This is a genomic window from Flavobacterium defluvii, from assembly GCF_900129555.1.
Taxonomy (GTDB): Bacteria; Bacteroidota; Bacteroidia; order Flavobacteriales; family Flavobacteriaceae; genus Flavobacterium; species Flavobacterium defluvii.
This window is the reverse complement of the sequence record NZ_FQWC01000009.1, coordinates 1-115,343: the sequence shown is the minus strand read 5'-3', so window position 1 is coordinate 115,343 and position 115,343 is coordinate 1. Positions and strand designations below refer to the sequence as shown.

Sequence of the window (115,343 nt, the reverse complement as noted above, 5' to 3'; positions counted from 1 at the left end):
AAACCGTAGCGCCAGAACAAATGGCAAAAGCCTTAAGGCAGGTAAATTTTGTTCTTTCGCTAAGCTTAATAAGAGAGAACGAAACCATCCAACAAGAAATCGATAAACTTGAAAATAGTTTTTATTGGTTGAATGAACTTGCTGAGATTTTGAATCCTTATTTGGATTTGGAGTAAAATTATTTTGTTTTTAAAGTTTTATAAACCCTTGATCATTTTTTATGATTGAGGGTTTTGTTTTTTTATTGGGTATAAAATACCGTATAAGTACGCGTTGTTTTGGATTTGGATTATTGATATACTTGTTAAGTATATTTTTTAGTTAGTTACGGTTTACCGTAAAGTTGTGAATAATTAAAGAGTAATCTTTGATCTTATTAAAAATACAATCACTTTGAAATAGTAATAATTCTCAAAATTAATATTATATCATTAAAAAATAAAACTTATGAATAAACATAGACGATCAATCTTTAAAAATTTTCACTTCAAAAGCACAAGCAGATAAAGCTATAAGTACACTTAAAGGTATTTTACTTGGAATAAATTTAGATGATAATGTAAACGAAAAAGAAAAAACAGATTATCTAATTATAGGGGATAATGGAAATCCTGCTTGGGCATTTTCTTGTTATGGAAGAAAAGTAGAAAAAGCTTTATCAATGAGAAAGGAAGGACATACTATTATGTTAATTTACGAATTTGATTTTGCGGACATCGTAGATGATCTAATTTAACTACTAAACTAGGATGATAACAATTATAAAAATATAAACTTCTTGATAAAAAATAAAAATTAAATGAATGGCAATGGATAAGATAAACTTAATTAGAGAAATTAGAGAATTAAAAACACATTTGTCATATTCGAAGAATATTGGATTCTTTTTTGGAGCCGGTACATCTTGTGCATTAGGAGTTCCAAATGTTGAAATATTAACAAAGGGTATTGAATCAAAACTAAACGGAAGTCACTTAGCTAATTTTAAACTCATTAAGGCAGATTTAGAAACAAATATAACAACAAGAAAAGTTAATATTGAAGATATCCTAAATCAAATTCGTAGGATTAGAGAGCTAACCGGAGAAACTAAGAAAGTTTATGAAGGAGTTAGCGGGGAAGATGCAAAACTTTTGGATCAAGAAATTTGCACTGTTATCTATGATATAATTGCTGAAAAAGAAAGTGTTGCTAACATTGATAATTCAAAAAAATTCTTTGCCTGGTTGAGCTTATTAAATAGAGATTATTCTAAGGAAGTTTTTACAACAAATTATGATTTAATTATTGAAAAATCATTAGAAGCTAGTCAGATTCCTTATTTTGATGGATTTGTAGGTTCCTATGAACCCTTCTTTTGGCAGGAAAGTATTGATAAATTTGTTTCAAAAAATGATCTAACTCAGAATTGGATCAGGTTATGGAAAATACATGGGTCACTAAGTTGGTTCTGGAAAGAAGACCCAAAGACAAAATCTCAAAAAATTATTAGAATAGGGAAAATTGATAACATAAAAGATGAAGATAATGAATTAGTAATATATCCTTCAAAAGAAAAATATGATTCATCAAAAAAACAACCATTTATTGCTTATTTTGATAGACTTAAAAATTATTTATTAAGTGGTGAATTATTATTTGTTTTTACAGGATATTCATTTTCAGATCAACATATTAATGAAATAATTTTTAATTGTTTAAGGCAAAATAATAGACTTACCGCCTTAGTCTTTTTCTTTCAAGATGCAGAAGTTGAAAATCTATACAAACAAACTTCATCATATTTGAATCTTAATGTTTTTGGTCCAACAAAAGCAATAATTAACGGAAATCTTGGCGAATGGGAATACATTCCAACTTATTTAAAACCTAATGAGAATACTGATTCGTACTGGAATGTGACGGATAATAAATTTACCCTTGGTGATTTTAATCAACTCGTTAACTTTTTCATTACGAATTCAGGAAAAAAAGATATACTAGAATCAGTTTGAAAATGAAAAGTGAAATAACATACCTAGGAAACATAATTCGTGTAGATTCAGGCACAGTAGAGGTTGAAGTTTCAAATGAAATTCCATCAGCTGCACCAATAATAAATGGGAGGTTATATAAAATTGGTCAAATTGGAACATTTATAAAAATTCCAATTGGTAATATTACAATTTATGGTATAGTTTCATCTGTCAGTAATACACCTAGTAAATCAGACGAATATAATTTAAAATATTCTTTTGGATCTCGATTTTTAACTATTCAACTTGTTGGAGAGAAAATCGGTGATGATGATTTTGAAAAAGGTGTAGGAACTTATCCAACGATTAATGACGAAGTTCATATAGTAATAGAGAAAGATTTATTGGATATTTATGGCAAAAAAGATAACGGATCAATTGAAATTGGAAAACATTCATCGTCCGAAAATCTAAGTGTTTATACTGACTTACATAAACTTATCTTAAGACATTGCGCAATATTAGGCTCTACTGGAAGTGGGAAATCTAACACAACGGTGAGTATTTTAAAAGCAATTTTAAACGATTATCGTGGTTCTAGAATTATTTTAGTTGATCCACATGGTGAATATGCAAGTGCATTTCCTGATGCAAAAGTCCTCAAAATAAATGAACCAGCTAACCCCTTATTTATTCCATTTTGGCTAATGAGCTTTGATGAACTATCTTATTTTCTAATAGGCGCAAAACCGACAGATGATCAAAAACCCGATTATAGATTATTTAGAGAGTTAGTAACAAATCTTAAAAAATCAAATTGTACTTTAAAGTCAGGTGTTGTTAATCCGGATTTTGTTACAGCGGATTCTCCCATTCCATTTAGTGCACGACAATTATGGCATGAAATGAATTACTGGCTAAATGCAACTTTTAGTACTAGCAATAAAGATGATCAAACTAAAGCAACGGCATCTATTATAAATATTGGTAATGCCGAAAATTTACAACCTGCTCAATTCATACCATATCCACCTAATAATACTGCTCCGTTTAAATCTAAACATCAAGAATTTTATTCCTATGAAAAAAAAATATTGTCAAGATTAAGAGACTCTAGATTTGACTTTCTTTTTAATCCTGGAGATTATAAAGATGCTAATTCGACAAAAGATTTACATAATCTTTTAAATGATTGGATAGGTAGTAATAAAAAATTAGCCATTCTTGATTTAAGCGGTGTTCCTTTTGAAGTACTAGATATTACAGTTGGACTTATAACTCGCTTTGTTTACGATAGTATGTTTTGGGGTAGACATGAAACATATACAGGGAAAAATAGACCCTTATTACTTGCGTATGAAGAAGCACATAATTATTTAAGTAAAAGTGATAATAATAGTTATTCTAAAGAAGCAGTTGAAAAAGTTTTCAAAGAAGGTCGAAAGTTTGGTTTAGGAGCATTAGTTATTTCCCAAAGACCATCAGAAATTTCAGAAACAATACTAGCACAAGTTGGGACATTTATTGCTTTAAGATTAACAAATTCTGGCGATCAATCAATTGTAAAAAATTCAGCTCCCGACAATTTAAATAGTTTAATTGACCTGTTGCCATCTTTAAGAACTGGAGAAGCTATAATAGTTGGAGAAGCTATTAAAATACCATCTAGAGTAAGGTTAAATCTTAATATACCTAGACCAACCAGTGATGATCCAAAATTAGTTGAAAAATGGTTAGAGGCTCATCCTGAAAATGACGATAATTATAAAACAATAGTAACAAGAATTAGACAACAAAAATTTTAAAATATGGAAAGAGAATATGTACAATCATCAAACATCCGAAGCGTAGGGTATGATTCAAACACTTCAACATTAGAGATTGAATTTAATAGTGGAGCAATATGGCAATATTATGAAGTACTAGAAAGTACCTATTATGAAATGAGATCAGCATCTTCAATCGGAAAGTTTTTTAATGCAAATATAAAAGGACAACACTCAGAATCACAAGTAGGATAAAAAGAGTTATTCAATCCCCTACTAATGCCAGCGTTATACTCCTGAACAGAGAGTTTTGGTATTAATTAGAGGCTTATTGGCGGGATGAATGATCTCGTTGGCAAATGATTTTTTTTACTTAAAGATAAAGTTTATTAAAAGTTTTTGAACAACACTAGATACGAAAATAACTCGATGAAAGTATTAGAAGATATAATAAAGAAACATAAAAAAGTTGCTTTTCTAATTGGTAATGGGCCAAATTTATCAGCGAATATAATGCCATCATGGAAAGATCTATTAAAATCGGCCTCTAACAATCCTATTAGATTTCAAGTTGATGGTCTTTCTAATACAGAGGTTTATGATTTGGTAGAAATAAATTCTGACGATCCTGCAAATATTAAAAATCGAATAAAAGACAAACTGGAATTAAAACCCTCTTATGATATTGGCATACACCAAAGATTAATGAATTTAGCCATTTTAAACGGTTCTCCTGTTTTAACAACCAATTTTGATGAAGCGTTTGAAAAATCCATAAATGCAGAATTATTTCATATAGAATCTAAAACATTTACTCGTTTTTATCCATGGAAATCTTATTATGGCCTAAATCAATTAACACTACCAACAGAAGGATTTGGAATTTGGAAAATACATGGAGATGTTAGATATACTGACAGCATACGTCTCGGTTTGACCGATTATATGGGAAGTAGTGAAAGAGCGAGAAAGTTAATTCATAATGGTGAAGACAGATTGTTTCATGGTAAACGTCAAGAATTTTGGGCAGGACATCAAACATGGCTTCACATTTGGTTCAATTTACCTATTGTTATTTTTGGTTTATCATATGGAATTGATGAAGTGTTTCTAAGATGGCTTTTAATTGAACGAAAGAGGTATTATAACTTTTCTAATAAACCAATGCAAGTTTACTACATTTCAAAAGGATTTTTATTGCCATCTGTGAGTAATCTCATGCAAAACCTAAACGTAGAATTAATTAATATAAACGAATATTCAGAAATATATGGATAATAAACTATAATAATAAATTCTCCAACCTCAAACAATTCCCATCAAAACTAATCATCATCTTTTCAAATTTACCTAATATACCTTGCCCAATATTTCCAAAATTTACTTCGCCATAAACACCATAATCTAATTGGAATTTCAATAAAAAAATCAGGTCTGGCAATATCATTACCATTCCTGATTTTCCTATTATAATCAACCTTTTACTCTAAATCTATCTCCTACCTCTAAAGCCTCCGCCGCCTCTAAAGCCGCCACCGCCAAAACCGCCCTGATGCTGGAAGTTTTGAAAGTTTCGGGTTTGGGTTTCGCCTCTGTCTCTTGAAAAAGCAGAACGGTCGAGATCGTTTGTAATATCAGGACGACCTGCTTCGCCAAGCGGTTTATTCGGTTGTCCTAGGGTTTGATCTGCTTTTGGGAAATTATCGTGTTGGGTTCTGTCGCCTAATCGCGTTTCGCCGCCTAAGTTTTGTTCCGGTTTCTGAAGGTTATCTCGCTGAATCCTCTCTCCTGCTCCATTCGCACCCAATCCCTGATTCGGTTTGTTACGCTGAATGGCTTCGCCCGATTTTTTCGACGAACCTAAAGTTCCTGCCTGAGTCCAGCCGCCGTTTCCATTATTATAATGACTCCAGTTTCCGTTAGCGTCTCTTTTATAAACATGTCCGTCGTGTCCGGCATATACATTATTATTGGTATGTATAGTTGTTCCTCCACCACGACGATGTGTAATTACACCTTCCTTACCTCCCGAAGTTTGATAAGCAACTGCAGTTCCTCGTCGGGTTGTTATGTGTCCAGTCTGAACCCACTGATTACCATTTGTAGCAGCCGAATGTCCCCATTGTGCATACGCATTATGTCCTTGATTGGTTCTTGCGTAATTTCCTGTCCACGGATTATAAGTACTTGCGGCAGTACGACCGCCATACCAACCCTGTACACTTGCAGAACGTCCGTATCTTCCTGTTGCCGGATTGTACCAGGCCGATGTTCCTGCAGCTCCATAAGGTCCGTAAACCCGTCTTCCGACAGCATAACCTCCCGTCCACGGATTGTAAACGGCTCCGCCTCCGTATGCATACGGCCACGGACGATAAATTGGATATAATCCGCCATAATACACATAAGGCGGGTAATACCAACCCGTACCATACGTTAATATAGCGCCTACCGTAGCACCAATAATAAAAGCACCAAAATAACCTGCTGTTGTACTGCTTTCGACAGTGGTATCGGTTGTGGTTTGTGTAACGTACGTAACATTATAAACCGGAGAACTTGGCGGAATGGTATAAATTTCTTTGGGCACGGAATCGCATGTTTTCCAGGGTCCATTTGGGCTAGTCGACATAAACCAAACAGCCTGAAAGCATAAATAATACAAATCGCCAACTTTTATAATCTTTTCCTGCGTATTGCTTGCATACTGCATTTTTGTACCTTCAATAGGTTTAAACTGAGGTGGTCCGTCGTAGTTTACTTTTACTTTGGCTTCGGCATCGGATTTCTTTAAAATGGCTGTTGTTGGCACCTGCGATAACATTACAGCATCTTTGGCTTCCTGTGTTCCGGGTACGGATGATAATACATTAGCACGCGGTGAATTTTTAGGAATTTTGGCAAAATCGGCAGGAAGACTATTTCCGGCATATTTCCACGGTCCGGTTAATTCTTTAGAACTAAACCATCTTCCGGATAATAATACATAATATTGTCCGTTGGTTTCATCGGCAAAAACATCATTTTCGGTATTGTCGATGTATAACAATTTGGTTCCGTCTATTTTAATAAATTTTGGATTTCCATTTACGGCTATTAATTCTGCTGGTTTATTACTGTAGAAAACTTCAGGCGCTGCTCCGGTTGACGGCGGCGGAATCATTTTTTTGACATCATCAAAATTTTGACCCGAAGGAAGATTTATTAATCCCGAAGGCAGTTTGGCAGTTTTGGTCCATTTTCCATCTAAGGATTTGGAAGTCAGCCAGACATTTTCTGCCAATAGATAATACTCTTTTGATGTTTTATCAAAAAACAGATCCCAATTTGTATTTACTACATATTGTATGTCGGTTTTTTCTACAGGTACTAAAACGGGTTCTCCCTGCACTATCAATAAAACTGCAGGATTTGTGCTGTAAAAAATTACCGGAGGATCATTTTTAGCCGTAATTCCTTTTGGAGGGCTTTTGGTCTGGGTTAAATCTGCCAGAATACGATCTACAGAAATAGGATCTCCACTTTGAGGCAATGTTTCTTTAAATAACTTTTCCATTTCCGGAACTTTCTTTTCGTCGAGAGCAGGAAATCGTATATCGGTAACCTGAAGATTCTTAATAAAAGCGCTTCGGTTGTCTTTATCTACCAATGTTTCTGCTTTTAAAGAAGCTACACCCAAAACCTGTTTTCCATCTTTTGGCGTTAGAGAAAATGCCAGTCGGGCTGTGATTTCTTTAAAATCTTTCCAGTCATCGACCTGGGGCTGATAATAAACGAGTTTAGTTCCGTTGTTTTCAGCTTCGCGAGGCCAGCCGTTATCGGCAAATGCAGCATCGGCAGTATCTGATTTTACGGCTTCAGGACTTGAGGATTGATTTGTGTTTTTATCTTTCTTGCAGGAGAACAAAACTGTACTCAAACAAACTACAATTATTAGAAAGGCTTTTTTCATAAATTTAAAAGTTAGATTATTCATTAAAAATTTAGACTATGGTGTATTCCTGTAAAATTGTTCTGATAAAATTAAATTAGGAGAAATTATAAAACTAAAAATCAATCATTTAGTTGGTTTCAAATTCTAACTTGAAACCAAAAAAACAATTAATTACCATCCTTTATCCTTAGCTTTAAATTTTTTAAGAAAAAAAATATAACCTCAAGTTTTCATCCAGCCCCAGTAAAATCTATTATTATAAATTATTTTTATAAACTTAAAAAATTATTAATTTGATTAATAAACATCATCGGCATAACTTTGTCTCATCAAAATCAAAGAAATGATTTGATCATCTTAAAAAATAACTTTAAAAAATAGAAATCATGAAATTTACAAGAAGAGCAAACGCAAACTGGAAAGGTACAGGAATGGAAGGAAAAGGAACCATTAGTACACAAAGCACAACTTTAGATAATGCACAATTATCTTTTAAAACACGTTTTGAGCAAGGTGTTGGAACAAACCCGGAAGAATTAATCGCAGCTGCACATTCTGGATGTTTTACAATGCAGTTAAGCTTTTTACTTTCTGAACAAGGATTTGTACCAGAAGATTTAGACACAACTGCTAAAGTAACTTTTGAAGACGGAACAATTACTTTAATTCAGTTAGAACTTACTGGAAAAGTTCCTGGAATCTCAGCAGAAGACTTTGAAAAAACTGCTCTAAAAGCAAAAGAAATTTGTCCGATTTCGAAATTATTAAATACTGAAATTACTTTGACTGTTACGTTGAATTAATTTTAATCTCAATACAAAAATCAATAACAATTTTTAACAATCTAAAATCTATATAAAATGAAAACAATATTTAAAAGCTATTTAGCATTCGCAGCAATAATCTTTAGTTTGGTATTTACAACTGCAAACGTAAACGCGCAAACTACACCAAAAATTAAAAACGTAGTATTGGTACACGGTGCTTTTGCCGATGGTTCCGGATGGAAAGGTTTATACCAGATTTTGACTAAAAAAGGATATAATGTAACTATTGTTCAAAATCCGTTAAGCTCATTAGAAGATGATGTTAGAGCAACAAACTTAGCTCTTGATAAACAAGACGGACCAACTATTTTAGTGGGACATTCATGGGGTGGAACTGTAATTACAGAAGCTGGAAATCATCCAAAAGTTGCAGCTTTGGTTTATGTAGCAGCTTTACAGCCTGACAGTGGCGAAAACTCTGTTCAATGGTTACAAACTGCTCCTCCTGCTCCAGAAAATGGTGTACTGCCTCCAGATGATAAAGGAATTGCATACTATGACAAAGCTAAATTTCATGCTGGTTTTGCAGGTGATTTAAGCAAAGAAGATGCTGATTTTATGTTTGCTTCGCAAGGTGCTTTCTATGCAAATGGTTTTGGAACACCAATTACTAAAGCTGCATGGAGAACTAAACCTTCTTATGGAATCATTGCAACAGAAGATAAAAGTATTGTACCAAGTATTCAGCATGCTATGTACAAACGTTCAAATACTAAGATTACTGAAATAAAAGGAAGCCATGTGGTGTTTATTTCTCAACCTGCAAAAGTTGCCGATGTAATTATTGAAGCTTCGAAAAAATAAATTAAAGAAAATCCAATATTGAAATTCCAAATTCCAAGTCTTTACTGAGTTGGAATTTGGATTTTTTTTTTGGAATTTATACTTTTAAGAAACCTTACTAATTGCTTTGACAAAATACGGCGAATCGTTCCAGCGTATTTTTTTATATGCGAAATCTTTTTTGAGTGATTCTGGAAGACAGTTCCAGATGGCTTCGTTCATTTTTTCGAGTAAAAGTTTTTTCGAAAAAGAATCTGAAACTACTAAACTTATTTCCCTTACCGGAATTGGTTCTTTAAAAGGTTTAAAAAGTTCTGATTTTGCTTCGTTTAAAATAGAAAGCTGCGGAATTATTGCAAACCCTAAATGCGCGCGAACGAGGTTTTTTAAGGTTTCTATTGAGTTTATATCATATGTAAACTGTTCTTTTATTTTATCTGATGATTTTAATCCGCAAATATCGAGAAGCTGTGCATTGTAGCAATATTCGTGATGAAGCAGCAGCAGTTCGGTTTTATCACCGGGCTGAAGTTCGTAAAAGTCCTGATTTGCCATTGGATGCGATTCATTTAAATATGCTACAAATGGTTCTTTAAAAATAACATGCTCAATTAAATTTGGATTTCCGGTTGGCGTCGCCATAATGGCAACATCAATCGCACCAATTTCTAAATCCCGCATTAAATGCCCTGTGTAACCTTCTTTAATAATGAAATGCACATTTGGCGCAGCTTCTTTCATTGCATTGATAAAAAGCGGAATAAGATACGGAGATAGCGTTGAAATTATTCCTAACTTCAATTCGCCTTCTAATAGATTTTTTTCATTTACGACAAAATCCCTAATTTCATCGGCTTCACGAAGAATTTTTCTGGCTTTGTTAATGATTTCTGTTCCGAGAATTGTTGGTGTTAAAGGCACTTTATTTCGGTCGAAAATCTTGATTCCGATTTCTTCTTCTAAATTTTTTAACTGAATTGTCAATCCGGGCTGAGTTACCATACAGACTTCGGCCGCTCTTGCAAAATGGCGTTCATCATCTAAGGCAACAATATATTTTAACTGCTGAATAGTCATTTGTGAATTTCTAAGGTACTGAGATGCTAAGATACTAAGATTTCTTTAATATTTCTAAGCTTAATGTCGTTTAGATTAACTTGCTAAAATTCAAACCTTGTGTTAAAGTTTTATAAAAGTATCTGTTTTTCAAAACCAAAAATATACAATTTATCGTACATCTTTAAAATGATATTTGGGAATGGAGTAAATTCAAATGGTAATTGTTTTTGGAGCATATTGAGTTTATCATTTTTAAAATATTGTTTGATGTTCCACTTAATATTTTAAACAAAAAAGCGATCTTAATAAGATCGCTTTTCTTTTTTATTTTATTTCTTCACTCTTCAACTGCAATGCTCTCTGCAAAAAACTCTGATGCAAAATTTTATTTTCGGCTTCATTAATTGCCTGAAGCAAATTATTTTGGTTATCGGCTATATCGCCAAGGACCTTTTTCATAACGTCCCAAACGGGTTTCATTTGTTCGATTAATTCCTGCCCTTTTGCGGTAAGCTGAATTAGTCTTTTACGCTCATCGATTTTATCTTTTTTGGACCGAATCAGTTTTTGTTTTTCAAGTTCTTTTAGCAGACTTATGGTTGAGGGATGTGTATAACCAATTTCGTTGGCAATTTCAACAACACTTAAAACTTCTTTATGATGTAATGTATAAATTACCGGAAACCATTTTGGTTCAAAATCAATTCCGTATGACTTATAAAACAACGCACCGTCTTTTCGCAATTGCTCACTTAATCGCTGCAATCGTGTCGAAATGGCTAATATTCCTGATTCGTCTATAATATTCATCTTTAATTTTTTAAGGTTAAATGACAGAATGTGTTATCCGGTTTCATTAAAGGAAATTCTTTGGGAAGTTCTTCTTTTTCAATTCGGACAAAATCATTCTTTTCATAAAAACGCAGGGCTGCTTCTAGTTTTGAAATTGTTCCCAAATATAAGTTATCGATTTCATTTTCTAGGCAATACGATATTAATGTGTTTAATAAATTTTGTGCAACCGAAAATTCTTTTCCACGAAATTCTTTCTTTACAAACATTTTTCGAATTGCGGCCGCATGATCTGCAAATTTTATTAATGCAATTGTGCCTACTAGTTCATCATTAATAAAAGCTCCCCAGAATCCGCCTCCGCCTGCATAATAAAAATTTTGAATATTGAACAAATCCGGCTGATCTTCGATTGTAATTGGCACATTAAACTCTTTTTGCTGAATGTTTAATATTAAATCAACAATGGCATTTGAATATTGGTTTTCGATAGGTTTAATAAGTAGTTTCATAGATATTAAAAATTTATTTTACAAAACTACGTAGTTAAATACATAAATAAAAACATTTATTTAACTTTATCATTTCTTTTAATACTTTTGTTATAACATGATCAAATAATCAAAATGATGTTACAGGATTTATAAGAAATTAAAAACTTAAAATTTCTTCTATCTCTTATATGTTTTAAATATTATGGAAAGAAATCAAAAAGAAGAATTTCAGGCACTTCAGGATACTATATATGTTTTGGGCGGAAAATGGAAACTGCCTATTATTAATTCTATATGCAACGGAAATAATCGTTTTAAGGAAATCAAGGATAGCATTCCGGGTATAACGTCGAGAATGTTATCGAAAGAATTAAAAGATATGGAACTGAATAATCTTGTAAAAAGAACTGAAGATCGCGATGCAAAAGTGCCTATTCTTTATGAATCTACTTCATATTGCCAATCATTTGGCCCTATAATTTCTGAAATGATAAAATGGGGAATTTCTCATCGAAATCATATTAAAAACAGAGAAGCAAAAGTTTAAATCTGTTTCATGCTCTTGAAATTTTTATTTTCAGCTGCATTTTTCTTTTGTTAGTTATTTACCTATATAGTTTATAAAAAATAAAAAATCTGCATTTATTTTTTTCGTAAACAAAAGATTTTCAAAACGTTAATCCAATTCAAAGAAAAAACATTAAAATTCTGGAAAATTATTAAAACTGAATTGTCAATTTAATCGTAAATACGAAAAATTAGATATCATTTATTTTTATTAATTTAAAAAATTTGAAACTTGGATAAATTAAGCATTCAAAGATTAAAAAAGACTTTGACATATCTGGAGAGTAAACAACGTGAGTTAAAAAGACAAAAAGAAGGCGATACAAGAAGTATTGAATCGATGATTAAATATCTAAAAAAAGATATGATGGAACAGTTTAATTTAGCCGATTATGATATCTACATTAAAGAAGAAATAAGGGATACTGAACTTTTTATTCGCAGTGTTAAAAATATTATAGACGAGCGTTTATGCTGCTCAATTTAAACTTATCCTAAGCTATTTTGTAAATTATTACTCCTAAATACACTTTATAACATTTAAAAATAACTGTCACAAACTGCTCTTGTCTTAGAGATAGTTCTCGACAGTTATTTTTTTATCTCTTCAATCTTAGTATCCTATTTACTAAAAATTTTCCTATAAAAAACATTTTTTACTTGTAAGTTTTTATTTATCTTTAATATAATCTTCTATCAGGAAGTAACTTAGAAACTAAAAGAATACCCGTTACGTCTATTTTGCTTTAACTTATATTACGCAAAAAAACCTTATAAAATTTACCTTACACGCCTTTTAATAAAAGTAATTTCATGACAAGAAAAACCTGTTCTATGACATATTTTTCCTTGTTAACTCACTAGAGATTTAATTTTAAACCTAGAATTAAAGCTTTAAAACTTATTGAATTTGAAAGCGATTTAAAATGTTTACTAAAAAAACAGGTAGAAACACCTGTTTTTAAAATACTTGCTTACAGTAATTTAGCACAACAACAAAAAGGTTAGACAACCATTATATCTAACTAATTATTTACAAATCAAAAAAACTAATACTAACTATTAATTAAAAAATTATGAATGACATTTTTTTAGGATCAATTATGGCTTTTGGATTTAACTTTAACCCAAGAGGCTGGCAAACTTGCAGCGGGCAGATTTTATCAATTGCACAAAACACTGCACTTTTTTCATTACTTGGTACTACTTACGGAGGAAATGGACAAACTACTTTTGCTTTGCCGGATTTAAGAGGCCGAAGCATGATTGGTGTTGGTCAGGGACCTGGCTTAAGCCCTATTGTTTGGGGACAAGTTGGTGGAACTGAAAACACTACATTAACTATAAACAATATGCCGCAGCACAATCACCAGCTTATTCCTGGAACTGGTGCCGGTCAGGTAAATTTAGCTACTAATGCTGTTGCTTATACTGGTGGGACAAATTCTAATGAAGCTGACAATGGTAATAACTTTTTAGCATCTGGTGGAGCTACGCCTTCTATTTACAGTGAACCAACAACAAATACAACTAAAATTGGAGGTATAACTTCAAGTATATCTGGTTCTACAACTATTGCAGGAGGTTCTCAGGCTTTTAGTATTAGAGATCCATATTTAGGTATTAATTTATGTATTGCTATGGAAGGAATTTACCCTTCCCGAAACTAATGTCAAATTATAAAAACAGAGGTGTTCTGCCTCTGTTTTTTTTAATCTCATTTTATGGATAACGACATCAAGATAGGAATATTAATTCCAAAGTCTCAGCAATATAAAGCTCTTGATAAAGATTTTATGCGAGGATTAAAACTTAACAATCTCAAAGCAAAATTTTTAGTTGAAAGTATAGGTATTGGTGCAAATGAAAAAATAATAATTGAAAAAATTCAGAAATTAAATTTTCAGGAAGATGTATCTATTATTATAGGTTTTTTTGGTCATTATAATGTAGACGAAGTTTATAAATATGCTTCAAACAATGATATTTTATTACTTACTGCAGATCTAGGGGCAACATTGCCTTATGAAACCATAACTCCAAAAGGAGTTTATATTAATTCATTCGGATTAACTGAATCCTGTTATCATTTAGGAAATTATCTTACAAGCAAAAATTATAAAAAAATTGCTACTTCGACTTCATTTTACGATTCTGGTTATGGTATGCTGGAAGCTATCGAATATGCATTTAATGAAGAAAGTAATTTTTCCGGACATTATATTACTCCTTTTGTGCCGAGAGAAGATGAAGCCTTATATATGGATCAGTTCATCAATAATCAGGAACCTGATGCCGTTTTTGCATTTTACAGCGGTTTATATGCCGAAGAAAATGCCAGTTTTGTAAGTCAAAATAAAATTACACAGAAGTATCCCTTTTATGTAACGCCATTTTTTATCAATGATAAAATTTTAGAAGACTACAAAAACAATCCGCATAATCTATATGTAGTAAGTTCATGGATGCAAAATGATACTGAAACATTAGATTTCACCTCCGAATATCTAAATACTTATTCAGAAAGTCCATCTGTGTTTTCAATTTTAGGATATGAAAATGGACTGATATTAAAGAACATTCTTCTAAACGCAAAAGACTTTAGTTTGAATTCTTTAATTGAAGAGATAAACAAATTAAATATTGATGGTCCAAGAGGAACTATTCGCTTTGACCAGGAAACAAACAGAACAGTATTTAATCATCATATCTACGAATTAAATTTAGATTCACTTAATAATATAAGCTTTAGAAAAATTGAGACATTGATAAATGACGGAAATTTTATTAAGGCTTTCACTTCGTTTACAAAACCTGATAAACTTGGCGGTTGGCAGAACGCTTATCTATGTCATTAACTAAAACGTATGTTATGAAAAAAAAATTACTCTTATTTATTATGCTTTTGTGCACCTTTTTGGTACAGCAAAAAGCAAATGCTCAACTGAGCCCGGGAGATATAGCCTTTATTGGTTATAATACCAGTCCATTAGACGGCTTTTCTTTTATTGTTTTAAAAGATATACCAAGTGGAACAATTGTTTATTTTACGGAACGCGGATGGAATGGTACAACTTGGGTAACAGGCAGTACTGAACCACATCTTCAATGGACAGTCCCTTCCTTAACTCCAGTAGGAACTATTATTTCTGTAATGGAAACATCTGCTGATACATTTACAATTACAGGCACAACTGGTATTGGTTATGCACCTGGCTTTACTACGGGGTTTAATCTCAGTGGTGGAGATCAGATGTTAGCTTACCAATCAGCAACTGGAGTTCAGCCAGTTTTACCAGACCTTCCTACTTTTATTGCAGGAGTTCATGGAGATTATAACTCAGCTGACTATGACACTACAACTAAATGGAACTTAAATGGCACAACAGGTGGAAACTCAAGTGCATTACCATTAGGATTAACTAATGGTACAAACTGTATTTCTTTATTTCCTGCACCTGGTCCGGAATATCCAAATGCTAAATATAATGGAACCTTGACAGGCAATGTTGCTACTTTATTGGGTCTTATTAATAATCCGTCAAATTGGTTGATAGATACTAATACGGGCAGTCCAACTAACTTTGCTATTACAGCAGCCAATTATCCTACTCCAAGTATTTCTACAACACCTCCTGTTTTTACTTTACAGCCTGCAAGCAAAACAATCTGCTCTGGTACTAATACTTCGTTTTCAGTAGTGGCTACGAATGCTACAGGATATCAATGGCAGATAGATCAAGGTGCGGGTTTTAATAATCTGACCAATACTGCACCATATTCAGGAGTAACTACAACTACCCTAACTATAACCGGGGCAACTTCTGCAATGAATGGTTATACATATCGATGTGTGGCTACAGGAGCTTCTTCTGTAAATTCGAATTCTGCAATATTAACTGTTCCAACGACACTTGGCAGTACAATTACATCACAAAGTAATGTAAGCACATACGGCGCAAACAATGGTTCGGCTACAATTAGTGTTTCTGGAGGAACTACTCCTTATTTCTATTCTTGGTCTCCATCTGGAGGAACTGCAGCTACAGCTTCTGGTCTTTCTGCTGGTACTTATACCGTAACTATTACAGACAGCACTCCAAATGGTATCGGTGGTTGTAATAAAACTCAAACTGTAACAATTACAGAACCTGCAGGATCTATTGTATCAACAACATCATTGACTGCTTTTACAAGCTGTGGCGGAGCTTCAACTGAACAAAGTTTTACAATAAGTGGAGGTGGTTTAACCTCATCATTAGATGTATTTGCTCCAACTGGTTTTGAAATTTCTACATCGGCTGGTGGTACTTACACAAACAATATTTCTTTTCCTAATGTAGGCGGTGTTGTAACAACTAAAACTATATATGCTCGTTTAGCAGCTTCAGCAACTGGAACGCCTTCTGGTAATATTACTGTTTCTTCAACAGGTATAACAACTAAAAATGTTGCGGTTACAGGAAGTATGAATTCTATAGCTATAACAGCTCAGCCTACTGCAAGTACAATCTGTGCAGGGGCCAATACTACTTTCTCTGCAACAGCTTCCAATGCTACCGGGTATCAGTGGCAGGTAGATCAGGGCGCTGGTTTCAATAATATTTCAAACAATGCCACATATTCTGGAGCTAATACTGCAACATTAACTATAACTGGAGCAACTGCAGGATTAAGTGGATACATATACAGAGTTATTGCAACAGGTACATGTCCGTCTGCTACTTCAAACAGTGCTGCCTTAACGGTTAACATGGCGCCGGCAATTACTGCTCAGCCATCTGCAAGTACAATTTGTGCAGGGGCAGCTACTACTTTCACTGCTACTGCTGCAAATGCAACTGGATATCAATGGCAGGTAGATCAAGGTGCTGGTTTCAATAATATTTCAAACAATGCCACATATTCTGGGGCTAATACTGCAACATTAACTATAACTGGCGCAACTGCAGGATTAAATGGATATATATATAGAGTTGTGGCTACAGGTTCTTGTACTCCTAATGCGACTTCAAACAGTGCTGCCTTAACGGTTAACATGGCGCCGGCAATTACAGCTCAGCCATCTGCAAGTACAATTTGTGCAGGAGCAAATACTATTTTCACCGCTACTGCTGCAAATGCTACAGGATATCAGTGGCAGGTAGATCAGGGTGCTGGTTTCAATAATATTGCAAACAATGCCACATATTCTGGAGCTAATACTGCAACATTAACTATAACTGGAGCAACTGCAGGATTAAATGGATATATATATAGAGTTGTTGTAACAGGTTCATGTACACCTAATGCTACTTCAAACAGTGCTGCCTTAACGGTTAACATGGCGCCGGCAATTACTGCTCAGCCATCTGCTAGTATAATTTGTGCAGGAGCAAATACTACTTTCACTGCTACTGCAGCAAATGCTACCGGATATCAGTGGCAGGTAGATCAGGGTGCTGGTTTTTCCAGCATTACAAATGGAGGAGTTTATTCGGGTGCTACTTCAGCTACATTAACTATAACCGGAGCAACTGCAGGATTAAGCGGATATCTTTATAGAGTAGTTGCAACAGGTTTATGTACTCCTGATGCAACTTCAAATACTGCTCTCCTTACTGTAAATCAAGCTCCATCTATTACCGCACAACCAACAGATAGTTCTATTTGTTCTGGTTCTAGTACCACATTTAGCGCTTCAGCAGCTAATGCTGTAAGCTACCAATGGCAGGTAAACACAGGTTCGGGTTTTAATAACATTACAGCTGGCGCTCCCTATTCTGGTGAAACAACAGCTACTCTTACTATAACAGGAGCAACCGCTGCTATAAATAATTATCAATATCGTTTAGTAGCATCTGGAAATTGCACGCCTGTTGCAGTTACAAATTCAGTTACATTGCAAGTATCTAATATTTCTGTTGTTTCAAGTAAAGTAGATATTGCTTGTAATGGAGATGCAAATGGCTCATTATCAGTTGTACCAACCGGAGGAATTGGATCTTATACTTATTTATGGTCAAATAACGCTACATCATCTTCAATTAACAATTTAGCACCTGGAAATTATTCTGTTAGTGTGAAAGATGCTATTCTATGTGAAAAGATATTAAATTTTACAATAAATGAACCACCTGTTCTAGTAGCTTCTCAGGGAACTGTAAACAATGTAAGCTGTAACTCTGGAGCTAATGGAACTGCCACAGTATCAGTAACTGGAGGAACTCCTGGTTATACTTATTCATGGTCACCATCTGGAGGAACAGCTGCAACTGCAAGTGGTTTATCTGCAGGAACATATACTGTTACAGTTACCGATGCAAATGGATGCCAGACTACTCAAAGTTTTACAATTACAGAACCTACTATACTTTCTGCTGCAGCTTCTCAAACTGATGTTTCGTGTAACGGTGGAACTAATGGATCTGCAAGTGTTGTTATAACCGGAGGAGCTGGAGGATATACTTATTTCTGGTCACCATCTGGAGGAACTGCTGCAACTGCAAGCGGTTTAGCAGCAGGTACATATACTGTAACGGCAACTGACGCTAATAACTGTCAGATCACCCAATCATTTACCATTACAGAACCTACAGTTTTAACTGCTTTACCAGTAGCACAGACTAATATTGCTTGTTTTGGTGGTAATACAGGATCTGCTACTGTAACTGCAACTGGCGGAACTGGCGCATATACCTATTCATGGGCTCCTTCCGGAGGTACAGCTGCAACTGCAACAGGATTAACAGCTGGAACATATACAGTCACTATTACAGATGCGAATGGTTGTCAGGCTACTCAAAGTTTTACAATTACAGAACCTGCTGCTCCACTTACTGCTACCGCAGGCGCACAAAGCAATACATCTTGTAATGGAGGAGCTAACGGATTTGCAACTGTAAATATTTCTGGAGGTACACCAGGTTATACTTATTCTTGGGCTCCTTACGGAGGTACTTCTGCAACTGCATTTGGGTTAGCAGCAGGAACATTTACTGTTACAGTTACTGATGCTAATGGATGTCAGGCAACTCAAACTTTTACTATTACAGAACCAACTGCTCTTACTGCTAGTTTTGGTGCTCAAACCAATGTTTCTTGTAATGGAGGATCAAATGGATCTGCTACTGTAAATGTAACTGGAGGTACTGGAGCCTACACTTATTCTTGGTCTCCGTATGGTGGAACTTCGGCAACCGCTTCTGGTTTAACAGCTGGTACATATACGGTTACTGTTTCTGATGCTAATACTTGTCAAACTACACAAAGTTTTACAATTACTGAACCAGCAGTTTTATCTGCAACACCATCACATACAGATGTTCTTTGTAATGGTTCAGCGACAGGTACAGCTACGGTTACTGTTTCTGGAGGAACGCCGGGTTATACATATTTATGGTCTCCATCTGGAGGAACTGCAGCTACAGCTACAGGTTTAACAGTAGGAAATTATAGTGTTTTAGTTACTGATGCTAATGGATGTACAATTACACAAAATTTCATAATTCTGGAGCCAACTGTTTTAACAGCTACACAAAATCAGATTAATGCAACATGCTCAACTGGTGGACAAGCTACAGTTAACGTAAGCGGTGGTACACCTCCTTATACATATCTTTGGTCTCCATCTGGAGCTACAACTGCAACAGCAACAGGATTAGCAGCCGGAACTAATAGTGTTTTAGTTACTGATGCTAATGGATGTAATTTAGGCAGAACGTTTACTATCTCAACAACAAATACTTTAGTTGCCTCAACATTCCAAACTGATGTATTATGTAATGGCGGTACAACAGGATCTGCAACCGTAATTCCTAGCGGTGCACCTGGACCATTTGCATACGTATGGTCTCCTTTCGGAGGAAATGCTGATACAGCTACTAATCTTACGGCTGGTAATTATTCAGTTACAATTACAGCGTCTAACGGATGTTCTATTGTAAAAAACTTTACAATTAATGAGCCATCAGCACTTGTTGTTACTCCAAACTCTCAAACAAATGTTTCTTGTTATGGAGGATCAAACGGAAGTGCTAGTGTTACAGTTACTGGAGGAACTGGAGGTTACACTTATTCCTGGTCTCCATCTGGTGGAACTGCTGCAACTGCAAGTGGTTTATCTGCAGGAACATACACTGTAACAGTTACAGATGCAAATGGTTGTACGCAAGCACAAAGTTTTACTATTACAGAGCCTAATGCACTTGTTGCCACTACATCTCAAACGGATGTTTCATGCAATGGAGGAGCAAACGGAACTGCGACTGCAAATGTAAATGGAGGAACAGGTGCATACACGTATTCATGGGCGCCTTATGGCGGAACTGCTGCTACTGCAACTGGTCTCGCAGCTGGAAATTTTGCAGTTACAATTACAGACGCTAATTCATGTCAGACAGTTGTTAATGTTACAATTACTGAACCTGCAATTCTTTCTGCAACAGTAGCGCAAACGAATGTTACTTGTAATGGATTAAATAACGGGACAGCGACTGTAACTACTTCAGGAGGCACTGCACCTTACACATATTCCTGGTCTCCATCAGGCGGAACTACTGCAACGGCATCAGGTTTAAGTCCTGGAACTTACACAGCAACAATTACCGATGCTAATGGATGTACAACAACTCAAACAACAACAATTACTGAACCATCTGCTCTTGCTGTAACTCCATCTCATACAAATGTTTCTTGTAACTCAGGGGCAAATGGTACTGCAACGGTATCTGTATCTGGCGGAACTCCTGGATATACGTATTCTTGGGCTCCATACGGAGGAACTTCTGCAACAGCAACTGGATTGACTGCAGGAACTTATACTGCTACAATCACTGATGCAAACGGATGTATTGCTACTGAAACATTTATTATTACTGAACCAACAGCTCTTTCTACAACAGCATCACAAACTGATGTTTCTTGTAATGGAGGCGCAAATGGAACAGCTACTGTAACAGTAATTGGCGGAACACCTGCTTATACTTATTCTTGGGCTCCATTTGGAGGAACTGCTGCAACAGCAACTGGACTTTCAGCTGGAACATACACAGTAACAATTACAGATGCTAACAACTGTCAGATAACACAATCGTATACAATTCTAGAGCCTTCTGTTCTTTCTTTAACATCTACTCAAACTAATGTTTCTTGTAATGCAGGAGCAAACGGAACTGCAACTGTAACAGCAGCTGGAGGAACTGCGCCTTATACATATTCTTGGTCTCCATTTGGTGGAACTGCTGCGACTGCATCAGGTCTTACTGCAGGAACTTACACAGTAACTGTTACCGATGCTAATGCTTGTACAGCAACAGAATCTGTTACTATTACTGAACCAGTTATTCTTTCTGCAACAACTTCTGCAACAAATGTTTCTTGTAATGGAGGAAATGATGGAACTGCAACTGTAACAGCAGCTGGCGGAACCGGTGCTTATACTTATGCCTGGTCTCCTGCTGGAGGAAACGCTGCAACTGCATCTGGATTAGGTGCTGGAACTTATACTGTTACTGTTACTGATGCTAATAGCTGTTCTACAACACAAACAGTAACCATTACTCAGCCTATCGCTCTTTCTGTAACTGCATCTCATTTAGATGTTTCTTGTAATGGAGGAGCAAACGGAACTGCTACAGTAGCTGTAACTGGCGGAACTGGAACTTATACTTATTCTTGGGCGCCGTTTGGAGGAACTGCCGCAACAGCAACTGGATTGACTGCAGGAACTTATACTGTAATAATTACAGATGCAAACGGTTGTACCGCAACTGAGTCAATTGTAATTGCTGAACCAAATGCCCTAACTGCAACAACTGCCAGCACAAATGTATCTTGTAATGGAGGATCTAACGGAACTGCAGCTGTAACAGCTGTTGGAGGAACTGGTGCTTATACTTATTTATGGTCACCTTCTGGAGGAACTGCGGCAACGGCAACCGGCCTTACAGCGGGAACATATACTGTTATAGTAACCGATGCTAATAACTGTCAGACTACTCAATCTGTTACAATTACCGAACCTGCTGTTCTTGCTGCAACAACATCTAAAACAGATGTTACATGCAGCGGCGTAAATGACGGAACTGCATCTGTAACTGTAACTGGAGGAACTGGAACATATACATATGCTTGGTCTCCATCTGGAGGAAATGCGGCAACAGCGACAGGTTTGAGTCCAAATACTTATACAGTAACTATTACAGATTCAAACGGATGTTTTATTACTGAAACAATCAATATCATAACAACTCCAGATGTAACAGCTCCAGTACCAACTGTAGCAAGTCTGCCGGAAATTACAAACTACTGCTCAGTTTCAGCATCAGAAATTGCTATTCCAACCGCAACAGATAATTGTGCGGGAACTATAAACGGAACTACAACTGATCCTTTAAATTATAACACAGTAGGAACTTATGTAATTACATGGAGCTATAATGACGGAAATGGAAACATTACTACACAACCTCAAACGGTTAAGGTGGCTGCTTCTCCATTAAACGCTGTAACTTTTGCCGATGCTCAGTTTACATACGATGGAAACACACATTCGCTGCAAGTTGCTAATCTTCCTTCCGGAGCAAGTGTAACCTATTCTGCAAACAATGCATCAACAAATGCAGGAACTTATGTAGTTACAGCTACAGTTACACCTCCTGCCGGATCACATTGTGCAGGAATTACACTTACAGCAAATCTTGTTATTAACAAAGCACCACAGCAAATTACATTCAATGCAATTCCGGTTAAAACTCTTGGAGCAAATAACAGCTTCAATTTAACAGCGGCTTCAAGTTCAAATTTAGCGGTAACGTATACCTCAACTTACACTACTCCATTAGCACCGGCTACAGTTTCGGCAAGTGGTACAGTAAACATGTTAAGAGCGGGCGAAATGCATATTACGGCACATCAGGCGGGAGACAATAATTATCTTCCTGCTGCCGATGTTACGCAGACACTAGTAATCTTAAACAACAATATTGATGTTAAGAGAATCGTGTTAGGAACTAAAGTTTTTGAAAACCCTGGAAAAGTAATTAATTATGTACTGCCTTGCGGCGAAACAAATCCAAGTGTTTCTGTTGTAAATGAATCTGGAGCGATTATCACACCATCAGCTAATTTTACAATACAAACTCCTAAACCTGGAATTTACAATCAAAATGTAACTATAACTTCACAAGACGGAACATTATCTGCAACATATTCAATTACAGTTGAAAAACCATTCAATTTCTTTGATATTGTTAAACAGAAATTCAATAACGTACTTCTTGTAAACAACAATCCACAAACAAATGGAGGTTACGATTTTGTTTCTTATGAATGGTTTAAAAACGGACAATCAATAGGAACTGGTCAGTATTATTCTGTAGGAAACAGCATTACTGATTTATTAGATCCAACAGCTGATTATAGCGTAAAAATGACAACACGAGACGGAAAAGTACTGCAAACATGTCCATCAAAAATCACATTGACAAATACACTTGCGGCTAAACTTTATCCAAACCCAATTGAAATTGGAAAAGTAATTACTGTTGAAGCAGATTTCCCTACAGAAGAATTAGAGAAAATGCAAATTAGTCTTTACTCTGTAACTGGCCAATTGGTAAAAACTGTACAGTCATCTACAGCTAAAACCGAAATACAATTACCTCAAACAACTGAGAGCAATATGTACCTGGTAGTTCTGGAAACTCCAAACATCAAAAAATCTTTCAAAGTAATTGTAAAATAAATAAAACCTGCCAGTACTAGATAAAAATAGTACTGGCATAATATAACATAAGATGAAAAAAAATATTAACAGCTATATTACGTCGCTTGCCATTTTTACGGCCATTTTTGCGACGTGCATTAATGGTTACAGCCAGGATAAAAAGCAGGAATTTTCGATTTCATTGGGAGGACCTTTTTCGTATGTAGATTCTGATTCGCCAGGAAAAACTGTTCCAGGAATTGGTGTTAGTGCCGGGCTTCGTTATTCTTACTACGTATGTGAAAATTTAAGTTTAGGAATTGGAGTCGAATACCAAACCTATAATTCAGATTTAAAATATAATTTATTTGCAGGTTCATACGCTGCAACCGATGCCGAAAATGAAAATTTTCAATTTCGATACAAAGGTACTAATGTAAGAGAAGAGCAAAAACTGGCTTATATTAATGTGCCAATTAATGTTCAGTTTGAAACTCGGGGTACTTCAAAGCTTTATGTATCAGCCGGAGCTAAAATTGGTTTCGCTTCAAGCGGAAGTTATCAGACCACTTTTCAAAATCTAACAACAAGCGGTTATTACCCGCAATACAATGTAGAATTATTTAGTCCGGCTTTTGCAGGTTTTGCAAGCACTAATAATTTAAAAACCAACGAACAGGATCTTGATACAGAAGTTTCGTATTCAGCAACTTTTGAAACCGGTTTAAAACAAGAATTAGGATACCGAAATTCCCTCTATATTGGAGCTTATTTTGAGTACGGGTTAAATAATATTTATGATAAAACAGGAAACGGGAATCTTGTGCAATACAATTCAAAATTACCAGTAGAATTAGGATATAATACTTTACTTAATACTACAGTAAGCAGTAATGTAAGGCTTGTTTCGTATGGTCTTAAACTAAGATTTGCATTACGATAATTTAACAATCATACTTATTTAAATAAAAAACCCTGTAATAAATATCATTACAGGGTTTTTGCTTATAAATTATATTTCTTATTTTTTAACAGTATCTGTCGTAATAGTTCTGGCAGTATCTGTTACAGTTGTATCTACATCTGGCCCTACAGTATCAATAATTGCTTCTGTAGAATCAATAGAAGATGGAGTTTCTGTAGTTGTATCATTCTTCTTGCATGAAAATGCCAATCCCGTTAACAGAATCAACAATGCAATTTTGGTTTTTAATATCGTTTTCATAATTATATTTTTTACTGTTTGTATTCATTTTAATATTTTCAAATTTAAGTTACTTAATTCTAATGCAATTACATAATTACAGTAATCCTTTACAAAAATCAAAGAAACTCCATAAAAGTATAATTCTTTAAAAAATCATGTAAACTCAAAAACAAGATTACATTATTCTGCTTCATTCTTATATAAAATAATACTGGCAATCCTATAAGTTTGAAAATTAAAGTTGTAACCCAAAGGATATTGTTGTTAGTAGCTTTGATATGAATGATTTGCGAAATCAATCGTCAATTTTTTAAATATTATTAAGTATGAATAATGCAGCTGAAAATATAAACGAAGGAAGCATAACATCTGGAGACAATGTTTCATTTTGGATTGATACAACCCCGCTATTATCTTTCGAAAAACCAAATAAGGATATTTCGACAGAAGTCTTAATTATTGGCGGGGGAATTGCTGGTTTAACCACAGCTTATAAACTTTTAAAAGCAGGAAAAAAAGTAGTTCTAGTTGAAGACGGATTCATAGGAAGCGGAGAAACAGGAAGAACAACAGCACATTTAACCTGCGCTCTTGATGACCGATATTATTATCTTGAAAATACATTTGGAAAAGAAAGCGCGCGTTTGGCCGCCGAAAGTCATTCGGCTGCAATTGATGAAATCGAAAAAATTGTTACGACACTAAACATTAACTGTTCCTTTAAAAGAGTTAATGGTTACTTATTTTTACACCCGAGCGACAAAGAAAAAAATCTAGATAAAGAATTTCAGGCAACTAAAGATGCCGGACTTCAAACTTCATTATTAAACTATACGCCTTATTTAGCCGAAGCTGAAAGCCAAAGATCAATTGAATTTAAAAATCAGGCTCAGTTTCATATTTTACATTACTTAAAAGGACTTGCCGAAGCTGTTACAGCTCTGGGTGGAACCATTTTTACTGAAGCACATGCAGATGACATTTCCAAAGAAGGAGCTTCAGTGAATGGTTTCAATTTTTCTGCACAGCAAATAGTTGTAGCAACCAACACCCCTATTAATGATGTTTTAACCATGCATACCAAACAGCATGCTTACAGAACATACGTAATTGCCGGAAAAATTCCAAAAGGAACCCTGCCCTATTCTTTGTGGTGGGATACTGGAGATGCAGACTCTAAATGGGTCTCGCAGCCTTATCATTATGTGCGTTTAGAAAACTTTGATGACGAGTTCGATTTATTGATTTCTGGCGGAGAAGATCATAAAACCGGACAAGAAGACGAAGAAGGAGTTTCAGCAATGGCGCGATATGAAAAACTCGAAATCTGGACTCGCAAGTTTTTTCCAATGCTTGATGAAATAAGTTATAAATGGTCTGGACAAGTTATGGAACCTTTTGATTCCTTAGGGTTTATGGGAAAAAATCCCGGAGATAAAAACATTTATGTTATAACAGGAGATTCAGGAAATGGTATGACACACGCAACCATTGGCGCCATGATAATTACTGATCAAATTTTAGGTATAAAAAATAAATGGGAGGATTTGTACAACCCATCACGAATCACTTTTAAGGCACTGGGAGATTTTATGAAAGAAGCAGGAAATATGGCTTCACAGTATCTCGACTGGATTACAGCATCGGATTTAGATAATACAGCAGATTTAAAATCAGGCGAAGGCGGAATACTTTCTTTTGGATTAAAAAGAGTCGCTGTTTACCGTGATTACGACAATACACTACAGGCTTTTTCAGCTGTTTGTCCGCACTTAGGCTGTATTGTACAATGGAATCCCGATGAAAAATCATTCGATTGTCCTTGCCACGGTTCGAGATTTGCTACAGACGGAACTGTTCTAAATGGTCCGGCAAAAAAAAATTTAAATAAAATTCAGGTAAAATAATTCGACATGAAAGCGATTATACTTTTAGCGACTTTAAAAAACAAAGGTCGTTCTAATACCGAAACTCTTGTTGATTTTTTTGGAGAATATCTTTCAGAACAAAAAATTGATTACGAAGTTATAAAACTTGCTAATCAGCATATTGTTCCCGGAACTTATACACACATGAATGAAAAAGATGACTGGCCGGAGATTTACCAAAAAATCCTTGATGCCAAAATTATTCTTTTTGCAACCCCTATTTGGTGGAACAATCATTCATCTGAATTACAGCGTTGTATCGAACGCCTGGACGAAGTATATGATATTATTCTTTCCGGAAAAGATTCTCCGCTTGACGGAAAAATTGGAGGTGTAATCGTTACAGGAGATTCAGACGGTGTTGAGCATATTACCGCAAATATTGCAAATTTCTTTTGTTCTATAGGTGTAACCGTTCCGCCTTATACTTCTCTTGGAGTTATTTGGGAAGGACATTCAAAAGATTCGAAAAAAACAAAAACACAACTTCAAAAATATTATAAAAGATTTTATCATAAAGATGCCTCTGCAATGGCTGAATCTTTAAAAAAAGCCACAAAATAAATCAGACACGAGCGAAACTGACAATTCAATACAATGTAAAACAGGGTTTTAAATGCAGTTTTTTTCTTCATTTATGGATTTCGCTATGCATGAAGCCTTAGTATCACAAACAACCAACATTCGAACAATCTTAACCACATTTCAATTCAAAAAACCTATAAAATATATTGAAGAACCCGCTTTATAAATAAATCAAAAAATAAAAACACGATTATGGAAAAATTATCAAATTACTTCGGTCAAAATATCATTCAAAAACGTATCGTAATTACGGGCGGAACAACCGGAATTGGAAAAGCAATTGCCGAGCTTTTAGTATCTCTTGGCGGACGTGTATTCATTTTTGGAAGAGACGTAAACGATTTCAATGAAGCAATGGATGATATTAAAACAAAAGCATCGGCAGGAGAAATATATGGTGTTCCGGCTGATATAACAAAAAAAGAAGACGTCCAGATGATTTGGGAAAGAATCGATAATATGCTGGGCGGAATTGATATTCTTATTAACAACGCTGCCCTTGCTGCAGGAGGAATTGTCGAAGGCAATACAGACGAATGGAGATATATTTTAGATACCAACATTTGGGGCTATATGGCATTTGCAAAAGAAGCGGTTACAAGAATGAAAGATCAAAAATCAGGACATATTATAAATATTGGTTCAATGAGTGCCGAAACACAAAATAAAGAAAGCGTAATTTATGTTGCGACCAAAACTGCCATAAGAGGTTTTAGCACATCACTCAGAAAAGAAATTAATCCGCTCGGAATTAAAGTTTCGCACATTGAGCCCGGCGCAGTAACCAGCGATATGCAGAAAGACCCAAAAGAAGTACAAGAAGAAAAAATTAAAAAAATGGAAATGCTCGAGGCAGAAGATATCGCTATGAGTGTATTATTCTGTCTTTCACAGCCAAAACGCTGTGATATTGTAAGCATGCAGATTCGACCACATCTGCAGGTTATTTAAAACGTTATTCTTCATACATTTCCATCCAAAGTCGGGTTTCTTCAAGGTCGAGTTCTTTTTCTATTTTACGAAAAATCTCTTCGTTGACTGAACCCGCTTTGTGCATATTTTCGAGTTTACTGCGTTCTACATTTAAAAGATCAATTTGAATTTTTGTAAAATCATTAAAAATCTCATTTCCAAACACTTTTCCATTACCAAAAAAGTTAGCCGGAAGTTCAGTTTTTTGTAAACGATTAAATTTTACTTCATATTTACTTTTAATGTTGTGAAGCAGTTCATCATCTAATAATGAAAAATTATCCTCAATATGCGCAATTGTTTCAGAAACAATTAAATTACGAATATTATATTCTTCTGCCAAAATAGAATAACGTTCAATTTTAAGCTTTTTAATCAGCCAGGGAAGCGTTAGTCCCTGAATAACCAAAGTAGAAAGAATAACACAAAAAACAAGATAAATAATCAGGTTACGAAGCGGAAATTCTTCGGTTTTATTTAACATTAACGGAAGTGCTAAAGCTGCAGCCATAGAAACCACACCACGCATTCCCGACCATCCGAAAATGATCATATTGCGATAATCAAATTCTTCTTTCATTCTAATTTTTTTGCTGATTAATCTAGGGATTATTGTTGCCGGAACAACCCATAAAAACCTAACAATAATTACAACAATACTAATCACTGCTCCCCATATAAATAACAAATCTCCGGAATAATTACTGATTCCTTCAATAATCTGTCTAAGCTGTAATCCAATTAAAATAAAAATTAAGCCGTTAAGGATATTATTTAAAACATCCCATATTGTATTACTCATAATCCGGCTTTCATGAGAAAAAATTGTTCCCGATCTCGCTGCCAGAAAAAGACCGGTAGTAACTACTGCCAAAACTCCTGAACCATGAAAATGCTCTGCAATCAGATACGATGAAAATGGCGTTAATAACGTAAGAGTTACTTCAATAATATCATCGCATACAAATCTTTTATGAATATAATACATTATATATCCAACAGCTAAGCCAATTGCAATACCTAAAACCGACATCAAAACAAAGTTTAACCCTGCCTGCCACAAAACAAAGTTCCCTGCTGTAATCGCCGTTAAAGCATATTTATAAGCCACAAGACCGCTGGCATCATTCACCAGACTTTCTCCTTCAAGTATCGCTATCAATCTTGGGTGCAATCCTAAACCTTTTGTAATCGCAGTTGCCGAAACTGCATCCGGAGGCGAAACAATTGCGCCAAGCAAAAATGCTAACGGCCAGGAAATATCATCTATAAGCCAATGTGCCACAACGGCAACCAGTCCGGTAGTAAAAAAGACCAAACCAACAGCCGCCAAAGTTATCGGCCGGATGGTTTGTTTAAACTCAGACCAGCTTGTATGCCACGCTGCATGATACAAAAGCGGTGGCAGGAAAATAATAAAAACGACTTCCGGACTTAGTGCAATAACCGGTAGTCCCGGAATAACGCTGATAATTACACCGCACATTACCAACACAATTGGTATAGGAAAATTATATCTTTTACTTACTAAACTAAGAAAAGCTACGCCAAAAAGTAACATTATAATTACTGTGATATTTTCCATTCTACTGCGGGTATTTATTTATTTGGGATGATAATTTCTGGGTACTAAATTAAGATTTTATGAGAATAAATTAAATTGTCAATAAAAAGAATATTGATTTTAGTAACATACATCAGGAACTTAAACACATAGAAACATAGTTTTCGAACTTAAAAAAGACGTTTCGCTTATATTAACAGTATAAAAGGATGCTTTTTTTGAATCTATATAATAAATAAATTTATGCTTTTATGTGTTTAAAATTCATAAAAAAACCGAATCTTATGATTCGGCTTTTTTTAAATTTATTATGATTCGCAGCTGCTGCAGGTAACTAAACTTGTAACCAATTCTTTAGAAACACTTTGGCTTCTTTGGTAATACAAACTTTTTACACCCAATTGCCATGCTTCGATCATTAAACGGTTTACTTCTTTAATTGGCAGTTCTGCCGGAATATTAAGATTTAAACTCTGTCCCTGATCTACAAACTTCTGGCGAATAGCCGCCTGCTGTACAATCTCAAGCTGGCTGATTTCTTTGAAGGTTTTAAAAACGTCTTTTTCAGTCTGCGAAAGCTGTGACATATGCTGAACACTCCCGCCATTTAGCATAATCCCTCTCCAAACTTCTTCGTTATCAAGACCTTTTTCTTCAAGCAGCTTTGTCAGGTATTTATTTTTACGCATAAAATTACCTTTACTCAAACCTGCTTTATAGTAATTACTGCTAAAAGGCTCAATTCCTGGAGAAGTCTGACCTAAAATTGCCGATGAAGAAGTAGTTGGCGCAATTGCCATTGTTGTGGTATTACGTCTTCCGTAACCTTTTAACAATTCTGGTTCGCCATAAATTCTCGCCAAATCCTGCGTTGCTTTATCTGCTTTATCACTTATGTGTTTAAAAATCTCTGTGGTTTTCATTTTTGCTTCCATTCCTTCAAACGGAATCATATTTTTTTGCAGATAAGAATGCCATCCTAAAACTCCAAGTCCAAGTGCACGGTGTCTTTTGGCAAATTTATTCGCTGCCGAAAGATAATAGTTGCCTTCTGTTTTTTCAATAAATTCCTGTAAAACAGCATCAAGAAAAAAGATTGCCAGTTTTACAGCTTCTGTATCTTTCCATTCATCATAAAGCTCAAGATTCATAGACGATAAGCAGCAGATAAACGATTCATCCTGACTAGACGGAAGCATAATCTCACTACATAAATTACTAGCGTTTATTCTTAAGTTTTGATCTTTATAAACTTGTGGCTTGCTTTTGTTTACGTTATCGCTGAAAAAGATATACGGAAGTCCTTTCTGCTGGCGGCTTTCCAGAACCTTTGCCCAAATTTGTCTTTTATCAATATCGCCATCAATCATTTCCTGCATCCAGTAATCAGGTACACAGATTCCGGTAAACAAATTCTGAATAGGATTTCCAATACTTTTAATTTTCAAAAATTCTTCGATATCCGGGTGATCGATATCCAAATATGCGGCAAATGCACCACGGCGAACTCCACCTTGTGAAATCGTATCCATAGCCGTATCAAAAAGTTTCATGAAACTTACCGCACCACTACTCTTTCCGTTATCGGTTACAGCGCTTCCGCGTTCACGAAGTTCACCAAAATAACCAGACGTTCCTCCGCCTATTTTAGTCTGCATAATCACTTCGCCTAATTTATGTGTAATTCCTTCAATTTTATCCGGAACGTGAACGTTAAAGCAAGAAATTGGTAAACCTCTTTCGGTTCCCATATTAGCCCAAACCGGAGAACTGATGCTCATCCAGCCGCGCTCGATCATTTCTACAAAAGATTCTTTTAACTCGGGTTTGTATAATCTTCTTGCAGCTGCCGTACAAATTCTGTCAATTGCACCTTCAACAGTTTCACCCTTTAAAAGATAACCGCGATTTAAAATTTGTTCACTCTCAGAGTTCTTCCACCACATTTTGGTTCCAGCTTCATTATATGGAAGACTATTTACTTCATTTATATCTATTGTACTCATTTTGTTATGCTTTAGAAGAGATCGTTTGCCGTAATACTTTTATCGTGTTTTGTATATTCTACAGGACGTTTTGCAAAGAAATCATCCAGACTGTTGGCAAAAACTTCTTCTTCAAACCAGGCCAGAGCTTTGTAATCTTCAATATTAACATTGAATATGGTTGGAATACCGATTTGTTTAAGGCTTTCGTCAATTCTAAATTTCATGAAATTCACCAAATCACCTTTTTTAATACTTTCGATTTCACCTTCTTCAAATATCCAGTCTAATATGTCAGATTCGACAGCGATAGAATGCTTAACCGTCTCTCTAACCAGTTCTAAAGTATCGGCATCAAAATAATCCGGGAATTCTTCTCTGATTTTATTGATAATGTAAATTCCGCCATTAGCATGAATCTGCTCATCGATAGAAGTCCACGCAATAATGTTGCTTACATTTTTCATGTAACCTTTAAATCTTGTAAAAGAAAGCAGAATAGCAAACTGACTGAAAAGTGAAACGTTTTCTATAAGGATACTGAATAAAATTAGTGAAACCATATATTTACGGTTATCCTGTGAACGTGTATCTTTTAAAACATCCGAAAGATAATCTACACGTCTGCGGATTACGGGAACATCAAGAAGTTTTTCAAATTCGTCGTTATATCCCAATACCTCAAGAAGACGTGAATAAGCTTCAGAATGCCTGAATTCGCATTCTGCAAAGGTGGTTCCCAAACCATTAAATTCTGGTTTTGGAAAATGTTCGTAAATATTTCCCCAAAAACTTTTTACAGCTACCTCAATCTGTGCAATTGCCAGTAAACTATTTTTTACTGCTGTTTTTTCCGCCAGTGTTAAATGAGCATGAAAATCCTGAGTATCAGCAGTAAAATCAACTTCTGTATGAACCCAATACGCTTTATTTATCGCTTCTGTAAATTGTAAAACCTCCGGGTATTCAAAAGGTTTATAATTGACTCTTTTATCAAATATAGACATATATATAGTATTTAACGGTGACTAAGCAAGATTGAAAACTAACAGGATTTGAGGTGGGGGACTGTGTTTTCGTTATATACAAAATTAACCCACGTATCTTCTTTTGTCCAGGTTTTGATGTTAAAAATCATATCAATTATCAACAGAAAAAATTGATGCCAAAAAGCAGTAAAAAATATTTTATTAACAGGTACATAATTTTCCTTACTTCCCCAATTATCAGTTATTTAAACTGAATCTAAATAGATTTGTCAACAAAAAAAATGAAAAAATGACTAGAAATAAAAAAACAGTTATTAACAGAGAAAATTCAATTTCTATTTTTTTGACTAAAAAATGAGCATTAAAAAACGTCAAATTTCTGCCGAAAATTGTTTCTATTCTTATAAAAACTAAAATTAAAAACTTACAAAATGTTATAGCAAACAAAACATCAAATTACTAAATATCAGCATTTTAAATTTATAAAGAATAAAAAAAGTTAAACAATTATTAAACCAGAATAAAAAAACTAAGGTCTTATGATTTTTAAAAAATATGTCGTATAAAAAGGTTATCAGGAAAATTAAAATTTGCTTAGAATTAACTTTTAAACCTAATAAAACTTGATATAAAAATTTTAATTTCTACATTTGCCATTATTTTGATTTATTCTAAATAGATATTTGTGTTTCTATCATTTTTAGAAATTGAAATTACCATAAACAACATAATAAAATATGAAAAAGAATCTTTTTACTTCTTTAGCATTAGCGGCAGTTTTATTTGTCAGCGCACAGCAAAAAAATACACTTTTAGAAGCTTCTTTCTGGAAAACCACACCAAATGTAGAAACGGTAAAAGCTGAAATTGCAAAAGGAAATAATCCATCAGAAGCAAATATAAATGCTTTTGATGTTACTACACTGGCAATCAATAATGATGCTCCAAATGAAACAATCAAATTTTTACTGGATCAGCCAGGTAACTCTGTTACAAAATTAACGCATGATAATCGTATTTATTTACACTGGGCGGCTTACAGAGGAAATACCGAATTGGCAGAGTATCTTATCAGTAAAGGTTCTGATGTAAATTTTGAAGATAGTCACGGCACTGCTCCGGCAGATTTTGCTGCGTCAAACGGACAGGTAAATCCTGCATTGTATGAAGCTTTTTTTAAAGCTGGTATTGATCCGAAGAAAAAATATACAAACGGTGCCAACCTGTTACTTTTAGTAATTCCTGCAGATAAAGATTTAAAAGCTGCTGAATATTTTGCAACAAAAGGATTGTCTCTTAAAGATGTTGACAATGATGGAAATACAGCTTTTACTTATGCAGCAAGATCAGGAAATATTTCTTTTTTGAAAAAACTGCTTGAAAAAGGCATTAAACCAAACGATAATGCCCTTTTTACAGCGGCACAAGGAAGCCGAAGAGAAACCAATACTATTGAAACTTATAAATATTTAGTCGAAGAAGTTAAACTAAAACCTAATGCGCAGAATAAAGCGGGTCAAAACGTGCTTCATATTTTAGCCGGAAAACCAAATCAGGCAGAAATTGTAAAATACTTTTTAAGCAAAGGTACAGATGCTAATAAAGCTGATAAAGAAGGAAATACTCCTTTGATGGCAGCAGCATCGGCAAAAGAAACAGCAGTTTTAGAAATTTTACTTCCTGCTGCCAAAAACATGAATGTGCAAAATGCTAAAGGTGAATCGGCTTTAACGTATGCGGTAAAATCTGGAACTCCGGAATCTGTAAATTTACTTTTAAACAAAGGTGCCGATGTTAATGTAAAAGATAAAGACGGAAACAATTTAGGCGTTTATTTAGTTCAGTCTTACCGCCCGGCCGGAAAAGACAATGCCGCTGATCCGTTTGATGCAAAAGCAAAACTTCTTCAGGAAAAAGGATTAAATTTAGCAACGGCACAAAAAGACGGAAACACTTTATACCATTTAGCAATTACAAAAAATGATGTTTCACTTCTTAAAAAAATCACAGATTTAAAAGTAGATATTAATGCTAAAAACAAAGACGGATTAACCGCTTTACACAGAGCTGCAATGACTGCCAAAGATGATTCAATTTTAAAATATCTTATTTCTGCCGGAGCAAAAAAAGACATTAACACTGAGTTTGACGAAAGTGCTTATGCTTTAGCAAAAGAGAACGAATTGCTGACAAAAAACAATGTATCAATCGAATTCTTAAAATAGCCTTTATAAAGTTATGAGTTTTGAATTATAAATTATAAGTTGTTGGCTTACTCAAATTTTATTTTTTTAGCTCATAAAGTTATTTCAGAAATTTAAATATTTGCCAGACAAAAAATAAGATAGCGTACCTACGGCACGCTGACGAATTCTAAATTTATTGGCTACCGATATTGAATGCCTAACGGCATATTTATATTAAAAATCAATAATAAATTTATAACCCATAACTTAAAACTAAAAACTAAAAACTCATAACCCAAAACTCACAATTCACAATTATAAAAAATGAAATCAATATTCAAAATCGCTTTTATACTTTTTGCTTCTTTTCAGGTAAACGCACAATCGAGCAAATACAAATGCATGCTTCAAATGTCAAATTATATGGGAGAAGGTGCATATATCGTTGTTTCGCTTATTAACCCAGCTGGTGCATACGAAAAAACGCTTTATGTAATGGGTGATGATAAAAAATGGTACAAATCGCTGAAAGAATGGAATAAATTCCATGCCCAGAAAAATGATGATATCAGCGCAAAAACCGGAGCATCAGTAACAGGAGGCGACCGCAGTGTAACAACAATAGAAATTGAAGATTCTAAAATAAACAAAGGTTACAAACTGCGTTTTGAATCTGCAGTTGAAGACCAGAAATATTATGTGAGCGATCTGGAAGTTCCGCTTACAACAGAAGGCCTTGCAGATAAAACAGATGGTAAAGGTTACATTAAATATGTTCGATTAAATAAGATATAATTTTTGATAATTATTTCTTAACCTAATTATGAGCATAAATTTTATTTTTTCTGCTTAAACTTGAAATCAGGCTTTGTCAAAGTTTAATTTGACAAAGCTTTAAACATTTAATACATTTCTAGAATACGATCAATGACTCTTTCTTTCTGGCGTTACGCTCATTTGGCCTTAGCCTTATTTTCTTCGATATTTTTAATTCTTGCTTCTGTTACCGGAATTATTCTTGCAGTCGATGCGGCACAGGAAAAAACACTTCCGTATACAACACCAGGTTTTGATAAAATCACGTTAGGAGAAACACTGCCAATAATAAAAAAAGAGTATTCTGAAATCACAGAATTAAGTGTCGATTACAATCAGTTTGTAACACTTCAGGCAATTGACAAAGATGGAAATGACATCAATGCTTATATCGATCCAAAAACAGGAAAAATTTTAGGAAAACCAGAAAAAAAGACTGAATTTATCAATTGGGTTACCGGTTTTCATCGTTCATTATTTCTCCATGAAACCGGACGCTTTTTTGTGGGTATAATTTCTTTTTGTTTGCTGCTTATTTCTATTTCGGGTTTTGCACTTGTTTTAAAAAGACAAAGAGGCATTCGTAATTTCTTTTCAAAAGTTATAAAAGAATATTTTGCCCAATATTATCACGTTGTTTTAGGACGTCTGGCTTTAATTCCGATATTTATTATTGCGCTTACCGGAACCTATTTATCGCTGGAAAGATTCAACTTTTTTATGGGCGAAGAAAAAGCAAAACCGATAAAAACAGAACTTTCGGCAGAAGCCAAAAAAACATCTATATTTAAAACTACACTTCTTTCTGATGTAAAAAAAATCGAATTTCCTTTTACAGATGATCCGGAAGAATATTATATCATTGAATTAAAAGATCGAGAAGTTGAAGTAAATCAGGTTGATGGAACTGTAATTTCAGAAAAACGTTCGCCATTTACCGTTCAGTTATCTGCTTTGAGCCTTGATATTCATACAGGAAGAATTAACGGAATATGGGCTGTAATTTTAGCCATTGCTTGTATTAATATACTTTTCTTTATTTACTCTGGTTTTGCAATTACTTTAAAAAGGAGATCAAGCCGAATTAAAAATAAATATAAGGCCGACGAAAGCAGTTATATTCTTTTAGTTGGTTCTGAGAATGGAAGTTCTTTTCGATTTGCCAATGCTATTTTAAAACAATTAATAAGTTATGGAAAAAAAGCTTTTATTGCCGAATTAAATAATTTTTCGGTATATCCAAAAGCAAAACATATTATTGTTTTTACATCAACACATGGCTTAGGAGATGCGCCTTCTAACGGAACTAAATTTAAAGCACTTTTACAAAAACAAAATCAAAAACAAAAAATCAAATTTTCAGTTGTTGGTTTTGGTTCAAAATCATATCCGGATTTCTGCAGATTTGCCTTCGAAATCGATCAGCTTTTGGCCAGTCAAAATTGGGCAGAACGCTTTTTAGATGTTCAGACTGTTAATGATAAATCGGCTTTGGAATTTGTTGAATGGGTAAAATTATGGAGCGGGAAAACCGACATTCCATTAGCAGTAACGCCATCATTATACAACCACGTACCGAAAGGTTTACAGAAATTAATGGTTTTAGATAAAACGCCAATTTCTGATACTGAGCATACTTTTATATTGACTTTACGTGCTAATAGCAGAACCAAATTTGCCTCTGGCGATTTACTAGCTGTTTATCCGGCCAATGATTCCAGAGAACGTCTCTACTCTATCGGAAACCATTCGGGAAATGTGCAGCTTGTGGTAAAACTCCATCCAAACGGATTAGGTTCTTCTTTTTTAAATAATCTTGAACCGGGAGATACAATCAAAGCCAGGATTATCAACAATCATGCATTTCATTTTCCTAAAAAAGCATCAAAAGTTGCGTTTATATCAAATGGAACCGGAATTGCCCCTTTCTTAGGAATGATTGAACAAAATAAAGCAAAGAAAGAATTACATCTTTACAGCGGGTTTAGAATGATAACGCCAACGCTTTTAGCTTATAAAAAGTTTGCCGGAATTATGATGCAAAAAGAACATCTGGACAATTTTCATATTGCTTTATCGCGCGAAGCAGAACATATTTATGTAATGGATTTAATAAAAAGAGATACGGACTTTTTTATAGATTTATTACAGCATGGCGGTGTTATTATGATTTGCGGATCTCTTGCTATGCAAAAAGATGTCGAAACCATTTTTAATGAATTGTGTCTTTCAAAGGGTAATAAAACTCTTTTGGATTATAAAAATAATGGACAGATATTAACCGACTGTTATTAAAGATAATTATGCCAAAACAACTGTTCTTATATAAAATTTTATCTCTTTTTCTTTTTGTTTGTTGTTTTTCAGCACATTCGCAAATAGTAAGAAAAAGAACGACTTTGCTTATGGGCGGACGTTTTGATATTAGTATTGCTGCAAAAGATTCTTTAACAGCCGAACAAAATATTGATGAAGTAATTGCAGAAATTACACGAATTGAAAACCTAATCTCAGACTGGAAACCGGATTCGCAGGTTTCACAAATAAATCAAAATGCAGGAATTGAGCCTGTAAAAGTTGATCGGGAAGTTTTTGAACTTACACAACGAGCCATTAAATTATCAAAAATTACAAACGGCGGATTTGACGTGAGTTTTGCGGCTATGGACAGAATATGGAAATTCGACGGTTCGATGACCGAAATGCCTTCGGCGGAAGCCATAAAAAAATCAGTTGAAAAAGTAGGTTACCAAAATATAATTCTCGATAGCGTTAAATCGACTATTTTTCTAAAATTAAAAGGAATGAAAATTGGTTTTGGCGCACTTGGCGAAGGTTACGCAACCGACAAATGCCGCGCCATGATGATTGCAAAGGGCATCAAAGCCGGAATTATTAACGGATCGGGCGATATGAGTACCTGGGGAAAGCAGCCCAACGGACAACCTTGGAAAATAGGAATTACAAATCCCTTTAAGCCAGAAAAAGTTTTAGCCGTTGTACCTTTAAATCAAGGTGCTGTAACAACATCCGGTAGTTATGAAAAATTCGTTGTTTTTAATGGAAAAAGATATTCGCACATTATAAATCCTGCAACCGGATATCCTGCAACCGGTTTATGCAGCGTTACTGTTTTTGGTCCCAATGCCGAAACTGCCAATGGCTTAAGTACTTCGTTAATGGTTTTAGGTAAAACACAAGGTCTACTTTTACTTCAAAAATTTCCTGAATACAGCTGTTTGATGATTACAGATAATGGAAAAATGATTAAATCTAAGAATTTTGCTTATAACTTGTGAGTGTAATTAGGAGTTATAAGTTATGAATTAAGCTTTATGTTTTTAATTTCACAAAGATAGATGCTAAGCCGCAAAGTTTAAGTTTAATTGTCTCCAGCTAATGCTGGAGGCAATGGATTTCTTTGAATCCTTATTTATTGAATACTTTAATTCTGACTTTTAACTCTCATTTTCGAAATCAAAATCAGGATAATGGATAAAATCACAAATGCTATTAAAACAAACAGTCCATTTCTAATGGCTGTTTGAAAACCTAATTTTGTGACGTCAATAAAAGGATATGGATAAAAATTGGTCATAACTCCATGAAATAGAGTATAAATCATATAAATAACCGGATAAAGCAGCCAAAGCAGAATCGCTTTATAAGAGATTTTTTCAGGACTTATAAAAAACAGCCAGTAAACAAAAAATAAAACAGGCACAACGGTATGAAAAATTTCGCTTACAATACGATGCTGACCTTCCAGATTTACAATAGAACGCAAGAGCAAATTAAAAACAATACCAACAATCAAAATATAAACTGTGATTGCTGTAAGGGTTGTAGATTTTGAGAAAAAAGAATGGACTCTGTTTTTTCCTCCAAATAAAATTGCTGCACAACAAAGAAAAACTATAGTATTTGTCAGGATCGTAAAAAAACTAAAGAAGCGGACTGCAGCACTAAAAAATGTAAATTCAGATCCTTGTAATAATAAATAAAACTGTATGGGCAGGGCATACAATTCTAAAACAAAAATAATAGCGGGCAAAATTTGTTTTTTTGTGGTATTTGCTTTTTCCATATTTTACTTAGTGTCAGATTACTAAATTAAAAATTTTATTTCAAAAATAAATCTTTACTTCTCTGCGATATTAATTCACTTTAACTTCAATTGTTGAAGCTAGCAAACCAGCATTGGTCAGCTTAACTCAAATATTTATATTATTTCGCTTTTGCATTTTATGATTATTTATTGTTTGTTTTATAATTAAAAAACGCCTCATTTCTGAGGCGTTTTTTCGTCATGTTTAATCTAATTAATGGCGATCATCGTGAGAGTGACCTTTATCTTTATGTGATTTGTTTTTGTTATCGTGCTTATCGTACCCTTTAGGCTTTTTGTTTTTTTCCGGTTTTTCTCCTCTGTTTTTTTGAGGTTTTCCGTGATAACCTTTTGGATAATTAGCTCTGTGTTTAGTATGATACGCATACGGAGCATCTCCTCTGTAATCTGTTAAAACAACCTTATAACCTGAATATAAATCATATTGTCTGTATCTTGATGGAAGTCTTTTAACACGAACCCATTTTCCGCTGTTGTCATAAATAAAAACACTTTGATTTATATCGTAGTATACATCGATATCTGGCAGATAATAATATCTGCTGTTATCATAACCTACTGGTCCCCAGCTTGGAGGCGTTCCAATATTTACATTCACTGAAACCTGTGCTTTGGCAAAAAATACACTCATAAAGAGTACTGAGGCAAATATTATTTTTTTCATGATTTTTAATTTTAAATATTAATTTAATAGATATTTATCTAAAGTAATGCCAAAATTTTTATTTATCGAATTCATTATACGGAAATATAAAAAAAATCGACAAAGAGTACTTTTTAAACGATGTACATTGAAATAAAAAACGCCTCATTGCTGAGGCGTTTTCGTCATGTTTACATTTAATTATAAGGCGTGTACTAATATTTTTAACCAATCAAAAATATACTCTTTTTTTTACACTAAATCATTTTTTAGACCAAAGTCGTATTTCAGACGACCAGCGTAAATTATTGAACGAAAAACATTTATTTCCATCCTCCGCCTAATGCTCTGTATAAATTTACAAGAGCCTGCAGCTTTTGAAGATTATCATTAATCCCGCTTAATTGTGCAGATAAAAGATTTTGCTCAGAAGTTAATACATCAGTGTAATTCGTAGCTGAACTGTATTCTAAAAGCTGCTGAGTAAAATCGACTGCTTTTTCTAAAGCTTCAATTTGTTTGGCTCTCGAATCTTCTTTTTCTACTGCCATTTGGTACGAATACAAAGCATTCGAAACTTCCTGACCCGCCGTTAAAAGACTTTGCTGAAAATTATTATAAGCCTGTAATTGCTGCGACTGCGCTGTTGTTAATCGAAGTTTGTTTTTTCCCTGATTAAAAATAGGCTGTGTTAATCCTCCAATAATCGAATAAAAAATAGAATTACTAAAGAAATCTTTTAATTCTAAATTCGAAAATCCGCCGCTTGCTGTAAGCGTTAAACTTGGATAAAAATAAGTCTTAGCCAGATTGGTAGATTCAAAAGCAACTCTGAAATTGAATTCAGCCTGACGAACATCCGGACGGTTTTCAAGCAATTGCGAAGGTATACCAACGGCAATATTTTCAGGAATAGTCTGCGTTCCTAATTCACCTCTGTCAATTGGCCCCGGAGCTTGTCCTAATAAAATATTCAAAGCATTTTCTGTTTCGCGAATGCTTTGTTTTAAATCCGGAATCAAAACTTCTGCCGCATGCTGATTGGCTTCACTTTGTACAACCGCTGCACCTGTTACAATTGCGCCTTCTTTTAAAGCCTTTATTGTTTCAACATTTTTAATACGGCTTTCTAATGTTTTTTGAGTGATTTGCAAAGATTTATCATAAGCCAGCAGAGCAAAATAATTATTGGCTATATCCGAAATTAATTGTGTCTGAATGGCTTGTTTAGCAGCATCAGTCGCTAAATAAGAAGCTAAAGCTGCTCTTTTAGAACTGCTCAGTTTTCCCCAGATATCCGCTTCCCACGAAGTACTTAAACCTAATTTATAAGTAGTCGTTAGGGTATTGATATTGATTCCTGCCGGAAAGTTAAGTCCCGCTTCTGATTGTTTCGTATGCGTTGCACTGGCATCCAGCTGTAAAGTTGGGTAATACGCTAATTTACTTTGGCGAAGTGAAGCTTGCGCTTGTATGATATTTTCAATGGCATTTTTCAAATTAAGATTATTTTGTAATCCTTTCTGAATTAATGCATTTAGCTTTTCATCTTTAAAAACGCTCTGCCAGGGCATATCAGCAATCGTAGTCGTATCTGTCGAAGACTGATCGCGATACAGCTGATCTGTTTTTAATGTTGTGGGACGTTCGTATTTTTTGGTAACAGAGCAAGCACTCAAAAGTACGGCCATCATTACCAGTAAAATATATTTATTTGAACTATTAGTCATCTCTGTCTTAATTAAAATTTACTCTTTGTGAGCTTCTATTAACTGAATTTCCTCGTCATCATCATCTTCGTCATTATAACCATCTTTTGCCGGACCGCTTATTTTTTCCTGTAAATTCTGGAAGATGATAAACAGAACCGGAATTACAAATACTCCTAAAATAGTTCCGATTAACATACCTCCTACAGCACCTGTACCAATCGATTTGTTACCAACTGCACCGGCTCCAGACGCGAACATCAGCGGAACCAATCCTAGAATAAAAGCAAACGAAGTCATCAAAATTGGTCGTAAACGTGCTACTGCTCCTTCAATTGCAGCTTGTACAACCGGCAAGCCTTTTCGTCTTCTGTCCAAAGCAAATTCGACAATCAAAATACCATTCTTTGCTAAAAGTCCGATAAGCATGATTAAGGAAATCTGCAGGTAAATATTACTGTTCAGTTTAAAAATAATCGAGAACAAATATGCTCCGGCTAATCCAAACGGAATTGAAAATAATACTGCGAATGGCAAAATATAACTTTCGTACTGCGCACTTAACAAGAAATAAACGAATACCAAACACAAGATGAAAATGAAAATTGTCTCACTTCCTGAAGCTAATTCCTCACGTGTTAAACCTGAAAATTCATAGCCATAACCCGCAGGAAGATTTTCTGCTGCCACTTCCTGAATTGCTTTAATGGCATCTCCGGAACTATAACCCGGTTTTGGCGCTCCTGTAATCGAAATTGACCTAAATAAGTTAAATCTCGAAATAGATTCTGGTCCAAAAACTCTCGTCATTTTTACAAACTCAGTAATTGGTGCCATATTTCCTGCACTATTACGAACGAAAATTTTATTTAATCCTTCTGTATTTGCTCTAAACTCCGGAGAAGCCTGAACCATTACACGATATTGTTTTCCGAATTTGTTGAAATTTGATGCGTACAATCCGCCGTAATATCCCTGCATTGTTGATAAAATCGTATTTACAGAAACTCCGGCATCTTTTGCTTTCGCTAAATTAATATCCATCATATACTGAGGGAATCCGGGATTAAACGGCGTTGTTGCGTATTGAATTTCCGGACGTTCTGCCAGTTTTGCAAGGAATTCATTATTTACTTTATAGAATTCAGCCGTTGTATGTCCACCTTTATCCTGCAATTGGAATTCGAATCCACCACTTTGCCCAAATCCCTGAATGGTTGGAGGTGAAATAAAGAAAATACTTGCTTCGCGAATGCCGCTTGTTTTAGCAAAAAGCTGGCCTATTACATCATCAACACTTAAATCACGTTCATCCCATGGTTTTAATTTTACAATAACCATACTGTACGCACTTCCCGCACCCGCTGTAAAGTTTTGTCCAACGATACGAAGTGTATTTTTAACCCCCGGAATGGTTTTCGCAATACTGTCTACTCGTTTTGCAATAACGTCCGAACGCTCCATAGAAGCTGATGGCGGTAAACTTATATTAGCAAAAACAGTTCCCTGATCTTCAGCAGGTACGAAAGCTGAAGGCGTTGTTTTCATCATATAAACTAAAGCTGTTCCAGCAATTATAATTGAAGCTAAAGCAATCCATTTTTTTACAGACAGAAACTTAACCGAACGTTTGTACCTTTCAGTTACATTATCAAACGCAACGTTAAATGATGTATAAAAACGCTGTAAATAACTTTTATGTTTATGATCGTCTGCATGCGGTTTCAATAAAAGAGCACATAAAGCCGGACTCAATGTCAAGGCGTTTACTGCCGAAAGAATAATCGCAACAGCGAGTGTAATTCCAAATTGCTTGTAGAAAACCCCAGTCGAACCGTTGATAAATGTTACCGGAATAAATACCGCGGCCATTACCAAAGTAATCGAAATAATCGCTCCCGAAATTTCATCCATGGCATGAATCGTGGCTTTCTTGGCCGATTTATATCCGTGATCGAGTTTGGCATGAACGGCCTCAACAACCACAATCGCATCATCGACCACAATACCAATGGCGAGTACCATTGCAAAAAGTGTCAATAAGTTAATCGTAAATCCGAACAAACTCAGGAAGAAAAATGTTCCCACAATCGCAACCGGAACCGCAATAGCCGGAATTAATGTAGATCTAAAATCCTGAAGAAAAATAAATACTACGATGAAAACCAAAATAAAAGCTTCGATCAAAGTATGGATTACTTTTTCAATTGAGGCATCTAAGTTTTCGTTAACGTCAACCAGAATCGTATATTTTACTCCTTTTGGAAAACTTTTTGCAGCTTCTTCAACCAGTTTTTTAGAATTGATAATTACATCACGTGCATTTGATCCCGGAGTCTGGCTGATCGCCATTGCTGCAGATTCTACACCGTTTGTTTTAATGGTTGAAGCATAACTTAAAGATCCTAATTCAACTTTAGCCACATCTTTAAGGCGAAGCATCTGCCCGTTTCCAACTGATTTTATAACAATATTCTCAAATTCCTGAGCGCTTGTTAAACGCCCTTTGTATTTAATTACATATTGAAATGCCTGATTTCCGTTTTCACCAAATTTACCCGGCGCAGCTTCGATATTCTGTTCTGCCAAAGCTGCTGAAATATCACTCGGAATCAGTTTGTATTGCTGCATTACGTCTGGTTTCAGCCAGATCCTCATCGAATAATCTTTGGCACCAAAAACGGTTACATCTCCCACCCCAACTACACGCTGGATTTGCGGCACAAGGTTGATCTTTGCATAATTTTGAAGAAATGTCTGATCGTAGGCTTTATCTTCACTATATAAAGAGAAAATCAATAGGTTACTACTTTGGCTTTTCGTAACTGTAACCCCTGCCTGAGTTACCTCTACCGGTAGTAAACTTGTTGCTCTCGAAACTCTGTTTTGAACGTTTACCGCTGCTAAATCAGGATTTGTCCCTACTTTAAAGAAAATTTTGATTGAAGCATTTCCGTCATTGGTTGCTGTAGAAGTCATGTAAGTCATGTTTTCTACACCATTAATTTGCTCTTCAAGCGGAATTACGATACTTTTAAGTACTACATCGGCATTCGCTCCGGTATAACTTGCCGAAACGTTTACCGTTGGCGGCGCAATATCCGGATATTGAGAAATCGGTAACTCAATTAGGCCTAAAACACCTAAAATAACGATAATAACAGATATTACCGTTGAGAGTACGGGTCTTTGTATAAATTTTTTAAACATTGGCTTTTATTTTAAATCGGCGTATATAGTTTCTGCTTTTTGATTTTTAGCCTTAATCTCACTTCCTTCTTTTAAAGAAGCAACACCTTCTAATACTATTTCATCTCCAGCATTTAAACCGCTTGTTACCACATAAAAATTATTAGTAGTATTTTCAAGTACTGTGATGTTAACATTTTTCGTTTTACCGTCTTTCCCTACAACTACAGCAAAAATTTTATCCTGAAGTTCGAATGTGGCACTTTGCGGAATAATTATTCCGTCTTTAACTTCTTTTGGAATACGTACGGTTGTACTGCTTCCGCTTCTAATAATTCCTTTTGAATTCGGGAAACGGGCTCTCACATTTACCGTACCGGTTTCAGTGTTAATTAATCCGTTTACGGTTTCGATGTGCCCTTTTTCGTCATACGTTGTACCATCAGAAAGTACTAAAGAAACTGCCGGCATACTTTTAACTTTTTGGTTTAATGAAGCTCCAGCATCTTTTGTAAAATTCAAAAGTGCTTTTTCATTTAAAGCAAAATAAGCATATACATTTCCTATGCTCGAAACGGTCGTTAAAGGTTCGGCTGTATTCGAACTTACCAAACTTCCTAAACGAAACGGAATCGATCCCACAACTCCGCTAACCGGACTTGTAACGGTTGTATAACCCAAATTAGTTTTAGCGTTTACCAAAGCTGCATTTGCCTGAGCCAGAGAAGCTAAAGCAGATTCATAAGTATATTGTGCCGATTCTAAATCGTATTTGCTGATAATTCCTTTTTCAACCAAAGGTTTTACTTTATTCACTGCCAGTTTTGCTGAACTTACATCTGCCTGTGCACTTTTAATGCTTGCTGTTGCTGTTCTTACTTGCTGCTCGTATTCCGGAGCGCTGATTTTAAACAAAGGCTGTCCGGCTTTTACAACCGCTCCTTCATCTACAAAAATTTTATCGATATATCCTTCGACTCTTGGTCGGATTTCTATGTTTTGCTGTCCCTGAATACTCGCCGGATAATCGCTGTTTAAAGTAGCCGATTCTGGCTGTAAAGTCAGTGTTTTATATTCTTTAACCTGCGGTGCACCTCCGGCCTGAGCCGATTTATCATTTTTACCGCAAGATGCGATAATAACTGATGCTGCGAGAATGCTTAAAAATGATTGCTTATTCATTTGAAATAATATGTAATTATCGATTATATGCAGACAAAAGAAATAAAATATCGCAAGCAAAAATTTTCAAATAGACGAAGACCGAAAGAGAATCGACAAAGATAATCTTAGACACGACGGGTTTTCTATTAAAATTAAACAAGTGTTTAATTTCTCACTCATCGGTTCTAAAATGGTTTTTAGGGAGTGTAATTCTATTTTTAGCGATTGCTTAAAAATTGCATGCAAATAAACTGTAATATTGCCTGTAAAAACTAAAAAATTCAATGGCATCTTACCTAAACAGACCTTATTTATTTACCGGACTGCACATTTTAAGCTGGTTATTATTGGGCTTTATTATGCTGTTTTACATCCCAATAACATGGAATGTGGTTCTGCCGGGCGTGTTTTGGCTTTGGCAGATGATTATTTTGTTTCTGCTTATTATTATTTTTTATTCTAATGCTAAAATTATAGTTCCAAGAACCATCTTTAAAGACAATACTTCTCCGTTTTTAATCTGGGTATTTATAATCGCTTTTGTGATGCAGCTTATTGCGTATTTTTATACTTCGCAAACCGATCTTCATACAAAAGTCAGCTTGGTTTTAGGATTTAAAAAATACCGAAATCCGTATTTTGACAATTATGTTTTAATGCTCACTTTACTGGTTTTAGGAATCAGCACGAGCTGGGCGATGTTACAATATTGGCAGAAAGCCGCACAGCACAAACAGAAACTGGAACAGGATAAAACCGTTGCAGAATTAGCGATGCTGAAAGCACAGATTAATCCGCATTTCTTCTTTAATTCTTTAAACAGTATTTATTCTTTAACCTACACTAATATTGAAGATTCGAGAAATGCACTGCATACGCTAAGCAGAATGATGCGTTACTTACTGTACAGCACAGAAGAAACAACGACATTAATCAAAGAAGCCGAATTTATGAGGGATTTTATCGCTTTGATGAAACTTCGTGCCAATAAAAAACTGACCATTACAACTGACATACCCGAAAAAATACACGATTACCCAATTGTTCCGATGTTATTACTACCTTTAGTAGAAAATGCTTTTAAACACGGAATTCATGCTACAGACAAAAGCGAAATTCATATTAAATTGAGACAAGACGGAAGCAGTCTCGAATTTGAAGTTGAAAATACGTATTTCGAAAAAACATCAGCTACAGATGAAGGCGGCATTGGCTTAACAAATACCAAACGCAGACTGCATTTAATTTATCCCAACAAACATTCGCTAAAAGCCGGAATTGCCGATAACGGAATGTATAATGTAAAACTGCAAATAAACTTAGAATAATGACACAATTAAGATGTATAGCAGTAGACGATGAACCTCTCGCATTAAAACTGGTCGAAACCTTTATTGAGCAGACACCTTTTTTACAGCTCACGGCAAGCTGCGATAATGCGGTCGAAGCCATGAGTTTAATTAGGGAAAAACAGCCCGATTTGGTTTTTCTGGATATCAATATGCCCAATTTAACCGGAATGGAACTTGCAAGGCTTTTGCAGGAACAGCCCGGACAGGTTCCAAAAATTGTTTTTACAACAGCTTACAATCATTATGCAATTGAAGGTTATAAGGTTAATGCCGTAGATTATCTTTTAAAACCTTTTAGCTACGAAGAATTTTTGCGTGCCGCCAATAAAGTAATGCAGTTAACGGAAGAAGCTTCAAACAATAACCATCATTCTGTTAGTGCAGACGAAGAATTTATTTTCTTAAAAGTAGAATATCAATGGGTTAGAATTTCTTTCAAAGATATTTTATACATAGAAAGTTTAAAAGATTATGTAAAAGTTCATTTAGATGATTCGCAAAAGGCACTTCTTTCTTTAATTTCTTTAAAAGCTTTAGAAGAAAAAATGCCGGCATCTAAATTTATGAGAATTCACCGTTCTTTTATTGTTTCGCTTGATAAAATAAGTGCCATTACCAAAAATTCAATTTTCATTGGAAAAACAGAAATTACAGTTGGCGAACAATACAAAGAAGCGTTTAAAACCATTGTAGACAAATGGTTGAAATAAATAGAAATTTTAATATTATGGAAAAAAGATCAAACAAATACTATCTCACTTTAAGTTTAAAAGAATACGCAAACGGCGATACGCAGCCCGCAAAAGAACTTGGAATTGAATTTGATAATCACGATGAAATTTTCGGAATTATTCAAAGGATAAAAGATAAAAACATTTTTGAAAATGCATCCGAAGCCACACAATTTGCAATAGGTTTAAAATTGTTCAGCGAGATTAAGCTTAAACATCGTAATAATCCTTTGTTTAATGAATTAAATGAAGTGTTTCCAATCTTCATGAAAAAATTAAAAAGCTTGTAATTTACTACAAGCTTTTTTTGTTTTAATTATGAAAGAAAATCAAAATGTTATGTAAATGAGGTGATGGCCAATTTATTAATTTTATGAGAATGATCTAAAAAATACAGCCTTATGATACATAAACATGGATTAATAATCACTAAAACCGAATTGGATTTTGAATTTGAAGGCGTTCTAAATCCAGCCGTGATTGCTGCAGACGGAAAAATTCATATTTTTTACAGAGCCGTAGCTTTAGGAAACCATTCCACAATTGGCTACTGCAGACTTTCAGACCCACTCACAATCGAAGAAAGATACCAATATCCGGTTATTGTTCCGGAAACTCCCAATGAAAAATACGGAGTCGAAGATCCCAGAATTGTAAAAATTGACGATTTGTATTATCTGTCTTATTGTGGATATGACGGCGAAAATGCATTTGGATGTGTCGCTACTTCTACCGATTTAAAAAATTTTACCAAACACGGAATAGTGGTTCCGCAATTATCAGGCGATGAATTACGTTCATTAATAAAACACCAGCAGGATTTAAATATTAAATACTTTCAGCCAAGTACCGGAAGCAGTTATGTTTGGGATAAAAATGTGGTTTTTTTTCCGCGAAAAATAAACGGAAAATTGCATTTTCTACACAGAATTCGTCCCGGAATTCAGATTGCTTCTGTCAATAATCTTGACGAATTAAATCAGGAATATTGGAAAAATTATATGCTTGAATTTAAAAATCACATTGTTCTCGATCCGAAATTTACGCACGAATTAAGTTATTTAGGAAATGGTGCTCCGCCAATCGAAACCGAACATGGCTGGCTTTTAATTTATCATGGTGTGCATGATACTATAAATGGATATATGTATGTAGCGTGTGCCGCTCTTTTGGATATAGACGATCCGACAAAAGAAATCGCCAGACTGCCTTATCCTTTGTTTATTCCGGATCAGCCTTGGGAATTAAAAGGTTATGTCAATTATGTTTGTTTTCCAACCGGAACAGTTTTAGACGACGAAGAACTTTATATTTATTACGGTGCCGCCGATGAAGGAATTGCCTGTGCTTCAATCAATATAAATATTCTTTTGACAGAACTTTTGGCTAATAAAATTTAGGTTTTCAAAATCTCCATTTCAAATTTTATCAAATAAATATTTATAAATCTGGGCTATCAAATGTTCCTTAAACAAAATAAGATAGTCCAGATATACGACTTTGTAAGTTGAAATTTATTTAGATAAAAAAATCAGACAAAGCATTTCACTGCAAATTGCCACTGCTATTGTTGTGCCTATAAAATCTGGAAAATGAACCAGCAAAAATGCATTGCCTTACATGCGCCATTTTTTGAGAATAAATGCCGGGAATGAAAATATTGCAGAATAAAACCTAATTTTGCTTCAAATAAATCTGAAATGAATTTGTACGAACTTGTTGTAACCGATACTGAAAAAATTGCGCTGGATGATCTGCTTTTCAGCGAAGAGAATAAAAAGGCTCTGGTTCAGACCATAAAAGAGCACAAATACATTGAGGAATTAAAAAAGTACAATTTAAAAGTTGATAATAAAATTCTGCTTCACGGACATTCGGGCTGCGGGAAAACTACAACAGCAAAAGCGATTGCAACGGCTTTAAATAAAAATATTGTTATTATCAATCTCAGTACTTTAATCAATGCCAAAATTGGCGAAACTTCTAAAAATGTAAAAGCTATTTTCGACAAAGCAATTCGCGAGAAAGCGGTTTTATTTCTGGATGAATTTGATCAAATCGGAAAAAGCCGCGAAAGTGATGATAAAGATGTTGCCGAAATGCGACGTTTGGTCAATACGATTATTCAGTTAATTGATTATTTCCCAACAGAAAGTCTGCTGATTTGCGCTACTAATTTTTACAACAGCATCGATACGGCTTTACTTCGAAGATTTCAAATTAAACTAAAATTTGAAATGCCCGACGAAATACAACTAAACACATATTACCATAAATTGCTGGCCGGTTTTCCTGTTCATTTACAAGATATTCCACATAAATATAATATCTCGTATGCCGAAGCAAAAGATTATATTCATACGACAATGAAAAGACAAATTATTGCAGAATTAGAATTTAACGAGCAGAAAATTAACGCAGATATATAAAAAAACGCCTCATAATATGAGGCGTTTTTAACAAATTAAATTCTGGTAATTAAGCTTTTGCTTTTCTTTTTACTGTACAGCCAATTTCTTTAGTCTGTGTTATAGCCGGTTTCTGGCCTCTTTGTAATGAAGCAATTACATCTTCGGCATATTTCACTTTATCAGCTTTACTTCCTTCCGGATCGTTATCGATTGCCCCAACATATTCTACTACATTTCCTTTTGATGTTTTAGAAACAATGAAAACATGCGGAGTGCGTTTTGCGCCGTATTCATCTGTAATTTTTTGTCCTGCATCAAATAAATAAGGAAAAGGATATTTTTTCTCTTTTGCCAAATCCTGCATTTTATTAAAAGTATCTGCTGTAGAAGCTTCAGGATCATTTGGATTAATGGCAATTACAGGATATCCCTGCGGTTTGAATTTTTTATCTAAATCGATAATTCTCTGCTCATAACCTACTGCATAAGGACAAGTATTGCAGGTAAAAACAACGATATAACCTTTTGCATTTGGAAAACTTCCAAAAGAAACTTCTTTGTTATCTACATTTTTCAGTTTAAAATCGGGTGCTGTGTCGCCAGCTTTTAGAGTTGTCCCAGATTGTGCCTGAGATAAAAAGGCAGAAAATGCCAGCATCAGTAATAAGATTATTTTTTTCATGGTTTACAGTTTTTTATATTCAGTTAATAATTGTTCATAAGTAAATTCGCTTTCAACAAATTTTCGTTTGTCGTCTTTTATGAAAAGCGTTGCGGGAATACTTCCTGACCAGTTTGGATCGATTCTGTCGATAAATTCCTGCGGGCTGCTTTCGTTTAAAAGAAAGACTTGATTTTTAAGATTCTTTCTTTTTACAAACGGAACAACATTCGAAGCCAGTTTCGATTTAAAATCTAAACTTACTAACAAAACAGCCAGTTTTTCTGATTTATGTTCAGCGCTTAGTTTTTCGAAATGAGGTAATTCTTTTATACACGGCGCGCACCAGGTTGCCCAAAAATTGACTACATAAGTACTGTCTTTTCCGTTTTTAATTCTCTCATTAAGCTGATTAATATTCAACAGTTTCACATTCTGGCTGTAAGCCGAAACTGAAAAAACACAAAACAGAAACAGATATAAAAAAGATTTGATTTTCATAAGGACAACGCTTTAGAATTAATTTGTGCCTTACAAATATAAACGAATGAAATCTTACTTTTTGTTAATGAAAGTTTAATGGTCTTTTTTAAGATGCAAAGACGCAGAGTTACAAAGATACAAAGGTTTTATAGCTTGCTACTTCGGAATCTGTATGTTTAGGTTATTTACAAACAACAAAGGCTGCATGGTGTTCATGTTAATTAAAGATAAAATTCCGCTTTTATTTTCGTTTACAGCATTTATTTTAAAACAAAATTCATCTCCGTCTTTGTCCATTAAGGTTATAAATTCAGCATTATCATCTGAATTATTCTGGCAGCTGTGCGAAATGGTGTAGCGATACATTACTTTAAAAGCATCGTTGTTATAATTATAAACTTTTCCGTCTGGGTTAAATACCCATTTTATATTTCGGTTAGCATCAGAATACCAGTTTCCAATAATTTTCTTTGATGAAGGTTCTTCGGTCTGATTTTGAGCAAAAACAGCAGAAATTTGTAATAACAACACTAAAATTAAAAACAGCTTTTTCATAGTTTTTATTTTTTTAATAGACATATCGATTTTAATCTTATTTCTCAGAAAAAAATTCCAATTATTTCCATTTTCCAGCTTGAAAAGTCTTTCTGCCGAACATTCATTTTCTTTTTCTTTTGATTTTCGGTAGTCATGTTTTTTTACACTAATTGACTTAAAATACAATCGAACTTTATGCAAAATTATAAATTTAAACCTAAAGCGTAAATTAAAAAAAGTTATATGAAAATAGTATTACTGGTGTAAATCATGCAGTTAATATTCTTATAAAATGTCAATCAAACGTTCCTACGGAAGTATTATTTAAAACAAAAAATGTTCCGTCAGGAACATATATTTGTTTAAAAAAAGTTTTTTGGTGTTTTGGCACGTAAGGACGTTTGATAGATTTATTAGATCTCCTTCAAAATCAATTCAGCAACTGTATCAATTGCCTGATTGATTATACTTTCTGCATTTCCTTTAAATTCAAATCGTTTGGCTATTTCTTTATTAGATAAAATAATATGTATAAAAATAGTTCCAACAGGTTTTGATTCGCTTTCACTTCCGCCCGGCGTGGTCAATCCGGTTAACGCAACGCAGATATCTGAATTTATATAACGGTAAAAATTTTGTACCATCAACTTGGTAACTTCTGCAGATTCAGCACTATATTTTTCGATTGTTCCCCAAGGAATATGCAATAAATCTTCTTTCATAGACGAATGATAACAAACCATTCCTCCTATTAAAATTCTTCCGGAATTTATTACTGTCGAAAATTCGTAACACATTTTTCCTGCGGAGGCGCTTTCTACAAATGTGATCGTTAAGTTTTTTTCTATCAATGCTTCGCAGCATTCTGTTACTTTATCAGATGCCATAAATTTCAGTTTAAATTATGCATTATTACAAATCAAATGTAAAATGATAATCAACAATTTACTTACACAATTTCTTACAACATTTACATTATAAGTAACTGTTAATTATACAACTATAATTTATTTTCCTGTAAGATGTTCGAGGTGCTTCAATATTAAATTTGTAAAACACAACTTTTAGAAACTTATACGCCGTGAAAAACTGAAGTAAAGAAGACACAAAATTAAACGACTAAATTTTAACGTTATGGAAAAGCACAATAATTATGACTACGGTCATACGGATCCGGATTTTATAGATCAAAATACGCTCATTGACGGAACGTATTCTAATGAGGATCAATATAAACTGGATGTAAAGAAAGAAAACAATCAGGAGTTTGGAGAAAGCGATCCTGATGTTATAGAGCAAAATACTCTCGTTGATAATGATAATTATGCCAGAGATGAAGATCCGTATCAATATCAGGAAGAATTTATTGAAGATCTAAAACATCCTGCACAGGATTTTGAAAAAAACACAAATGTGAGATCAGAAAATATTCCGAATCAGGAAAGAATTATCAATGAAGATGACGCCATTACAAATGATGGTGAAGAAAATGATCTTGATGATGAATATGATCCAGCACTGGATTATGAAAATGATTTGGAAAAAGATGGAGATCTCGATAATGATGAGGAACTAGATGATTTTGATGCCGAGCATTATCCTGAAAATCATCCGAGAGAATAAATAAAATTCATTAGTTTATGACTATAGCAACTCAAATTATCTGGCTTTTTGTATTGGCCGTTCCGATAGCTTGTATAAGCTGGACTGTTACTCATGAAGAGATTTTTAGAGAACCTCACGAATGGTGTGTCAAACGTTCTCAAAATGACAAATATATTTTGTCACGAAAATTTTTTTATCTGCTTACATGTGAGTATTGCTTTAGTCATTATGTCACAATTGCGTTTTTGATCTTTACAGATTATAAACTTTTGTTAAACGACTGGCGCGGATATATTTTGGCCGGATTTTCGCTGGTATTTATGGCAAATATCTATATGAGCCTTTTTGCACTTTTGCGTCAGGCAATAAAAAAAGAAAAAGTAGAAATTCAAAAAATTGAGACAGAAACTGATCTCGAAAAAAATAGCAACAAATAAAAATACGTTTAATTAAATAAATAAAAATCATGGAAAATTTACAATTCATTGACCCATTATTGCACGGAATCAAACCTATCGAAAATACTACTTCTAATCTTTCTGTAAAACAGCTGGCTTGTGCCGGATTTGGCTCACTTTTAATTGGAGCTGTTTTAAAGAAAACAGGACATACTAAAGCTGCCGCTATTGTTGGAAGTCTCGCACTGCCACTATTATCTGCCGCAGTTTACAAAAAAGTAGCAAAGTAATAAAAGAAAAAACGTTTGCTAATTGCGAAAATGCCCGTTTTGGTTTTAGAACCTAACGGGCATTCTATAAATGTCATGTTTTATACTTTGCTGAGTACTTAGATGACTAAAAATTGACAATTGAGAATTAATTTGCCGGCAGATTAATATTTCCCTCCACCCAGTTTAATGCCTTATTAAATGCTTCTTTTTTAAATCCATGGAATTCTCCGGGAACAACATAACTAAATCCGTTTGTAAACGAAATTATATCTTCAGAGTCGGTTACAATGGCAGCTCTGTTCCATTTTCCTAAATGTTTGAGACCTAAAAGCGCATCCTGAAGCCACGCTCCTGCGGTAAAGTTTTTTATATCAGTATCCAGAACCAATAAAAAATTGATTTCGTTAGTTTGTTTTACCAAATGTTCTACAGCTGGAACAACTGCGGTTAAAAAGTCTTCTTTTGTAACTTCTGCCAATGCTCTAAAGGCAACAATATTATCGGTAGTGTCAATTTGATGTATCATGATTTTTTACATTTTTTTGAGTTATTAATAGTATTTACGTTTTAATATTGATTATCAAAATGTTACTCAAATTTACTCATTTTACAGTAGTTAAATCTTACATTTTTCTTAAATGTTTATTATAGTTTTTTAAGGTGCAAAGGAACAAAGGTGCAAAGGTTTTTCTCTGCTTAGATACACATTGCTGTGCTTCTAATTACAGAATTTAAAATCTTAAAAATAGCATGATATGCTTTGCGTAGACGCACAGCTGTACGTCTCTACGATGAACCTTTGAACCTTTGTCCCTCTGAACCTTTGAACCTAAAAAGAAAAAACCTGATTCTTTCGAATACAGGCTTTTTTCAAAAAAAAATAAAAAATAAACTAACACAAATTTTTAATTGTATCCCTGATTTTGTGTAAACTGTTTCGTTACGTCGATTGTTGACTGTGGAATTGGGAATACTCTTCTAAATGGCTGAGAGGCAGCTTTTGCAGTTCCTGCCAAATCAAATTTTCCAAAACGGATCATTTGTGGTCTTCTGTATAATTCCCAGTACAACTCAAAACCAATTTCATTGTATAATACCGTTTGGTCGATGGCAGTTAAAGCTTTTCCCGGTGCATTTCCGTATAAAGATTCTCTTTTTCTGCTTGTACGTAATTTGTTAAGATCATCCATTGCCAATGCTGGACTTCCTTTTCTGAAATAAGCTTCGGCTCTCATTGTGTAAATTCCGCCTAAACGATATAACGGAATATCAACATTACTGTTTCCGTTTCCTCCTTCCGGGTCAAATTCATATTTAAAAATACGGGCTCCCTGATTGATTTCGTTTTGAGCAAAAACTGCCTGAGCTGGATTTTTGAATGTTAAAGATGGCGTAAAATCCATTCTTGTAGTTGTACTTTTTTCCATGTATAATGGAGAAACTTTAATACGGTTTCCTGTCATTTCAAGAGATCCTGAAGCCAATAATATTGGTCCGTATTGTGGCCCGTACTGAATTCCTCTGTTAAAGTGAAACCAAGGTAAATTAGCACTTTTTGGTACAATATCAGTCGCTGGTGTACTTACATCAGTCCCGTCGTTCATAAACCATGTTCCGTCTGCATATTGGTATTTTTGCTGAAATCTCGGATCATCATGATTTCCGTCCCATGTGGCAAAAAATTCAGGCGTTGTACAAGCAGCGTTTGTTCCTCTGTTTGCTGCAGAAGTTCTCTGGTTACGCTCCATACATACGTAAGCAAAACTGTTTGAACCGTTACGGATGTAATCTATCTTTTGAGAAATTGCAAAAATTAATTCTTTTCCGTTGTTATTATCTCTAGCAAAGTTTTTGAAATAATCGCTTTCTAAAGAATATTTTCCGGAATTGATTAATAATGATGTATAATAAATTACACGGTCCATATCGGTTCCTGTTCCGCTTACTGCAGCTTCATTAAAATTAAAGTTTGAAGCAGCATTAAAGCGGTCTTTAAAAACAGCACGGTTTAAATACATTGTTGCTAAAAATCCATAAGCCGCTTCTTTGGTAAAACGCCCGTGGTGTGTTTGCTGTTCACCCATATTTGCCAAATCCGGAATTAAAGCTTCAACATCTTTTATTAACTGATCGATTTGAGTATCAGCTTTTAAAATCTGTAATGGCGCATTAGGATTCATTGGATCTCTATATGGCGCTTGTCCGTATAAATCCAGAGTTGTGTATAAATAATAGGCTAAAAGTCCTTTTGCTTCGGCTAAAAATAATTTCTTTTCCGGAATAGAACTTTCTTCAATTGACTGAATTGCAGTTAACGAACGGGTAATTCCATTTGTCAGCTTGTTCCAGTTATCTCCCACAATAGCATTGTCAGATTTCCATGTAAACTCGTGCATATCTCTCCATTTTCCACCGTCTCCCCAGTCACTTCCGCGAGTTGGTAAAATTGCCTCATCTGTAGTGTATTCCTGTAAAGAAAAAACTCCTCCGTGATCTACAAAAGTTCCGTCTCCTAAACGGTCGTAAGCTGCCGCTAAAGCTCCTGCCGGGTTCGAAGCATTTTCTCCTAAAACCTCATCCAGAACAACTTCGTCAAGATTTGTACAGCTTGCAAAAAGCCATATAAAAGAAAAAATTGCTAATGCTTTTATTTTAAAAATAGTATTTGTCTTCATAATAAATTATAGTTTTAAAGTTGCTCCAAAACTGAATGTTCTAGAAGTTGGATAACTTGCGTAATCGATACCTATAGACTGGTTTCCTCCGTTTGATTTTGGACTGTTGATTAACGGATCGTAACCTGTATAATTTGTAATCGTTATTAAGTTCTGGCCTGTTACATAAAGTGTTAATCCGTTGATCCAGTTCATTCCTTTTAAGTCGAAATTATAGCCGATACGAGCTGTGTTTAATCGGATGAAATCAGATTTTTCTAAGAAAAGGGTTGACAAAATTGGAGAGTTTGCTGGGTTGGCTCCAGACTCATAATATCCTGTCGCAACGTTACGATCTGATGCTAAGTTATTTATGTTCAAAGCATTTAATCCTGTATTGTTTAATAAATAACCTCCAGTTTGTCCGATAATCGAGAATGAAAGTGTAAAGTTTTTATATCTCATGTCACTGTTCAATCCGTAATAAAAAGTTGGTAAAGCACCTTCTATAATGATTCTGTCGCTGTTATCGATTTTACCGTCTCCATTTTGATCTTTAAAGATATTTGCTCCATTTTGGTCAAAACCAATATGCTCTAACAAGTAGAAAGATCCTGCAACGTAACCGCTTTTGTAAATATTAGCATTTACCCCGGATTGACCAGGCCCGGAAATAGTTCCCGTTAAGATTTCTGAAACCGGAAGGTTTTCGATTTTGTTATTCAAAGTCGCACCGTTCATGTCAACATTCCAAGAAAAATCTTTTGTATCTACTATTTTTGAACCTAACATAAATTCAAAACCTTTGTTAATGATTTTTCCGTCGATGTTTGTCCAGATTGTAGTTGTAGGACTTAAAGCCTGAGAAGGGACATTCAAGATGGCATCGGTTGTCGTTTTATTGAAATAATCTAAAGTTCCGTACAATTTATCATTCCAAAAACTGAAATCTAAACCTGCATTGTATTGTGTAACAACCTCCCATTTTAAATCAGGATTTGGTGTTCTGTTTACAGAAACTCCGTTTACAAGATTCAAATCGTTGTATAAATAATATCCGTCTGCTCCGGATAATGAATAACTTGCCTGTGTAATTTTATTTTCAACTTCCTGATTTCCTGTTTGTCCCCAGCTTAATCTTAATTTTAAATTACTTACAGTTGCTGCATTTTCTAAGAATTTTTCTTTAGAAATGTTCCATCCCATTGCAAATGAAGGGAAGTAACCGTATTTGTTGTTTTTACCAAAACGGGTCGATCCGTCAGCTCTCATAGATGCCGTTAAAAGATATCTGTCATTGAAAGTGTAGTTTAATCTTCCAAAATAAGACTGTAATTCATTTTCCTGAGCATAACCAGTTGTTCCAGACTGCGTTCCTGCAAAACCTGGATTAATAGAAGGTTTTACACCAACGCCCTGATTTGTAATTCCGTCGATACTGAAACTTGTTCCTGATCTTTCAAATTTTTGATAAGAGAAACCTCCAAGAGCTTCTAATTTATGTTTATCAAGATTTAGATTGTATGTTAAATAATGTTCAATCAAAGAATTTTTAGAATCTAAGTTGTTCTGAACATATTTTCCTTTCGGATTCAAATCGGTCAAGTTTGGATAAATAGTCGTATTTCTTTCTGCCATAGAACGGTCGATACCAATGTTTAGTTTATACTCTAAACCATTAACAATTCTAAGAGAAGTTTCTAAGTTTCCTAAAACTCTCAAAGTGCGTGTACGATCCTCATAAATACTTAATAAATAAGCCGGATTATAGTGTGCGTTCATATTGAAATTTGTATAATTTCCGTTGGCATCAAAAACAGAACGCGTTGGATTTGCCATTAAAGTATGTACGATCAATTGTCCGTTAGAACCTCCGTCATCACTCGTTGGAACACCATCATCTTTTGTTTCACTCGCAGTAAGATTCATTTTTACTTTTAAACGTTTGTTGTCTAAAAATGATTCAGCAGCGTTAATTCTTCCAGAAATACGTTTGAAATTACTATTGTTTACAACACCTTCCTGATCCATTTGTGCCAAAGAAGCATAATAGTTTCCAGATTCTGTCTGTTTAGAAAAAGCTAAAGAATTGTTTGAAGTAATTGCAGTTCTGTAAATTACATCCTGCCAGTCTGTATTTCCTCCGTGATCAAAAGCCGGGTCTTTAATCGCGCTTTTGTATTGGCTTGCACTTAAAACATCTAGTTTTTTGGCCACATTTGCAATTCCCATATAAGAATCCATTGTTAAAGTACCTTCGCCTTTTGAACCTTTTTTAGTCGTAACCAAAACAACTCCGTTTGATCCTCTTGCTCCGTAAATCGCAGAAGCCGATGCATCTTTTAAAACTGTGATCGATTCGATATCGCTTGTATTCAAAAAGTTTAATGGATTTTTTGCAGATGAATTTCCAAAACCAACATTACTTCCGGAAGGGCTTACATCATCATTTGACAATGGCACACCATCAACAACAAATAAAGGTGTACTTCCGCTTCTGATAGATCCAACTCCACGAATTGTTACATTTACTCCCGCTCCAGGCTCACCACTTGTGTTAACAACACGTACACCGGCAACTTTTCCCTGAATTAAATTATCAACAGAAATATTTACACCTTGTTTAAAGTTTGCCGCTTCTAATTGCGTAACTGCTCCTGTAACATCTTTTTTAGATTGTTTTCCGTAACCTACAACTAGAACCTCATTTAATTCTGCTGTGTTTGGCTCTAACTGGATAGTCATAAAACCACTTTGCGCTGCAAGTATTTTGGTTTTATAACCCATGTACAAAACTTCGATGTTTTTTCCTTCTCCAACAGTAATTTCAAATTCTCCGTCAAAATTTGTAACCGTCGCGTTAGAACTTCCTGATTCTATTACAGTTGCTCCCGGAATAGGCACTTTATTTTCGTCAACGATTTTTCCTTTTACTTTAATTCTTTCTACTGCTTTTGTGTTTACTGCTTTTGGCGCAGCTGTTTTTTGAATTAAAACTAATTTTCCGTTAATATTATAATTGAAATTAGCTTTTTTTGAAAGATCATTTAAAATTGATGTAACTGTTTCTCCAGTATAATTTACTGTATAAGTTGTGTTATCTGCAATTACTGCTTGTCCGTAACTGAACTTATAATCAGTCTGCTGGCTTAATTTTGAAAAAATAGAAACAAGAGTTGCTTTCTCTATTTTATTTTCTACTTTTGATTTTTTTAAAATAGTTTTACTAAAACCACTCTGAATGGTTAGTAATCCTAATACTAAAAAGATAAAACTCTTTAGATTTAAATAAGAAGGTTTAAAATACATGATTTAAGTTATTGGTTTTTTACGATACTTAATTATTAATTGGCAGTTGTTCCCAGCAACTGCTTTTTAGTTTTAATCCACTTTTACTATTTCGCCATAAACTTTGAATTTTAGGTTTGTGATATAATTTATTTGTTCTAAAACATTCTCTAATGCTGCGTCTTTTTTAATGAATACCGTTAAGGGCGTTGCTAATACCTGTTCATTATTATATTGAAATGAAACTCCGTATTTATATTGTAAAATCGTGATAACTTGTTTAAGAGTAGTTTGATCCAGTGTAACATCGGTATTGTACCAATTGACCAAAAAAGATTTATCGGCTATTTGTCTAATAAGTTTTTCCGATTCAAAAACAGCTTCTTCATTCGGAACCAAATCAATGCTCTGGCCTTTTGAAGTGACATTTACTTTTCCGGTAACAACAATGACTTCACATTTTGATTTTGACATTTGAATGTGAAATGAAGTTCCCACAACTCTCGTTTTTAATTCTCCTGAAGTAATAATAAAAGGATGTTTTTTGTCTTTGGCAATTTCAAAAAAAGCATTTCCTTTCAGTAAAGTAACCTTTCTTTCGCCGCCTTCAAATTTTTCAGGATACTGAAATGATGAGTTTGCTGCCAGATAAATTTTCGAGCCGTCACTTAATTGGATAGATTTGGGAATCGATGACGTTTTAAATGCTAATTGTTTTTCTGCAGTGATTTCAGTTTTAAAGAAAAAACCTAAACCAGCAAGAAAAAGAATACTGGCAGCGGCCATATATTTTATATAAGGATTGATGGTTTTCTTCTTTACCATTCGAAGCTGAATTCCATCGTATATATTTTTAGAAACTTCATCAGAATTTCCCATTGAAGTTTCATCCCAATTTGATTTTTGATATTCGCTTAAAGCGAAATTAGTCAGCAGATTTTCTTCTGCTTCTGAAGTTTTATTTCGAGAACTTTTATCTATAAGATATTCTAAACTATGCTTGATTCTTTTTTTCATAATACTTATTGCTCCCTGTTTGTGTAATTTTTCAACACATAGAAACATAGTTTTTGAAACGTTAAAAGGGGTTTCACTATCAATAACAATCATAGCTGAACGATTAGCTATGTGTAAAAACTAGTTTTTTTTATTTCCTCTTAAAAAAGAAAAAATCTATGTTTCTATGTGTTAAAACAAAAATTTGCTAATTACATTCAACAGTTTTGTTTTCTATAAGTACCGAAAGTTTAAAATCGTACTATCCGGAAATATTATGAAAACATCAACAGAAAGTTATCTTAAAAATTTTCTTTAAAAAAGATAATTGGAGCCAGCCAGGCCAGATCTTTCAAGCCTTCGCGCAATTGTTTTAATGCCGATGAAATTTGGTTTTTTACCGTTTGTTTCGAAATTCCAAGTTCATCTGCAATTTGCTCAATTGACATATCCTGAAATTTATACATTAATAAAACTTCTTTTCTTTTTTCGGGAAGTTTGTCTAATAAGGAATAAAGTAAATCCATTACTTCAGGATCGATCGACTGAAAGTTGTCGATAATATAATCTTCAAATTTGTCTTCCATAATCGTCTTATCAAAACGATTATTCTGGTAATGTTTAAAAATCTGATTTTTTACAGCACGAAATAAATACGGTTCAATCGCATTGATGTTTAAATCATCTTTTCGTTCCCATAAATCAATAAAAACATCCTGAACAATGTTTTGTGCCAAATCTTTATCCTGAGTCATCGTATAAGAAAAGGCATTGAGTTTCTGCCAGTAATGAGTATACGTTTTTTCAAAAATTTCAGGATTCTTCATTGGTAATTTTGGTAACATTAATTGATGTAAAATAAGGAAATGTTATACCAATACTTTTTGCCTGAAAGTTATCTTTAAATTAAGTTTAGAATGTTTTTGCTTTATTAATACTACTATTTTCAGGCAAAAATGACAGTTGTTTTGCGATTTCTTTTTGTTTACCTAACACAAAAATTAAATTCCAAGTCTACTTTAGTAATCTCTAAAATGCAATTCTTTATTGCTGCGCCATCATACTTTTAATTCTAATTTCATCTAAAATCATGAAACAAATTTTGTTTGCATTGTTTTTTGCTGGGGCTGCACAATTGAGTCAGGCGCAAAATGACAATTTAAAAATCAACCAGATACAAGTTATTGGTTCGCACAATAGTTACCGACACAATATCGAACCTGATTTATATAATTTCATTCAGGCAAAAGATACTACGCGTTCTTTAAAAGGATTGCAATACACGCATATTTCTATTACAGAGCAGTTAAATAAAGGTTTACGTCAACTGGAAATCGATGTGCAAGCCGATCCAAAAGGTGGAAAATTTGCACATCCAAAAGGTTTAGATCTTGTAAAACCAAAAGAGGCTTATGACCCGAATGGAGAAATGAAAAGACCGGGTTTTAAAGTTTTTCATATGATTGATATTGATTTTAGAACTTCTTGTTACACACTTCAAAACTGTCTTGCAGAATTAAAAAAATGGTCTGACGCAAATCCTGATCATGTGCCGGTTTTTATCACTTTAGAGCCAAAAGACGATGATAGTTTTTTGGGCACAAAAGCAGAAAAATTTACAGCTGAACTTTTTGATGCTTTAGATAAAGAACTTCGTAAAGGTTTAGGAAATAAATTAATTACTCCGGATATGGTGCGCGGAAAATACAAAACGCTTGAAGAAGCGGTTTTAAACAACAACTGGCCAACGCTGAAAAAAGCAAAAGGTAAATTCTTGTTTATTTTGGATAATAATGGTGCAAAAAGAGATTTATATGCCTTAAATCATCCGTCGTTAAAAGGACGTGCTGTTTTCATCAACGCCGAGCCTGGAAAACCGGAAGCTGCAACTATTTTTAGAAATAATCCTGAAGATCCAACAATTGCTGATTTAGTTAAAAAAGGCTACATCATAAGAACCAGAGCCGACGCCGATACTAAAGAAGCAAGAGCCAATGATTATACGCATTTTAACGCTGCAAAAACTTCTGGGGCGCAAATCATTACTACCGATTATTATCTGCCAAGTACTTTCTTTGATTCTGCTTATCAAATTAAATATGATGATGGAACTTATGTGAGGGTTGATCCTGTTAATGGTAATTAGATTTTAGTTTATAGTTGCAGTCACTATTTTCAAGGTTTTGTGGCTGTGACTTTTTTTAACGCAAAGGACGCAAAGTTTTTTTCGCAAAGTTTGCGAAGTTTTTAAAGAAGATTTTATAAAAATCAAAGTTCACAAAGCTGTATTGATAAAGCTTTGTGAACTTTACGTTTATTAATAAACGCTAACAAAAACCTTTGCAAACTTTGCGAAAAAAACTTTGCACTCTTTGCGCAAAAAAAATATACACACAATAGCAAACCCGACAGGTTTTAAAAAACCTGTCGGGTTTAACTTTACGGCTAAAAATTACTTTAAACTTTTAACTTCACCCGTTTTTAAATCAACTGTAAAATGATCTGCGGGAACTTCGTGCATGAATTTATTAAAGATCATAAAAAATAACTTCATTTGTTTTTGCAAAGGTTTTGAAGCTTCATCTTTAGAATCTAAAAATAATTTAGATACCACTTTATATGCCGTAACTCGTTTTTCTCCAACATCGGCAAGAGCCAGTTCATCAGCACTTCTAAAACGGTAAAAGTCAATTAAAAGATCATTTCCTGTCCAGTTAAAATCTTCTTTTTTGAGATTATTTTGGGTTAAAATTTGTTCCGATTTTGATTCAGCTTCGTTCCATTCTTTTTCAAACTGTGATTTATTTTTGAGAATAAAATCAAAATCTTTATCTGATTTTATATTTGCTAAAACCAATAAATCATTCGCAGAAACATTCAGAATAAAATCTTTAAAAGCAGAAGGCCAATCATCTGATAAAAATCTTAAACGGACTAATTCCTTCAAATGGAAATCGGTAAAATCGTGGTAATTTTTGGTTTTCAGAATATCGATATTCCAAATATCTTTTGCATTTTGACTCTGCAAAAACTGATATTCCATTTTATACAAATCAAAAAGCTCATCAAATCGCGGAACCTCATCTATTGTGATAGTTTGAATATCTACCAGATTATCTTTTTTGATTGTTAATAATTTATACGCCGGAATATAAGCCGCAAGCGACGGCGTTTGAATATTAACCAAAGTATTGCCTTTTGCTGTCGTGCGTAATCCTGTATCATTAATGTGCATGTGCCCTCCAAAATGAATTTTCAAACCTGCATCGGCAAAAACCTGCGCTACTTCTTCAACCGGAACTCGGTTTAACTGCCATTTATTTGGGCCTAATAATTCTTTAATTTCCGCAGAAGCGTCATCATTAAAATCAATCATTGGAAAATGACTGAAAGCAACCAAAGTTTTTCCGCGAAGTTTGGCTTCCACCGAAATATCCTGAACCCATTTTATAAGGTGTTTTTTATTTGAAAGTACATTATTATATCCCGTACTTGCTTCTAAATAATTTTTAGGATCTTTTGGATCACCATCGGTTTTCTTCGGAATATAACCGTTTCCATCAATTGCCATAAGCCAAAGTCCGTCGATTGGCTCTACGACATAACTCACATCCGGAACTTCAAATCCGGGTGCAACATTATAGACTCTTTTATTTAATTGAGAAGCTTCAACAGCTTTTTTGTAATTGTAATTTTGGGAATTGTAACCAGCAAAAGGAGTCGACCAGAATTTGTATTTTTTATTGGGATAAAAACCAAAATTTTGGAGATCGTTTGTTATGCCTAAATAACCCATTTTAGCAATATCGGCTGTTACTACAACTGGCTGTTCGATATTCATGTTAGGCTTATACATGCCGTCTTTGCTAAAAATGGGTTGGCTTTTCCCTTCTTTTCCTAAAAAATCTTCTTTTCCCGATTCCTGAGCAAATGGTCCAACCGGATCATGATTTCCGGTGGTTATAAAAAATTCAATACCATATTTTTTTTGGTACTGATCTAAAATTTTCTTCAATCCGCGCACGTGTATCGGCTGTCCGTCATCCGTGTAATCGCCCGGAAGTGCAACATATTTTATCTTCCTTTTTTCAATATCTTCAAGAGCGGCGATGAAGGCAAAATAATTTTCATTGAAAATTCTCGTCGAATGTAACTGCGAGGCCATCGTTCTTATTAACGTATATTTTCCTGTTTTGGTATTCAAAACACCTTTAAAATCATTATCAGAAAATGTACCAAACAAATCCTGAAGGTGAACATCTGATAAAAAAGCGATCTGAACGCCATCTAAATTCTTTGAATTCTGGGCTAAAATTGTATGATTGAAAAGGATTATAAAGAGTATAATTATTGGGGAAGTAAATTTTAAATTCATAGGTTATGAAGCTTTGCAAAATGGGGAATTTATTAAAAGTATTTAACCGCAATTTTATTGATTTAAAGATGAAATGTGTTTATGTTATTGTTATGGAATGATAATATTTTTATTGAGGTTATTTTTTAACCGCAGAGTTCGCAATCCCGATAGCTATCGGGATACGCAAAGCGCGCTAAGTTTTTTTAAGTAAGTTTTGAATAAAACTAAAGTTCACAAAGCTTTGTTGTGATTTTTTTTAACCGCAAAGTCCGCAAAGGTTTTTCGCTAAGTTCGCTAAGTTTTTTTTAGTTAGTTTTGAATAAAACTAAAGTTCACAAAGCTTTGTGGTGATTTTTGATTGATTAAAAAAATGTATAGTCCCTACGGGACAATGCATCGGAGCGGGTATTTTTTTCTACCGATATGAAACTCCTAACGGAGTTTTTAACTTTCGTTATTTAATGTTTCAGAATAACCTCGTTAGACGTTAAAAACGGTAGAAAATAATATTTACATGACCAACAAATTGTCCCGTAGGGACTACACATAATAAATGGAATCAAATCTCAAAAACCAATTTATATCAAAAAAGACTGTCATTTCTGACAGCCTTCCATTACATTAAAACCTAAAATTTAATGTATTTAAAACCATTATGGCAAATGGGTTATTTTTTTATAAATCGTTTGATTGTTTGTTTTCCATCTTTTTCAAAAACAACAAAATAAATTCCCTGTCTCAATTGCGAAACATTTAAACTATTATCATTGATTTTTTGTGATGAAACTACAGATCCAGTTTGAGAATCTATTACTTTAAGATTCCCGCCCGAAATATCGTTTGTAAAAAACAACGTTTCTGAAACCGGATTTGGATACACATTTAATACAGAATCTTCTATTTTTTCTTCGGCAATTACTGCAGCCGGCGCTCCTGCTCCAACTTTTGTAATTCTGATCCAGTTGATGTTCATTCCTGTATTTTGAATATAAATTCCGAAGTTATACGTTCCTGCGTTTACGTTTACCGTTTGTGTAACCGTCTGCCAGTTTTGCCAGCCTCCTGTATTTGGAATATCAACATTTCCTAACAAAATAGCTCCTGCGTTTAAATCAGAAGATAATCTTCCGCCAGTAACGGCACTTGCAACTCTATATTCGATTAAATACGAACCTGTTGTTAGAAAATTGATATTATTGTATGCCAGCCAGTCACCCGTTTCAGTGTAACCCACGTTTGAACCTCCACCTGTATCTGTTGTAGCTTCAACCTGAATTCCGCTCATTGCTGAGTAATCTTCTGCCTGAATTAAAGTAGATGTTTGTGAAGTTGTTGTTGCAATTAATTTCCATTGTCCGCAAGTTTGGTTGTTATTGTCCCATTGCTGTACAATAGCTCCGGTAGCTGTGCTTGCTCCGGCAACTTCAACAATTCTTCCGCTGTGACGGGCCACAATTTTATAGAATCCGTCTCCTGTAGAAACCAAGATAAACTGTTGATTTGTAGTACCATTATACGGATATTGTTCTACACGCGCACCATTCGCTTTATTAAAATTATTAACATCCATAGACTGTCCGCTATGATTTGCTATAATCTTATACATTCCGTCACCTAAATGAGTAAACGTAAATTTCTGATTACTTCCTGAGTTCAATGCACCTTGATTTATACCTGCTCCGTTTGACATACTTGCATTCCAAACGTCCATATATAAACCGCTGTTTCTGTTTTGCAAAAAGAAAGTCTGATTTCCTAAAGTTGTTACACCATTTGCAATAACTCTGATTGAACTTACTTTATCATTCCAGGTTGTATTTAAACAAGAATTATCAGAATTAATTACTGTTGAAGCTCCTGTAAAATTATCATCCTGATACAAAATTGCCTGATAACCCTGAGTAATTTTAAGCGACGAAATATCATCATTTAAAACGCCTAAAGAATTTAAACGCGTTAAGTTATAATCGCCAATAGTTAATCCACCAGAGAAACCTGTATAATTACAATCTTTGTAAACTGTAATTACATCTGTAGATGGACTAATGTTTCCTCCCGGCGGAATTGTTCCTGTAATAGAATAGCTTCCGATAGAGCCATAAGCAGAATAACCACCGCTTCCTGCATTTCCTGCTCCGGTTCCGTCAACACCCACGTAATATTTTCCTGCAGCCAGATTTACATTCAAAGTAGCATTTAAAGCAAACGGATCAGAATTCCAATATGTTCCTATTTCTGTTCCAGATGAATTGTACAATCTCATTAAAAGATGCAGGTTTCCATCTCTTGAAACCGTATTCGCATTAATAACAACATTTCCGCCTCCGGTTGTAAAAGTGAAGAAATCATAATCAGCTTCACTTGAAATAATTCCGTTTTTTTGATTGATTGCTCCGCTTGCGTTATAATCTAAAGTCGCTGCAGAAGCTATAGTATTTCCATAATCATCGCCGCGATAACCAATTCCAAATTTAGAACCGGCAATTGTAGCCACGTCGTCCTGAAGATTATTAGCATAATTATATTCTCCTTTACTCCATTGTACAACAGGTCTGTAATATCCCGCACCCATAATTGGGGCCCAGGAAGTTCCGTCAAGACCTAAGAAATAATCTTCTGAAGGATTTGTACGTCCGTCATGACCAAGGTCAAAAGTATGTCCAACTTCGTGAGAAGAAGCATCTCCTCCAGATTTTCCTGAAGTAATAAATACCCAGCAAGGCACATCATTGTCCCAGTTAAAAGAACCAATATACGCAACACCTCCTGCACCTGGAGCCGCAGTATTAGTTGGTGTAACTACAACACGCATTCTTCTGTTTTTTGGATAAGAATTAAAAACGGATTCGCTTGTGGTTACGTTTAAATTAAACGGACGATAATCCTCTGAGACTACTTCCCAATGCTGTTGCACAGCTGCATCGCTCATTCCGGAAGGAGCCGCATTAATGGCATTACCATTGTTCCAAAGATTTCCAGCAGGCATATAATATCCGTCAAAATCTAATAAAACACAGCCCGCAGCACCGGGTAGACTTTGTAAATTCAGTAGTGCCGGAGCAATTTCTGCAGCAGCAGCTGTTTTTCCAGCAGTATTTGTGTTTGAAGGAACATTTTTATAATCAATACAAACCAAGCTGTTAATATCAACTTTTGAAACAAAAGCATTTCCTTTGGCATCAGAATAATATTTATAGGCTTCTCTGGTTTTCTTTAAAATAATATGACCTTCAAGCGACTGATCTTTTACTTTGATATAAAAAGATGATTCTGCAATATTTTTAATTTCTCCAATCAAAAATTCGCTTGATGCATTTGATTCCTTGTAATTAATTTTTCCATTAAAACTTTTGGAATTTGCTGCCTGAAGTAAAATTGTTTTTTCTGTTCCTTTTGCTGTAGCAGAAGAAGCTAATTCGCTTTTTATTTTATTCAAAACCGTTTTACTCGAACCTAAAGAAGTCTGTGCCGTCGCAAAATAACCAAAAGCCAAAATAAAGAGTAAACTTAACCGAAATCTGTAATTATTTTTCATATAATTTGGGGTTAAAGAGGGTTACAATAATGATAAAAAATTAACCGCAAAGAGCGCTAAGTTTTACGCAAAGTTCTCCAGGTATTTATCCTTTTGCGAACCTTGCGATTTTTCTTTGCGAACTTTGCGGTTAAGAACTTATTTTTTAATAAAACGTCTTACTGTTTTGATTCCATCTTTCTCTAATGAAATCAGATAAATTCCTTTTTTCAGACTAGAAACGTCGATACTGTTGTTGTTTACAGTTTGAGAAGAAACTGTTGCACCGCCTTCAGAATTGATAACGCTTACATTTGCTCCCGAAACTTCTGAGCTAAAGAAAAGTGTTTCTTCTGTTGGATTTGGGTAAATAGTAACACTTGCAATATCTGCAGGGGTTTCTGCTGCCGGAGCTGCTGATTTTGCAGCTAAACCTGAGGCCGATTTAGTAATTCTAAACCAGTTAATGTTTGGTCCTGAAGCCTGAATGTAAATTCCGAAGTTATACGTTCCTGCGTTCACATTTACGGTTTGAGAAATAGTCTGCCAGTTTTGCCAACCTCCTGTATTCGGTACATTAATAGCGCCAAGCTGGATACTTCCTGCATTTAAATCAGAAGAAATTCTGGCTCCGTTAACAGCACTTGCTACTCTATATTCGATAACATAGTTTCCTGAAGTTGGGAAATTTACGTTGTAATACGCCATCCAGTCTCCTGTATCACAATATCCAACATTTAATCCTCCGCCTGTATCAGTAGTCGCTTCTGTCTGAACACCGCTCATTGTGTTGTAACTTTCAGCCTGAATTAGAGTTCCTGTTCCCGGAGGATTACTTCCTGTAATAACCTGATTGATGGCAGTTAATAATGATTTAGAACCTGTTGCATCCTGAGATAATTCCCAAATCATAACTCCGCCTGCATTTTGAATGGCAAAAGTTGTTTTTGCTTTGATAGTTGGAATTCCGTTATAATAAATTGTATTTCCAACCTGATCCTGATTTTCTGCTCCCGGATATTGCGCTACGATATTAGCATACGAAATTCCCTGATTAGCTGAAGCTCCAAAACCGTATCCGTAAAAAGGTAATCCGATGATGGCTTTGCTTGCCGGTAAACCTCTTCCTGTCCAGTAATTAAATTGATTTACAGCCATACTGTATGGAGAATGCTGTCCCGGATTGTTTGGTGCCCAAGGTCCTGTTGCATCATAAGCCATGATATTGATCCAGTCGTAAGCCGCAAAAGTAGATGAAGGTACATTTGCACCACCATATCCTTCTGAAAGCGCTGCTGAAATCAGTTTCCCATTGGCATGCAGTTTATTAGCCAGAGCAATAACAAATCCTCCGTAATCGCCATTGATTGCCGGACCTTCTAAATCTACGTCGATTCCATCAAAATTGTGAGCCACAACGTAGTCGTAAAGTTTTTGAATAAAAGCTGTTCTGTTTGCCGGGGTAATTAAATTGAAATAATTGTCGCGAATGGCTCCGCCTTCTGAAATCGCACCTCCACCAAGGGAAACAAAAACTTTAATGTTTTGAGCGTGTGCAGCATTGATAATAGAATTGCTTCCGGAATTAAAACTCAAATATCCGTTGGCATCAGGATTTTCGAACGCAATATTGATGTGCGTTAATTTACTGTACTGAATGGTACTCGAAAAAGCATTCAAGTCTATCCAGTTTGGAATGTAGGCTATCACTTTTTTCTGCTGAGCTGCAGCAAAATTAAAAAGACCCAACACTAAAATAATCATGCATTTCTGCAGCATTCTTCGGTAATTGTTTTTCATAATAATTGTTTTAATAGATTAATAAACTCGTAAATATTGGGGACGGTTCTTGAGTTATATTTTTTTTTGACTTTAGATTTCAGACTTTAGATTTTAGATTTGACTGTCTATGCGATCTAATTTTGCAGAACTAACACTGCCTAAATTATTATCTAAAATCTAAAGCCTGAAATTGCAGATTTACTTGAAGTTATGGTTCATTTTAATCTAAAATCTAAAATCTAAAATCTGAAATCTAAAATTATTTCTTTATGAAACGCTTGATCGTTTGTTTGCCATCTTTTTCAAAAACAATAAAATAGATTCCTTGTCTCAAATGCGAAACATCAAAACTATTATTGCTGATTTTTTGAGAGGCTACAGTAGATCCTGTTTGTGAATCGACAATTTTTACGCTTCCACCAGAAAGATCTGTCGTTACATAAAGTGTGTTTTCAACCGGACTTGGATAAACATTTAAAGCAATTTCAGCTGGTTCTTCTGCTGGCTGAACTGAAGCTGTTTTTGCAGCAGCACCCGCACCAACTTTAGTAATTTTAATCCAGTTGATATTCATTCCTGTATTTTGAATGTAGATTCCGAAATTATATGTTCCGGCATTTACATTTACCGTTTGAGAAACGGTCTGCCAGTTTTGCCATCCGCCCGTGTTTGGAATATCAACATTTCCTAAAACAATTGCTCCTGCATTTAGATCAGATGATAATCTTCCCCCAGTAACTGCACTTGCCACTCTGTATTCAATTAAATAAGAACCTGTTGTTGGGAAATTGATACTGTTGTATGCTAACCAGTCACCAGTTTCTGTATAACCTACGTTTGATCCTCCGCCTGTATCTGTGGTAGCTTCAACCTGAATGCCGCTCATTGCTGAATAATCTTCTGCCTGAATTAAAACTGAAGTTTGAGAAGTTGTTGCCGGAACTAATTTCCATTGTCCGCAAGTTTGATTATTGTTATCCCATTGCTGCACAATTGCTCCCGAAGCTGTACTTGCTCCTGCTACTTCAACAATTCTTCCGCTGTGACGGGCAACAATTTTATAAAATCCGCTTCCTGCATCTACCAAAATAAACTGCTGATTGGTTGTCGCATTGTACGGATATTGCTCTACACGTGCACCATTTGCTTTATTGAAATTATTAATATCCATAGACATACCACTGTGGTTGACTATGATTTTGTACATTCCGTCGCCTAAATGCGTGAAAGTAAATTTCTGGTTGTTTCCAGAAGTTAAAGCACCTTGATTGATTCCGGCACCGTTTGACATGCTCGCATTCCAAACATCCATGTACAAATTACTGTTTCTGTTTTGAAGGAAGAAAGTCTGGTTACCCAAAGTGGTAACACCGTTAGGAAGAATTTTTATAGAAGTTACTTTGTCATTCCACGTTGCATTCAAACAAGAAGTATCCGAAGTAATTACAGTTGAAGTTCCTGTAAAATTATCATCCATGTATAAAATTGCTTTATAACCTTGCGCAACTTTTAATGAAGAAATATCATCATTAAGAACTCCTAAAGAATTTAAACGCGCTAAATTGTAATCTCCGATTGTTAATCCGCCAGAGAAACCTGTGTAGTTACAATCTTTATAAACCGTAATTACATCTGTCGAAGCCGGAACTGAAGGAACTAATCCTGCATAACCTCCAAAAGTAGCGATAACTTTTGTTGGCTGCGGCGAATGAAGCGATGGCGACTGATCTGCAACATCATCATAAGCAAAACCGTAAGCCAGATTATCAACATTAATTCCCGGTAAATGCCAGAATTTAGAATAATGGTTAGTTGGGTTTACCTGATAATATTTTGATGCGTCGTACCAGTTTTGCTGTCCCGGATTTGCTGTTGTAACATTTACAACATGTCGGTTAATTGCCGCTGTTAATTGAGCCTGAATTACAAGATCTAAATCTCCATCCACCAATCTTCTGTCCAGAACACCTTTTCCTTCAAGAGCTTCCTGAGTACTTGGTCTGTATTGAACTCTTCCTGTACGTCCAACAAATCCTCCAGATTGTCCAACCATTTCTAGCTGCTCGCCAATAACTCTTCCTTTAAAAACGCCTGCGTCTCCGGCATAAAATATTAAATCTTCATTTTTGTATTTGTTCCAAATCGCGTCGATATATGATTTTAAGTAGTTTTCGTATGGTCCTCCTGGTGCATAAGCCGGAGTTTTAGACGGAGCTGTAATTTCGCCCGTTGCATCGTTTACACAACCTTGAAATTCTGCCGGAACATTCGCTTTAAAAGCCGCAACGATATCAGCATGTTTTTTTAAGTCTCCAACTCTTTTTTGGTAACCATTTGCTCCAAATAATTCCAATCCCATTGGATATTTATAGGAATCTACACGTGTTGGATTTCCGAAGAAACCATATTGATTATTAGTCAATTCGATCATTTCATATAAAATTCCCTGATTCGGATCGGTTGCGTTTTGCGGATTTGGAGATGCATATCCCGACGGAGCGCCGCTCGCACCAAAAAAGTAAAAATACAACTGCGAACCTTTAGAAATAAAAACTCGGCATCCTGCAATTAATGGCAAAGTGAAAGTTTTATTTGGAATTTCGCTCAGCTTTGTAAAACACGCCGCATATTTTGAGTTTTGTCCCGGTCCTGTATTTCCGCCGTAAGTTGGTCCTGTAACCGTGTTGTAAGAAGCACTCATTGGTAAAACCTGACTCGTTTTGGCATTTACCCAAACATGGTTTCCAGTTGTATAATCGATACCAACAATGGCAACATATAAATCGCTGTCGGCAAAAGTTGAATTATTACTAATGGTAAAAGGAACAGGTCCCTGCCCATACATTAAAGTTGAAAACACCAGAAAAAGTGTTGTCAAAATTGAAAATCTTTGAAGTTTATTGCTTTTCATATTTAAATAATTGTGGGGTTACATAAATAGATTTTAAACCAAAGTCATCTTCAAACAATGGTTTTATTATCCGTCAGGCGTAATTCTCGGTGCTATCCTATTAAATTTAATTCCAGCTTTTTGATAAGGGGGTTATTTTTAAAACGAATTACACCCAACGGATTTTTAATTATTTCTTTATTAGCTTTTTAGTCCAGCTTTTTTGATCTGATTTGAAATTCAGAATGTAAATTCCTTTTCTCAGTCTGCTCAAATCAATTACACTTTCATTAGCTTCTTTTTCCAAATTATTCTGAAGAATCAACGATCCTGAATTGTCATAAATCGTAATGATTTTGTTGTCTAAATTTTCTGGAATGGAAACTTGAATGTAGTCGCTTGCCGGATTTGGATAGATTGCAAAAACAGCAGTTTCCGGTTTACTTTCTTCCACTATAACATTGGCTTTTTTAGCCGCAGATGCAGATCCGTAAGCTTCAATTTCATACAATGAATATCCGTAAGGAGCCAAAGCTTTTGCTGTACACAAGATTCTAAGGTATCTTCCTGTTCCGCTAACGGTTAAATCATCAGTTCCTCCGTCGCTTGCTGTTTGCGTGTTGATAGTTTCATTTTCTGTGAAAACATTATCTGTAGAAAGCTGTACTTTGTATTGCGTTGCATAAGCCGCTTCCCATTTCAATACTACACGATTAAGGTTATAGTTACTTCCTAAATCAACATAAATCCATTCTGTAGCATTTGCAAAAGAACTCGCCCATCTTGAAACTGTTCCGTCTCCATCAGTTGCTTTATTAGCAGAAAGCGTTGCATTTTCTTCTGTAGAAGCTGTTGCTGTTTTCGATAAAGCTAAATTCACATTAGGATTTGGTGTAATATTTCTAACAATAACATCGCTGAAAACTCCCGTTCCTAAAGTTCCGTTTGCGTGAGATGTAACTGCCATTCCAACATAAATGGTATTGGCCATTGTAATTGTTTTTGGAGTTCCAAGCTGTGTCCACGTTGTTCCATTATCAGATGTATAAGAAGTAAATACATTTCCTGAACGTACCACACGAACCCATTTTGGTGCAGTTCCCGCAGCAACATCTGCAACCGTTACCCCGGAAGTAGTATTTCTTGATAAAAATTCAACTCCTGCAGCTGGCGTAACATCTGTCATAGCGTGTTTCGAAGTTGGCGTAAGCGTTTCTCTAAACATAACTCCCGCTTTTGCGTACGTATTAGTATTTGTAAGCGAATTTACTTTGGCAATAATTTCAGCATCGCCAGTAATCGATTGATTTACAAATTGAAACTGATCACTTGTTTCCCAAATATCAGTTCCTGAACCTTTAATAGTAAAAGTTCCGCTAGAATGTGCAGCTTCTCCTGCTGGCGTTACCGCTCCTAAATCTGTACTCACCCAAGGGGAAGGTAATCCTGCCGGAGTTTCTGTAGAAACTAAATTTAAAGCTCTTAAATTATCAAAATAATATGTGTTTGCAGAATTTGTTCCCGGCTCGTATAAGAAAACAAAACGGTTTACTTCGTTATCTGCAGTAGATGCATCTGGCGTGCTTACGTATGTAAATGTTACCGTATGCCAAGTATTCGTTTGTTTTACAACTCCCTGATAAATACTGTGTCTTCCAACAGGATAATTTGACGGAACTGAAGCACTGCTTTCTGCCTGCCATGAAATGATCGATCCAACCGGAGCTGATGTATAAACATCCATAGCGAATTTTTTAGTTCCCGCTTTAAAATCTCCAATGTTGGTTAAAGTTGTATTGAAAGAGAAATTATCATACAATTCTGTTGACTTACGAACGTATCTTCCAACGTTTGAAGAAGTATTAATTCCTGTCGCACTTGGATTTGCTACGTTTGCTGTATACGTTCCGATAGCGTCTCTAAATGTAATATTATGTGTATTTTGGTAATCTTCGTAAACTACTCCAGGTGTGTAAGTATCCGGAAGTTTAGTGGCACCAATTCTGATGTTATCAATATAATACGTATCGCTCGTGTAAGAACCAGAATTAAACAAAAGAACCATTTGGTTAATTGCCAGGTTTGAAGTTCCTGCATCTGGACTTGAATTGTAGTAGAATGTCAGCGTTTCCCATTGATTTTGTTTCGTTGTAATCGCTACATAATTACTATTTCTTCCCGTTGGATAATTTGCAGGAAGCGAAGTTGCGCTATTTTCAAAATTCATACTTACAACCGTTCCAACCGGAGCCGTTGTATATACATCAATCATGATTTTATTGGTTTGGTTTTTAAATAAACCAGCATCTTCGATTGAAGTTTGTGTATTAAAGAAAAGTACGTCGTATTGTTCGGTTACATTTCTAACGTATCTCGCCACATTAGCAGACGAGTTAACTGAATTTGAACCCGGATTTGCTACAACAGTATAAGTTCCTGTTGTAGTTCCTTTTATAATTTTATTGATGCCGTCATAGTTCTGCAATACATCTGTGGCAACAATTGGTTTTTCCGGAGTAGCTCTTGTCAACAAATTATCAAAATAATATGTTGCTCCAGAGTTTGAATTTGATTCAAAAAGGAAAACTACATTATTAATCGTCAAAGCACTTGTGTTTGGATCGATAATTTTTTCAAATTCAAATTCTATCGTTTCCCATTTATTTTGAACTGTTGTAATCGCTTTGTAACCGCTATGTCTTCCTGACGGATAATTAGTTGCCGTTGTAACATTGCTATTTTCTAACTGCATAGAAATTTTTGTTCCAACCGGTGCCGAAGTATATAAATCAAAAGAGATTCTTTTTCTTCCTGACACATAATCATTTGCATTACTGATTACGATATTTTTAATATTGAAAACATCGTATAATTCAGAAGAATTACGAACATATCTTCCAACCAAAGCCGAAGTATTAATTCCTGTTGCAGAAGGATTTGCAATTGCTTCTGTCAAAACTCCTGTTTTGTTTCCGTAAACAACGTTTCTGTTGGTTTGAAAATCTTCCTGAATTTTCTCTACCGGAATTGCAGCCTCAGTTGCAACAGCCAATTTATAAGTATTTGCCGTACAGCCAGAAGTTGTTGCCGTTACCGAAACATCTCCGCCTGTAGTTCCCCAATTTACTGTTACAGCATTTGTTCCCTGTCCCGCCGTAATTGTCGCTCCCGAAGGAACTGTCCAGTTATAAGTCGCTCCTGCAATTGCGCTTATAGAATAGGTTTTACCTGTTTCGTTTTGATATACTTTTGTATCACCGGCAACAGCATATTTATAACTTCCGTCATAAACACGAACGTAATCTACCTGTAATTTAGCCGGAAAATCTCCCGGAACTGGTGCTACTCCTGCTCCATTTACACTTGTATATGGCGTTCCTGCGCTACCAACAGCCAGATTTAAAATGATATAAAACTGACTATCGTTAAAAGGCCATCCGCCATTTACGGTAGTATTTGGAGTTGCGGTGTGAAATAAAACATCATCAACATACCATTTAATGAAATTTGGTCCCCATTCTACCGCGTAAACATGAAAATCAGAAGATAAATCGGTTGGAGAGCTATAACTTCTGCCTGTAAAATGATATCCGTTTCCGTCATAATGGATCGTTCCGTCTACAGATTGTGGATTTCTGTGTTTGGCTTCCATAATATCGATTTCACCTGTATAAGGCCAGTTTCCGTTAACGGGAAGCATCCAGAAAGCCGGCCATGCACCCTGCCCGTTTGATAATTTCATACGGGCTTCTACTCTACCATATTTAAGTGAATACTTTCCTTCTGTAGTTAATTTTGAAGAAGCATAAGGCTGATCCGGAAATGAGCCGCTCGGCTGATATTTTGCCTCAATGTTTAAGTAACTGTTTGTTCCTTCTTTTACAATTGTCGCCTGATTTGGATCGTAACGCTGAGCCTCAGCATTTCCGAATCCGCAAAGTGAAGGACAGCCATTTCCTGAAATACTCTGCCATTTGGTTAGGTCGACTGTAGTACCATTAAATTCATCAGACCAAACCAATGTTTTGCATTGCGCCTGAACTTTAAAAAATGGAAGCAGCACAAATATTGCTACAGCCAAAAATTGTTTAAAATAATAGAAATTGTCTTTCGGTGGTCGGCCGAAAAAAGAGTCATTTTGATTCATTTTTTTTAGTTTTTTGTTAGTAAAGTTTATTACCACAATAAAACCTGTTCTGCAGTAAACAGGTTATTATTTTAATAATAATCCGACAATATTAACAAATAAATCAGGCTAGACTTACATTTTTGGGTACGGTTTGACTACGGTGGTCGCAAAAAAATGCATAAAAAAGACGTAAAACTACTTAGGATTTTACTGACGAGAAGAAATTTGTAAAAGCAATGATTTAAAAATGTGTGAAAAATTTAAATACATAGAAACATAGATTTTTTTTGCTTCTTATTTTAATATTATAAAAAAAGCTAGCTTTCACACATAGCTATGTTTGTTTAAAAAAATGAAACGCCTTTTTTAGACAAAGTAAAACTATGTTTCTATGTGTTTAAATAATCTAGAAATTCAGAATGAATTCTGTGATATTTGCGTCAGAAGGAAGCTGTAATTTTTTTCGAATTCTGTATCGAGTATCTTCAACTCCCCGAACAGAAATTCCTAAAAGCGGCGCAATTTCTTTTGTATTAAAGTTCATTCGCAGATAAGCACACAAACGCATATCTCTTGGAGTCAATACCGGATAGCTTTGTTTGAGTCTCTGCATGAAATTATCATGAAGCTGATTAAAGATTTCTTCAAACTCATTCCATTGTTTGTCGCCCTGCAATTCATGATCGATCAGTTTGTTTATTTTCGTTAATAAACTAAAGTTCACATTAGGATCATTTTTCTTATCAATCTGACTAATCAATTCTTTTATAGAAAGCAGGATTTCATTTAAATGAATAAGGTTTACGGTACTCGAAGCCACTTTAGCATTTTTGAGATTGATGGTTGTTTCAAGATTTTCCCGAACAATTGCCATATTTTCCTGTTCCAAAGTCAGCCTTTGCTCATTTAGTTCAGCACGGCTGCGAAGCAATTCTTTTTCCTGATTTAAAATCAATTGCTGGCGATCACGTTCCGCGACAGATTTCTGATATTTTATAATCAAATAAATCACCACACTATATAGAATAAAATACAAAACATAAGCCCAAATAGTTCTGTACCAAGGCGGAAGAATTTCAAAACGAAAAACAGCTTCTTCACTTACCACATCATAAATATTTTTTGCCCTTACATGAAAAACATATTCATTTTCAGGAAGGTTCGTATATTCTTTTTCTGTTTGAAGGCTGTACTCCGACCATTTGGGTTCAAAACCTTCTAACCAATATTCATATTTTGTAGCATCGGCTTCATCATAAAAAAGAGAAGAAAAAGAAAAATGCAGTGCGTTATTTGAATACGATAAAACTCTGGAGATTTCTTCTCCGGCTTCTTTGGTTTTATTCGGAAGTACATCGTAACGGCTTGAAAATATCAAACTGTCTTTCGGAAAAATACATTTCACTTCTGAAATTAACGCTTTATATTTCGTTTGATATTTCTTGTTTTTAATGGCATTATAATGAATTAAGCCATCCTGTGTACCAAAAAATACATCGCCGCTGGTTGTGGTTTGAATATTTTCAAAACCCGGAACATATAAATAACGAAGTTTTCTAAAAGGCAGTTCTTCAACCGTAAAACTTCCGTTTGAAATTTTAGTCATTTTTCCGGTATTTTCTCCAGAAACGTACCAAATATTATTCTGATTATCAGGTTTTAATAATCGAATATGACTTTCCAACCCCAGGTATTTTTTAAAAATGGGTTCAGGAATCATTTTCTTCGAATGCGAATCTTGTTTGTAAACACCTTTTGTTGTTCCAAAAAGAATCTGATTGTCAACTTTGAAAGTGTTCAAAAATAAGCTCGAAGGAAAACCATTTTTATCATTATAAAACTGAACATCTGCAACAGCATCAAAAGTTTTATTAAGCTTAATTTTAAATATTCCTTTATAACCATGAGCAATCCAGAAATCGCCGTTTTTATCAGTTTCAATAACGCGGCTGCTTTCTTCAAAACCTTTTATTCTATGCTGATAAACCCAGGAATTGTTTATTTTTTTGAGAAGATACATTCCGTTATAACCGCCAACAAGCAATAAATCAGGATGATTAGGAACTAGAATTCCTTTCCACGCACCATCAACTTTTGCTAATAATTTTGCCGAATTACCCGAAACTTCAAAGATTCCGTTTTTTTCAAATGCCAAAAGCGAATTTCCAAAAACACCAATATTCCATACATTTTCAGACATTCCCGAAACGTGCTGAAAATTAGCATTTTCGTGTTTTCCGTTTTTATAAGAAAGCCAATCCATCCAGAATAAACCATTATCTGTAGCGATATATAATTTATTTTGATAAATCTGGCTGCAGTATATTTTAGTTTCAGAACTTGAAGTGTCCAGAATTCTCGATAAAGGCGAAGAAATCTGAATTTGCGAAATGCCTTCTTTGAGCGTAACCCATAAACTGCCTTCTTTATCAACCTTAAGATTCGTTACATAATCATTCTGAAGTCCCATTTGTTTATTGATATGCTGAATCAAATGTCCCGCACTATCTATGACTATCAAACCCGATTGTCTGGTTCCAATCCCGATGTATCCATCAGAAAGCTGAATGGCAACCGAGATCTGATTTTGTTTTAAAACATTATCCGCCTCCGTCAAAAATGGTTTCAAAAGATTTTCTTTAAAACTAAAAAGTCCATTTTTTTGTGTGAGCAGCAAAAGTCCGTTTTGAGTTTCAAAGATTTTCCTAATCTTCATTCCTGCAAGCTTCTCACCATGTATTACAGGCGTTAATGCATCATTTTTTAATTTTAATAAGCCTTTAGCATTATCCGAAACATAAATCTCCTTATCAACTTCTAAGAAATCATCAAAACTAGATTTAGGTTTTAAAACCTTGATTTTATTGTTTTTGTAAATAAATATTGCTTCGTAAGAGAAAAAAATTATTTCGTCCTTTCGAATTACAGTATGTACAACATCTCCAAAATTTCTGGCAGAAACAGGAATTAGATTTACCAAAGATTTATACTGATACTGTCCGTTTGGCAATTGTATCACAAAACCAAAATCACCCTGAGCGCCCACATACATTTTATCTTTTTTGTCAATTGCCAGAGAGCGAACCATACTGCGGTTTTCGGGCTGCGTAACTATGCTCCAGCGAACGCCGTCGAACTGCATGATTCCGAAATGATTGGCAAAAAACATCATGCCTTTAGAATCCTGAAGAACGTCCCAGTTTTCTGAGGCAGCTTTATATGATTTTGGATTATAGTTTGTTATAAAAGGAACACCAATTTTTTTTATCTGCGCAGTTAAAATTGGAGAAATGAGTAATATCGATAAAATTAAAATTCTTATAAATTTCGTCATTTTTGTTTCTTTCTGTAGGTTATTTTGTGATTTTTGAGAATCACAATTTTAAAAAATGACTTTTTTGGGACAAGCCATTTTCTAGGCAAAAAACATCCATTTTTTAAATATACAATAACAATTATTCAGTATTATTAAACCAAAAAAGAGAATGTCGAAATTCAAATATATAAAAATTTATTTTAATGCAACAAATCACATTTTAATCAAACAAATTGGCAATTGTAAGATAAAATTTTAAAAACCTTAAAGCTGAAAAAAAAACTAAATTGCAAGCATTTTACTCAATTCCTCGTAATTATGAAAAAGAACTGCTCCTTCTTTTTCTAAATCTTCGTTATTAAAACCATTAGCAAAACCGTATACTTTAAATCCGCCCTGAATTCCGGCTTTTACACCCGCTTTACTATCTTCAAGAACAATGCAGTCTTTTACCTCAAAACCCATTTCTTTGGCAGCATGCAGAAAAATGCCCGGATCAGGTTTCCAGCTGTTAATTTGGTAGGAACTGAATATTTTATTTTCGAATTTATTCAGTAAACCAGCAACTTCAAGATTTAAACGAATTTTTTCAACCGGTCCGCTCGAAGCGACGCAATACGGAATTTTTAATTTTTCGATAAAAGCAACAACGCCTTCCATCGGTTTTACTTCCGTTCTAAACGCATTAAAACTTCTCTGGCGGTATTCGGCTTCAAAAGTTTCGGGAAGTTTTTGATCGATTGTTTCTTCAATATGTCTGAAACAATCTTTTAGATTTCGACCATTAAAATGGTGGTAAGCATCTTCAATTGCCATTTCAAAACCATGTTCTGATGCCATTTCAAGCAAAATTCCGTTACCAATTTTCTCTGTATCAACTAAAACGCCATCACAATCAAAAATAATACACTTAACTTCCATACTTTTTATTTACATTTTTACAATTATCTGATAAAAACTATCAGACGACAAGAATGTAAATTACGAAAATTATCTTGTAAATCAGTAATGCTTTTTAAAGTGAAGCAGAAATTTTAGAAATCATCTGAACAATAAAATCAGCTTGTGCGGAATTTATTTTTTTTAAGGCTTCGGCTGTTTGAAACCATTCGGCTCTGTCAATTTCTGGAAATTTTTGAAATTTTCCTGATTTTGGCGGCCATTCAATTTCAAAATCATTGCTTTTTACCAAAGTTTCATCAACATCAAACTCGACAGCCCAGGCATGAACAATTTTACCTGATTTTAGTTTTACATATTCGAGTTTTATAAAATCACCGTCGACCTCAAAACCGGTTTCTTCCTTAAACTCGCGTATCGCAGCATCGAGCGGATCTTCATCTTCTGTAAATTCTCCTTTTGGAATCGACCAGCTTTCTAAATCTTTATTTTTCCAAAACGGCCCGCCAGGATGAACTAAAAAGAAAAAAATAGTTTTGTCTACGAATTTATATGCTAATATTCCGGCACTCTGCTTCATGTAATTTGTTTTACATAAATATCGTGATTCTTTTTGAATTACAGCTATTTAATTATGATTTACCATTTGGCGATACAGCATTAAAGTTCCGTTTTCGTCCCTTTTCCAGATATTCGTGCTTTTTCCGGTAACAGTTGCTTTTCCTTTTTTATTATCCCATGAAACATCAACATAATAATAGCCGTATTCGATAACAAAATTATTTATCGGAATCATTCTGCTTGCTTTAATCGAAATAGAATCGATCGAAACGCCATTTGGCTTTTCGTGTTCTACAAAATAAGGTTTGATGTTTTCTATTCCAACAAACATTGGAGAATCGTAAGTTAGATAAATGGCATCTTTAATAAAGAATTCATCAGCATGTTTTTCGCCTTCCCTATTTGTTACAAGTTCTGCAATGCGCTGATTTCGTTTATTGACTTCGTTTTCTAAAGATTTATTTACTTTAGGTTTAGGTATTACGCTTTCTTTTGTTTTAATAAATGAAAAATTAGCACCGTCAATTGCTTTATTGGCTCCCCATATTTCTGAAATTAAAATCAGTTTTCCGTCTTTTGCAATCTTCCAAACATTCAAATATTTTCCATCATACATTAATGGGCTTTTTTCGTTAACTGCATTAATATTGAAAGTTCCAATTTCAATCGCATAATTATCCAACAGCTGAACTTCATAAATATCTCGTTTATAAGCATTTATTTTAAACGAAGAAAGCCATTGCTGATAATAGGATTTAATGTTTTCTTTTGTGTATAAAGCTTTATGATATTCAGGCATGCAGACTGGTTCTTTTTCGTCATAATATTTTATAATAACGCTGCTGTCATTATGCAGAAAAGAATCTGCAATTTGATTGTTTATATCTTTTAGTCTTTCTTTTAACTGATCTGCATTTTTAATGATTTGTCCTTGTAGATTCACAAAAATTGAAAACAATAGTATTGTTAAATATTTCTTTTTCATGCTTTTACAATATTAAAATGGATTATTAAAAGTAGGAAAAGATTTTAACTAATTTCAAAAAAACATTTATATAAAATTCATTATCAGCTATTTGTACATTATTACCCTTTTTATGTATTTATAAATACTTTTAGATTTGTAATTTTATAAGAAACAAAAAGCAAAAATTAAAAACTATCTCATTTTGAAAAAACATCTTTTATTAACCGCAATTCTGGCTGGAAGTTTCAACATTCAGGCTCAAAATAAAACTATAACAATTAGCAATAATTTAAAGGTTGACCGAGAATTCGAAACAGTAGAGTTAACCAAAAAATCTCTTGGATTATCAGCAGATTCTAAACTTGAAAATTATGCTGTAAAAGACATCAGCAATAATTCATTTTTAGAAACTCAAACCCTAGACAACGACGGCGACGGAACTATGGATGTTCTTCTGTTTCAACCGAAAATAAAAGCTTCGTCTAAACAGGATTTTGAAGTTTTTGTTGGAACAAATCCTTCTGCTTCGAAAGTTGTTAGCTGCTACTCAAGATTTGTTCCTGAACGAACAGACGATTATGCGTGGGAAAATAATAAAGTGGCTTTTAGAACTTACGGGCCTGTGGCACAAAAAATGGTCGAAGATAATGTTCCGGGTGGAACTTTAACCAGCGGAATCGATGCGTGGCTGAAAAGAGTCGATTATCCGATTATTAATAAATGGTACGAAAAAGCAACAAACGGAACCGGAACGTATCACAAAGATACTGGCGAAGGTTTAGATAATTTTCACGTTGGTGACAGCCGCGGAATTGGCGGAATTGCTGTTAAAGTGGATGGCAAATATTATTTTTCTAAAAACTTCGTAAGCTGGAAAACCATTACAACCGGACCAATCAGAACGAGTTTTATTTTAACCTATGCCGATTGGGATGCTAAAGGAAATAAAATAACTGAGTCAAAACTTATCAGTTTAGATTACGGAAGTCAGTTTTCACGTTTTGAAATTAATATTACAGGAACCAAAACCATTTCTGCCGGAATAACGCTTCATGAGAAAAAAGGAACTATTGGAACTAATATTAAAGAAGGCTGGCTAAGTTATTGGGAACCAATCGATGATTCTGAAATTGGTTTAGGTTTAATTGCGCCAAAAGGTACATTAACCGGTTTTGATAATCATGTTACAAATGAAAAAGATTTGAGTAACCTTTACGGAAATATCTCAGTTAAAAACAACAAAGCAATTTATTATGTTGGTTTTGGATGGAAAAAAGGAAGTCCGTTTCAAACCAAACAAGAATGGGAAACTTATTTGACTTCTTTTGCAGAAAAAATCAATAATCCTTTGATTGTGAAGGTTAAGAAATAAGATTGGCCCACGGGTTTTACAGATTAAACGGATTGACGCAGATTATTTTTAAAATAAACCAGTGCAAAACCGTTTAATCTGTAAAACCCGTGGGCAATTAAAATCACTTCCTCGCAGGAAAATAGTTCTCCTTTAAGATAATTTCTAAGGGAATATAATGTGTGCGTTCGGCATCTTCCTGAAGAACCAATTTTTTATACAAATAATTAATTCCCATATAGCCCTGACTTTCTGGCCTTTGGTTAATTAAAAAATCAATTACACCTTTATTTAGGTATTCGATATTTTCATTTAATAAATCATAACCAATAATTCTGATGCCTTTTATATTGTTTTGTTCCAAAAATCGGGCGACAATATAAGCTCTCGAATTCGGCACAAAAATGCTGTTGATTCCGGAAAACATTTCAAGATTCATCTGATCAATTCCTGAATCCTTGATAGTAACTTCTGAAAATCTGAAATTCGTAAGTTCGTTGTGATCTTTAAAATAAGAATAAAAACCATCAATTCTTTGTAAATAAACTGATGTACTTTCTATTTCGCGGGTAATTTTAAAAATTAAAACATGTCTTTCGTTTTTAACCGCAAAACTGATTAATCTTCCGGCCAGATAACCGCTCTGAAAAGCATCCTGCCCCACATAAGCGTGATCATCTTCGTTAGAAATATTCGAATCGATCATGACAACCGGAATATTTTTCTTTTTATATTCATTTAAAAACTGAACCGAATCTTCGTAAAAAATCGGAGCAAATAATAATCCGTCACAATCGAACTCTAATACTTTTTTGACAGATTCTTTGAAAGAAGCCGTATCAAAATCATAAAAGAAATATTCCAGAGCAATTCCAAATTTACTAAACTCCAAACCAGCTTTTTCAATTCCTTCAACCTGACTGCGCCAATATTCCAATTTTTCATATTTAGGAAGAAAAACTGCAAAACGAAACTTCTTATTCAAAGCCAGATTACTTGCCAGAATATTTCGTTTATAACCAAATTCTTCAATTATAGCATTGACTTTGTCTACAGTTTCCTGTGCAGCCTGACCACGATTGTGAATAATCCTGTCAACAGTTCCGGGCGAAACATTGGCTAGTTCCGCTATTTTTTTTATTGTTATGATATTGATTCCTTTTTAGTTAAAATAATAAAAGCTCCTTTATGAAAATTATTTTTTTAGCAAAAATAAGTTGTTTTACATTACAATTTACATACATTTGTAAAATACCGTGTGCGTACACGTAAAAATACACATAATATATAAACGACAAGTTTTTATAGTATTTATTTCAAAACAAAAAACAAAATCTTACCAAATGATAATAGATTCATTACAGAATGCTGACAAATATTACAGCCTGCATCCCAATTTTCAAAAAGCTTTTGAATACGTAAACCAAACCGATATTGCCAGTCTTGAAGCTGGTACTATAGAAATTAATGAAGGCTTAAAACTAATAGTCATTCACGGTGACGGAAATACAAGAGAAGAAAGTATTAAAGGTTTTGAATGTCATGACAAAAACATAGACATTCAGATTTCTATACAAGGCCCTGAAACTTTTGCATGGAAACCGAGAGAAAAATGTGTTAGCCCAAACGGCGATTATAGCGACGAAAGAGATGTTCGTTTTTTTCACGATAAACCGGATATGTTTTTTGAATTGCAGGAAAAGCAATTTGCTATCTTATTTCCAGAAGATGTTCACGCAACGATGATTGGCGAAGGTTTTTTGAAAAAACTGGTATTTAAAGTTAGTATCTCCTAACGGAGAAAAATTCCAAATTCCAAATAAAACATTAAAATTAAACACATAGAAACATAGATTTTCTTTAGCTCAAAAGTTGTCTAAGAAAACAAGTTTTCACACATAGCTTTACGCAAGAACTATGTTTATTAATGCAAGTGAAACGCTTTTAACGCCTCTAAAAACTATGTTTCTATGTGTTTAGAAAAAACTTAAAACATTAAAATCAATTACATACACATACTTTACTTTTCAAAAATTAGAATTTGGAATTTAAAGTATTGAATATTAAAAAATAAATATGGATTCAGTATTTAATCTAAAAGGAAAAATTGCACTTATAACAGGCGGCGCCGGAGTACTAGGAAGTAGATTTGCAAATGTTTTGGCTCAGCAAGGCGCAATCGTAGGAATCGTTTCTCAATCACTTGAAAAAGCAGAGAAAACCGTTAAAAACATCGAAAGTAATGGCGGACAAGGTTTTGCTGTTCAGGCGAATGTTTTAAATAAAGAAGAATTAGAAAAAGCTAAAGATTTTATCGTAGAAAAATACGATCGTCTAGATATTTTAATAAATGCTGCAGGTGGAAATATGCCGGGTGCAACGATTCAGCCAGATCAGGCCGTTTATGACATGAAAAGCGATGATTTACAAAAAGTTGTCGATTTAAATATCATCGGAACAATGCTTCCAACTCAGGTTTTTGCGGAGCTTTTTGCCAAACAAAAATCAGGAAATATTATCAACATTTCATCAGCATCGGCACAAAGACCGTTAACGAGAGTTGTGGGTTATTCTGCTTCAAAAGCGGCAATTGACAATTTTACACAATGGATGGCGGTTGAATTGGCGCAAAAATATGGCGAAGGAATTCGTGTAAATGCGATTTCACCAGGATTTTTTATCGGAGAACAAAACCGTTCTTTATTATTAACTCCGGAAGGAAAATTAACGCTAAGAGGCGAAAAAATCATCGATCACACACCAATGGGAAGATTTGGAACTCCGGAAGATATCGACGGCGCACTTTTATTTTTATGCAGTGATATGTCAAAATTTGTAACGGGAACAATTTTAAAAGTTGACGGAGGTTTTGCCGCAACGAGCATTTAAGATTTCTCACCTCCTGCAAGGTTTCCAAAACCTTGTAGTTTTAAATTAAACGTTTATATAAATTAAAATACCTACAAGGTTTTGAAAACCTTGCAGGAGAACAAACCAAAAACACATAACAAATGGAACAAACATTAAGATGGTTCGGACCGAATGATCCTGTTTCTTTACAAGATATTAAACAAACCGGAGCAACTGGAATTGTAACTGCTCTACACCATATTCCGAACGGAGAAGTTTGGAGCATTGATGAAATCATCAAACGAAAAGTGGAAATCGAACACGAAAACGGCGATCCCAAAAAAGGGGCTTCGGGTTTGACTTGGTCGGTTGTAGAAAGTATTCCGGTTCATGAGGATATTAAAAAACAAACAGGAAAATATCTTCAATACATTGAAAATTATAAAGAAAGCATTCGCAATCTGGCATTGTGCGGCATCAAATGTGTGTGTTATAATTTCATGCCTGTTTTAGACTGGTCAAGAACTGATTTATCATTTACGGTTGAAGACGGTTCAAAAGCTTTACGTTTTGACATCAACGCTTTTGCGGCTTTTGAATTGTTTATTTTGAAAAGACCAGGCGCAGAAAACGAATATTCTGAAGAACAAAAACAAAAAGCAAAAAGCTATTTTGAAGCAATGACTTCAGAAGATAAAATCAAATTACAGCAAAATATTCTGGCTGGACTTCCGGGTGCTGAAGAAGCGTATACAGTCGAAGATTTCTTAGTAACATTAAGCGCATATAATCATATTGACAGACAGGCTTTAAAGAATAATCTTTTTCATTTTTTAAAAGAAATTATTCCGGTTGCCGAAAGTAAAGGTGTTTTGATGGCGATTCACCCAGACGATCCTCCCTACCCGATTTTAGGTTTACCGAGAGTTGTAAGTACCGAAGAAGATTTAATAGAATTAATGAACGCTGCGCCTTCTAAATCAAATGGGTTTACCATGTGTACGGGTTCATACGGTGTTCGTGCTGATAATGATTTACCGGGAATCGTAAGACGTCACGGCGATAAAATGAATTTTATTCACTTAAGAAGTACGCAGCGCGACGAAGAAGGAAGTTTCTATGAAGCCAACCATCTTGAAGGTGATGTTGATATGTACGAAGTTGTAAAAGCGATTTTAGAAGTCGAAAAAAGAAACAACAGCAAATTGCCAATGCGTCCGGATCACGGGCATCAAATGCTGGATGATTTAAAGAAGAAAACAAATCCGGGTTATTCTGCAATTGGACGTTTAAGAGGTCTGGCAGAATTACGAGGACTTGAATTAGGGATTAAGCGATCTATATAAAAGTTTGCTGTGAAGGCGATAAGTTTTTTTCTCTCGCAGATCTCGCTGATTAAGCAGATAGGTTTATAAGTTTCGTTTGTCATTCCGAGGAACGAGGAATCTTCACAAGTAACTCCGCGAGGTTAATAGATAATCTTTGTAGAGCAACTTGCGAAGATCCTTCCTTCGTCAGGATGACAAAAAAATGAGAAAAAAAATCCGCAAAATCTGCGAGATCTGCGAGAGAAAAAATCTTACTGCTTTCGCAGCAAACCAAAACTAACTAACCACAAAAACCACAAAACCATGATTCGCCAAACCATCCTTATATCCTGCTGTGTTTTTATGAACACTATTTTGGCGCAGGAAATACCCAAAATTATTACTTCAAAAACCAATTATCTTCCTGATTTTAGTTTTGCAGGATATCATTTCGGCGAAAGCCAAATTCCTGAAATTAATGGAAAAATTATAAATGCTGTTGATTTTGGTGTAAAAGCAAATGACAATTTAGACGATTCAAAAGCTTTATTGAAAGCTTTAAAAGCAGCAAATTCAGTTGACGGAAATGTAATTTTACAATTGCCCGAAGGAAGAATTATTCTGAGTGAAATTCTCTATATCGAAAGAAGCAATTTTGTACTTCGAGGTGCAGGTTCTGGCGAAAACGGAACTGAAATTTACTGCCCAAGACCCATGATGTATCTTAAAGATCCTGAATCTCTGGCAGAACTTCGTGAATATTTGACCACTTTTGATAAAAGACAGAGAGAATCTGAAAACAATATCGATTTGCCTTTCTCACAATATGCGTGGTCCGGCGGTTTTATATGGACGCAGATTCCGGGTGAACGTGTAAAATCTTATTTGGATAAATACGAACCGGAACCTAATGTTTTGGCAAAAGTCAGTTCCGGTAAAATGGGCGAATTTACGATCAATGTTTCTGATGTAAAAAACTTAAAAATCGGTGATATTGTCGAATTACAATTGTTTAATAAAGATGGCGAAAACGGCGAAATCATTAAAGATTTATATCAAGGTGCAAAAGTAAAACCGGGCTCGCATCACTGGCAGTTTCCTAAACTTCCTATTGTGAGACAGCAGGTTAAAATTGTGAAGATTTCAAATTCAAAAATTACTATAAAAACGCCTTTAACTATTTCAATTAAAACAAGTTATCAGGCACAATTGGTCGAATGGAAACATTTAACCGAAGTTGGAATCGAACATTTGCGTTTTACTTTTCCCGATATTCCAAGAGTAGCGCACCACGTTGAACCGGGAAATAATGGCATTTTCTTGACACGTCTCTTTAACAGCTGGGTCAATGATGTCAAAATCACAAATGCCGACAGCGGAATTTTAGGTGAAGAAATCTCAAATGTTACGGTTCAGAATATTGTTACCGATGGTCCGCATTTATCACATTATACGGTAACGCTTGGCGGTGTTCATAATGTTTTGGTCAAGAATCTTAAAATCTACAATAAAGCGGTTCATCCGTTGAGTTTCAATACTTTTTCTACAAAAAACGTGTATCAGGATTGTGAGATTTTTGCCGATGCGCTTTTAGATCAGCATTCGGGAGCCAATCATCAAAATTTGTTTGATAATATAACGGTTCATATTACGCCGGATAAAAACAACAGCTACTTTTTATTTGGCGGCGGCGGTGCTGAGTATTGGAAACCTTCTCACGGGCCTTTCAGTACATTTTGGAATTTAAATGTTCAGGTTGAAAATCCGGATACATCAAAACCGGTTTTGTTATACGGAATGAAAGATGGTGCTTTTGCCAGAATCATTGGCGTACACGGAAATGCAAAATTTGAAATCAAATACGACGTCGATCCTTATATTGAATTTTTAAACACGCCTATAGAAAAAATCCCGTCTTTGTACGATTATCAATTGAACAAACGCTTAAAAAAATAATTTAAACACATAGAACATAGCTTTTAGGAACGTATAAAAGGCGTTTCACTTACATAAATAATCATAGTTTTTACGTAAAGCTATGTGTGAAAAACTAGTTTTTTTTTGATTAGAAAAATCTATGTTTCTATGTGTTTAAGGATTAAGCAACAGCATAAATTAATCTCGCAAAGTCGCTAAAACGCAAAGAAAAAATTTAAAAGGAAACTTAAAAAGAAAACTTTGCGACTCTGCGACTTTGCGAGAAACTCAATTCACAATATAAATCTGTGCGCTATGAAACTTAAAATAGCTCTTTTATTATTTGTCTTTGTTTTTGGAAATCTATTTTCCCAAAATAAATATCGCCTTAAAAATATTTCAACAACCGACGGACTTTCGCAGAGTTCTGTCATTGCCATTCATCAGGATAAGTTTGGGCAAATGTGGTTTGGTACGCGCGACGGACTGAATAAATATGACGGCAGCCGGTTTACTATTTTTAGGAACGATGTCAATGATAAATCTTCCATTAGCAACAATGATATTTTGGCAATTGAAGAAGACAATTCAGGAAAAATCTGGGTGGGAACTTACAATGGATTAAACTGTTACGATCCGGTTTCGAATAAATTTACAAGATATCTGCACACAAAAGCCAATCATACAATTAGCAACAACGCTGTTTGGAGCATTCACGAAATTGACGGTGAAATGTGGTTTGGAACTTCAAAAGGATTAACGATTTACAACAAAAAATCGGGATTATTTACTTCTGTTTTTCATTCAGATGATGATCCTTCTACTCTTCCAAGCAATAATATTCTGAGCATTTTAAAAACCAAAAAAGGCGAAATCTGGATTGGAACTACAAAAGGTTTGTGTCAATTAACGAATAGAAAAAATGGTAAATTTTCGTTTAAAAATTATCCGCTAAATGCCACAGATTTATTAACTGTACAATCGGTTATTGAAGACAAAAGTGGATTTTTATGGGTTGGAACAAAAAATAAAGGACTTTTAAAATTTGATCAAAAACAGAAAGCTTTTGTTTCTTTTTTGGATGCTGAAAAATACCGCGAAATCAATACTGACATAAGATCTTTAGTTATTGATAAACAAGGTTCTTTATGGATTGGCGCTTACGACGGTATTTACATTTTGGGTCAAGATAAAAGTCTTCAGAAAATAAACAATAGCAATAACAACAACGGAATTGACAAAGTAAAATCGATTTTTATGGATCGAAAAGGTTCAATCTGGATTGGCTGTTATTATAAAGGCGTGAATCTTTGGGATGTATCGAATGTGAATTTCTCCAATTACAATCAGAATTCGAAAAAAATTCCGATGAGTTTTGATGTGGTAAGTTCGATTATTGCCGATAAAAATCAGAATATTTATTTTGGAACAGAAGGCGGCGGTATCACGGTTTACAATAAAAACACCGAAACCGTAAGTTATATTAACAGCAAAACCGGTCAGGCGAATAAAAACGACATCAAATCGATGTGTCTTTCTGACGATCATATTTTATGGATTGGGACTTTTTCTAAAGGTATATCGGCTTACAATACGATTTCAAAAAGAATTGAAGACAATCGAATTGCTCCGGATTTGATTTCTCTTTTAAAAGAAAGCGGTGTTTATTCTCTAAAAACGGAAGGTTCTATTTTATGGATTGGAACTTTCGGAAAAGGTTTAATTCGTTACAATACAGGAAATAAAACTTTCCAAATTATTGGAAATGACAATACAAAACCAGTTTTTCTAACCAACAATATTGTCCGAACAATTTTAGTTGACAAACAAAATTATGTTTGGGTAGGAACTCAAAATGGTTTGAACCGAATTCCGCTTAAAAATTTCAATCCACAGAAATATGTCATTCAGCATTTCTTTTACGATCATTCGGCTTTGTCGGGCGATGATATTCTGACTTTGTTTCAGGATTCGCAAAACAAAATCTGGGTAGGAACAAAAGCAAAAGGGCTTCATTATTTTGATGGCAAAAAATTCAATCATATCAATCTTAAAATAGGAAATACAGTTATAACTTCTATTCATTCGATTTTAGAAGATGACGATAAAAACCTGTGGATCAGTACAAATCAGGGAATTATTAAATACAGTACAACTAAAAAAAATATTGTCATTTATGATCAAAAAGACGGATTGGCGAGTAATGAATTCAACGATAATTCGGCTTTAAAATTAGATTCGAATCAGTTTTATTTTGGAAGTCCGTCTGGCGCTACTTATTTTGATGCCACAAAAATTTCCTTAAATCAATACGCTCCGCAGGTTTTAATTACCGATTTGAAAATCAAAAATGAAACCGTACATGCAAACGATGAAGACGGAATTCTGGAAAAAAGCATCGGTTTTACCCAAACTATAACACTGGATTATGATAAGGCTAATTTCTCGATAAACTTTGCGATTCCGAATTACATTCGATCAAAAAATAATCAATACAGTTATCGTTTGATTGGTTTAGAAAATAACTGGACAACAACTAAAAATGCTGAAGCTAATTTTGCTATTCAAAATCCGGGTACTTATGTTTTTGAAGTTCGCGGCGCAAATAACGACGGCGTTTGGAACAAAACTCCGGCAACGCTTACCGTTGTAGTAAATCCGGCTCCATGGCGCAGTATCTGGGCATTTATGCTGTATGGAATTATTATTGGTTTAGGTTTATACGGCTTGATCTGGATTATGAAATCGAAAGCAAGACTGAAACAAAAACTGGAACTGGAATATCTGGAAACGAAACGTATTGAAGAAAACAATAAACTAAAATTAGATTTCTTTACGAATATTTCGCATGAATTCAGAACGCCTTTAACTTTGATTTTAGGGCCCTTACAGCAAATTCTGGCTGATTATAACGGAACCAACGAAATGTACAAAAAGCTTTTGGTGATTGAAGGAAGCGCGAATCATCTTTTGAGTTTAATTAACCGTTTAATGGATTTTAGAAAACTTGAAAATCATCAGGTTGCGCTGGAATCTGCAAACGGAAATATTGTCAAATTTACCAGAGAAATTTATTTATCATTCATCGAATATGCCAAAGACGGCGGTTACGATTATACTTTTGAAACTTCTGATGAAGAAATATCGGTTTATTTTGACCGCTATAAACTGGAGCGTGTATTTTATAATCTGATTTCGAATGCATTTCGCTATACGCCAAAAGGCGGAACGATCAACATTAAAATAAACCACGATCACGAAAACCTTTTTATTGCCGTTGAAGATTCGGGAGTTGGAATTGCGGAAGAACATATCGACAAAATTTTTGATTTGTTTTTTGAAGTTCCAACACACAATCAAGTTCAGAAAAACTATAATAAAGGAACGGGAATTGGACTTTCGATTGTAAAAAATATCGTGAAACTGCACAAAGGTTCGATTGATGTAACGAATAAACCAACGGGCGGAGTTATTTTTAAAGTGACGCTTCCGCTTGGGCGTGAACATCTTTCAGACAACGAAATTATTCCTGATTTTAAAATAAGCGATGATATTGCACAATATGCGGCACAGCTTGAACCTTCGGAAACTATCGAAAATGAAGACATTGAAGATTTAATCGTAAACGAAGAAAAGCAGACTATCTTACTTGTCGAAGACCACAAGGTTCTGAGAAAATTCATGAAAAATCTTCTCAAAAAAGATTATAATATTATTGAAGCCGAAAACGGAAAAATGGCGCTGGAAAAGGCTTTAAAATTTGTTCCGAATTTGATTATCAGCGATGTTATTATGCCCGAAATGGTGGGAACCGAACTTTGTTCTAAAATAAAAGAAAATATCAAAACGAGTCATATTCCGGTTATTTTGCTGACTTCGAGATCATCATTAGTATATAAATTTGAAGGTTTAGAAAGCGGTGCCGATGATTATATCAGTAAACCATTCAATTTAATGGAATTTAAACTTCGTGTAAAAAACCTTTTAAACACAACCGAACGTTTAAAACTCAAATTTTCAAGCGAAGACAGTTTTATTCCGTCTGAAATTACGGTTTCTTCTCTGGATGAGGAATTATTGAAAAAAGCATTTAAAATTGTGGAAGAAAATATTTCAAACGAACAATTTGATATTCCGTTTTTCTGTTCAGAACTGGGTGTCAGCCGTACCATGTTATTTTTGAAAGTAAAAGCGTGGACGAATTTTACACCAAACGAATTCATTCATGAAATACGTTTAAAACGTGCCGCTCAATTATTGGAACAAAACAAATTAAATGTTTCAGAAATTAGTTATAAAGTTGGTTTCAACAATCCAAAATATTTTAGCAAATGCTTTCAAAAAAGATACGGCGAAACTCCGTCTCAATATTCTGATAAATTTTACAAATCTTCGATTGTAATCTAAAAAACCTACTGTTTTCAAGGCTTAAAAAAGGGTATCTGTATTTTTAGATACCCTTTTTTGTATTTCTATATCGTTTTCGGCTTCTACATTTGCCATATGAAAATCAAAAAAACGAGCTTCATCTTACTTCAAATTCTGTTTGTCGTTATCATCATCGGAATGAGTTTATTGCTTTTCTACTTTATCTAACATTAACCTTTAAACCAAAAATGAATGTTTACAGATGAACAAATTAAATCGTTTAGCTGGTATTTACTGGTAACATTTTTACTGGCAAGTATCATGATGAGTGCACAGGAACGAAAAGTTTCCGGAAAGGTAACTTCAAGTGAAGATTTACTGGGGCTTCCTGGTGCCAATGTCTATATCAAGAATTCTTCTGTTGGGGCAACGACGGATATGGATGGAAATTATACTGTTTTTGTTTCAGAAAAAAATGCTGTTTTAGTTTTTAATTTCGTAGGATATCAAACTGTTGAAATTCCGGTTGGAAACAAAACTGCAATCAACGTAAGTTTAAAACCAGATACCAAAACTCTTGACGAAGTGGTAGTTGTGGGTTATGGAACCCGTAAAAAAAGCGACATTACAGGTTCTGTATCTTCTGTAACGGCAAAAGAGTTAACGGCTTATCCGGTTCTTAGTGCAGAGCAGGCTTTACAAGGCCGTGCAGCCGGGGTTTCGGTACAAACGAATAATGGTGGTGAACCGGGAGCTCCTGTAAAAATCAGGGTTCGTGGAGGAACTTCTATTAATGCCAGCGGTGATGCACTTGTTGTGGTTGACGGTTTTGCGGGAGTTTCGATGCCGGCACCTCAGGATATTGCTTCTATTGAAGTTTTAAAAGATGCTTCGGCGACTGCTATTTACGGTTCAAGAGGATCAAACGGGGTTATTATGGTTACTACTAAAAAAGGAAAACCGGGAAAACCAGTAATTGAATTCAGTAACTCTACTTCTGTGCAAACAGTAAATAATAAACTGGATTTATTAGATGCAGATCAGTTTGCGGCGTACAGAAAAAGCTTTACAACGCACACACAAGGTCCTGCAAATACAGACTGGCAAGACTTGATTTATCGTGACGGAATGATTTCGAATACGCAATTATCATTTTCCGGAGGTTCAGATACGGTGAAATATTATGTTTCTGGAACGTATTTTAACCAAAATGGTGTTGTAATTAATTCAGGAATTGACAGATATACGATTGTTGCTAATCTTGAAGCCGATTTATCTCCAAAATTTAAAGTGGGTTTAAACACTTTTACAAGCAAACAAAACAAAGACGGAATTGTGAGCCAAACAGGTGCCGGAGGAACGGGAGCTGCGGGTGTAATTGCATCGGCTTACAGATTTATGCCGGATAAAGGAATCTATAACGAAGACGGAACGTATACAACAACAGCGCCTATTGGTGACGATATTGACAATCCATATGCAACGGCAATGGAAAACATTCTGGAAACGGTTTCAATCATCAACAGAAATAATTTCTTTGCTCAATACAAAATCACAAAAGATTTAGATTTTAAAACGACTTTAGGTTTAACCGATAATAATTCTCAAACAGGAAGATTTATACCTTCCACTTTAATAGCAGGAAAAAATATCAAAGGAGAAGCTTCTGTAAACAACACCAGATTTTCTTCTTTCTTAACAGAGAATTATTTGACTTTTAAACGTGAAATTATCGACAAAGGAGTTTTAACGGTTCTTGGTGGTTATTCATATCAAAAAAACAAAAATGAAAGTTCGTATGCGGCTTCAAGAGGATTTTTAACGAATACAAATTCATACAGAAATCTTGGTGCAGGAACAGTATTTTTAAAACCAGATTCTAATTTATCTGAAACTGAATTGATTTCTGCTTTCGGAAGGCTGAATTTTGATTATGATGATAAATATTTACTAACCTTTACGGCCAGACGAGATGGTTCTTCAAGCTTTAGTAAAAACTACAAATACGGAACTTTTCCTTCTGGAGCAATTGGATGGAATATTGGTAAAGAAAACTTCTTAAAAGACAGCAAAACGATTTCAAATCTTAAATTAAGAGCAAGTTACGGAGCAACCGGAAATCCATCAATTGGTGCTTACTCTACGCTTTCGAGATTTTCTGAAATTTATTATGTAAGCGGTGACGTAATTACAAATGCGGTGCAGTTAACTTCATTAGATAATCCGAACTTAAAATGGGAAACATCTTATCAGCAGGATTATGGTATTGATTTAGGTTTATTTGACAACAGAATCAGCATTACAGCCGATTATTATAAAACGATCACAAAAGATTTATTATTCAACAGACCGCTTCCGGGAGTTTCAGGAATTGCTTCTCAGCTTCAAAACGTTGGAGAATTAGAAAATAAAGGCTGGGAATTGGGAATTAATTCTAAAAACTTTATTGGTCAGGATTTTACATGGAATACAAGTTTCAATATTTCTTCAAACAAAAACAAAGTATTGAAATTAGCTGATAACAAAGATTTATTGATTAACTCGGCTCCGGGTCATTTTTTGGCAACAGAATCACAGATTTTAAGAGTTGGACAGCCGGTTGGTTCTTTCTTTGGATTTATTTATGATGGTGTAATTCAGCAGGGAGAAACTGTTTTGCCAGGAAACTTCGAAACAACTGCGGGTGGCGAAAAATTCAGAGATTATAATGGCGACGGAAAATTAGATTCTCAGGATAAAACAATTATCGGAAATCCGAATCCAGATTTCATCTTTGGTTTAAACAATGATTTTACATACAAAAATCTTGATTTGAATATTTTCTTCCAAGGTTCAGAAGGAGGAGAAATCTTAAACTATACTTTAATGGAATTAGCATCTGGAAACAACAATGCTACTACTGAAGTTTTAGACTCCTGGACACCAACACACACAGATACAAATGTTCCTAAAAATGCGGCCAGAACAAAAAGAGTTACCTCAAGATTTGTTTATGACGGAAGCTACATTCGTTTAAAAAATATCTCTTTAGGATACAGCTTAGATGAAAACATTGTTTCGAAAATGGGATTGAGTAAAGTTCGTTTTTATGTGAGTGCGCAAAACATCTGGACCATTACAAACTATCCGGGAACAGATCCTGAAACAAGCTACTTAAATGACACTAATGCAAGAAGTAACACTTACTTAGGATTAGATTATGGCGGATATCCAAACGTAAGAACGTTTACAATGGGTCTTAATGTAAAATTCTAATCTATTAATCTTTGCTGAGTGTAATATCATTTAACACATAGAAACATAGATTTTATGTATACGAAAGAATATAAAAAGAAACATGTTTCTAACACATAGCTTTCTATGTGTGTTTTGTGAAACACCTTTATTTGAGAATGTTAAACTATGTTTCTATGTGTTTTAAATTAATTACAACCAACAAGCCTAAAAAAAATATTATGAAAAAATATATAGCATTTCTATTCTTAGGAACACTGACCTTTTTTAGCTGTTCTGATTTGGAAGAAAAACCGGTAGGAATCATTCGCCCGGAAAACTTCTTCAACAATACCGATGATTTGCAGGCCGCTGTAAACGGAGCTTTTGCCAACATCGCGCACAATAATTATTGGGGAAGAGAATTTACTATCGCTTTAATGCTTCGCGATGATATGGCGGACATTGGCGACAGAACGACTCAGGCGGCACGTATCGATGTAAATGACATGTCGATGAACGATACAAATGCACTTGTGGCAAACTTCTGGCCGCAGTCGTATGTCATTATTACAGCGGCAAATCAAGCGATTGAAGGTGCTAAAAAGACACCGGGAGATCCTGCAAAAGTAAACGCAATTGTAGCACAGGCATACTTTGCAAGAGCATTTACTTACTATCATTTAGTTCGTCTTTTTGGCGATATTCCATACATTGATTTTGTGGTGAATGATGTTTCTCAGGTAAATTCTATCGGAAAAACAAAAGAAGCCGACGTTTACCTAAAAATCATTGCTGATCTTGAGTTTGCAAAACAATGGCTGGAAGATAAACCAAAAGTAAAAGCCGTTCCCGGAAAAGGAACTGCAGCAGGATATTTAGCTTCTGTTTATTTAACTTTGGGTCAGTATCAAAAAGCGTATGACGAAGCTAAATATGTTATTACAAATGAAACAAAATTTGGTTTAGGTCTTGATGCCGATTTTCAGGATTTGTTCAATGCTACAAAAGCTGCTTCATTAAAAGAACCTTTATTTACAGTAGATTTTAATAACTTAACATCAGGAAATTACGGTCAGGATTATACCGCGTTTTTTACAGGTTCGTTAAAAGATGACAGTTACAGCTACGGGCAGGGATTTTCTGTTGCAGTTCCGTCATTAAAAGTGTTTAATACTTGGGATCAAAGAGATTACAGACGAGCAGTAAGTTTTGATACCATTATCAGAAAGAAAACCGGTCCGGGCGGATCATTGCAGGTTTATCCTTCAAGTGATAACGAAAAAGCACCGCGTCCGCACATTGCAAAGTATTTCCGTTTTCCGGGAAAAGCAGGTGCAAACGGAAGAACTTCTCAGCATAATTATATCACAATGCGTTATGCCGAAGTTTTACTGACTGCAGCTGAAGCCTTAAACGAAATTAATCCGGGAACTACAGAAGCCGATGGTTATGTAAACCGAGTTCGTGCAAGAGCAAGAAATAAAGCAGGAAAGCAGGTTTCTTTTCCGGCAAATGTAACGCCAGGTTTGTCAAAAGCTGATTTCAAAAAAATGGTTATTGACGAAAGAAGATTAGAACTGGCATTTGAATATGTAAGATGGTACGATATCAAAAGATTGAAAAATGGTCCTGAAGTATTTGGTCCGAATGGATTAGAACCACATGCCAATTTTAATCCTGACAAAGATTATTTGTGGCCGCTTCCGGGAACAGAACTGGCAATAAATCCAAATTTAAAACCAAATAATCCTGGTTATTAATTTAAAACAATTATTATTGAACGCGGATTTTACAGATTCGCTTTGCGAAAGCGCAGATTTGAACGGATTTTTTATGTCACTAATAATTTGTCTCTCGCAGATTTGACAGATTAAGCAGATTGAATTAAAAAACATTTTTAATGTGCTGGAAATAGAAAAATCAGCCAAATCTGCCAAATCTGCGAGAGAAAAAAATCCGCTAAAATCCGCGTCTAAAATTTAGTATAGAAACTAAAAATTTGATTAATTAGTAGTATGAATAAAGTTAGTTTCATTTTAATCCTGGGGTTTGCATCGCTGGTAACAGCGTGCAAATCTGGGGTTAATCATCAAACAAAAAGTACAGCATCAAATAATTTACTCGAAGAGCGTTATAAAATGCTGCTCGATTATCCGGTAGATTCGATGTCGATGCCAAGAAGCATGAATATCAAAACCAATGAAATTCGCAAAGTTCCGTCGAGAGACTGGACAAGCGGTTTTTTTGCCGGAAATCTTTGGCATTTATACCAGCTTACAGGCGATTCAAAATACAAAGAACAAGCTCAAAAATGGACGCCTTTCAGCAAAAAGGAAAGTGTCAACAGTAATTCGCATGACGTAGGTTTTAAAGTGTTTTGCAGTTTTGGAGAAGCGCTGAAAGTGGAAAACAAGAAAGAATACGAAGCAGTAATTATTAAAGGCGCCGAAACTTTATGCACAAGGTTTAATCCAAAAGTGGGTTCGATTCGTTCCTGGGATTTCAACAAAGAAATTTGGGATTATCCGGTTATCATCGACAATATGATGAATCTGGAATTGCTTTTTGAAGCATCCAAATTATCCGGAAATCCAAAATATCGCGACATTGCGATTCAGCACGCCAACACAACTTTAAAAAATCAGTTTAGAGAAGACAACTCTTGTTATCACGTAATTGATTATAATCCGAATACGGGCGAAGTTAGAAAGAAAACTACTTTACAAGGTTTTAATGACGATTCAGTTTGGGCACGCGGACAAGGCTGGGCGGTTTACGGATTTACAATGTCATACCGATACACAAAAGATCCTGCCTATTTAAAACAAGCCGAAGCCACAGCAAAGTTTTTTATGACCAATAAAAACCTTCCTGAAGACGGAATTCCGTATTGGGATTTAAAAGATCCGGCCATTCCAAATTCGCCTCGTGATGTTTCTGCCGCAATGGTTATGGCATCAGGTTTATATGAATTGTACACGTATACAAATAATAAAAGTTATCTGGCTTTCGCCGATAAACTAATGGCATCTGTACAAACTGAAAAATATATTTTAGATTCTAAAATTAAGGCTCCTTTCCTATTTGATCACAGTACCGGAAACTGGCCAAAACACGATGAAATTGACGAACCAATAATTTACGCCGACTATTATTTTCTGGAAGCATTATTAAGAAAGAAGTAACAAAGGTACTAAGCTGCTAAGGTGCTGAGGGACTAAGATTTTTAGCCTCAGAATCTTAGAACCTCAGAATCTTAGAACCTCAGAACCTAAAAAAAACTATGAATAAACCAAATAAAACTTTTTCAATTTTTGCGCTTTTTGTTTTTTTTCAGATTTGTCTGAGCAGCTCTTTTGCTCAGACAAAGATGAATATTAATGACAATTGGTTATATCTTGAAAACCATACATCAAACCTAAATGAAGCACAAAAAGCCACGAACTGGACTTCATTAAATTTACCTCATACCTGGAATGCCGAAGATGCAACAGATTTATATCCGGGTTATCGTCGCGATGCAAGCTGGTATCAAAAGAAATTGAATATTTCGAATATTGATAAAAACCGTGTCTATTCTTTATACTTTGAAGGGTCAAATATTACCACAAAAGTGTACGTAAACGGAAAAGAAGCCGGCGGACACATTGGCGGTTATATTGGCTTTTCTATAGACATTACCAATTTTATTAAAGAAGGAAACAACGATATTTTTGTTCGTGTTGACAATAGTTACGATATCGAAATTATTCCGTCTCAAAAAAGTGATTTCTTTATTTATGGCGGAATCACGCGCGATGTTTGGTTAGTTTCAAAATACAAAAACCATATTGATAATTTGAAGATTACAACGCCGGAAGTTTCGGCAAAAAAAGCTTCGGTACAAATTGTTTCTTCTTTTGTGAATCCTGACAATTTTAAAGATTTATCGTTAACCGTAATACTCAAAAATCCGAAAGGGAAAAAAGTAATGAGTAAAACTATTTCTGTTTCAGATAAAACTTCGACAATAACATTCGAAAACATCAAAAACCCGGAACTTTGGGATACCGAAAAACCGAATTTATATTCTTTAACAGCTGTTTTATCAGAAAAAAATCAAATCAGAGACAGCGTTTCTGAAAAAGTAGGTTTTAGATGGTTTGAGTTTAAAGATCACGGTCCTTTTTATTTAAATGGAAAAAGATTATTGATTCGCGGAACACACCGTCATGAAGAACAAGCCGGGGTTGGCGCAGCGATGAGCAATGCACAACATTGGGCCGATATGAAATCGATAAAAGATATGGGCGCTAATTTTGTTCGTTTGGCACATTATCCTCAAGATCCTGAAATCTATAAAGCCTGTGATGAACTTGGCCTTTTGGTTTGGGATGAATTGCCGTGGTGCCGCGGCGGAATTGGCGATGAACTTTGGCAGACGAATACTAAAAATATGCTGGTAGAAATCATCAATCAAAATTGCAATCATCCGAGTATTATAATTTGGTCGCTTGGAAACGAAATGAACTGGCTTCCGGATTTTCCTAACGGAGATAATACCGAAAAAACCAATGTCTTTTTAACGGAATTAAATGACATGGCGCATAAACTGGATCCAACCCGAAAAACCGCAATCAGGAAATATTATGAAGGTTCGCATATTGTAGATGTCTTCTCTCCCTCTATCTGGTCTGGCTGGTATTCCGGAAGTTACAAAAGTTACCAAAAAGCAATTGACGTTTACAAAAAAGAATACAAACATTTCATTCATGCCGAATATGGCGGCGATAGTCACGTTGGGCGTCACAGCGAAAATCCGGTAACAGGTGAAAATGTTATAAAAGCCGAGGGCTGGGAAGAGGCTATTGTACAGACTAAAGTTGCGAATATTGCCCAAATTGGTGATTGGAGCGAAAATTATATCGTTGATTTATTTGACTGGCATTTGCATATATCCGAGAATGACCCGGAGTTTGTGGGAAATGTTCAATGGGCATTTAAGGATTTTGCAACGCCGTTACGTCCTGAAGACGATATTCCGTACATGAACCAAAAAGGTTTGGTTGACCGAAACGGAAATCCGAAAGATGCATATTACGTTTTTAAAAGTTATTGGGCAAAAGCACCTTTTGCTTACATCGAATCGCACACTTGGACAGAACGCCAGGGACCAGAAAATTTGCCAAGAACAATAAACGTTTTCAGTAATTGTGAGCGAGTTACACTATTTCACGACGGAAAATCACTTGGAGAAAAACAAAGAAATCTTTCGCTATATCCTGCAAACGGATTAACTTGGGATGTTAACTTTAAAAAAGGAGATAATACGCTGATTGCCATTGGTAAAACTAAAGATGGAAAAACGGTTTCAGATACTATAAAGGTAAATTATCGTTTCACAAAAAATGATACGGCTTCGTCTTTGCAATTATCTTCAGAAAAACTGAAAAATGGCAATTATCTGGTTACGGCAATTGCAATTGACAATAATAATTTACGTTGTCTGGATTATGAGGAAAGCGTTTATTTTCAATGTTTAAAAGGCGGAAAAACAATGAAAAACCAAGGAACACCAACGGGAAGTGAATCGATAAAAATGGCAAACGGAAAAGCGTCGATAGAAGTTATTCCTGATGGTTCGGGAAATCCGATTGAAATGACAGCTTTGAATCAGAGTTTTAAAGGAGAATATTTGAAAATTGAACCTTAACATTTAACTGCAAAGGTCGCAAAGGAAAACGCAAAGAACGCAAAACTTTGCGAACCTTGCGTAAACCATAGCGCTGTTTGCGGTTATAAAACATATTTGCATATTACACAAAAACAACTAATAAGAATGAAAAAAATCCTAACATTACTACTACTAACCACATTTTATGCCGGACAATCACAAGGTTTAATTTCCAATGTTCCAAATAGAAATACCACATCTTTAAACGGAGTTTGGAATTATATTATTGATCCTTATCAAACAGGTTTTTACAGCTTTCACCTTGATCAATATGACAAAAGTGAAAAACCTGCAAAAGGGGCCTTTTTCACAAATTACCATGCTCAAAACAAACAAGAATTAGTTGAATATGATTTTGATAAATCGCCTGCAATCAACATACCTGGTGATTGGAATTCGCAGGTAACAGAACTGAAATATTATGAAGGAAATGTTTGGTTTAAAAAGTCTTTTGATTACAATTTAGCGGCTAATAAACGTCTGTTTTTATATTTAGGTGCTATCAATTATAAAGCTGATGTTTATTTGAATGGAAAAAAACTTGGCACACATGAAGGCGGTTTTACTCCTTTTAATTACGAAGTGACTTCAATCGTAAGACCTACTGGAAATTATTTAGTAATTAAAGTTGACAATACACGTCATAAAGAAGATGTTCCAACCGTAAACACCGATTGGTGGAATTATGGCGGAATCACGCGCAATGTAACTTTAATTGAAGAAGAATCATCATTTGTGGAAGATTACATTATCCAGCTGAAAAAAGGCAATGCCAATGTTATTTCTGGTTTTATTAAAATCAATAATTTAGAGGCTTCAAAAAATAATATTTCGATTTCTATTCCTGAATTAAAAATCAATTTTAAAGGAAAAGCGGATAACAGCGGAATTTTAAATTTCGAAATTCCAACTAAAAAAATCTCATACTGGTCGCCAGAAAATCCGAAATTGTATAATGTTACTGTTGATTTCAACGGAAAAAAATTAAACGATCAGATTGGTTTTAGAACTATTGAAACCAAAGAAGATCAAATCCTACTGAACGGAAAACCAGTCTTTTTGCGAGGAATTTCAATTCACGAAGAAAATGGAAAAGGCGGGCGTGCAAATTCTGTAGAAGATGCTTTACGTTTATTAAACTGGGCGAAAGAATTAGGATGTAATTATGTACGTCTGGCACATTATCCGCATAACGAAAACATGGTTAGAGAAGCTGATAAATTGGGTTTAATGGTTTGGGAAGAAATCCCAGTTTACTGGACAGTAGAATTTAAAAATGAAAACACCTATAAAAATGCCGAAGATCAATTAACTGCTTCTATTACAAGAGATAAAAATAGAGCGAGTATTATTATTTGGTCAATGGCAAATGAAACTCCAATTTCAGATGCTAGAAATACGTTCATTAAAAATTTAGCATCACACACCAGATCATTAGACAATACAAGATTAATCAGCGCTGCTTTATTAACCAAAAAAGAAACTATTGATGATCCTATTGGTGAAGTTTTAGATGTCGTGGCTTTTAATCAATATTTGGGCTGGTACGGCGGAAATTTGGAAGATGCTGAGAAAATAACATGGAAATCTAAATACAATAAACCTATTGTTGTTTCTGAATTTGGAGGCGATGCAAAAGCTGGTTTTCACGGAGAAAAAAACGAACGCTGGACAGAGGAATATCAAGAATATTTATACATTCAGAATTTAAAAATGATTGAAAAGATTCCACATCTAAGCGGAACAAGTCCTTGGATTTTAGTCGATTTTAGATCTCCAAAAAGACTGCTTCCGGGAATTCAGGACGGTTACAATCGTAAAGGCCTAATTTCAAATGATGGCGAAAAGAAAAAAGCGTTTTATATTATGCAGGATTGGTATGCTAAAAAGAAAAAGGAATATCAGAATTAATTCGTCATTACCAATTCATTAACAAAAAACTGACTGCAATTTATATGATTTTTCTTCATTATTAATTTACTTTGTAGTTATTCTAAAAAATTGTAAACCTATGAAAAAATTATGTTTATTGGCAGTTACTTTATTTGCTGCCTTTACAGTTAAAGCGCAGGAAGTAGTGAAATTTGCTCCGCTTGATGCAAGTCCGGTTGATATTTCTTATTTCCCAAACAAAGCTGTTAAATTCAAAAAAGGTGATAATCCAAATCCGGTTATCAAAGTTATTTACTCTAGACCTTCTGTAAAAGGAAGAACTATTTTTGGTGATTTAACTAAGTTTGGTGAAGTTTGGAGAGTTGGTGCTAATGAAAATACAGAAATCAAATTTTACAAAGCTGTAACAATTGATGGTAAAAACATTCCGGCAGGAACTTACAGCTTATTTGCTATTCCTGAAAAAGACAAATGGACAATCATCATCAACAAAGAACTGGATTTATGGGGAGCATATCCTTATGATGAAAGCAAAGATGTTGTGAGAGTTTCTGTTCCTGTAAAACCGGTTTCTACTGTAATCGAGGCTTTATCTATTGCTTTTACAGCTCAGGGAAATGTTGCTAATCTTGTTATCGGATGGGATAAAACAACTGTTGAATTGCCAATTACGGTTAAATAATTTAACTTTTGCAGATATAAAAAAAGAGTCATTTTTCAATGACTCTTTTTTTATGAGATAATTTTTTATTTAATATTTTCTCTGCATTTGCAAGTACAATCCTAATGTAAACATAGCCCGTGGTTTCAACCACGGGGACACAATCAAGACACAATCAAAATACAATCCGTTTCCTGTGGTTGAAACCAAGGCCATATTTGAAAATTAGCAGCACAAAAAAAGAGTCATTTTTCAATGACTCTTTTTTTGTTTTAAACCTTAACGGTTTCTATAATCTTATCCAGTGTAATTGGTAAATCTCTAACACGTTTTCCTGTTGCGTTAAAAACAGCATTTGCAATTGCAGGCGCCATTCCGACCAAAGCCGTTTCGCCAAGACCTTTAGTTCCCATTGGGTTGCTGATTGGGTCTTTTTTATTTACGAAGAAAACTTCCTGTTTTTCAATATCGGCATTTACGGGAACATGATAATCGGCGAAATTATTGTTGATTGGACGACCAAAACGATGATCGATTTCTAAAGCTTCCATCAATCCCATTCCTATTCCTCCTACTGCGCCGCCGTACATTTGTCCGGCAGACGTTTTTTGGTTAATAACCGTTCCAATATCAGCACAGGAAACCACGTGCGCCAATCGTATTTTACCCAAATTCGGATTTACTAATACTTTTACAAAATGTACTGAAAACGAATAAATAGAATATTTCTTAGCTTCTTCTGCTCCTTTTGATAAATTTTCAACTTCTAATCCTTCTAACTTATTTTCAGCAAGTAAAGAAGTCAAAGCAATAGATTTAGAATTGTCATTTTTAGCAGCAATCAAACCATTTGCAAAAGTCAAATCAGTAATAGCAATTCCTTTAAAAGTCGGATTTTGCGTAGCCAGTTCCAAAGCTTTACTAACTAGTAAATTACAAGAATCATGCACCGCAGAACCAACAGATGAAGTCGTTGCCGAACCTCCTTGAGTCGGGCCTTTTGGCAGACCGCTTTTTCCCATTTCAATAATAACATTTTCAACAGGTAAACCGGTAATTTCAGCACCAATTGCTGTCATCATAGTGGCCGTTCCCGGTCCCATATCGTTAACGCTGCATTGCAGAACCAGATTTCCGTCTGGTAAAAATTTTGCTTTTACAGAAGTTGGACTTCTATAACAGCCGAAAGTTCCGGTTCCCATTCCGTAACCCACAAGCCAGTTACCTTCTTTTACAGAACCCGGTTCATTTTTACGGTTTTTCCAGCCAATGCGTTCCATTCCGCCTTCGTAGCATTCAAGAAGATATTTACTGCTCCATGGTTTATTTTGTTCCAAATCTTTTTCGGCATAATTGAGCTTACGAAATTCAATTGGATCTAAGTTTAATTTATAGGCCATTTCGTCCATTGCACATTCTAATGCAAAAGAACCTGTTGCTTCTCCCGGACCGCGCATCCAGATTGGCGTGCAAGTATCTAAAGGTATAATTCTGTAACGCGTTGAAACATTTTCGCAATCATAAATAAATCGCGACATGTTTACCGTTCCTTCCATGAAATCTTCATAACTCGACGTCATTGCAACCGCTTCGTGCGTTAAACCAGTAAGTTTTCCTGCTTTAGTTGCACCCAAACCCATTTTTTGAATTGTATAAGGTCTGAATCCCACATTGGTAAACATCTGTTCGCGATGCAAAACTAATTTTACCGGACGGTTTAATTTTTTCGCACCAATTAAAGCGGCAATTTCATACGGCCAGGTGTGTAATCCCATTCCAAATGCACCTCCAAGATATTCAGAATGCACTTCTACATCTTCTGCCTGAATTCCAAAAACTCCGGCTACACTTTTTCTCGTTCCTTCAACACCTTGACTTTTAGTGTACAAAATAGGCTTATTGCCCTCCCATTTTGCAATAATATTGGCCAATTCCATCGGGTTATGAACTTCAGTTGGAATCGTATATTCAGCTTCTAAAATTACTTCTGCATTTTTATAGCCATCCTGAATACCTCTGTGATAATCATTTCCTTTATCGGTATCGACTTTTTTCTCTTTATCAGCCGCTTTTTTAAGTTCTGTCGAATGTTCTTCTTTAAAATAATCGGCTTTAATTAAACTTGCTGCATATTGCATACGTTCAAAAGTATCCGCAATAACCAACGCAATTGGCTGATCGTAATACAAAACCGAATCATCTTTGAAAATCTGCAGCGGCTGGCCAAAATTATGTTTGTCTTTTGCTTTTTGATAACCAACAGGTTTATCGACATTCAAATGCGTAATAACAGCCAGAACTCCCGGCGCCCATTCTGCTTTTTTAGTATCAATGGTTTTAATTCTTCCTTTGGCAATCGTGCTTCCAACCAAGCACGCATACACAACTCCAGGCGTTTTATATTCGGCAGAATAAGTTGCTGATCCTGTTACTTTAGCAAATCCGTCAACTCTATTAATATTACTTGTCTTGCTCATAATTCTAATTATTTTGATGCTGCTATTGTAAGTGCTTCCGTTATGGCATTTGGTGCTAAGGTCAATTTAAAATCATTGTCTCCGTAACTTTTTGCTCCTTTCATTGCTAAATTCGCTGCTTGTTTAAAAATTTCTTCTGAAACCGTTTTTCCTTTCAGAAATTCTTCTGCTTCGGTTAATCTCCAAGGTTTATGTGCCACACCGCCCATGGCAAGTCTGACATTATTAATTACATTATTTTTAAGATCTAAAGCCACAGCAACAGATACCAGTGCAAACGCATAACTCGTTCTGTCACGCACTTTTAGATAATGTACATTTTTAGTAAAATTATTATCCGGAATTTCTACCGAAGTAATCAATTCTTTGTTTTCTAAAGTAGTGTCTTTTTCAGGCGTATTTCCCGGCAGGCGATGAAAATCTGTGAATTTAATTTGTCGTTTTCCTTTTGGTCCTTCAACTAAAACATTAGCATCTAAAGCCGCCAAAGCCACGCACATATCACTAGGATGAACAGCAATACAGCTTTCTGAAGCACCAAAAATAGCGTGCATTCTGTTAGCGCCTCCAATCGCACCGCAGCCGCTTTTCGGATTTCTTTTATTGCACGGCATATCAGTATTGTAGTAATATGAGCAGCGTGTTTTTTGAAACATGTTTCCACCAACCGTTGCCATATGTCTGATTTGTTGAGATGCTCCGGCCGCTAAAGCCAAAGCCAGCAAAGGGTGTTTTTCTTTTATCGATGAATCCTCAGCTACCTGACTGTTTTTTGCCAAAGCGCCAATCGAAACTTTTCCTTTTAGAAATTCTATTTTCTTTAAGTCTAATCCGTTGATGTCGATTAATTTATCTGGAGCTGTAACATTCTTTTTCATTAAATCAACCAGATTTGTTCCGCCCGCAATAAACATTGCCGAACTTTCTTTGCTGATATTAGTTACCGCCGAGCCTGATGATAAAGCTCTAATTATCTGGAAATTTTTCATAGCTCTTTCCCTCCTTCCTTCACTTCGGTTATGGCGTCAACGATATTGTGGTACGCTCCACACCTGCAGATATTGCCGCTCATATATTCTCTAATTTCTTCTCTGCTATTGGCATGACCTTCTTTAATACAAGCGATTCCAGACATGATTTGTCCGGGTGTGCAATAACCGCACTGAAAACCGTCATGCTTGATAAAAGCTTCCTGCATTGGGTGCAGTTTTTTTCCTTTTGAAAGTCCTTCGATTGTGGTAACCTGAGCGTTTTGCTGCATAGTAGCCAAAGTCAGGCAAGACAAAATTCGGGTACCGTTTACGTGAACTGTACATGCACCACATTGACCATGATCACAGCCTTTTTTGGTTCCGGTAAGCTGTAATTGTTCTCTTAAAAGGTCAAGTAAAGTTGTTCTTGGCTCAATATTAAGATTGTGCATTTTGCCGTTTACTTCGATAGAAAGCGGCACTGTCTCTAAATATTCAGCAATTTTCTCATCCCATTTATTCTCTGAAGCCATTACCAGCGAAGGCGGCGTAAAGGCGAGAGCGGTCAAAAGTCCTGATTTTTTTATAAAGTCACGGCGGGAATTTGAGTCATTCTCCGTTACTTTATTCTGATCTGTTTTTTTAGAAGCCATTCTATCTATCTTTAAATTAGCAAAATTTCTTAGGTATTCTAACAAATTTAACAATCTTAATCCACAAAAAGTTATGAAATTCAAACATTAGGCTTATTTAGAATAATTACAATTTCGGTGTGGATTTTAACGCAAAGAACGCTAAGGTTTTTATCTCAGTTTGCGGTAAATGAAGGCAAAGTTCGCAAAGTTGAATTTGATATTTGGGGTGTTTTTTAACGCAAAGTTCGCAAAGGTTTTTTGTCTCATATTGTGTTAAGCGAAGGCAAAGTTCGCAAAGCTGGAATTGATAAAGCTTTGCGAACTTTACAATTATCTAGATAATTAACTTTAAAAAAACTTTGCGCTCTTTGCGTAAAAACCTTTGCGTGCTTTGCGGTTAAAAAAAATATCAATTTATGTTTTACTTTGAAAAATTGTATTTTTACGGGATTAAGTTTTTACTATGCCAAATCAGCAACCTATTTACCTTGACAATAATGCTGCAACCCGTGTTGACGAGCGTGTTCTGGAAGCCATGCTGCCCTATTTTACAGATTTCTACGCCAATTCTACAAGTCAGCATATTGCAGGATTAAGCGTAAATGAAGCGGTTGAAAATGCGGCCTGGCAGACTGCTGATTTGATTAATGCTGATGCGGAAGAAATTATTTTTACATCGGGTGCAACCGAATCGATAAATCTGGCGATTAAAGGTTTAGCAGATCAGGAACGAAAACATATCATTACGATACAAACTGAGCATAAAGCGGTTCTTGAAACTTGTCGTTTTATGGAAAGTATCGGATTCGAAATCAGCTATTTACCAGTTGATAAAGACGGTCTTTTAGATGTTAATCTTTTAAATGAAACAATTACTGCTAAAACACTGGTTTTCATCGGAATGCTTTCTAATAACGAAACGGGTGTCATACAAAATGTCAGCAAAATTTCTACCATTTTAAAAAGCAAGAATGTGCTGTTTATGTGTGATGCTACTCAGGCTGTTGGAAAAATTCCCATTGATGTAAAAACTTTTGGAATTGATCTTTTGGCTTTGTCTGCACATAAATTTTATGGTCCAAAAGGAGTTGGCGCTTTGTATATTTCGGCGAAAGCCAGATTAAAATTACTTCCTCAAATTACCGGCGGCGGCCAACAGCGAAAATTACGAAGCGGAACTCTTAACGTTCCCGGAATTATCGGTTTAGGTAAAGCTGCAGAAATAGCTGTAAATCAACTAAAAGAAGATAAAAACAGAATTGAAAAATTACGTAACAAACTAGAAATCGGTTTATTACAATTTAAAGGTTCTTTTGTAAACGGAAATATTCAAAACCGAATTTATAATACTTCCAATATTTGTTTTCCGGGTGTAAATTCAGAAAAGTTAATTATGGCTCTGGGAAATATTTCGGTTTCAAATGGTTCTTCTTGCTCGGCTGTTACTTCTGAGCCTTCGCATGTTTTAAAAGCGATGGGATTATCTGATGAAGATGCTTTGAGTTCAATTCGTTTTAGTCTGGGACGATTTACTACAGAAGAAGAAATTGATATAGTTATTGAACGGGTTTTGGCTCTTGCAGAAGAATTGAAAGTCTAGTTTTTTTAATCTCGCAAAGTCGCAAAGTTTTTTATTAGTTGCCTCCAGTTTTAACTGGAGGAGGCAATAGATTAAGGTTTAAAAGGCTTTAGCCAAACTTCGACTAATTTGGCTAAAGCCTTTCTATTCTTACTTAGAACCTCCTGCTAAAGCTGGAGGGAATTAAAATTTAACCTTAAAAACTTTACGTCTTTGCGACTTTGCGATATTAAAACATGGCAAATTATTCAGAAATTAATTTCTCATAATCTTCTGCGGTATCTATATCAATATTGCCTTTTTCGAAAGGAACCGAAACAACATCATCCCAATATTTTTTAATGATTTTCTTTGCTCCTTCCTGTCCTTTTAATTCCAATAATTCATTAAAATATTTTTTATGAAATAAAACCGGAGTTCCTAAAGTTTCGGAATAAGCCGAAGCTGCAATTCCTTTTTCGGTTTTATGAGATTCCTGGATTAAATTTTCAAAAACTAAACTTGTAACAAAAGGCTGATCGCAGACTGCAAAAATACATTCTTCACTATCTGGATTTAAAAGCAGTAATTCATTTAATCCTTTTACAATTGAAGACGACATTCCGTTTTCCCACTCAGCATTAAAACATAAAGTTATTTCAGCCGAATTAAGCTCTTTTTCAATTATTACTTTATTTGCTCCTGTTACGACTAAAACAAATGAATTTGGGACTTTTAAAGCTTCTGAAACTGTATTTTTTAAAAGCGTTGATTCTTTGTATTCCAACAATTGTTTTGGGCGTCCTAATCTCGAAGAATTTCCCGCGGCCAAAATCACGATTCCGGTTTTATGTAGAAATTTATCTTCCATATTGGATTTCGTCGTGTATTTTTCCGGTTTTATATTTAAGAGAGGTTCCCGTTCTTCCAGTCGAAAAAGCTTTAATTTCTGATACAATTGATAATGCTATTTCTTCTGAAGTTTCGGCACCAATATCTAAACCTATCGGACTATAAATTCTGTCTAACTGTTCTTCGCTTATATTAATTCCTTCATTTTGAAGATCGTCGAGCATTCGGTTTAATTTTGTTTTAGGACCGAGAATTCCAATGTATTGGCAATTGGTTTCTAAAAGTAATTTTAAAACGGCTAAATCGTATTTGTAATTGTGTGTCATTAAAACGAAATAGGTTTGATCGTCGATTTTAATATCTTCTAAAAAATCCTCAGCTTTTACTGTTTTTAGGTAATCTGCTTTGGGGAAACGTTTTTCCGTTGCATGTGTCGCGCGGCCATCGCCAATAGTAATTTTCCATCCTAAAATAGAAGCCATTTTTACCAAAGGCTGAACATCATTTCCGGCTCCGGCAATGACAAGCGAAATTGGCGGATTGATATATTCTATCAAAGCTTCGTTGTCGTTCTCGTTTTGAAGTTTTTTTACAACTGATGTTTTAGTTTCTAATACTTCTTTTACATCCGAAATTAAATTTAAAACTTCGTTGCTGTGATTTAAAACCGGACTGTCTTTTCTAAAAAATAAAGTGGTTCCAATTTGCAAAGCGTTCCTTTTTAAAGAAAAAACAGTAACAATTACTGCTTCTCCTATGTTTGTATAATATAATCTAAGTGAAGAAGGGCGAGAGCAGATTTTGCTTTAAATAGCCTTATGGTATATTCAAGAAAAGAGAC

General features: G+C 34.8%; 79 protein-coding genes (1 of these 79 running past the window's edge). 42 read left to right on the top strand and 37 right to left on the bottom strand.

The features are described 5' to 3' along the window. From BUC29_RS17840 to BUC29_RS17820, 5 genes are all read left to right on the top strand, one after another. Positions 1–176: the 3' portion of a hypothetical protein gene (locus BUC29_RS17840; protein WP_073417534.1), read on the top strand. The gene continues 58 nt to the left of window position 1, outside the view; 176 of the gene's 234 nt are visible here — the last part of the coding sequence; the start codon falls outside the window, past its left edge; it ends in the stop codon at positions 174–176. Positions 177–803: 627 nt separating this feature from the next. Then, a complete protein-coding gene (locus BUC29_RS17835) occupies positions 804–1,994 on the top strand; it encodes an SIR2 family protein (protein WP_208610054.1) in 1,191 nt (396 codons plus the stop codon). A gap of 2 nt (positions 1,995–1,996) precedes the next feature. Further along, on the top strand, positions 1,997–3,760 hold the full coding sequence (locus BUC29_RS17830) for an ATP-binding protein (RefSeq protein ID WP_073417533.1): 1,764 nt from the start codon (positions 1,997–1,999) through the stop codon (positions 3,758–3,760). Positions 3,761–3,763: 3 nt separating this feature from the next. Further along, positions 3,764–3,976 (top strand): KTSC domain-containing protein, encoded by a 213-nt coding sequence (locus BUC29_RS17825; RefSeq protein WP_073417532.1) that lies wholly within the window; start codon positions 3,764–3,766, stop codon positions 3,974–3,976. A gap of 174 nt (positions 3,977–4,150) precedes the next feature. After that, on the top strand, positions 4,151–4,999 hold the full coding sequence (locus BUC29_RS17820) for an SIR2 family protein (RefSeq protein WP_073417531.1): 849 nt from the start codon (positions 4,151–4,153) through the stop codon (positions 4,997–4,999). A gap of 214 nt (positions 5,000–5,213) precedes the next feature. Here BUC29_RS17820 and BUC29_RS17815 read toward each other — a convergent pair whose 3' ends face one another. Next, entirely contained in the window at positions 5,214–7,673 is a 2,460-nt protein-coding gene (locus tag BUC29_RS17815) for a hypothetical protein (RefSeq protein WP_244160844.1), read from the bottom strand. 368 nt (positions 7,674–8,041) lie between these two features. Between BUC29_RS17815 and BUC29_RS17810 the strand changes: the two genes are divergently transcribed. Next, a complete protein-coding gene (locus BUC29_RS17810; RefSeq protein WP_073417529.1) occupies positions 8,042–8,458 on the top strand; it encodes an OsmC family protein in 417 nt (138 codons plus the stop codon). A gap of 57 nt (positions 8,459–8,515) precedes the next feature. After that, a complete protein-coding gene (locus tag BUC29_RS17805) occupies positions 8,516–9,286 on the top strand; it encodes an alpha/beta hydrolase (RefSeq protein ID WP_073417528.1) in 771 nt (256 codons plus the stop codon). A gap of 84 nt (positions 9,287–9,370) precedes the next feature. Here the strand turns inward: BUC29_RS17805 and BUC29_RS17800 are convergent, their stop codons facing one another. The 3 genes from BUC29_RS17800 to BUC29_RS17790 all read right to left on the bottom strand — a co-directional run bounded on the left by BUC29_RS17800 (position 9,371) and on the right by BUC29_RS17790 (position 11,628). Beyond that, positions 9,371–10,342 carry a hydrogen peroxide-inducible genes activator gene (locus BUC29_RS17800; RefSeq protein WP_073417527.1) on the bottom strand — a complete coding sequence of 324 codons (972 nt, stop codon included), beginning with the start codon at positions 10,340–10,342 and terminating at the stop codon, positions 9,371–9,373. Between the two features lie 306 nt (positions 10,343–10,648). Continuing rightward, a complete protein-coding gene (locus BUC29_RS17795) occupies positions 10,649–11,134 on the bottom strand; it encodes a MarR family winged helix-turn-helix transcriptional regulator (protein WP_073417526.1) in 486 nt (161 codons plus the stop codon). Between the two features lie 2 nt (positions 11,135–11,136). Then, on the bottom strand, positions 11,137–11,628 hold the full coding sequence (locus tag BUC29_RS17790; protein WP_084538669.1) for a GNAT family N-acetyltransferase: 492 nt from the start codon (positions 11,626–11,628) through the stop codon (positions 11,137–11,139). Between the two features lie 184 nt (positions 11,629–11,812). Here BUC29_RS17790 and BUC29_RS17785 point away from each other — a divergent pair, with 184 nt between their 5' ends. From BUC29_RS17785 to BUC29_RS17760, 6 genes are all read left to right on the top strand, one after another. Then, the gene (locus BUC29_RS17785) at positions 11,813–12,157 is read left to right on the top strand and encodes a winged helix-turn-helix transcriptional regulator (protein WP_073417524.1); all 345 of its coding nucleotides are present in this window, start codon (positions 11,813–11,815) and stop codon (positions 12,155–12,157) included. Positions 12,158–12,409: 252 nt separating this feature from the next. Next, positions 12,410–12,664 carry a hypothetical protein gene (locus tag BUC29_RS17780; RefSeq protein ID WP_073417523.1) on the top strand — a complete coding sequence of 85 codons (255 nt, stop codon included), beginning with the start codon at positions 12,410–12,412 and terminating at the stop codon, positions 12,662–12,664. A 589-nt stretch (positions 12,665–13,253) separates the two neighbouring features. Continuing rightward, positions 13,254–13,847, top strand: a complete 594-nt coding sequence (locus BUC29_RS17775) for a phage tail protein (protein WP_073417522.1) — start codon at positions 13,254–13,256, stop codon at positions 13,845–13,847. Between the two features lie 54 nt (positions 13,848–13,901). Continuing rightward, complete coding sequence (locus tag BUC29_RS17770) at positions 13,902–15,035, top strand: ABC transporter substrate-binding protein (protein ID WP_073417521.1); 1,134 nt, start codon at positions 13,902–13,904, stop codon at positions 15,033–15,035. Between the two features lie 14 nt (positions 15,036–15,049). After that, a complete protein-coding gene (locus tag BUC29_RS21385) occupies positions 15,050–23,902 on the top strand; it encodes a T9SS type A sorting domain-containing protein (RefSeq protein ID WP_167369546.1) in 8,853 nt (2,950 codons plus the stop codon). A 52-nt stretch (positions 23,903–23,954) separates the two neighbouring features. Continuing rightward, a complete protein-coding gene (locus BUC29_RS17760; protein WP_073417519.1) occupies positions 23,955–24,806 on the top strand; it encodes a porin family protein in 852 nt (283 codons plus the stop codon). A gap of 78 nt (positions 24,807–24,884) precedes the next feature. Here the strand turns inward: BUC29_RS17760 and BUC29_RS17755 are convergent, their stop codons facing one another. Then, the gene (locus BUC29_RS17755; RefSeq protein WP_073417518.1) at positions 24,885–25,088 is read right to left on the bottom strand and encodes a hypothetical protein; all 204 of its coding nucleotides are present in this window, start codon (positions 25,086–25,088) and stop codon (positions 24,885–24,887) included. A gap of 308 nt (positions 25,089–25,396) precedes the next feature. Here BUC29_RS17755 and BUC29_RS17750 point away from each other — a divergent pair, with 308 nt between their 5' ends. The 3 genes from BUC29_RS17750 to BUC29_RS17740 all read left to right on the top strand — a co-directional run bounded on the left by BUC29_RS17750 (position 25,397) and on the right by BUC29_RS17740 (position 28,534). Continuing rightward, a complete protein-coding gene (locus tag BUC29_RS17750; protein ID WP_073417517.1) occupies positions 25,397–26,977 on the top strand; it encodes an FAD-dependent oxidoreductase in 1,581 nt (526 codons plus the stop codon). 6 nt (positions 26,978–26,983) lie between these two features. After that, a complete protein-coding gene (locus BUC29_RS17745) occupies positions 26,984–27,562 on the top strand; it encodes a flavodoxin family protein (protein WP_073417516.1) in 579 nt (192 codons plus the stop codon). A 213-nt stretch (positions 27,563–27,775) separates the two neighbouring features. Continuing rightward, on the top strand, positions 27,776–28,534 hold the full coding sequence (locus tag BUC29_RS17740) for an SDR family oxidoreductase (RefSeq protein WP_073417515.1): 759 nt from the start codon (positions 27,776–27,778) through the stop codon (positions 28,532–28,534). 4 nt (positions 28,535–28,538) lie between these two features. Here the strand turns inward: BUC29_RS17740 and BUC29_RS17735 are convergent, their stop codons facing one another. The 3 genes from BUC29_RS17735 to BUC29_RS17725 form a co-directional block, all read right to left on the bottom strand. Continuing rightward, entirely contained in the window at positions 28,539–30,140 is a 1,602-nt protein-coding gene (locus tag BUC29_RS17735; RefSeq protein WP_073417514.1) for a Na+/H+ antiporter, read from the bottom strand. A gap of 287 nt (positions 30,141–30,427) precedes the next feature. Continuing rightward, positions 30,428–32,125, bottom strand: a complete 1,698-nt coding sequence (locus BUC29_RS17730; RefSeq protein ID WP_073417513.1) for a ribonucleoside-diphosphate reductase subunit alpha — start codon at positions 32,123–32,125, stop codon at positions 30,428–30,430. Between the two features lie 11 nt (positions 32,126–32,136). After that, entirely contained in the window at positions 32,137–33,111 is a 975-nt protein-coding gene (locus BUC29_RS17725) for a ribonucleotide-diphosphate reductase subunit beta (protein ID WP_073417512.1), read from the bottom strand. 719 nt (positions 33,112–33,830) lie between these two features. Between BUC29_RS17725 and BUC29_RS17720 the strand changes: the two genes are divergently transcribed. The 4 genes from BUC29_RS17720 (at position 33,831) to BUC29_RS17705 (ending at position 39,394) form a co-directional block, all read left to right on the top strand. Then, on the top strand, positions 33,831–35,318 hold the full coding sequence (locus tag BUC29_RS17720) for an ankyrin repeat domain-containing protein (RefSeq protein WP_073417511.1): 1,488 nt from the start codon (positions 33,831–33,833) through the stop codon (positions 35,316–35,318). A 285-nt stretch (positions 35,319–35,603) separates the two neighbouring features. Further along, entirely contained in the window at positions 35,604–36,074 is a 471-nt protein-coding gene (locus BUC29_RS17715; RefSeq protein WP_073417510.1) for a DUF2271 domain-containing protein, read from the top strand. A 132-nt stretch (positions 36,075–36,206) separates the two neighbouring features. Then, entirely contained in the window at positions 36,207–38,390 is a 2,184-nt protein-coding gene (locus tag BUC29_RS17710; protein WP_073417509.1) for a PepSY domain-containing protein, read from the top strand. 8 nt (positions 38,391–38,398) lie between these two features. After that, positions 38,399–39,394 (top strand): FAD:protein FMN transferase, encoded by a 996-nt coding sequence (locus tag BUC29_RS17705; protein WP_073417508.1) that lies wholly within the window; start codon positions 38,399–38,401, stop codon positions 39,392–39,394. A 146-nt stretch (positions 39,395–39,540) separates the two neighbouring features. On the opposite strand, the gene BUC29_RS17700 is transcribed toward BUC29_RS17705, so the two are convergent. From BUC29_RS17700 to BUC29_RS17680, 5 genes are all read right to left on the bottom strand, one after another. After that, positions 39,541–40,182 (bottom strand): Pr6Pr family membrane protein, encoded by a 642-nt coding sequence (locus BUC29_RS17700; protein ID WP_084538668.1) that lies wholly within the window; start codon positions 40,180–40,182, stop codon positions 39,541–39,543. A 235-nt stretch (positions 40,183–40,417) separates the two neighbouring features. Beyond that, on the bottom strand, positions 40,418–40,888 hold the full coding sequence (locus BUC29_RS17695) for a hypothetical protein (RefSeq protein ID WP_073417507.1): 471 nt from the start codon (positions 40,886–40,888) through the stop codon (positions 40,418–40,420). 302 nt (positions 40,889–41,190) lie between these two features. Then, positions 41,191–42,597 carry an efflux transporter outer membrane subunit gene (locus tag BUC29_RS17690; protein ID WP_073417506.1) on the bottom strand — a complete coding sequence of 469 codons (1,407 nt, stop codon included), beginning with the start codon at positions 42,595–42,597 and terminating at the stop codon, positions 41,191–41,193. 18 nt (positions 42,598–42,615) lie between these two features. Further along, the gene (locus BUC29_RS17685) at positions 42,616–45,786 is read right to left on the bottom strand and encodes an efflux RND transporter permease subunit (RefSeq protein WP_073417505.1); all 3,171 of its coding nucleotides are present in this window, start codon (positions 45,784–45,786) and stop codon (positions 42,616–42,618) included. Between the two features lie 6 nt (positions 45,787–45,792). Beyond that, the gene (locus BUC29_RS17680; RefSeq protein ID WP_073417504.1) at positions 45,793–46,947 is read right to left on the bottom strand and encodes an efflux RND transporter periplasmic adaptor subunit; all 1,155 of its coding nucleotides are present in this window, start codon (positions 46,945–46,947) and stop codon (positions 45,793–45,795) included. A 266-nt stretch (positions 46,948–47,213) separates the two neighbouring features. Between BUC29_RS17680 and BUC29_RS17675 the strand changes: the two genes are divergently transcribed. The 5 genes from BUC29_RS17675 to BUC29_RS17655 all read left to right on the top strand — a co-directional run bounded on the left by BUC29_RS17675 (position 47,214) and on the right by BUC29_RS17655 (position 51,441). After that, on the top strand, positions 47,214–48,257 hold the full coding sequence (locus BUC29_RS17675; protein WP_073417503.1) for a sensor histidine kinase: 1,044 nt from the start codon (positions 47,214–47,216) through the stop codon (positions 48,255–48,257). Then, a complete protein-coding gene (locus tag BUC29_RS17670) occupies positions 48,257–48,991 on the top strand; it encodes a LytR/AlgR family response regulator transcription factor (RefSeq protein WP_073417502.1) in 735 nt (244 codons plus the stop codon). Before BUC29_RS17675 ends, BUC29_RS17670 begins: the two co-directional genes overlap by 1 nt. Before the next feature lie 17 nt (positions 48,992–49,008). Beyond that, positions 49,009–49,302, top strand: coding sequence for a DUF3861 domain-containing protein (locus tag BUC29_RS17665; protein WP_073417643.1), 294 nt, complete (start codon positions 49,009–49,011; stop codon positions 49,300–49,302). Positions 49,303–49,413: 111 nt separating this feature from the next. Further along, the gene (locus BUC29_RS17660; RefSeq protein ID WP_073417501.1) at positions 49,414–50,412 is read left to right on the top strand and encodes a glycoside hydrolase family 130 protein; all 999 of its coding nucleotides are present in this window, start codon (positions 49,414–49,416) and stop codon (positions 50,410–50,412) included. 300 nt (positions 50,413–50,712) lie between these two features. Beyond that, positions 50,713–51,441: an AAA family ATPase gene (locus BUC29_RS17655; protein WP_073417500.1), complete on the top strand. Its 729-nt coding sequence runs from the start codon at positions 50,713–50,715 to the stop codon at positions 51,439–51,441. Positions 51,442–51,490: 49 nt separating this feature from the next. Here BUC29_RS17655 and BUC29_RS17650 read toward each other — a convergent pair whose 3' ends face one another. The 4 genes from BUC29_RS17650 to BUC29_RS17635 form a co-directional block, all read right to left on the bottom strand. Then, positions 51,491–52,105: a thioredoxin family protein gene (locus BUC29_RS17650; protein ID WP_073417499.1), complete on the bottom strand. Its 615-nt coding sequence runs from the start codon at positions 52,103–52,105 to the stop codon at positions 51,491–51,493. Between the two features lie 3 nt (positions 52,106–52,108). Next, positions 52,109–52,585, bottom strand: coding sequence for a TlpA family protein disulfide reductase (locus BUC29_RS17645; RefSeq protein ID WP_073417498.1), 477 nt, complete (start codon positions 52,583–52,585; stop codon positions 52,109–52,111). Positions 52,586–52,723: 138 nt separating this feature from the next. Next, positions 52,724–53,122 (bottom strand): hypothetical protein, encoded by a 399-nt coding sequence (locus BUC29_RS17640; protein ID WP_073417642.1) that lies wholly within the window; start codon positions 53,120–53,122, stop codon positions 52,724–52,726. Positions 53,123–53,517: 395 nt separating this feature from the next. Further along, a complete protein-coding gene (locus tag BUC29_RS17635) occupies positions 53,518–53,991 on the bottom strand; it encodes a CinA family protein (protein WP_073417497.1) in 474 nt (157 codons plus the stop codon). 247 nt (positions 53,992–54,238) lie between these two features. Between BUC29_RS17635 and BUC29_RS17630 the strand changes: the two genes are divergently transcribed. Genes BUC29_RS17630 through BUC29_RS17620 form a run of 3 tightly spaced genes read left to right on the top strand, consistent with a single transcriptional unit; the run spans position 54,239 to position 55,397 of the window. Beyond that, positions 54,239–54,727 (top strand): hypothetical protein, encoded by a 489-nt coding sequence (locus tag BUC29_RS17630; RefSeq protein WP_073417496.1) that lies wholly within the window; start codon positions 54,239–54,241, stop codon positions 54,725–54,727. A gap of 17 nt (positions 54,728–54,744) precedes the next feature. After that, entirely contained in the window at positions 54,745–55,146 is a 402-nt protein-coding gene (locus BUC29_RS17625) for a hypothetical protein (RefSeq protein ID WP_073417495.1), read from the top strand. Positions 55,147–55,175: 29 nt separating this feature from the next. Then, positions 55,176–55,397: a hypothetical protein gene (locus tag BUC29_RS17620; RefSeq protein WP_073417494.1), complete on the top strand. Its 222-nt coding sequence runs from the start codon at positions 55,176–55,178 to the stop codon at positions 55,395–55,397. A 127-nt stretch (positions 55,398–55,524) separates the two neighbouring features. Here the strand turns inward: BUC29_RS17620 and BUC29_RS17615 are convergent, their stop codons facing one another. The 5 genes from BUC29_RS17615 to BUC29_RS17595 form a co-directional block, all read right to left on the bottom strand. Continuing rightward, complete coding sequence (locus tag BUC29_RS17615) at positions 55,525–55,905, bottom strand: SpoIIAA family protein (RefSeq protein ID WP_053471925.1); 381 nt, start codon at positions 55,903–55,905, stop codon at positions 55,525–55,527. Between the two features lie 379 nt (positions 55,906–56,284). Next, positions 56,285–58,054, bottom strand: coding sequence for a RagB/SusD family nutrient uptake outer membrane protein (locus BUC29_RS17610; RefSeq protein WP_073417493.1), 1,770 nt, complete (start codon positions 58,052–58,054; stop codon positions 56,285–56,287). A gap of 6 nt (positions 58,055–58,060) precedes the next feature. After that, positions 58,061–61,342: a SusC/RagA family TonB-linked outer membrane protein gene (locus tag BUC29_RS17605; protein WP_073417492.1), complete on the bottom strand. Its 3,282-nt coding sequence runs from the start codon at positions 61,340–61,342 to the stop codon at positions 58,061–58,063. 72 nt (positions 61,343–61,414) lie between these two features. Then, on the bottom strand, positions 61,415–62,338 hold the full coding sequence (locus tag BUC29_RS17600) for a FecR family protein (protein ID WP_073417641.1): 924 nt from the start codon (positions 62,336–62,338) through the stop codon (positions 61,415–61,417). Between the two features lie 281 nt (positions 62,339–62,619). Then, positions 62,620–63,144 carry an RNA polymerase sigma-70 factor gene (locus tag BUC29_RS17595; protein WP_073417640.1) on the bottom strand — a complete coding sequence of 175 codons (525 nt, stop codon included), beginning with the start codon at positions 63,142–63,144 and terminating at the stop codon, positions 62,620–62,622. Positions 63,145–63,407: 263 nt separating this feature from the next. On the opposite strand from BUC29_RS17595, the gene BUC29_RS17590 reads away from it, so the two are divergent. Further along, positions 63,408–64,463: a phosphatidylinositol-specific phospholipase C1-like protein gene (locus BUC29_RS17590; protein ID WP_073417491.1), complete on the top strand. Its 1,056-nt coding sequence runs from the start codon at positions 63,408–63,410 to the stop codon at positions 64,461–64,463. Positions 64,464–64,769: 306 nt separating this feature from the next. Here BUC29_RS17590 and BUC29_RS17585 read toward each other — a convergent pair whose 3' ends face one another. From BUC29_RS17585 to BUC29_RS17545, 9 genes are all read right to left on the bottom strand, one after another. After that, positions 64,770–66,692 carry a metallophosphoesterase family protein gene (locus BUC29_RS17585; RefSeq protein WP_073417490.1) on the bottom strand — a complete coding sequence of 641 codons (1,923 nt, stop codon included), beginning with the start codon at positions 66,690–66,692 and terminating at the stop codon, positions 64,770–64,772. 649 nt (positions 66,693–67,341) lie between these two features. After that, the gene (locus tag BUC29_RS21730; RefSeq protein ID WP_244160843.1) at positions 67,342–70,209 is read right to left on the bottom strand and encodes an RICIN domain-containing protein; all 2,868 of its coding nucleotides are present in this window, start codon (positions 70,207–70,209) and stop codon (positions 67,342–67,344) included. A 138-nt stretch (positions 70,210–70,347) separates the two neighbouring features. Beyond that, positions 70,348–71,988, bottom strand: coding sequence for a glycosyl hydrolase family 18 protein (locus tag BUC29_RS17575; protein WP_073417489.1), 1,641 nt, complete (start codon positions 71,986–71,988; stop codon positions 70,348–70,350). A gap of 241 nt (positions 71,989–72,229) precedes the next feature. Further along, entirely contained in the window at positions 72,230–74,881 is a 2,652-nt protein-coding gene (locus BUC29_RS17570) for a beta-1,3-glucanase family protein (RefSeq protein WP_073417488.1), read from the bottom strand. Between the two features lie 169 nt (positions 74,882–75,050). Then, a complete protein-coding gene (locus tag BUC29_RS17565) occupies positions 75,051–79,007 on the bottom strand; it encodes a family 16 glycosylhydrolase (protein WP_073417487.1) in 3,957 nt (1,318 codons plus the stop codon). 388 nt (positions 79,008–79,395) lie between these two features. Next, positions 79,396–82,323: a triple tyrosine motif-containing protein gene (locus tag BUC29_RS17560; protein WP_073417486.1), complete on the bottom strand. Its 2,928-nt coding sequence runs from the start codon at positions 82,321–82,323 to the stop codon at positions 79,396–79,398. Positions 82,324–82,587: 264 nt separating this feature from the next. Further along, the gene (locus BUC29_RS17555; protein ID WP_073417485.1) at positions 82,588–83,226 is read right to left on the bottom strand and encodes an HAD family hydrolase; all 639 of its coding nucleotides are present in this window, start codon (positions 83,224–83,226) and stop codon (positions 82,588–82,590) included. Positions 83,227–83,320: 94 nt separating this feature from the next. Then, entirely contained in the window at positions 83,321–83,785 is a 465-nt protein-coding gene (locus BUC29_RS17550; protein ID WP_073417484.1) for an NUDIX hydrolase, read from the bottom strand. 48 nt (positions 83,786–83,833) lie between these two features. Next, on the bottom strand, positions 83,834–84,751 hold the full coding sequence (locus BUC29_RS17545) for a YybH family protein (RefSeq protein WP_073417483.1): 918 nt from the start codon (positions 84,749–84,751) through the stop codon (positions 83,834–83,836). Positions 84,752–84,935: 184 nt separating this feature from the next. On the opposite strand from BUC29_RS17545, the gene BUC29_RS17540 reads away from it, so the two are divergent. Further along, entirely contained in the window at positions 84,936–86,105 is a 1,170-nt protein-coding gene (locus BUC29_RS17540; RefSeq protein ID WP_073417482.1) for a DUF4861 family protein, read from the top strand. Between the two features lie 103 nt (positions 86,106–86,208). Here BUC29_RS17540 and BUC29_RS17535 read toward each other — a convergent pair whose 3' ends face one another. Next, positions 86,209–87,216, bottom strand: a complete 1,008-nt coding sequence (locus BUC29_RS17535) for a LacI family DNA-binding transcriptional regulator (RefSeq protein WP_084538667.1) — start codon at positions 87,214–87,216, stop codon at positions 86,209–86,211. A gap of 211 nt (positions 87,217–87,427) precedes the next feature. Between BUC29_RS17535 and BUC29_RS17530 the strand changes: the two genes are divergently transcribed. The 11 genes from BUC29_RS17530 (at position 87,428) to BUC29_RS17480 (ending at position 108,030) form a co-directional block, all read left to right on the top strand. After that, on the top strand, positions 87,428–87,880 hold the full coding sequence (locus BUC29_RS17530; RefSeq protein ID WP_073417480.1) for a NanQ anomerase/TabA/YiaL family protein: 453 nt from the start codon (positions 87,428–87,430) through the stop codon (positions 87,878–87,880). A 280-nt stretch (positions 87,881–88,160) separates the two neighbouring features. Next, positions 88,161–88,973: an SDR family oxidoreductase gene (locus BUC29_RS17525; RefSeq protein ID WP_073417479.1), complete on the top strand. Its 813-nt coding sequence runs from the start codon at positions 88,161–88,163 to the stop codon at positions 88,971–88,973. Between the two features lie 122 nt (positions 88,974–89,095). After that, positions 89,096–90,280 (top strand): mannonate dehydratase, encoded by a 1,185-nt coding sequence (gene uxuA / locus BUC29_RS17520; protein WP_073417478.1) that lies wholly within the window; start codon positions 89,096–89,098, stop codon positions 90,278–90,280. 285 nt (positions 90,281–90,565) lie between these two features. Then, positions 90,566–92,197, top strand: a complete 1,632-nt coding sequence (locus BUC29_RS17515; protein WP_073417477.1) for a DUF4955 domain-containing protein — start codon at positions 90,566–90,568, stop codon at positions 92,195–92,197. Between the two features lie 276 nt (positions 92,198–92,473). Further along, positions 92,474–96,565 (top strand): hybrid sensor histidine kinase/response regulator transcription factor, encoded by a 4,092-nt coding sequence (locus tag BUC29_RS17510; RefSeq protein ID WP_073417476.1) that lies wholly within the window; start codon positions 92,474–92,476, stop codon positions 96,563–96,565. 213 nt (positions 96,566–96,778) lie between these two features. Then, positions 96,779–99,781 (top strand): SusC/RagA family TonB-linked outer membrane protein, encoded by a 3,003-nt coding sequence (locus tag BUC29_RS17505; RefSeq protein ID WP_073417475.1) that lies wholly within the window; start codon positions 96,779–96,781, stop codon positions 99,779–99,781. A gap of 200 nt (positions 99,782–99,981) precedes the next feature. Then, positions 99,982–101,502 (top strand): RagB/SusD family nutrient uptake outer membrane protein, encoded by a 1,521-nt coding sequence (locus tag BUC29_RS17500; RefSeq protein WP_073417639.1) that lies wholly within the window; start codon positions 99,982–99,984, stop codon positions 101,500–101,502. Positions 101,503–101,757: 255 nt separating this feature from the next. Next, positions 101,758–102,927, top strand: a complete 1,170-nt coding sequence (locus BUC29_RS17495; RefSeq protein WP_073417474.1) for a glycoside hydrolase family 88 protein — start codon at positions 101,758–101,760, stop codon at positions 102,925–102,927. 98 nt (positions 102,928–103,025) lie between these two features. Further along, a complete protein-coding gene (locus BUC29_RS17490; RefSeq protein ID WP_073417473.1) occupies positions 103,026–105,434 on the top strand; it encodes a glycoside hydrolase family 2 protein in 2,409 nt (802 codons plus the stop codon). 126 nt (positions 105,435–105,560) lie between these two features. Continuing rightward, positions 105,561–107,366, top strand: coding sequence for a glycoside hydrolase family 2 protein (locus BUC29_RS17485; protein ID WP_073417472.1), 1,806 nt, complete (start codon positions 105,561–105,563; stop codon positions 107,364–107,366). A gap of 100 nt (positions 107,367–107,466) precedes the next feature. Beyond that, positions 107,467–108,030, top strand: coding sequence for a DUF2911 domain-containing protein (locus BUC29_RS17480; RefSeq protein WP_073417471.1), 564 nt, complete (start codon positions 107,467–107,469; stop codon positions 108,028–108,030). Between the two features lie 251 nt (positions 108,031–108,281). Here BUC29_RS17480 and BUC29_RS17475 read toward each other — a convergent pair whose 3' ends face one another. From BUC29_RS17475 to BUC29_RS17465, 3 genes are read right to left on the bottom strand one after another with little or no spacing between them, the layout of a single operon-like run. Further along, on the bottom strand, positions 108,282–110,486 hold the full coding sequence (locus BUC29_RS17475) for a xanthine dehydrogenase family protein molybdopterin-binding subunit (protein ID WP_073417470.1): 2,205 nt from the start codon (positions 110,484–110,486) through the stop codon (positions 108,282–108,284). A gap of 8 nt (positions 110,487–110,494) precedes the next feature. Continuing rightward, a complete protein-coding gene (locus BUC29_RS17470; RefSeq protein WP_073417469.1) occupies positions 110,495–111,475 on the bottom strand; it encodes an FAD binding domain-containing protein in 981 nt (326 codons plus the stop codon). Further along, positions 111,472–112,110 carry a (2Fe-2S)-binding protein gene (locus BUC29_RS17465; RefSeq protein ID WP_073417468.1) on the bottom strand — a complete coding sequence of 213 codons (639 nt, stop codon included), beginning with the start codon at positions 112,108–112,110 and terminating at the stop codon, positions 111,472–111,474. Before BUC29_RS17465 ends, BUC29_RS17470 begins: the two co-directional genes overlap by 4 nt. 445 nt (positions 112,111–112,555) lie before the next feature. On the opposite strand from BUC29_RS17465, the gene BUC29_RS17460 reads away from it, so the two are divergent. Further along, positions 112,556–113,692, top strand: a complete 1,137-nt coding sequence (locus BUC29_RS17460; RefSeq protein WP_073417467.1) for a cysteine desulfurase family protein — start codon at positions 112,556–112,558, stop codon at positions 113,690–113,692. 223 nt (positions 113,693–113,915) lie between these two features. Here the strand turns inward: BUC29_RS17460 and BUC29_RS17455 are convergent, their stop codons facing one another. Both BUC29_RS17455 and BUC29_RS17450 read right to left on the bottom strand, forming a co-directional pair. Beyond that, on the bottom strand, positions 113,916–114,521 hold the full coding sequence (locus tag BUC29_RS17455; protein WP_073417466.1) for a nucleotidyltransferase family protein: 606 nt from the start codon (positions 114,519–114,521) through the stop codon (positions 113,916–113,918). Beyond that, the gene (locus tag BUC29_RS17450) at positions 114,511–115,212 is read right to left on the bottom strand and encodes an XdhC family protein (RefSeq protein ID WP_244160842.1); all 702 of its coding nucleotides are present in this window, start codon (positions 115,210–115,212) and stop codon (positions 114,511–114,513) included. Before BUC29_RS17450 ends, BUC29_RS17455 begins: the two co-directional genes overlap by 11 nt. Between the last annotated feature and the right edge of the window lie 131 nt (positions 115,213–115,343).

Coding starts and splice junctions, on each gene's coding strand:
- BUC29_RS17835 (WP_208610054.1), top strand. CDS start 804: ATGGCAATGGATAAGATAAACTTAATTAGAGAAATTAGAGAATTAAAA.
- BUC29_RS17830 (WP_073417533.1), top strand. CDS start 1,997: ATGAAAAGTGAAATAACATACCTAGGAAACATAATTCGTGTAGATTCA.
- BUC29_RS17825 (WP_073417532.1), top strand. CDS start 3,764: ATGGAAAGAGAATATGTACAATCATCAAACATCCGAAGCGTAGGGTAT.
- BUC29_RS17820 (WP_073417531.1), top strand. CDS start 4,151: ATGAAAGTATTAGAAGATATAATAAAGAAACATAAAAAAGTTGCTTTT.
- BUC29_RS17815 (WP_244160844.1), bottom strand. CDS start 7,673: ATGAAAAAAGCCTTTCTAATAATTGTAGTTTGTTTGAGTACAGTTTTG.
- BUC29_RS17810 (WP_073417529.1), top strand. CDS start 8,042: ATGAAATTTACAAGAAGAGCAAACGCAAACTGGAAAGGTACAGGAATG.
- BUC29_RS17805 (WP_073417528.1), top strand. CDS start 8,516: ATGAAAACAATATTTAAAAGCTATTTAGCATTCGCAGCAATAATCTTT.
- BUC29_RS17800 (WP_073417527.1), bottom strand. CDS start 10,342: ATGACTATTCAGCAGTTAAAATATATTGTTGCCTTAGATGATGAACGC.
- BUC29_RS17795 (WP_073417526.1), bottom strand. CDS start 11,134: ATGAATATTATAGACGAATCAGGAATATTAGCCATTTCGACACGATTG.
- BUC29_RS17790 (WP_084538669.1), bottom strand. CDS start 11,628: ATGAAACTACTTATTAAACCTATCGAAAACCAATATTCAAATGCCATT.
- BUC29_RS17785 (WP_073417524.1), top strand. CDS start 11,813: ATGGAAAGAAATCAAAAAGAAGAATTTCAGGCACTTCAGGATACTATA.
- BUC29_RS17775 (WP_073417522.1), top strand. CDS start 13,254: ATGAATGACATTTTTTTAGGATCAATTATGGCTTTTGGATTTAACTTT.
- BUC29_RS17770 (WP_073417521.1), top strand. CDS start 13,902: ATGGATAACGACATCAAGATAGGAATATTAATTCCAAAGTCTCAGCAA.
- BUC29_RS21385 (WP_167369546.1), top strand. CDS start 15,050: ATGAAAAAAAAATTACTCTTATTTATTATGCTTTTGTGCACCTTTTTG.
- BUC29_RS17760 (WP_073417519.1), top strand. CDS start 23,955: ATGAAAAAAAATATTAACAGCTATATTACGTCGCTTGCCATTTTTACG.
- BUC29_RS17755 (WP_073417518.1), bottom strand. CDS start 25,088: ATGAAAACGATATTAAAAACCAAAATTGCATTGTTGATTCTGTTAACG.
- BUC29_RS17750 (WP_073417517.1), top strand. CDS start 25,397: ATGAATAATGCAGCTGAAAATATAAACGAAGGAAGCATAACATCTGGA.
- BUC29_RS17745 (WP_073417516.1), top strand. CDS start 26,984: ATGAAAGCGATTATACTTTTAGCGACTTTAAAAAACAAAGGTCGTTCT.
- BUC29_RS17740 (WP_073417515.1), top strand. CDS start 27,776: ATGGAAAAATTATCAAATTACTTCGGTCAAAATATCATTCAAAAACGT.
- BUC29_RS17735 (WP_073417514.1), bottom strand. CDS start 30,140: ATGGAAAATATCACAGTAATTATAATGTTACTTTTTGGCGTAGCTTTT.
- BUC29_RS17730 (WP_073417513.1), bottom strand. CDS start 32,125: ATGAGTACAATAGATATAAATGAAGTAAATAGTCTTCCATATAATGAA.
- BUC29_RS17725 (WP_073417512.1), bottom strand. CDS start 33,111: ATGTCTATATTTGATAAAAGAGTCAATTATAAACCTTTTGAATACCCG.
- BUC29_RS17720 (WP_073417511.1), top strand. CDS start 33,831: ATGAAAAAGAATCTTTTTACTTCTTTAGCATTAGCGGCAGTTTTATTT.
- BUC29_RS17715 (WP_073417510.1), top strand. CDS start 35,604: ATGAAATCAATATTCAAAATCGCTTTTATACTTTTTGCTTCTTTTCAG.
- BUC29_RS17710 (WP_073417509.1), top strand. CDS start 36,207: ATGACTCTTTCTTTCTGGCGTTACGCTCATTTGGCCTTAGCCTTATTT.
- BUC29_RS17705 (WP_073417508.1), top strand. CDS start 38,399: ATGCCAAAACAACTGTTCTTATATAAAATTTTATCTCTTTTTCTTTTT.
- BUC29_RS17700 (WP_084538668.1), bottom strand. CDS start 40,182: ATGGAAAAAGCAAATACCACAAAAAAACAAATTTTGCCCGCTATTATT.
- BUC29_RS17695 (WP_073417507.1), bottom strand. CDS start 40,888: ATGAAAAAAATAATATTTGCCTCAGTACTCTTTATGAGTGTATTTTTT.
- BUC29_RS17690 (WP_073417506.1), bottom strand. CDS start 42,597: ATGACTAATAGTTCAAATAAATATATTTTACTGGTAATGATGGCCGTA.
- BUC29_RS17685 (WP_073417505.1), bottom strand. CDS start 45,786: ATGTTTAAAAAATTTATACAAAGACCCGTACTCTCAACGGTAATATCT.
- BUC29_RS17680 (WP_073417504.1), bottom strand. CDS start 46,947: ATGAATAAGCAATCATTTTTAAGCATTCTCGCAGCATCAGTTATTATC.
- BUC29_RS17675 (WP_073417503.1), top strand. CDS start 47,214: ATGGCATCTTACCTAAACAGACCTTATTTATTTACCGGACTGCACATT.
- BUC29_RS17670 (WP_073417502.1), top strand. CDS start 48,257: ATGACACAATTAAGATGTATAGCAGTAGACGATGAACCTCTCGCATTA.
- BUC29_RS17665 (WP_073417643.1), top strand. CDS start 49,009: ATGGAAAAAAGATCAAACAAATACTATCTCACTTTAAGTTTAAAAGAA.
- BUC29_RS17660 (WP_073417501.1), top strand. CDS start 49,414: ATGATACATAAACATGGATTAATAATCACTAAAACCGAATTGGATTTT.
- BUC29_RS17655 (WP_073417500.1), top strand. CDS start 50,713: ATGAATTTGTACGAACTTGTTGTAACCGATACTGAAAAAATTGCGCTG.
- BUC29_RS17650 (WP_073417499.1), bottom strand. CDS start 52,105: ATGAAAAAAATAATCTTATTACTGATGCTGGCATTTTCTGCCTTTTTA.
- BUC29_RS17645 (WP_073417498.1), bottom strand. CDS start 52,585: ATGAAAATCAAATCTTTTTTATATCTGTTTCTGTTTTGTGTTTTTTCA.
- BUC29_RS17640 (WP_073417642.1), bottom strand. CDS start 53,122: ATGAAAAAGCTGTTTTTAATTTTAGTGTTGTTATTACAAATTTCTGCT.
- BUC29_RS17635 (WP_073417497.1), bottom strand. CDS start 53,991: ATGGCATCTGATAAAGTAACAGAATGCTGCGAAGCATTGATAGAAAAA.
- BUC29_RS17630 (WP_073417496.1), top strand. CDS start 54,239: ATGGAAAAGCACAATAATTATGACTACGGTCATACGGATCCGGATTTT.
- BUC29_RS17625 (WP_073417495.1), top strand. CDS start 54,745: ATGACTATAGCAACTCAAATTATCTGGCTTTTTGTATTGGCCGTTCCG.
- BUC29_RS17620 (WP_073417494.1), top strand. CDS start 55,176: ATGGAAAATTTACAATTCATTGACCCATTATTGCACGGAATCAAACCT.
- BUC29_RS17615 (WP_053471925.1), bottom strand. CDS start 55,905: ATGATACATCAAATTGACACTACCGATAATATTGTTGCCTTTAGAGCA.
- BUC29_RS17610 (WP_073417493.1), bottom strand. CDS start 58,054: ATGAAGACAAATACTATTTTTAAAATAAAAGCATTAGCAATTTTTTCT.
- BUC29_RS17605 (WP_073417492.1), bottom strand. CDS start 61,342: ATGTATTTTAAACCTTCTTATTTAAATCTAAAGAGTTTTATCTTTTTA.
- BUC29_RS17600 (WP_073417641.1), bottom strand. CDS start 62,338: ATGAAAAAAAGAATCAAGCATAGTTTAGAATATCTTATAGATAAAAGT.
- BUC29_RS17595 (WP_073417640.1), bottom strand. CDS start 63,144: ATGAAGAATCCTGAAATTTTTGAAAAAACGTATACTCATTACTGGCAG.
- BUC29_RS17590 (WP_073417491.1), top strand. CDS start 63,408: ATGAAACAAATTTTGTTTGCATTGTTTTTTGCTGGGGCTGCACAATTG.
- BUC29_RS17585 (WP_073417490.1), bottom strand. CDS start 66,692: ATGAATTTAAAATTTACTTCCCCAATAATTATACTCTTTATAATCCTT.
- BUC29_RS21730 (WP_244160843.1), bottom strand. CDS start 70,209: ATGAAAAATAATTACAGATTTCGGTTAAGTTTACTCTTTATTTTGGCT.
- BUC29_RS17575 (WP_073417489.1), bottom strand. CDS start 71,988: ATGAAAAACAATTACCGAAGAATGCTGCAGAAATGCATGATTATTTTA.
- BUC29_RS17570 (WP_073417488.1), bottom strand. CDS start 74,881: ATGAAAAGCAATAAACTTCAAAGATTTTCAATTTTGACAACACTTTTT.
- BUC29_RS17565 (WP_073417487.1), bottom strand. CDS start 79,007: ATGAATCAAAATGACTCTTTTTTCGGCCGACCACCGAAAGACAATTTC.
- BUC29_RS17560 (WP_073417486.1), bottom strand. CDS start 82,323: ATGACGAAATTTATAAGAATTTTAATTTTATCGATATTACTCATTTCT.
- BUC29_RS17555 (WP_073417485.1), bottom strand. CDS start 83,226: ATGGAAGTTAAGTGTATTATTTTTGATTGTGATGGCGTTTTAGTTGAT.
- BUC29_RS17550 (WP_073417484.1), bottom strand. CDS start 83,785: ATGAAGCAGAGTGCCGGAATATTAGCATATAAATTCGTAGACAAAACT.
- BUC29_RS17545 (WP_073417483.1), bottom strand. CDS start 84,751: ATGAAAAAGAAATATTTAACAATACTATTGTTTTCAATTTTTGTGAAT.
- BUC29_RS17530 (WP_073417480.1), top strand. CDS start 87,428: ATGATAATAGATTCATTACAGAATGCTGACAAATATTACAGCCTGCAT.
- BUC29_RS17525 (WP_073417479.1), top strand. CDS start 88,161: ATGGATTCAGTATTTAATCTAAAAGGAAAAATTGCACTTATAACAGGC.
- uxuA (WP_073417478.1), top strand. CDS start 89,096: ATGGAACAAACATTAAGATGGTTCGGACCGAATGATCCTGTTTCTTTA.
- BUC29_RS17515 (WP_073417477.1), top strand. CDS start 90,566: ATGATTCGCCAAACCATCCTTATATCCTGCTGTGTTTTTATGAACACT.
- BUC29_RS17510 (WP_073417476.1), top strand. CDS start 92,474: ATGAAACTTAAAATAGCTCTTTTATTATTTGTCTTTGTTTTTGGAAAT.
- BUC29_RS17505 (WP_073417475.1), top strand. CDS start 96,779: ATGTTTACAGATGAACAAATTAAATCGTTTAGCTGGTATTTACTGGTA.
- BUC29_RS17500 (WP_073417639.1), top strand. CDS start 99,982: ATGAAAAAATATATAGCATTTCTATTCTTAGGAACACTGACCTTTTTT.
- BUC29_RS17495 (WP_073417474.1), top strand. CDS start 101,758: ATGAATAAAGTTAGTTTCATTTTAATCCTGGGGTTTGCATCGCTGGTA.
- BUC29_RS17490 (WP_073417473.1), top strand. CDS start 103,026: ATGAATAAACCAAATAAAACTTTTTCAATTTTTGCGCTTTTTGTTTTT.
- BUC29_RS17485 (WP_073417472.1), top strand. CDS start 105,561: ATGAAAAAAATCCTAACATTACTACTACTAACCACATTTTATGCCGGA.
- BUC29_RS17480 (WP_073417471.1), top strand. CDS start 107,467: ATGAAAAAATTATGTTTATTGGCAGTTACTTTATTTGCTGCCTTTACA.
- BUC29_RS17475 (WP_073417470.1), bottom strand. CDS start 110,486: ATGAGCAAGACAAGTAATATTAATAGAGTTGACGGATTTGCTAAAGTA.
- BUC29_RS17470 (WP_073417469.1), bottom strand. CDS start 111,475: ATGAAAAATTTCCAGATAATTAGAGCTTTATCATCAGGCTCGGCGGTA.
- BUC29_RS17465 (WP_073417468.1), bottom strand. CDS start 112,110: ATGGCTTCTAAAAAAACAGATCAGAATAAAGTAACGGAGAATGACTCA.
- BUC29_RS17460 (WP_073417467.1), top strand. CDS start 112,556: ATGCCAAATCAGCAACCTATTTACCTTGACAATAATGCTGCAACCCGT.
- BUC29_RS17455 (WP_073417466.1), bottom strand. CDS start 114,521: ATGGAAGATAAATTTCTACATAAAACCGGAATCGTGATTTTGGCCGCG.